94 protein-coding genes and 6 tRNA genes are annotated in these 89842 nt (G+C 28.3%); 25 read left to right on the top strand and 75 right to left on the bottom strand.

Translation table 11 applies throughout. The features are described 5' to 3' along the window. Positions 1-23: 23 nt before the first annotated feature. Genes AMN83_RS02755 through AMN83_RS02740 form a run of 4 tightly spaced genes read right to left on the bottom strand, consistent with a single transcriptional unit; the run spans position 24 to position 2372 of the window. Complete coding sequence (locus tag AMN83_RS02755) at positions 24-398, bottom strand: Ldh family oxidoreductase (protein WP_256998064.1); 375 nt, start codon at positions 396-398, stop codon at positions 24-26. Continuing rightward, entirely contained in the window at positions 398-796 is a 399-nt protein-coding gene (locus AMN83_RS02750; protein ID WP_075504174.1) for a Fur family transcriptional regulator, read from the bottom strand. Before AMN83_RS02750 ends, AMN83_RS02755 begins: the two co-directional genes overlap by 1 nt. Before the next feature lie 24 nt (positions 797-820). Continuing rightward, complete coding sequence (locus AMN83_RS02745) at positions 821-1624, bottom strand: metal ABC transporter permease (RefSeq protein ID WP_075504173.1); 804 nt, start codon at positions 1622-1624, stop codon at positions 821-823. A 1-nt stretch (position 1625) separates the two neighbouring features. Next, complete coding sequence (locus AMN83_RS02740) at positions 1626-2372, bottom strand: ATP-binding cassette domain-containing protein (protein ID WP_075504172.1); 747 nt, start codon at positions 2370-2372, stop codon at positions 1626-1628. A 71-nt stretch (positions 2373-2443) separates the two neighbouring features. On the opposite strand from AMN83_RS02740, the gene AMN83_RS02735 reads away from it, so the two are divergent. From AMN83_RS02735 to AMN83_RS02705, 7 genes are all read left to right on the top strand, one after another. Then, on the top strand, positions 2444-3568 hold the full coding sequence (locus AMN83_RS02735) for a zinc ABC transporter substrate-binding protein (protein WP_075504171.1): 1125 nt from the start codon (positions 2444-2446) through the stop codon (positions 3566-3568). A gap of 132 nt (positions 3569-3700) precedes the next feature. Further along, the gene (locus tag AMN83_RS02730; protein WP_075504170.1) at positions 3701-4582 is read left to right on the top strand and encodes a phytanoyl-CoA dioxygenase family protein; all 882 of its coding nucleotides are present in this window, start codon (positions 3701-3703) and stop codon (positions 4580-4582) included. 85 nt (positions 4583-4667) lie between these two features. Further along, entirely contained in the window at positions 4668-4889 is a 222-nt protein-coding gene (locus tag AMN83_RS02725) for a DUF6552 family protein (protein ID WP_075504169.1), read from the top strand. Then, positions 4889-5323 carry an arsenate reductase ArsC gene (locus tag AMN83_RS02720; protein ID WP_075504168.1) on the top strand — a complete coding sequence of 145 codons (435 nt, stop codon included), beginning with the start codon at positions 4889-4891 and terminating at the stop codon, positions 5321-5323. The genes AMN83_RS02725 and AMN83_RS02720 overlap by 1 nt, the downstream gene beginning before the upstream one ends. Further along, a complete protein-coding gene (locus tag AMN83_RS02715) occupies positions 5313-5963 on the top strand; it encodes an aquaporin (RefSeq protein ID WP_075504167.1) in 651 nt (216 codons plus the stop codon). The genes AMN83_RS02720 and AMN83_RS02715 overlap by 11 nt, the downstream gene beginning before the upstream one ends. Positions 5964-6221: 258 nt before the next feature. Beyond that, a complete protein-coding gene (locus AMN83_RS02710; RefSeq protein WP_075504166.1) occupies positions 6222-7187 on the top strand; it encodes a hypothetical protein in 966 nt (321 codons plus the stop codon). 107 nt (positions 7188-7294) lie between these two features. Next, positions 7295-7480: a hypothetical protein gene (locus AMN83_RS02705; protein ID WP_075504165.1), complete on the top strand. Its 186-nt coding sequence runs from the start codon at positions 7295-7297 to the stop codon at positions 7478-7480. On the opposite strand, the gene AMN83_RS02700 is transcribed toward AMN83_RS02705, so the two are convergent. Genes AMN83_RS02700 through AMN83_RS02685 form a run of 4 tightly spaced genes read right to left on the bottom strand, consistent with a single transcriptional unit; the run spans position 7477 to position 13877 of the window. Further along, positions 7477-8319 carry an EamA family transporter gene (locus tag AMN83_RS02700; protein WP_075504164.1) on the bottom strand — a complete coding sequence of 281 codons (843 nt, stop codon included), beginning with the start codon at positions 8317-8319 and terminating at the stop codon, positions 7477-7479. The two genes, AMN83_RS02705 and AMN83_RS02700, sit on opposite strands and share 4 nt — an antisense overlap. 7 nt (positions 8320-8326) lie before the next feature. Beyond that, positions 8327-9532, bottom strand: coding sequence for a sugar phosphate nucleotidyltransferase (locus AMN83_RS02695; protein WP_075504163.1), 1206 nt, complete (start codon positions 9530-9532; stop codon positions 8327-8329). Next, a complete protein-coding gene (gene ilvD, locus AMN83_RS02690; RefSeq protein WP_075504162.1) occupies positions 9532-11250 on the bottom strand; it encodes a dihydroxy-acid dehydratase in 1719 nt (572 codons plus the stop codon). The genes AMN83_RS02695 and ilvD overlap by 1 nt, the downstream gene beginning before the upstream one ends. After that, positions 11250-13877 carry a valine--tRNA ligase gene (locus AMN83_RS02685; RefSeq protein WP_075504161.1) on the bottom strand — a complete coding sequence of 876 codons (2628 nt, stop codon included), beginning with the start codon at positions 13875-13877 and terminating at the stop codon, positions 11250-11252. Before AMN83_RS02685 ends, ilvD begins: the two co-directional genes overlap by 1 nt. Before the next feature lie 124 nt (positions 13878-14001). On the opposite strand from AMN83_RS02685, the gene AMN83_RS02680 reads away from it, so the two are divergent. Both AMN83_RS02680 and AMN83_RS02675 read left to right on the top strand, forming a co-directional pair. Further along, positions 14002-14075, top strand: a tRNA-Cys gene (locus tag AMN83_RS02680). A 50-nt stretch (positions 14076-14125) separates the two neighbouring features. After that, positions 14126-14201 (top strand) — tRNA-Asn (locus AMN83_RS02675). A gap of 54 nt (positions 14202-14255) precedes the next feature. Here the strand turns inward: AMN83_RS02675 and AMN83_RS02670 are convergent. From AMN83_RS02670 to AMN83_RS02625, 10 genes are all read right to left on the bottom strand, one after another. Beyond that, complete coding sequence (locus tag AMN83_RS02670) at positions 14256-14627, bottom strand: helix-turn-helix domain-containing protein (RefSeq protein ID WP_075504160.1); 372 nt, start codon at positions 14625-14627, stop codon at positions 14256-14258. A gap of 189 nt (positions 14628-14816) precedes the next feature. After that, positions 14817-15551 (bottom strand): amino acid ABC transporter ATP-binding protein, encoded by a 735-nt coding sequence (locus tag AMN83_RS02665; RefSeq protein ID WP_075504159.1) that lies wholly within the window; start codon positions 15549-15551, stop codon positions 14817-14819. Next, positions 15551-16993, bottom strand: coding sequence for an amino acid ABC transporter permease (locus tag AMN83_RS02660; protein ID WP_075504158.1), 1443 nt, complete (start codon positions 16991-16993; stop codon positions 15551-15553). The genes AMN83_RS02665 and AMN83_RS02660 overlap by 1 nt, the downstream gene beginning before the upstream one ends. Further along, a complete protein-coding gene (locus AMN83_RS02655; protein WP_075504157.1) occupies positions 16993-18138 on the bottom strand; it encodes an amino acid ABC transporter permease in 1146 nt (381 codons plus the stop codon). Before AMN83_RS02655 ends, AMN83_RS02660 begins: the two co-directional genes overlap by 1 nt. A 72-nt stretch (positions 18139-18210) precedes the next feature. After that, positions 18211-19251 (bottom strand): amino acid ABC transporter substrate-binding protein, encoded by a 1041-nt coding sequence (locus AMN83_RS02650; protein WP_075504156.1) that lies wholly within the window; start codon positions 19249-19251, stop codon positions 18211-18213. A 177-nt stretch (positions 19252-19428) separates the two neighbouring features. After that, positions 19429-19505 (bottom strand) — tRNA-Arg (locus AMN83_RS02645). A 28-nt stretch (positions 19506-19533) separates the two neighbouring features. After that, complete coding sequence (locus AMN83_RS02640) at positions 19534-20706, bottom strand: TrkH family potassium uptake protein (protein ID WP_256998062.1); 1173 nt, start codon at positions 20704-20706, stop codon at positions 19534-19536. A 238-nt stretch (positions 20707-20944) separates the two neighbouring features. Then, positions 20945-22336 (bottom strand): Trk system potassium transporter TrkA, encoded by a 1392-nt coding sequence (trkA, locus tag AMN83_RS02635; protein WP_075504154.1) that lies wholly within the window; start codon positions 22334-22336, stop codon positions 20945-20947. Further along, positions 22337-23692, bottom strand: a complete 1356-nt coding sequence (locus tag AMN83_RS02630; RefSeq protein ID WP_075504153.1) for a sigma-54-dependent transcriptional regulator — start codon at positions 23690-23692, stop codon at positions 22337-22339. Then, on the bottom strand, positions 23689-25476 hold the full coding sequence (locus AMN83_RS02625) for a sensor histidine kinase NtrY-like (protein ID WP_075504152.1): 1788 nt from the start codon (positions 25474-25476) through the stop codon (positions 23689-23691). Before AMN83_RS02625 ends, AMN83_RS02630 begins: the two co-directional genes overlap by 4 nt. Before the next feature lie 24 nt (positions 25477-25500). Here AMN83_RS02625 and ispF point away from each other — a divergent pair, with 24 nt between their 5' ends. From ispF to AMN83_RS02610, 3 genes are read left to right on the top strand one after another with little or no spacing between them, the layout of a single operon-like run. Continuing rightward, a complete protein-coding gene (gene ispF, locus AMN83_RS02620) occupies positions 25501-26601 on the top strand; it encodes a 2-C-methyl-D-erythritol 2,4-cyclodiphosphate synthase (RefSeq protein WP_075504151.1) in 1101 nt (366 codons plus the stop codon). After that, complete coding sequence (locus AMN83_RS02615; RefSeq protein ID WP_075504150.1) at positions 26598-27089, top strand: phosphatidylglycerophosphatase A family protein; 492 nt, start codon at positions 26598-26600, stop codon at positions 27087-27089. Before ispF ends, AMN83_RS02615 begins: the two co-directional genes overlap by 4 nt. Continuing rightward, the gene (locus AMN83_RS02610) at positions 27089-27553 is read left to right on the top strand and encodes a CinA family protein (protein WP_256998061.1); all 465 of its coding nucleotides are present in this window, start codon (positions 27089-27091) and stop codon (positions 27551-27553) included. Before AMN83_RS02615 ends, AMN83_RS02610 begins: the two co-directional genes overlap by 1 nt. On the opposite strand, the gene AMN83_RS02605 is transcribed toward AMN83_RS02610, so the two are convergent. The 8 genes from AMN83_RS02605 to tpiA are packed head-to-tail and all read right to left on the bottom strand — an operon-like array spanning position 27546 to position 33997. After that, a complete protein-coding gene (locus AMN83_RS02605) occupies positions 27546-28001 on the bottom strand; it encodes a type II toxin-antitoxin system RatA family toxin (protein WP_075504148.1) in 456 nt (151 codons plus the stop codon). The genes AMN83_RS02610 and AMN83_RS02605 overlap by 8 nt on opposite strands. Continuing rightward, the gene (gene lipA / locus AMN83_RS02600) at positions 28001-28921 is read right to left on the bottom strand and encodes a lipoyl synthase (protein WP_075504147.1); all 921 of its coding nucleotides are present in this window, start codon (positions 28919-28921) and stop codon (positions 28001-28003) included. Before lipA ends, AMN83_RS02605 begins: the two co-directional genes overlap by 1 nt. Continuing rightward, positions 28911-29213, bottom strand: a complete 303-nt coding sequence (locus AMN83_RS02595; protein WP_075504146.1) for an FtsB family cell division protein — start codon at positions 29211-29213, stop codon at positions 28911-28913. Before AMN83_RS02595 ends, lipA begins: the two co-directional genes overlap by 11 nt. Beyond that, positions 29213-30469 (bottom strand): phosphopyruvate hydratase, encoded by a 1257-nt coding sequence (eno, locus tag AMN83_RS02590; RefSeq protein WP_075504145.1) that lies wholly within the window; start codon positions 30467-30469, stop codon positions 29213-29215. The genes AMN83_RS02595 and eno overlap by 1 nt, the downstream gene beginning before the upstream one ends. Continuing rightward, positions 30469-31293 carry a 3-deoxy-8-phosphooctulonate synthase gene (gene kdsA, locus AMN83_RS02585; RefSeq protein ID WP_075504144.1) on the bottom strand — a complete coding sequence of 275 codons (825 nt, stop codon included), beginning with the start codon at positions 31291-31293 and terminating at the stop codon, positions 30469-30471. The genes eno and kdsA overlap by 1 nt, the downstream gene beginning before the upstream one ends. Continuing rightward, positions 31290-32906: a CTP synthase gene (locus tag AMN83_RS02580; RefSeq protein ID WP_075504143.1), complete on the bottom strand. Its 1617-nt coding sequence runs from the start codon at positions 32904-32906 to the stop codon at positions 31290-31292. Before AMN83_RS02580 ends, kdsA begins: the two co-directional genes overlap by 4 nt. 44 nt (positions 32907-32950) lie before the next feature. Then, on the bottom strand, positions 32951-33250 hold the full coding sequence (secG, locus tag AMN83_RS02575; protein ID WP_075504142.1) for a preprotein translocase subunit SecG: 300 nt from the start codon (positions 33248-33250) through the stop codon (positions 32951-32953). A gap of 6 nt (positions 33251-33256) precedes the next feature. Continuing rightward, positions 33257-33997 carry a triose-phosphate isomerase gene (tpiA, locus tag AMN83_RS02570; protein WP_075504141.1) on the bottom strand — a complete coding sequence of 247 codons (741 nt, stop codon included), beginning with the start codon at positions 33995-33997 and terminating at the stop codon, positions 33257-33259. A 56-nt stretch (positions 33998-34053) separates the two neighbouring features. On the opposite strand from tpiA, the gene AMN83_RS02565 reads away from it, so the two are divergent. From AMN83_RS02565 to gltX, 7 genes are all read left to right on the top strand, one after another. Beyond that, positions 34054-35472, top strand: coding sequence for a SurA N-terminal domain-containing protein (locus AMN83_RS02565; protein ID WP_075504140.1), 1419 nt, complete (start codon positions 34054-34056; stop codon positions 35470-35472). After that, positions 35472-36929 carry an anthranilate synthase component I gene (gene trpE, locus AMN83_RS02560; RefSeq protein ID WP_082255106.1) on the top strand — a complete coding sequence of 486 codons (1458 nt, stop codon included), beginning with the start codon at positions 35472-35474 and terminating at the stop codon, positions 36927-36929. Before AMN83_RS02565 ends, trpE begins: the two co-directional genes overlap by 1 nt. Beyond that, entirely contained in the window at positions 36929-37495 is a 567-nt protein-coding gene (locus tag AMN83_RS02555) for an anthranilate synthase component II (RefSeq protein ID WP_075504179.1), read from the top strand. The genes trpE and AMN83_RS02555 overlap by 1 nt, the downstream gene beginning before the upstream one ends. A 4-nt stretch (positions 37496-37499) precedes the next feature. Then, complete coding sequence (trpD, locus tag AMN83_RS02550; protein ID WP_075504138.1) at positions 37500-38492, top strand: anthranilate phosphoribosyltransferase; 993 nt, start codon at positions 37500-37502, stop codon at positions 38490-38492. Further along, positions 38485-39276 (top strand): indole-3-glycerol phosphate synthase TrpC, encoded by a 792-nt coding sequence (locus tag AMN83_RS02545; protein WP_075504137.1) that lies wholly within the window; start codon positions 38485-38487, stop codon positions 39274-39276. Before trpD ends, AMN83_RS02545 begins: the two co-directional genes overlap by 8 nt. Before the next feature lie 89 nt (positions 39277-39365). Next, a complete protein-coding gene (gene lexA, locus AMN83_RS02540) occupies positions 39366-40043 on the top strand; it encodes a transcriptional repressor LexA (protein ID WP_075504136.1) in 678 nt (225 codons plus the stop codon). Between the two features lie 22 nt (positions 40044-40065). Further along, the gene (gene gltX / locus AMN83_RS02535; protein ID WP_075504135.1) at positions 40066-41463 is read left to right on the top strand and encodes a glutamate--tRNA ligase; all 1398 of its coding nucleotides are present in this window, start codon (positions 40066-40068) and stop codon (positions 41461-41463) included. 64 nt (positions 41464-41527) lie between these two features. Here the strand turns inward: gltX and lpxB are convergent, their stop codons facing one another. From lpxB to AMN83_RS02325, 42 genes are all read right to left on the bottom strand, one after another. Continuing rightward, positions 41528-42577: a lipid-A-disaccharide synthase gene (gene lpxB, locus AMN83_RS02530; RefSeq protein ID WP_256998060.1), complete on the bottom strand. Its 1050-nt coding sequence runs from the start codon at positions 42575-42577 to the stop codon at positions 41528-41530. Beyond that, on the bottom strand, positions 42574-43359 hold the full coding sequence (gene lpxI, locus AMN83_RS02525) for a UDP-2,3-diacylglucosamine diphosphatase LpxI domain-containing protein (protein WP_075504134.1): 786 nt from the start codon (positions 43357-43359) through the stop codon (positions 42574-42576). Before lpxI ends, lpxB begins: the two co-directional genes overlap by 4 nt. A 1-nt stretch (position 43360) precedes the next feature. Next, the gene (gene lpxA / locus AMN83_RS02520; RefSeq protein WP_075504133.1) at positions 43361-44143 is read right to left on the bottom strand and encodes an acyl-ACP--UDP-N-acetylglucosamine O-acyltransferase; all 783 of its coding nucleotides are present in this window, start codon (positions 44141-44143) and stop codon (positions 43361-43363) included. Continuing rightward, complete coding sequence (gene lpxD / locus AMN83_RS02515) at positions 44140-45120, bottom strand: UDP-3-O-(3-hydroxymyristoyl)glucosamine N-acyltransferase (RefSeq protein WP_075504132.1); 981 nt, start codon at positions 45118-45120, stop codon at positions 44140-44142. Before lpxD ends, lpxA begins: the two co-directional genes overlap by 4 nt. Before the next feature lie 51 nt (positions 45121-45171). After that, positions 45172-45618: a 3-hydroxyacyl-ACP dehydratase FabZ gene (gene fabZ, locus AMN83_RS02510; RefSeq protein WP_075504131.1), complete on the bottom strand. Its 447-nt coding sequence runs from the start codon at positions 45616-45618 to the stop codon at positions 45172-45174. After that, entirely contained in the window at positions 45611-46123 is a 513-nt protein-coding gene (locus tag AMN83_RS02505) for an OmpH/Skp family outer membrane protein (RefSeq protein WP_075504130.1), read from the bottom strand. The genes fabZ and AMN83_RS02505 overlap by 8 nt, the downstream gene beginning before the upstream one ends. A gap of 2 nt (positions 46124-46125) precedes the next feature. Next, a complete protein-coding gene (gene bamA / locus AMN83_RS02500) occupies positions 46126-48378 on the bottom strand; it encodes an outer membrane protein assembly factor BamA (RefSeq protein ID WP_075504178.1) in 2253 nt (750 codons plus the stop codon). Beyond that, positions 48371-49549, bottom strand: a complete 1179-nt coding sequence (gene dxr / locus AMN83_RS02495) for a 1-deoxy-D-xylulose-5-phosphate reductoisomerase (RefSeq protein WP_075504176.1) — start codon at positions 49547-49549, stop codon at positions 48371-48373. The genes bamA and dxr overlap by 8 nt, the downstream gene beginning before the upstream one ends. Continuing rightward, the gene (locus AMN83_RS02490; RefSeq protein ID WP_256998058.1) at positions 49546-50226 is read right to left on the bottom strand and encodes a phosphatidate cytidylyltransferase; all 681 of its coding nucleotides are present in this window, start codon (positions 50224-50226) and stop codon (positions 49546-49548) included. The genes dxr and AMN83_RS02490 overlap by 4 nt, the downstream gene beginning before the upstream one ends. Then, positions 50223-50897, bottom strand: coding sequence for a polyprenyl diphosphate synthase (gene uppS / locus AMN83_RS02485; protein WP_075504129.1), 675 nt, complete (start codon positions 50895-50897; stop codon positions 50223-50225). The genes AMN83_RS02490 and uppS overlap by 4 nt, the downstream gene beginning before the upstream one ends. Beyond that, positions 50894-51445, bottom strand: coding sequence for a ribosome recycling factor (gene frr, locus AMN83_RS02480; protein WP_075504128.1), 552 nt, complete (start codon positions 51443-51445; stop codon positions 50894-50896). Before frr ends, uppS begins: the two co-directional genes overlap by 4 nt. After that, entirely contained in the window at positions 51446-52297 is an 852-nt protein-coding gene (gene tsf / locus AMN83_RS02475) for a translation elongation factor Ts (protein WP_075504127.1), read from the bottom strand. Continuing rightward, the gene (gene rpsB / locus AMN83_RS02470; RefSeq protein WP_075504126.1) at positions 52297-53106 is read right to left on the bottom strand and encodes a 30S ribosomal protein S2; all 810 of its coding nucleotides are present in this window, start codon (positions 53104-53106) and stop codon (positions 52297-52299) included. Before rpsB ends, tsf begins: the two co-directional genes overlap by 1 nt. 130 nt (positions 53107-53236) lie before the next feature. After that, positions 53237-56653 (bottom strand): DNA polymerase III subunit alpha, encoded by a 3417-nt coding sequence (gene dnaE, locus AMN83_RS02465; RefSeq protein WP_075504125.1) that lies wholly within the window; start codon positions 56651-56653, stop codon positions 53237-53239. Then, entirely contained in the window at positions 56646-57323 is a 678-nt protein-coding gene (locus AMN83_RS02460) for an ABC transporter ATP-binding protein (protein WP_075504124.1), read from the bottom strand. Before AMN83_RS02460 ends, dnaE begins: the two co-directional genes overlap by 8 nt. Further along, complete coding sequence (locus AMN83_RS02455) at positions 57316-58527, bottom strand: FtsX-like permease family protein (RefSeq protein WP_075504123.1); 1212 nt, start codon at positions 58525-58527, stop codon at positions 57316-57318. The genes AMN83_RS02460 and AMN83_RS02455 overlap by 8 nt, the downstream gene beginning before the upstream one ends. Next, on the bottom strand, positions 58524-59858 hold the full coding sequence (gene proS, locus AMN83_RS02450) for a proline--tRNA ligase (RefSeq protein WP_075504122.1): 1335 nt from the start codon (positions 59856-59858) through the stop codon (positions 58524-58526). Before proS ends, AMN83_RS02455 begins: the two co-directional genes overlap by 4 nt. A gap of 1 nt (position 59859) precedes the next feature. Further along, entirely contained in the window at positions 59860-60105 is a 246-nt protein-coding gene (locus AMN83_RS02445) for a DUF1467 family protein (RefSeq protein ID WP_075504121.1), read from the bottom strand. Further along, a complete protein-coding gene (locus tag AMN83_RS02440; RefSeq protein ID WP_075504120.1) occupies positions 60105-61763 on the bottom strand; it encodes a ribonuclease J in 1659 nt (552 codons plus the stop codon). Before AMN83_RS02440 ends, AMN83_RS02445 begins: the two co-directional genes overlap by 1 nt. A 1-nt stretch (position 61764) precedes the next feature. Beyond that, positions 61765-62511: a type III pantothenate kinase gene (locus AMN83_RS02435; protein ID WP_075504119.1), complete on the bottom strand. Its 747-nt coding sequence runs from the start codon at positions 62509-62511 to the stop codon at positions 61765-61767. Positions 62512-62514: 3 nt separating this feature from the next. Continuing rightward, positions 62515-63048 carry a biotin--[acetyl-CoA-carboxylase] ligase gene (locus AMN83_RS02430; RefSeq protein ID WP_075504118.1) on the bottom strand — a complete coding sequence of 178 codons (534 nt, stop codon included), beginning with the start codon at positions 63046-63048 and terminating at the stop codon, positions 62515-62517. Next, complete coding sequence (gene nuoN, locus AMN83_RS02425; protein ID WP_075504117.1) at positions 63048-64466, bottom strand: NADH-quinone oxidoreductase subunit NuoN; 1419 nt, start codon at positions 64464-64466, stop codon at positions 63048-63050. The genes AMN83_RS02430 and nuoN overlap by 1 nt, the downstream gene beginning before the upstream one ends. A gap of 1 nt (position 64467) precedes the next feature. Further along, a complete protein-coding gene (locus AMN83_RS02420) occupies positions 64468-65949 on the bottom strand; it encodes an NADH-quinone oxidoreductase subunit M (RefSeq protein WP_075504116.1) in 1482 nt (493 codons plus the stop codon). Further along, positions 65949-67859 (bottom strand): NADH-quinone oxidoreductase subunit L, encoded by a 1911-nt coding sequence (nuoL, locus tag AMN83_RS02415; RefSeq protein WP_075504115.1) that lies wholly within the window; start codon positions 67857-67859, stop codon positions 65949-65951. Before nuoL ends, AMN83_RS02420 begins: the two co-directional genes overlap by 1 nt. Positions 67860-67861: 2 nt before the next feature. Then, the gene (gene nuoK, locus AMN83_RS02410) at positions 67862-68173 is read right to left on the bottom strand and encodes an NADH-quinone oxidoreductase subunit NuoK (protein ID WP_075504114.1); all 312 of its coding nucleotides are present in this window, start codon (positions 68171-68173) and stop codon (positions 67862-67864) included. Beyond that, complete coding sequence (locus AMN83_RS02405; RefSeq protein ID WP_075504113.1) at positions 68166-68798, bottom strand: NADH-quinone oxidoreductase subunit J; 633 nt, start codon at positions 68796-68798, stop codon at positions 68166-68168. The genes nuoK and AMN83_RS02405 overlap by 8 nt, the downstream gene beginning before the upstream one ends. Before the next feature lie 2 nt (positions 68799-68800). Continuing rightward, positions 68801-69286, bottom strand: a complete 486-nt coding sequence (gene nuoI, locus AMN83_RS02400; protein ID WP_075504112.1) for an NADH-quinone oxidoreductase subunit NuoI — start codon at positions 69284-69286, stop codon at positions 68801-68803. Positions 69287-69288: 2 nt separating this feature from the next. Next, the gene (gene nuoH / locus AMN83_RS02395; RefSeq protein ID WP_075504110.1) at positions 69289-70287 is read right to left on the bottom strand and encodes an NADH-quinone oxidoreductase subunit NuoH; all 999 of its coding nucleotides are present in this window, start codon (positions 70285-70287) and stop codon (positions 69289-69291) included. Position 70288: 1 nt separating this feature from the next. After that, a complete protein-coding gene (gene nuoG, locus AMN83_RS02390; protein ID WP_075504108.1) occupies positions 70289-72316 on the bottom strand; it encodes an NADH-quinone oxidoreductase subunit NuoG in 2028 nt (675 codons plus the stop codon). Then, positions 72309-73640 carry an NADH-quinone oxidoreductase subunit NuoF gene (nuoF, locus tag AMN83_RS02385; protein WP_075504106.1) on the bottom strand — a complete coding sequence of 444 codons (1332 nt, stop codon included), beginning with the start codon at positions 73638-73640 and terminating at the stop codon, positions 72309-72311. The genes nuoG and nuoF overlap by 8 nt, the downstream gene beginning before the upstream one ends. Next, entirely contained in the window at positions 73633-74241 is a 609-nt protein-coding gene (gene nuoE / locus AMN83_RS02380; RefSeq protein ID WP_075504104.1) for an NADH-quinone oxidoreductase subunit NuoE, read from the bottom strand. Before nuoE ends, nuoF begins: the two co-directional genes overlap by 8 nt. Next, entirely contained in the window at positions 74238-75413 is a 1176-nt protein-coding gene (locus tag AMN83_RS02375; protein ID WP_102133163.1) for an NADH-quinone oxidoreductase subunit D, read from the bottom strand. Before AMN83_RS02375 ends, nuoE begins: the two co-directional genes overlap by 4 nt. After that, positions 75397-76002: an NADH-quinone oxidoreductase subunit C gene (locus tag AMN83_RS02370; RefSeq protein ID WP_075504100.1), complete on the bottom strand. Its 606-nt coding sequence runs from the start codon at positions 76000-76002 to the stop codon at positions 75397-75399. Before AMN83_RS02370 ends, AMN83_RS02375 begins: the two co-directional genes overlap by 17 nt. Positions 76003-76004: 2 nt before the next feature. After that, positions 76005-76520 carry a NuoB/complex I 20 kDa subunit family protein gene (locus AMN83_RS02365; protein ID WP_023853927.1) on the bottom strand — a complete coding sequence of 172 codons (516 nt, stop codon included), beginning with the start codon at positions 76518-76520 and terminating at the stop codon, positions 76005-76007. A gap of 15 nt (positions 76521-76535) precedes the next feature. Continuing rightward, the gene (locus AMN83_RS02360; RefSeq protein ID WP_023853928.1) at positions 76536-76904 is read right to left on the bottom strand and encodes an NADH-quinone oxidoreductase subunit A; all 369 of its coding nucleotides are present in this window, start codon (positions 76902-76904) and stop codon (positions 76536-76538) included. Between the two features lie 87 nt (positions 76905-76991). Then, positions 76992-77068: transfer RNA gene (locus AMN83_RS02355), tRNA-Asp, on the bottom strand. A gap of 12 nt (positions 77069-77080) precedes the next feature. After that, positions 77081-77156, bottom strand: a tRNA-Val gene (locus AMN83_RS02350). A 49-nt stretch (positions 77157-77205) separates the two neighbouring features. After that, positions 77206-79584, bottom strand: a complete 2379-nt coding sequence (lon, locus tag AMN83_RS02345; RefSeq protein ID WP_075504098.1) for an endopeptidase La — start codon at positions 79582-79584, stop codon at positions 77206-77208. A gap of 60 nt (positions 79585-79644) precedes the next feature. Beyond that, complete coding sequence (gene clpX / locus AMN83_RS02340) at positions 79645-80913, bottom strand: ATP-dependent Clp protease ATP-binding subunit ClpX (RefSeq protein ID WP_075504097.1); 1269 nt, start codon at positions 80911-80913, stop codon at positions 79645-79647. A gap of 93 nt (positions 80914-81006) precedes the next feature. Further along, positions 81007-81618, bottom strand: a complete 612-nt coding sequence (gene clpP, locus AMN83_RS02335) for an ATP-dependent Clp endopeptidase proteolytic subunit ClpP (RefSeq protein WP_075504095.1) — start codon at positions 81616-81618, stop codon at positions 81007-81009. Between the two features lie 32 nt (positions 81619-81650). Further along, positions 81651-83093 carry a trigger factor gene (gene tig / locus AMN83_RS02330; RefSeq protein WP_075504093.1) on the bottom strand — a complete coding sequence of 481 codons (1443 nt, stop codon included), beginning with the start codon at positions 83091-83093 and terminating at the stop codon, positions 81651-81653. Between the two features lie 10 nt (positions 83094-83103). Continuing rightward, positions 83104-83188: transfer RNA gene (locus tag AMN83_RS02325), tRNA-Leu, on the bottom strand. A gap of 101 nt (positions 83189-83289) precedes the next feature. On the opposite strand from AMN83_RS02325, the gene AMN83_RS02320 reads away from it, so the two are divergent. Genes AMN83_RS02320 through AMN83_RS02315 form a run of 3 tightly spaced genes read left to right on the top strand, consistent with a single transcriptional unit; the run spans position 83290 to position 84132 of the window. Further along, positions 83290-83541 carry a DUF1289 domain-containing protein gene (locus tag AMN83_RS02320; protein ID WP_075504091.1) on the top strand — a complete coding sequence of 84 codons (252 nt, stop codon included), beginning with the start codon at positions 83290-83292 and terminating at the stop codon, positions 83539-83541. 8 nt (positions 83542-83549) lie between these two features. Then, complete coding sequence (locus tag AMN83_RS05205; RefSeq protein WP_179850407.1) at positions 83550-83723, top strand: hypothetical protein; 174 nt, start codon at positions 83550-83552, stop codon at positions 83721-83723. Next, complete coding sequence (locus AMN83_RS02315) at positions 83710-84132, top strand: hypothetical protein (RefSeq protein WP_075504089.1); 423 nt, start codon at positions 83710-83712, stop codon at positions 84130-84132. The genes AMN83_RS05205 and AMN83_RS02315 overlap by 14 nt, the downstream gene beginning before the upstream one ends. On the opposite strand, the gene AMN83_RS05200 is transcribed toward AMN83_RS02315, so the two are convergent. Both AMN83_RS05200 and AMN83_RS02310 read right to left on the bottom strand, forming a co-directional pair. Further along, the gene (locus AMN83_RS05200) at positions 84129-84266 is read right to left on the bottom strand and encodes a hypothetical protein (RefSeq protein WP_179850406.1); all 138 of its coding nucleotides are present in this window, start codon (positions 84264-84266) and stop codon (positions 84129-84131) included. The two genes, AMN83_RS02315 and AMN83_RS05200, sit on opposite strands and share 4 nt — an antisense overlap. An 11-nt stretch (positions 84267-84277) precedes the next feature. Beyond that, positions 84278-84835 carry a histidine phosphatase family protein gene (locus AMN83_RS02310; protein WP_075504088.1) on the bottom strand — a complete coding sequence of 186 codons (558 nt, stop codon included), beginning with the start codon at positions 84833-84835 and terminating at the stop codon, positions 84278-84280. 2 nt (positions 84836-84837) lie between these two features. Here AMN83_RS02310 and AMN83_RS02305 point away from each other — a divergent pair, with 2 nt between their 5' ends. Beyond that, positions 84838-85518 (top strand): uracil-DNA glycosylase, encoded by a 681-nt coding sequence (locus AMN83_RS02305; protein ID WP_075504086.1) that lies wholly within the window; start codon positions 84838-84840, stop codon positions 85516-85518. On the opposite strand, the gene AMN83_RS02300 is transcribed toward AMN83_RS02305, so the two are convergent. Beyond that, the gene (locus tag AMN83_RS02300; RefSeq protein WP_075504084.1) at positions 85511-85921 is read right to left on the bottom strand and encodes a YbgC/FadM family acyl-CoA thioesterase; all 411 of its coding nucleotides are present in this window, start codon (positions 85919-85921) and stop codon (positions 85511-85513) included. The genes AMN83_RS02305 and AMN83_RS02300 overlap by 8 nt on opposite strands. A gap of 57 nt (positions 85922-85978) precedes the next feature. Between AMN83_RS02300 and AMN83_RS05195 the strand changes: the two genes are divergently transcribed. After that, positions 85979-86116 carry a hypothetical protein gene (locus AMN83_RS05195; RefSeq protein WP_179850405.1) on the top strand — a complete coding sequence of 46 codons (138 nt, stop codon included), beginning with the start codon at positions 85979-85981 and terminating at the stop codon, positions 86114-86116. Between the two features lie 3 nt (positions 86117-86119). On the opposite strand, the gene AMN83_RS02295 is transcribed toward AMN83_RS05195, so the two are convergent. Further along, positions 86120-86770 carry a DUF3047 domain-containing protein gene (locus AMN83_RS02295; RefSeq protein ID WP_075504083.1) on the bottom strand — a complete coding sequence of 217 codons (651 nt, stop codon included), beginning with the start codon at positions 86768-86770 and terminating at the stop codon, positions 86120-86122. Between the two features lie 89 nt (positions 86771-86859). Here AMN83_RS02295 and AMN83_RS05235 point away from each other — a divergent pair, with 89 nt between their 5' ends. Then, complete coding sequence (locus AMN83_RS05235; protein WP_256998056.1) at positions 86860-86982, top strand: hypothetical protein; 123 nt, start codon at positions 86860-86862, stop codon at positions 86980-86982. Between the two features lie 2 nt (positions 86983-86984). Here AMN83_RS05235 and AMN83_RS02290 read toward each other — a convergent pair whose 3' ends face one another. From AMN83_RS02290 to AMN83_RS02280, 3 genes are all read right to left on the bottom strand, one after another. Then, positions 86985-87731, bottom strand: a complete 747-nt coding sequence (locus AMN83_RS02290) for an SDR family NAD(P)-dependent oxidoreductase (protein ID WP_075504175.1) — start codon at positions 87729-87731, stop codon at positions 86985-86987. Positions 87732-87736: 5 nt separating this feature from the next. Next, positions 87737-89194, bottom strand: a complete 1458-nt coding sequence (locus AMN83_RS02285; RefSeq protein WP_075504081.1) for a cytosine permease — start codon at positions 89192-89194, stop codon at positions 87737-87739. Positions 89195-89219: 25 nt separating this feature from the next. After that, on the bottom strand, positions 89220-89842 hold a 623-nt coding region (locus tag AMN83_RS02280; protein ID WP_143323633.1), incomplete at its 5' end, for a TRAP transporter large permease subunit.

Below are 89842 nucleotides of genomic sequence, written 5' to 3'. Positions count from 1 at the left end.
GGATAACAAAACATTTATTTTTTTCATTGTGTAATTGAGCAAATAACTTCACATGCTATTGCTAATACCGCAACACCATTTTCTTTTGCAGCTTTTGCTAATTCAGGCAAACCTTTATTTAAAACTACAGGTGCTAAACAATTATTTCCTTCAACTTTGATTACTGATGGTGATATTTTTTTTACTTCAGGTTTCCCTTTTCCATTTATCTTTCCACCTTTAAGACCTGTTACATAAGCTGGCAATCTAAATAAACCGTGCGATACAGAACCATCTCTTTCAGCGTTTCTGATTAAGTCAGATAAAATTGATGCTGTTTCATCATCACAACCATTTGCTAAAAGAGTTTTTTTAGCTAGTTCAAATATTTCGTTTAAAGTTAATGAAACTGTACTCATTATTTTGATTTACATTTTTTACATAAACCAAAAAATTCTAAATTATATTTGCTATATTTCATTCCAGAGTTATCTGAAAAATTAGATAAATATTTTGAAAGTTTTGAATTACTTATTTCAGATACATTTTCACAACTCTCACAAATTGAAAAAGCGGTAGCTTTTGAAATTTGACAACTAGAATTTTGGCAAGCAATAAAGGCATTTCTACTTTCTATCTTATGAATTTTTCCAATTTCAACTAACTTATCTAAAGCTCTGTAAACTTGTAGTGGTGCTTTAATTCCTTTTTTTTGAACATTAAAAAGAATTGAATAAGCCTTCATAGGCCCACCAGATTTATCAATAAGATCAAAAATGATTTTTTGATTTTTGGAAAGATTATATTCTTTTTGCATTTTTAAATTCTTATCAATTAGTTATCAGTTTTTCAATTTAATCGATTGTTTAATATTAAGTAAAGACAATATAAATAAGACTAAAGCGGCCATGATTATTGAGGGCCCAGATGATGTATTAAATTCTAAGGATGAAAATAGTCCTAACAACACTGATAATAATCCGCCAATTATTGAAAATAAAACCATCTTTTGTGGACTATTAGAAATATTTCTAGCCATCGCTGCTGGAATAATAAGCATACCTGTAATCAATAATAAACCTACCATTTTAATTGATATTGCTATTACAGCAGCCATAAGAATTGTAAAAATAGCTTTTGCTCTATCAGGGTTTAGCCCTTCTGCTTCTGCTAACTCATAATTAACTGTAGATGCAAACAATGGTTTCCAAATTAATTTTAGAACTAGTAAAATTACAGCTCCACCAGTCCAGATGATTAATAAATCATCAGTTGTTACAGCTAATATATCACCAAATAAAAGTCCCATAATATCAAAACGAATAAATGTTAAAAAACCTATTACTACTAATCCAACAGCTAAAGAAGAATGCGCCAATAGACCAAGCAAAGCATCACCAGGTAAATTAGTTTTCTTCTGTAATTGAATTAAAATCAATGCAATTAGAGATGAAATAATAAATACTGAAAGAGCAATGTTTAATTCAAAAGAGTAAGCCAAAGTTACACCAAGTAAAGCTGAGTGAGCTAATGTATCGCCAAAGTAAGATAATCTTCTCCAAACAACAAAACAACCAAGAGGTCCAGTTACTAAAGCTATTCCCAAACCTGCAATTAGTGCTCTTATAAAAAAATCATCAAACATATTAGTTTTTCTTTATTTCACCTTTATCCGAATGAACGTGATCATGTTTATGTTCATATACAGAAAGAATTTGAGATGCCTGTTCACCAAATAAGGTTTTATATTCATTATTTTTAGCAACATCCATTGGTGTACCTGAACAACAAACATGACCATTTAAACAAACAACATGATCTGTTGCAGTCATGACTGTATGTAAATCATGAGATATTAATAAAATTCCACAATTTAGCGTATCAGAGATTCTTTTAATTAATTCATATAAAGCAATCTCACCAGTGTAATCAACACCTTGAACTGGTTCATCAAGAACTAATAATTCAGGTTTTTTTGAAATTGCTCTTGCGATTAAAACTCTTTGAAATTCACCACCTGATAAATTTCCTAAATTTTTATTCTTAAGATGGATAACACCTGTTAATGTAAGTGCTTCATCAATTGCCTCATCTTTAATATTTTCTGTTAGAAGCATAAAATCATAAACTCTTAACGGTAATGTCCAATCAATAGATATTTTTTGAGGAACATATCCAACTTTATTTGTGTATTTCTCAACACTTCCTTCTATGTTTTTGTAAATTCCTAATGCAATTTTTGCGGTAGTACTTTTTCCTGAGCCATTAGGTCCAATAAGGGTAACAATTTTTCCTTTTTTAACAGTTAATGAAACACCTTCCACTAGCCATTTATCATTTTGTTTAAAACCAGCGTTATTTAATTTTACTAATGTACTATTTTCTGAGCTCATATATTGCTTGACTTATAAATGTTATATTATTACATAACGTTATATTATAACAACCAATTAAATTACTTATTATGAAAAATATTAAAAAAATACCACTTATATTCTCAATATTATCAATTCTAACATTCTTTACACCAGCAAATGCTGAAATAAAAGTAGTTGCTTCTATTAAACCAATTCATTCATTAGCTAGTTACTTAATGGATGGTATTGCTAAACCTGATTTAATAGTTGATGGATATGCTTCTCCACACGGATTTGCAATGAAACCTTCACACGCAAAAATGCTTCAAAATGCAGATCTAATATTCTGGGTTGGTGAAGATTTAGAGAGTTTTTTAGAAAAACCATTGAGTTCAATTGCAAAGAAAGCAGAAAAAATTGAATTAATGGAGACTAAAGGATTGCAAGTATTAAAATTTAGAGAAAGAAATATTTTTGACGAACATGATCATGACGATCATGGACATGACGATCATGGTAAAAAAGAGGATGATCATGACGACCATGGACATGATGACCACGGTAAAAAGGAAGATGATCACGACCATGATGACCACGGTAAAAAGGAAGATGATCACGACCATGATGATCATGGGAAAAAGGAAGATGATCACGACCATGATGATCATGGTAAAAAAGAAGATGATCATGACGACCACGGACATGACGATCATGATGGACATGCGCATGGTGAATTTGATCCACACATTTGGTTGGACCCAATTAATGCAAAAGCTATGTTAAATGAAATGGCAGAACATTTAATTGAAAATGATCCAAAAAATGAAGCTAAATACAAAAGTAATTTAGCTAAAGCTTTACAAGAAATTGATAAACTTACAATTGATGTAATGACTGATTTAAGTAGCAGTGTTGCTTCAATTGTATTCCATGATGCTTATCAATATTTTGAGAAAAGATTTAATGTAAATATATTAGGTGCTTTTACTGTTAACACAGATGTGATGCCTGGTGCAGAACAATTAGCAGAAATCAGAGAGATAATTGAGCACGATAAAGTTGCTTGTGTGTTCTCAGAGCCTCAATTTAACCCTGATATTATTAAAGCTGTCGCAAAAGATATGAATATTAAAACTGGAGTAGTTGACCCATTAGGAGCAACATTAGACCCAGGAAAAGACTTATATTTCAATTTAATTAGAAATATGTCTGCATCTTTCAAAGGTTGTTAATTTAAAATTAGGTTTAATCCGGGAATTTTTTTAAATTCTCGGATTAACAAATAATTATTACTGTTATTTAATCTCACAAAAAACATTGTATTTATTTTAAAGAAGATTTATTTTCTTTCATAATCTGACTTTATGAATGATTTAAATTTATTTAAAAAAAATGGCTTTCTAGTTAAAGAAAATCTAATTTCTCAAACAAAGATAAATAAAATTAATAAAATTGTTAATGAAGTAATTTCAAAAGAAAAAAAAAGAAAAAAAACTAATGGTGCAAATGGAACTCAATCCTATAATAATTACCATTTTGTATACAATTCAGGTTCTTCAAAAAATAAAGAAATTTTAAGACTAAATAATCCTCAGAACAGGCATAAAGTTTTCTATGAATTATCTAGAGATAAAAGGATTATATCCATAGCTAAAAAATTGTTAGGTGGAACGGTTAGATTTCATCTAGGTAAATTAAATTTTAAACTACCAAATAAGAAAAAAGGAAGTGAAATTGGATGGCATCAAGATTGGGCTTTTTACCCACATACAAACGATGATTTAATTACAGTTGGTATATATTTAGATGATTGTTATGAAAAAAATGGGCCACTTAAAATAATAAAGAATTCACACAAAAAGAAATTGTACAGCCACCACAGCAAAGAAAATTATTTTGTTGGAAAAATAGACACTAAGAAAAATAAAATAGGAACTAAGGATAGTGTTTCCATAACTGGAACGGCTGGAACAGTAGTATTTTTTCATTGCAGATCAGTTCATGGGTCTGGGCACAATCAAATGAATAACTCAAGACCCTTAATTTTATTTGGTTATAGAGCTTGTGATGCGTGGCCATTAATCAATGATGGAAACCCTCATCCTGAAGTAAATTTAGAAAATTATGACAAAAATATTATCGTAGGAAATAAATCAATAAAACCAAGATTAACCAAAGTTCCAACCATAATCCCGCTCCCTAAGAAGAAACACTACGTTTCTATCTATGAACTTCAAAAAAATTAAACTATAAAATTAAAATCTTTCTTTTAGTTAACCTCAATATTTTATAAATAGAACAATTATTTAAAAAAAATTTAGAGAGGAAATCATGTTTATTAGAAAATATCTTAAGTGGATAAGTACATTTTTGGTACTAACAGGAATACTTTTAACTAATTTAAATATATATCCATTAAATATATATTTTCATGGATTAGGAGTTATTGGATGGACTATTGCTGGTTTTATCAGCAATGATAAGGCTATCTTAACTAATTTTGGATTACAAATACCTTTATTTTTAATAGGAATTTATAAAATCATAATTTAATGAAAAATATACTGTTTGTATGTACTGGTAATTCTGCAAGAAGCATCATAGCTGAAAGTATTATTAACAATAAATATTCATATAAGTTTAAAGCTTATAGTGCTGGAAGCAACCCGACAGGAAAAATTAACGAAAATATCAAATTATATCTAACTAAAATAAAAAATTTTAATCTTGAAAATTATTCTTCAAAAAATTTTGATATATTTTTAAATAAGAAGTTTAATATAGATCATGTAATAACAGTATGTAATAGTGCAAATAAAGAAGTGTGCCCTGTATGGCCAAACAATAACCAAATTATTCATTGGGATATTGATGATCCTGTATCAAAATTTCAAAATTCAAATGAAAAGCAGATAAACGAAATTATTAGTGAGACTTACGATATAATAAGTAAAAAAATTAAAATTTTGTTAGAAAATGAAAATTAAAAAAAACATAATTATTGGCGAATTTTTAGGAAGTTGTTTTCTTGTAATGATTATCGTTGGATCTGGTATCATGGCAGAAAATCTAACAAATGATGATGGTATTAAGCTTTTAGCCAATACAATTGCTACTGGAGCTGGATTATTTGTTTTAATTACATCCTTTGCTGATATTTCAGGGGCTCATTTTAATCCTTTTGTAAGTTTAGCTATGTTTTTTAGAAAAAAAATTAAAAGTAATCTTTTAAAATATTATATTCCTGCACAAATATCTGGTTGTTTATTTGGAGTAATGTTGGCTAATGTTTTTTTTGAACACGCTCTTTTAGAGTTATCAACTAAAAATAGAGACGGATTGCATATATTTTTTTCTGAAATTGTAGCAACTTTTGGTCTCATATTTATTATTTTTGCAACTTTAAAGGATGGAAAAACAATAGTCGCGATTAGCGTAGCAACATATATTTCTGCAGGTTATTGGTTTACTTCTTCAACATCTTTTGCAAATCCAGCTGTATCTATAGCTAGAACATTTACTGATTCTTTTACTGGAATTAATTATCTTAATACACCAACCTATATTTTAGCTGAATTTATTGGATTAATTTTAGCAGCGTATATTCTTAAAATTATCTATAAATAACACAACTTATATATGTAAATTATATTTAAATTTTATTTACATAATTTTTAAATATTATATCTAAGTCGAATCCTCTTAAGGTTTTCAAAATAAAATATTTCACTTATAGACTTCTCTACAACTTAGATTAAACATTGATGAATCAACTCTTTGATTCTCAAATAAATAAATTTAATCGTAGAATTTTTTACCTTTAACAAATAATTAGTTTCTCAAGTCATTAGACGGAACCGAAAACAATAATATATAGGAGAAAAAATGGATATGACTTTAGTATATACAGTAATAGGGTTTGCCCTTGCTGGATATAGCGTAATCGCTAACGATTCAATTCAAACACTTGGTACCTTTATAGCTTCAAAAAAGAAGTGGTTTAAATGGTACGTGCTAGCTGGATCGGCATCAGCAGTTATGATTTTTGCGTTAGCTTGGGGGTGGTATGCGTATGATGGTGATATTTCTTACGGAAGATTAACTAGAATACCTTATCAAGAAATTCAATGGTATCATGCAGTAGCACCTGCAATACTATTATTATTAACAAGAATTGGGATACCGGTATCAACAACCTTTTTAGTTCTTTCAGCATTTGCTTCAACCGTTGTGCTTGAAAAAATGTTGTTAAAAAGCGTTGTAGGTTATGGATTAGCAGCAATGGTTGCTTATATAGCCTGGATAGCAGTATCAAAGTTTATTAATGAAAAATTTGATGAAGTAGATGACAAATGGAGAAGCTTTTGGAGAAATGCTGTTTGGGTTTCATCGGGTTGGTTATGGTGGGTTTGGTTATCTCACGATGTAGCTAATATTGCTGTATATCTGCCTAGGCAATTAGATTTATCATTACTTTTAATTGTAATGGCCTATTTTACTTCATTACTATTTTATATTTTCTACATTCAAGGTGGACCAATTCAAAAAGTTGTTCTTGAAAAAACGGGAACAAGATATGCAAGATCAGCAACAATTATTAATGTAATTTATGCTGCTGTTTTATTCTACTTTAAAGAGCTCAATGATTTACCTATGTCTACGACATGGGTGTTTGTAGGATTGTTATGTGGTAGAGAACTTGCGATATCAACAATGAATAAAGACTATAAATTTAAGTACGTCTTCCCATTAATTGGTAAAGACTTTCTTAAAATGATTTTTGGTTTAAGTGTTTCAGTAGGTATCGTATTAGCGATCCACTATATAATTATTCCAAATAATTGGTTTTAAATTATCTTTTTGGGCATATTATTTAAATTAATATGCCCAAATTTATAAAATTTCTCGTTTAAAAATTGAATTTTTCCTTAAAATCATTAAAAGTACTTTTTTCTATTATGAAAAAAAATCAAAAAAAATACGGTTTTACTCAAAAAGAATGGAACAACATGAGTCCAATTAGAAAATTGGAGAGAAAACTTGATAGAGTTAATCATATAATGGAACTTATAAGAACTGTTGTCCCTATAATGCTGTTGCTTTTGAATACAATAATTATTCTTAAATTATTCAACTATATTTAAAATAGCTTAATCCCAATTACCCCAATAACTATAAGTACAATCGATATAATTTTTTTAAGATTGATAGTTTCTTTTAAGAAGAAATAACCAATAAATATTGAGAAAAAAATACTCGTTTCTCTTAGTGCTGCAACTAGAGGAATTGGAGCCTTTGTGAAGCCCCAAACAACTATTACGTAAATAATAAAAGATATAGAGCCCCCTACCCAAAATATCATTTTTGCATCTTTAAAAACCTTAGAAAAAATATTCTCATATTTATTAAGTTTTAAAATGATAGGAAAAACTAAAGCACTAAATAAAAAGGAAAAACTAATATAGGAAATTGCTGATGTACTTACTCTAGCCCCATACCCGTCAATCAACGAATAAAGGCCTATAAATGATCCAGTAAGTAATGAGTATTTAATTATCTCCATCTGATTTTGATTTTTAGAACCAAATAACCCAAGAAACATTATTCCTACACAGATTAACAATATTGAAACTAGAGTAGCTATTTTAAATACAACACCAAGAAATATTATAGAGATCAATGTAGCCAATAAAGGACCAAAGCCTCTGAATATTGGATAGACATTAGTGTAGTCACCTACTTTGTAAGAATTCAGCATATACCATTGATAACCTTGGTGAGCTAATACGCTGGCTATTATGTACGGTAGCGACTCTTTTCCAGGTAATGGAAAATACAAAATACAAATTAAAGCTAAAGGTATATGGCCTAAAACAATAGCTAGAACCGCTATAGCCTTATCTGGATGATGTTTAACCATCGCATTCCAAATAGCATGCATAATAGTTGCTAATAGAATTACAAAAAAGACTGTGGTGTCCATTAATTATTTATTTCACTCTACCGTAAACGTCTTGGTATCTTACAATGTCAGTTTCTTTTAAAATTGATCCTACTTGAGCTTCAACAATCTTAACTGGTTTTTTTCCAGGATTTTGAACTCTATGTATGGCTTCTAATGGTATAAATATATGTTCTCCAGGCTTTTTAGTAATTATATCTTTATTTAGCGTTATTTTTGCATTTCCTTGTGTGACTAACCAATGTTCAGCTCTATGATGATGTTTTTGTAAACTTAATATACCCTTTGGTTTTAAATATAATTCTTTAATTAGAAACTCTTTACCCTCAAAAAGGTTCGTGTATTTGCCCCATGGTCGATAAAAAATATTCTTTTTCTTTATATATTTGTTTTTATTTTTGTCATACATCTTCAAAATTTCTTTCCAACTACCAAGATCTGACCAAGGAATATCTAGTTTAATTGCATTAATTTGTTTTGTTTTTTCTAAAATTGCATAATCAAATGATTTTGCTGTAGCTTTTATAAATGATGCTTTGTTTAAATAATAAGTATTAGAATTATATTTTGCTTTTTTAACTGAATTTAAACAATTTCTATAAATTTTAGGCTGATATTTTTTAAAGTTATTAATAATCGAATCTTTTCGAAGATAAAACATTCCTGAATTCCAATAACCTTTATTCTTTATAATTTGCTTTGCTTTTGCTTCTTTTGGTTTTTCAATAAATCTAGTTACTTTATTGATATTTCTTTTAACTTTTTTAGTTAAAAAATATCCATATTCACTTGATGGTGAGTTGGGTTTGATCCCAAATATAAATATATTTTGATCTGTTAAGTTCAATTTGTTTTTATTTATTGCTTTGTTAAAAACACTCATTTTTTCTATCAAATGGTCTGCAGAAAAAAACATCAATGGCTGTTCATTAGGAATGTCTTTTATTAGAGCAGTACTTAAGATCGCAGGAGCAGTATTTCTTTTTGCTGGCTCTAAAACAATTTTATATTTATTTATTTTGTATTTTCTTAAATGCTGCTTAACTTTTTTTAAATATTTCTTGTTTGTGCTTATAATTGGAGCATCGTAAATTGAGGCTTTTGTTCTCTCAAGGGTTTTTCCAAGCAATGTCCAGCTACCAAAATTAATAAACTGTTTTGCTTGATGATTTTTAGAATTTGGCCAAAGTCTAGTTCCAGCTCCTCCACATAAAATAACTGGACGAATTTTCATTAAATCTCTGAATAATCCTTAACTTCTTTTTTCTTACCTGGATGTGTTGGTGCTCCTAAATACGCAGGTCCAACTGTTTGTGCATATTTCCATAAAGTACCTGATCCAAAATCAGATTTTCTAGCTTTCCATTTTCTTTTTCTTGCAGCCATTTCTTTTTTAGAAAGCCTTACATTAATAGTTCCTTTTTTGGCATCAATATCAATAATATCTCCTGTACGTAAAAGGCCTATAGGACCCCCTAGAGCGGCCTCAGGGCCCACGTGACCCACACAAAAGCCTCTAGTGGCACCAGAGAACCTTCCATCAGTAATAAGGGCTACTTTCTCCCCTTTTCCTTGTCCGTAGATTGCACCTGTTGTCGATAACATTTCTCTCATACCTGGACCTCCAACGGGTCCTTCGTATCTAATTATTATTACATCACCGTCATTATACTTTTTGCTTTGAACTGCTTTCATTGCACTTTCTTCATTATCAAAGCATCTTGCTTTTCCAGTAAATTGTAATTTCTTTAATCCTGCAACTTTAACAATTGCACCTTCAGGAGCTAAGTTTCCTTTTAATCCAACAACTCCACCAGTAGGAGATAATGGATTTTTATAAGATCTCATTACTTTTTGTTTTGGATTAAATTTAATTCCTTTTAAATTTTCCTTCATAGTTTTTCCAGTAACGGTCATGCAATCACCATGAATATATCCACCTTCATATAAAGTTTTTAATAACATTGGAACTCCACCTGCTAACCACATATCTTTAGCAACATATTTTCCACCTGGTTTTAAATCTGCAAGATAAGGTGTTCTTTTAAAAATTTTAGCAACATCCATTAAATCAAATTTAATTCCAGCTTCATTAGCTATGGCAGGTAAATGTAATCCTGCATTTGTAGAACCACCAGTTGCAGCTACAACCGTTGCAGCATTTTCTAAAGCTTTTTTAGTTACAATGTCTCTTGGTTTAATTCCTTTTTTCAAAAGGTTCATAACCATTTTACCGCTAGCTTTTGCGTATTTATCTCTTTCTTCATATGGAGCTGGTGTCCCTGCTGAATAAGGTAATGCTAATCCAATAGCTTCTGATACGCATGCCATTGTATTTGCAGTAAATTGTCCTCCACAAGCACCTGCACTTGGACAAGCAACTAATTCTAATTTTCTAAGTTCTGCAGCAGACATTTGACCAGATGAATGCTTTCCAACTGCTTCAAATACATCTACCACTGTTACATCTTTACCTTTGTATCTACCTGGAAGAATTGATCCACCATATATAAATACACTTGGTACATTTAATCTAACCATAGACATCATTAGACCTGGTAAAGATTTATCGCATCCTGCAATACCAACTAAGGCATCATAACAGTGACCTCTAACTGTAAGCTCAGCAGAATCTGCAATTACTTCTCTAGAAATCAATGAAGATTTCATCCCTTCATGACCCATAGCGATACCATCTGTTACAGTAATTGTACAAAATTCTCTTGGAGTTCCGCCATTAGCTCTAACACCTTTTTTAACGGATTGAGCCTGCCTCATTAGAGCAATGTTACATGGAGCTGCCTCATTCCACGTTGAAACTACGCCAACAAAGGGTTTTGCTACATCTTTCTCAGTTTCTCCCATAGCATAATAAAACGATCTGTGTGGAGCTCTATCTGCCCCTAATGATGTATGTCTGCTTGGAAGTTTCTTTTTATTGAATTTAGCCATTATATACCCTTTATTGTTACTGATATTTTCTCAATATCATTCTTTAAATTATTATAATTATTTTTTTCTTGTTCAACAATCTCTTTTGGAGCACGGTCTACAAAACTTTTATTCTCTAATCTTTGAGATATTTTATTCATCTCCTGCTCTAATCTACTTTGTTTATTTGTTAAATTTTCTTTTATTAATTTTAAATCAACATCTTTATCAAAATAAATCTTAAACAAATCGCCTGAAACAACCATTGTCGCAGCTGGTTTATCTAAATCTTTCTCCAATATACTATTTATTCTCCCTAGTTTTTTTAAAATAATTTCATTTGTATTAATAAAGTCTTTTTGATTTTTATTAATATTACTTATTGATACATCTATAAACGAGCCTGGACTTACATTTAGCTCATTTTTAAATGATCTAATTTCTGAAATAATATTGATGATGTTTTCAACTTGTTCTGTGCTGCTATCCCTATTTATTTCACCGGATAACCAATTTTTAAGCATTAAATAATCACTACCGTCATTATCAAATTTGTTTTTAAGCCAAATTTCTTCTGTAACGAAAGGAATAAAAGGATGTAGCAAAATCAAAATTTGTTTGAATACAAAAGATGATACTTTTTTTACTTCTGCTTTAGCTTTTTCATCTTCTGAAAAGAGTATTGTTTTAGATAGTTCTAAATACCAATCACAATACGAATGCCATGCAAATTGATAGGCATTTTTAGCAGCCTCATCAAATCTATAATCTTGAAGATTTTTTTCTATCTTATTTTTAGTTTCAACAAGTTCTGAATAAATCCATTTATTAATATTTACATTTAAGCTAGGAACTTTATCTATATCTTTAAAATCACATTCATTAGTGATTAAAAAATTATTTGCATTCCATAATTTGTTCAAAAAATTTCTATAACCTTTAACTCTATCTTCAGAAAGCTTAACATCTGTTCCTGGTGAAGCCATTGATAACAAAGTAAATCTAAGTGCATCAGCACTATATTTTTTAATTAAATCTAAAGGATCAATTACATTTCCTTTTGATTTAGACATCTTTTGTCCCTTCTCATCTCTAACCAATGCATGAACGTAAATATCTTTAAAAGGTTCTTTGTTTAAAAACTCTGTACCAAACATAATCATTCTAGCTACCCAAAAAAAAATAATATCAAAACCTGTAACTAAAACTGAAGTTGGGTAAAATTTATCAACAAATTTATTATCATCTGGCCAACCAAGTGTTGCAAAAGGCCATAAGCCAGATGAAAACCAAGTATCTAAAACATCTGTATCACGATTTAATTCAACATCTTTACCATAATGTTTCTTAGCTTGTTTTTTTGCATCATCTTCATTTTCAGCAACAAAAATTTTTTCATCAGGACCATACCATGCAGGTATTTGGTGTCCCCACCAAAGCTGTCTTGAGATACACCATGGCTCAATATTGTTCATCCATTGAAAATAAGTTTTTGACCAATTCTCAGGAAAGAAGTTTGTTTTTTTTGAATTAACAACTTCTTTCGCTTTAACTGATAATTTACCAGCATCAGCAAACCATTGTTCCGTTAAAAAAGGTTCGATTATTGAATTAGATCTATCTCCATAAGGAACTTTGTTTTTGATATTTTCTTCTTTTACGAAAAATTCCTTTTCTTTAAGTTCTTTTAAAATTTTTTTTCTCGCTTCAAACCTATCAAGGCCGACATAATTTTTTGGAGCATTTTCATTTATCTTGCCTGCTTCTGTAAAAATATTTATTATTTCAAGATTATTTCTTTGACCAACATCATAATCGTTGAAGTCATGTGCGGGAGTTATTTTTAATGCTCCTGTTCCTTGCTCAGGATCTGCGTAATCATCTTCAATGATTTTTATTTCTCTACCAACAATTGGAATAGTAACAGTTTTTCCAACAAAGGATTTAAATCGTTCATCTTTAGGGTTTACCGCTATAGCAGTGTCGCCGAGCATTGTTTCGGGTCTTGTTGTTGCAATTGTAATATATTCTTCCGTTCCATCTATAGGATATCTGATGTAATAAATTTTAGAATTTACTTCTCTTTGATCTACTTCAAGATCTGAAATAGCTGTTTTTAAAACTGTGTCCCAATTGACTAATTTTTTGTCTTTATAGATTAGTCCTTTTTTATAAAGGTCTACAAAAACCTTAATTACTGATTTGGATAAATTCTCATCCATAGTGAAGGCATTTCTTGACCAATCACAAGAACAACCAAGTTTTTTTAATTGATTAATTATTATGTCTCCATATTGCTCTTTCCATTCCCAAACTTTTTCAATAAATTTTTCTCTACCAATTTCATTTTTATCAATTTTTTCAGAGGTCAATTTTTTCTCTACTAATGCTTGCGTAGCGATTCCAGCATGGTCTGTACCTGGTTGCCATAAAGTTTCAAAATTGTTCATCCTATGATAACGAACTAACAAATCTTGAATAGAATTATTAAGCGCATGTCCCATATGCAAACTACCAGTTACATTTGGTGGCGGGATTACAATTGAGAATTTTTTAGAATTTTCCTTTGGTTTAAAAAGACCATTTTTTTCCCAATAAGAATAAATTCTGTTTTCTACATCAGAATGTATATATTTATCGCTACTCATTGATGTTAAAGTTTATAATTTAATAATCTAAATTAACAATAATCAATTTGAATCGTTATTTAATAGACTATTAGAAAAAATTTAATATAAAAAGGCATCTGTAGCTATTAGCTAAAAATAAGACGGCAACGTGGCGGAATGGTTACGCAGAGGATTGCAAATCCTTGTATCCCGGTTCGATTCCGGGCGTTGCCTCCAAAAAAAATCTTGTTTTAGTTATAAAAAAAAGTAAGTTTGCTTTTTTACATTCCTCGGTAGCTCAGTTGGTAGAGCAGTTGACTGTTAATCAATTGGTCGCAGTTTCGAGTCCTGCCCGAGGAGCCAAAAATTAATTATTACAAATCTTAATATTAATTTGGGGTCAGATATAAATTAATTTTAAACTGCTTTTGAAATTCCTGATCCTGATATTTGCAAAGATTTATTAAATTTCAGTTTTTGATCAGCATTAAGTTCTGAATATAATTTAACTAAAAAATTATAATTAACATTCATGTGACCTTCTTGTGATTTTTCTAAATTTACTAAATATTCCGAAAAATCTTCAAAGAAATAATTAATTGGTACTTTTAAATAATTTGCAAGTTGAAGTAATCTAATCGAACTTACTCCATTAGTACCCTTTTCATATTTTTGAATTTGCTGAAACGTAACGTTAATAGCTTTTGCTACTTTAGTTTGTGTTAAACCTAAAGCTAATCTTCTTAGCTTAAGCTTATTGCCTAAGTGTTTATTGAAATTATCTTCCATTAAGACCCCTCTTAATTAAATTTTATAAAGTCCATTCAACCTATTTATTAATGCTACTGCAATAGAAAAATTTATTTTTTTTCATAAATAACTTGAAATAATCAAAACACTGTCAAGCATTAGTTCAATGCAAAATAAACATATTTAGATTGTATTGGTATAAATTTATTGCATTAAATTTATATATTTTTATAGTATTTGACTTAAAAACAGCTTAGTCCTATCGCTCTTAGGGTTAGCAAAAAACTCTTTAGTTTCAGCTCTTTCAACAATCATTCCTTCGTCCATAAAAATAACCTCATCAGCTACCTCTTTAGCAAATCCCATCTCATGAGTAACAACTATCATTGTCATTCCTGCTTTTGCTAAATTAACCATTGCATCCAAAACTTCTTTAATCATTTCTGGGTCAAGAGCTGATGTTGGTTCATCAAATAACATTATTTTTGGCTCCATACATAATGCTCTAGCGATTGCACATCGTTGTTGTTGACCGCCTGAAAGTTGTCCTGGATATTTGTTAGCTTGGTCTGCAATTTGTACTTTTTCTAAGTGCTGAAGAGCTAAATCCTCTGCTTCTTTTTTTGGCATTTTTTTTACCCAAATTGGCGCCAGTGTGCAATTATCTAAAATAGAAAGATGAGGAAATAAATTAAATTGTTGAAACACCATCCCAACTTCAGCTCTAATTTTTTCTATGTCTTTAGTGTCCTCTGTTAATTCATTTCCATCTACTATAATTGAACCTTGTTGATGTTCTTCAAGTCTGTTTATACATCTAATTAATGTTGATTTACCTGATCCTGAGGGTCCACACACAACAATTTTTTTATTCTTCTCGACTTCTAAATTAATATTTTTTAATACTTGAAAATCACCAAACCACTTATTCATTTCTGTAATCTGAATTATTTTATCTGACATTATCTTTCCGTTTTATATTTTTGTTCTAAATTATAACTATATTTACTCATTGCATAGCAAATAATAAAAAATAGTACTGAGGCAAACACATAACCTTCCATCGCAAAACCTAGCCACTCTGGGTTTGTTTTAGCAAGATTTAGCATTCCAACAATTTCTAAAAGTCCAACAACAAATATTAAAGGAGTATCTTTTACAAGCGCTAAAAAGGTATTGGCAATTCCAGGTATTACAAGTTTAAGTGCCTGAGGTAAAATTACTAAAATGTGCATTTTCCAATAACCCATTCCTAAAGATTTAGCAGCATCATATTGGCCTCTAGGTAGTGCTTGCAAACCACCTCTAATAACTTCAGCAACATAAGCTGCTTCAAATAATGAAATTGCAATGATTACTCTTACTAGTTTATCTATAAACATATCTTCAGGTAAAAACATTGGAAACATTACCGAGGACATAAATAATACTGTAATCAATGGAACACCTCTCCAAAATTCAATCATACCTATTGAAAAATATTTAATTATTGGAAAATCTGATCTTCTACCCAAAGATAAAAACAAGCCTATTGGAAAACAGAAAATCAAACAAAAAAATGATACTATAAAAGTTAAAGACAAACCTCCCCAAGCACCTGTCTCTACCCACTCTAATGCTTCTAATTTACCAAGTTCAATAAGCTCTTCATAAAAAAATACATATTTTAGTAATATATAAAGTGTAATTGGAACTATAATAAAATAGTACATTTTAAATTTTGAAGGAATAAAAAATCCTATTATAACTGATATTACAGCTGCAATAATACCATACGAGAAATCAAAAAATATTGGACCACCTGATATAAAAAAGAAAATAAAGAAAAAAGCAATTACAGGATAGACAACCACATAATAAAGAGTCAAATATTTTTTAAATTTTTCAGTAGCAAAAAAACCTATAGTTCCTAAAAATGCTAAAGCTATAAATGACAAGTTAATACGCCACTGTTCAGCATTTGGATACATTCCATACATAAATCTGTTAAACCAAATTTTAATATAGGTCCAACAAGCACCACTGCCTGTACATACGTCTTTTGAATCTCCTGCAATATTTGCATCTAAAATAAACCAACTTAATAATGGTGGGAGTGATTTGATAACCACAAATATAATTAATAATGATAAAAAAGCATTAAAATTGTTAGTATTAATATTTTTATTAATTGAATCTAAAAACTTTAAGCCTGAATAATCAATTCTAATTAAATGAAGTCCAATAAACCCTAAAATTAGTGGTAAAAAGAAACTAATTGATCCAGGTAAAAATGAAATTATATCTTTATTAAAAAAAGAATTTAAAAAAACTATAAATATACTTAGTGCTACCAAAACTACACCTGTATATAGATAAGTATTAAGATTGTTTTTATCTGGTTGTAAAAAATTCAATTTATTCATTATTTTTCTTTAATAGCTATTTTTTTATTATACCAGTTCATAAATATTGAAATTGATATACTCAGAGATAAATAGGTTAACATTGTTATAGAAACAATTTCTATCGCTCTACCAGTCTGCATTAAAGCAGTTCCAGCAAATACTAGAACTAAATCAGGATAAGCAATTGCAGCTGCAAGAGATGAATTTTTTGTCAAATTTAAATATTGATTTGTAGTTGGTGGAATTATAATTCTTAACGCTTGCGGCATCACAACTAGTTTTAATACTTGATTTGGAGTTAATCCTATAGAAGCAGCGGCTTCTTTTTGTCCTTTGCTAACACCTTGAACACCTGCTCTAACACATTCAGCAATAAAAGTTGCTGTATACAAAGATAAAGCTAATGCCAGAGATATTAATTCAGGTGGCAACTTAATTCCTCCTTCATAAGTGAAACCAGATTGGGATAATTGTTTAATCACAGGTACTTCAACTGAAGCATCGACACCACCAAATAAAAAACTTAATAAAGGTAAAATTATTAATAGTCCTATTGAAATTGACAAAACAGGTGTTTGAATACCTTCGTTCTCTTGTTTTTTTCTTGCATAAATTTTGATGAAAATAATTGAAATTATTGCAGCAATTATTGAATAAATAAATATATCTAAATTATTCCAAACAAAGGCAGGAACAAAAAAACCTTTTATTGTTAGAAAAAAAACCCCAAACATAGGCTCAGTATCTTGAGGCAATGGCAATGCTCTTAAAGCGGCAAAATACCAAAAAAATATTTGTAATAATAAAGGAATATTTCTAAAAAATTCTACGTAAACTGCAGCGGTTCTATTTATTAGATAGTTGTTTGATAATCTTGCAATTCCTACAACGACTCCAATAACAGTTGCAAATATAATTCCTATAACTGAAACTAAAATAGTATTTAATAAACCAACTAGATATGCTCTAAAATATGAGTGAGAACCATCAAATTCAATTAATGAAAATTGTACATCAAAAGAGGACTCTTGGGATAAAAAACCATACCCAAAAGTAATTCCTCTATTCTCCATATTAACTTGAGCGTTATAGGAAAAAAATCCGAATATTAGAATTACAACTAGAAGTGTAAGTAATTGGGGTAATATTTTTTTAATATTCACAATAATTCAAGACTTATAAAAAAAAGGGCTAGAAAAATCTAGCCCTTTTTAAGTTTTATTTAAAGATATAAATTATCTTGCTGGTGGTACATAAAGTATTCCACCTTTAGTCCATAATTCATTTGGACCTCTGTCAGGTAGAATTCCAGTGTCAGCAATGTTTCTTTTGTAGCTTTCACCGTAGTTACCAACTTGTTTGATAATTCTTAAACTCCAGTCATTATCTAAACCTAAAGCAGCTCCTAATTCACCTTCAGCACCAACTAATCTTTTTACAGCTGGATTGTCTGAAGTTTTCATAGAGTCTGCATTAGCAGAAGTAACACCATACTCTTCAGCTTCAATCATAGTGTTAAGAGACCATCTAACGATATCTTCCCATACAGAATCACCTTGTCTAACAACAGGGCCTAAAGGCTCTTTTGAAATAGTTTCAGGTAAAACTATGTGGTCATCCGGAGAACTCAATTTAATTCTTTGAGCAGCTAAACCAGATTTATCAGTTGTATATGTATCACATCTTCCAGCATCATACGCAGCAACAACTTCGTCAGCTTTTTCGAAAGTTACTGGCTCATAAGAAATTCCTTTTGAATTAAAGAAGTCTCTCATATTAAGCTCAGTTGTTGTTCCTAAGTTTGTACACGCAGAAATACCGTTTTTGAAATCATTCACAGATGAATATCCAGAATTTTTTCTAACCATAAAACCTTGACCATCATAGAAGTTTACTCCTACGAAAGTAAGTCCGATGTCAGCATCCCTAGAAAGAGTCCAAGTTGTGTTTCTTGATAAGATATCAATCTCATTAGAAGTTAAAGCTGTAAATCTTTCTTTAGCACTTAATGGTGTAAACTTAACTTTGTTTGCATCACCTAGTACTGCAGCAGCTACCGCTCTACATACATCAACGTCAACACCAGTCCAATTTCCTGCAGCATCAGCATTAGAAAATCCTGGAAGACCTTGAGATACTCCACATCTTACAAAACCCTTCTTTTGAGTGTTTTTAAGTGTTTTAGATTTTTTAGCAGCCATAGTTTCTGTTGTAAAAGTAAACAACACTGCAACCATAGCAACTAAAGAAGTTAATTGTTTTAAGTATTTAAACATTATTCTTCCTTTTAGTTATTTTTATTTGTTAACAAATAATTCAAAATTACTTTTGAATATTCTTAATTTAAGCATGTAAGAAAATACTCTTCAAGAAAAAATAATTAGTAAAACCTTGTTTAGATAAATTCTAGTCAAGTACAAAAATTTTAATAATAGCAATAAAAAATGACAATATGGCGCGCCCTGGAGGATTCGAACCTCCGACCCTCGGTTTAGAAAACCGATGCTCTATCCAGCTGAGCTAAGGGCGCAAAATTTACTGATATATATAATACTAAATTAGTTTTTAAAAAGAAATTTTTTAACAATTAGCAATAAAGATAACAGTTCAACTCTTCCGATAATCATAAAAAATATTAGAAAATATTTAGTTAAAAAGTGCAAATTTTGAAAATCAAAGTCCGATAGACCATAAGCAGATGAATTAACCGTGTTCATCAATGTCAATATAGCTAATTTGAAAGAATATTCAAATTGAATATCAGATAAAGACAATAAGATGGTTAAAGAAAAAAGTGAAATAACAAAAATTAATATTGTTAAAAAATATTTATTTATGTCTTTAGTATCAAAATTAATTTTAGAAAAAACCAATTTGTTCATAAATACATTTTTTGGCCTGCTAAAAGAAAGAATTTGATTAATAGAATATTTGGTTAAAGAATATATTTTTAAAAACCTTAAACCTGAGCTCGTAGAAAAAAAGGAACCACCAATAACTACAAGTAAGATATATATAAAATGTAAGTTAGCTTGATCAATATCAAGAGAAATACCTATATTTGAAATGCTGCTAACTAAAGATAAAAAACTGTATGTGAAATTAGTATCATAGCTAAAGAATACAAAAAATATACTTACAACTATAATAAAATATAAAAATAAATGTATATCTTCATAAAAAAAATTTAAATTTTTTTTTCTTAGAAAAATTAAATTATATGTAAAAAAAATACTAAAAAAAGAAATCAGCATTAAAAAAGAAAATATAATTATTTGAAAATCGTTTATTAAAATTGACGAAAGATCATTTGAAGGCAGAAATCCACCTGATGAAATTACTGTCATTGCTAAATTCAGTGAATTAAATGATCTAATTCCAAGAATATTTAAAATAATAAAAATTGAGATAGTTAATCCTGTGTAAAGTAAAAGAATTTTAATTGATTGTTTTAAAATCTCAGCTGAATTAAAAGATAAAAAATTAGTTAAAGATTTTTTTAAACTTTCATCATAAATATCAATTAAAAAAATTATAGAATATAAAAAATACAAACCACCTATCCATTGTATTGATGATCTCCATAAAATTAAGCCTTGATCAACATGTTTGATATTTTCAAAGATAGTAAAACCTGTTGAAGTAAATCCAGAAACTGCCTCGAATAAAGAATTTAAAAAAGATAAATTATAAATACTTAAATAAAAAGGTATAGATAAAACCATAGGCATTAAAAGATATCCCAATAGGACGGTTAATATCTTTTCAAATATTGAGGGTTTTTTGGGATCAGTTTTAATTTTGTAAAAAATTATTCCAATTACTGCAGAAATAATTAAGCTAAAATAATATGTGTTTAGATTTAGATATAAATTAAAATAATATGAATAAATAATATTTAAAAAAGAAAAAATAGATATTAATATAAAAAAGAAACTTAAGTACTTTACTCTAAAAAATGACATTTAATTAAATAGAACTTATTCTAAATATATTTTCTACTACTGAAATAGAATCTTTCTTTGCTAAAAAAACAACTTTATCCTCTTTTTGAAATACAAAATTTGATCTAGGTATAATAACTTTATTTTCTCTTAGGATTGCGCCAATTCTTATCTCATCTGGCAAATTTGAATTTTTTAATTCTTTATTAATAAGCTCTGAAGTTTCTATAATTTCAGCTTCAATTACTTCATATTCACCATTCATAATAGTATAAGCTGTCTCAATTGTTCCTTTATGAACATGCTTTAAAATACTTGAAACAGTATTCATTCTTGGATCAATAAGATCATCAATTTTTAAAGAGTTTTGTAACAAAGAATAATTGGGCTTATTAATTAAAGCCATGGTTCTTTTATCATCAATATCTTTTTCGTCTTTTGCAAATTTTTCAACGAGAACACTTACCATCAAATTATCCTCATCATCATTTGTTAAAGCAAGAACTGTTTCGGCTTCTTGTAAATTTGCTTCTGCTAATACTTCCTCGTCTAAAGCATCACCATTAATAACAATCGTATTATTTAATTCGCTGGCAAGAAATTCAGCTCTTTCTTTGTTTTTTTCAATAATTTTAACTCTTGCTGCGTCTAAAGTTTCTTCAATGTTTTTAGCTAAGTTAAAACCTATGTTGCCACCACCTACAATTAAAATATTTTTAGATACTTTTTCTTCATGTCCAAAAGCTTCTAAAGTATCTGACATTTGTGATGAATTTATTATCACATAAATTTTATCATTTTTTCTTACATCATCATTTTTCTTTGGAATTAAAAATTTTTCATCTCTTATTATTCCAATAATATTTGCATCTAAATTAGGATGTTTTTTCGTTAAATCATTGAGCTTGATGTTAATTAATTTACAATTTTCGTTAATTAAAATTTCCAATAATTTAATTTTATTATCAGCAAATGGAACACTGTCTAATGCTCCTGGAGCCTCAAGTTTTCTTTGTATTGATTTAGCAATTTCAATCTCTGGTGAAATAATCACATCTATTGGGAGATTCTCTTTATTATAAACTCTTGTAAATTTTGGGTTTAGATAATCTTGAGATCTTATTCTGGCTATTTTTTTTGGAATTTTAAAAATTGAAAATGCTATTTGGCAAATAAGCATATTAATTTCGTCGTTTCTAGTAACTGCTATAATCATGTCAGTCTCTGCTGCGTTAGCTTTTTCAAGTATAGAAGGATAAGTTCCTTTTCCAACTATAGCTTTAACATCTAATGCATCATCAATTTTTTGAATATCTTCGCTAGAAGGGTCAATAACAGTTATAGAATGACCTTGTTCACTTAGCTGTTTAGCTATAGTGAACCCTACTCTTCCAGCTCCACAAATGATTATATTCATCTAATTAAATTCTTTGATGCCCAAACCTTTTAATTTTCTATGTAATGCGCTTCTTTCCATTCCAACAAAATTAGCCGTTTTAGAAATATTTCCATTAAATTTTTTAAGTTGAATAGTTAAATACTCCTTTTCAAACTTTTCTCTAGCCTCTTTTAATGGCACAGAAAGGCTATTTTCAGCTAATTGATCATCAAAATTTGTATTTTTTAAAGATTCTTTAATAATATTTGAGATTTTATCTTTTGAATCTGGTTGCAATATTGCAATTCTCTCAATTAAATTTCTTAACTCTCTAACATTACCATGCCAATTATGATTAAGTATGTAACTGTTATTATCATCTATATCTAATTCTTTAATTTTATAATTTTCTGATATTTTTTTTGAAAAATATTTAATTAACAAAGGTATATCTGAAATTCTTTGGCTTAATGGTTCAATGTTTATCTCAAAAACATTTATTCTGTGAAATAAATCCTCTCTAAAATTTCCAATTTCTATTTCTTTTTTTAAGTCTTTACTTGATGAGCAAATTAATCTTACATCTACACTAACATCATTACTACCATTTACTCTTTTAAATTTTTGATCTGTTAATACCCTTAATATTTTTGATTGTATATCTAATGGAATTTCTGAAACTTGATCTATTAATAGTGTTCCTCTGTTTGCTTTTTCAAGCGCACCGTATGATATAGAACCATTCTCCTTTTCTTCTCCAAATAATTCTAATTCATACTTGTTCATATCAAGCAAAGCACCATTTAAGACAATAAATGGATTTTTACTTCTAGTAGACGCTTTGTGGATTTTTCTAGCAATTAATTCTTTTCCTGAACCTGAGGGGCCGCTTATAAAAACCCTACTTTCAGTAACTGATATTTTTTTAATTTGATAATTTATATTTACTATATTTTTGCTTTTTCCTATTAATTCATAGGATGAAAATAATTTACTTTCGTATTCTCTATTTTGTTTTTTTAAATTAAAGTTTTCAACTGCTCTTTTAACAAAATTAATTAATCTTTCTTGATCAAATGGTTTTTCTATAAATTCAAAAGCACCATGTTGCAATGATTTGACAGCCATTTCGATATTCGCATGTCCAGAAATAATTATAACAGGTGTATCTTTATTTTTAGATTTAATATGTGAAAGAAGCTCAATACCATCATTATCCCCTTTATCCAATTTAACATCAAGAATTGCGACATCAGGTAATTTTTTATCAATTTCAGCAAGTGCTTGATTATAATTTGCTGCTAATCGAGTTTTGTAACCTGCATCTATAATTAATTCATTAATTATATTTCTGATATCTGAGTTATCGTCTACTATTAAAATTTCTTCGCTCATTTTTGTTTTAAAAATGTTATATTTATTTTTGCTCCATTATTGATTGGTATAAAATCTATTTTTCCATTGTGATCATTAATTATTTTATTAACTATCGATAATCCTAAACCAGTTCCATTTTTCTTAGTTGTGAAATACGGATTAAGTATATCTTTAATTTTGTTTTTTAATTCACTAAAACCAACACCATTATCCTCTATAATTACTTTTATGTGGCCATCATCTTCGGTAAGTTCAATAGCAATTTTTTTGCTGAAATTGTTATTGTTTTGAGCTTTTTGATTGATACTTTCGATAGAATTTTTAATCAAATTTAAAAACACTCTACTTATTTGTTCTTTATCACTATCAATTAAAATTTTATCAGAGTCTTTGTTAAAGATAATATTAATCGTATTGTCTAATTCTTTTAGCAAATTTATATTTTCGTGAATTATATCTACTAAATTATTCTCTCGAAAGATTGGTTTAGGCATTCTTGCAAAATCAGAAAATTCATTAACTAACTTTTCAATTTGCTTTATCTGATTATTTATAATTTTTAAATTATCTTTAAAATTCTCAATTTCACTTTCTTGTAATTTTTTAGAATATTTATTTTTTAATCGATCTATAGTTAATTGAATGGGTGTAAGTGGATTTTTGATTTCATGAGCAAGTTTTCTGGCCAGGCTTCCCCATGCCTCATGTCTTTCATTAATAATTAGTTTTTCTTGCTGACTTTTCAACCTATCTATCATTAAATTAAAATTTTTATTTAAAGTTTCTAAATCTTTATCTGTCTTCACTTCAGGAACTTTTGCATTAAAATTTCCCTTTCCTATCGATGCTGATGCTAAAATTAAGTTATTTATTGATCTAAAGAATCTGGATGAAAATCTAATTGCTATTGATATGGAAACAAATAACAAAACACTAACAACTATTATATATATAATTGCAAAAGAAATTTTTATACCTGTACTTTTTTCTTCGACAGTATAATAAAAATTTATAGCTTCTTGAGATTCATTTAAATATTTTGAAATATCTTTATCTAAATATTTTACAACATACAAAAATCTATCATCAAAATTCTGCAATCTCATTATAGCTGCTGAAATATTTTTTGGAGCATTAATTATTTTTAATGGCCTATCATCATCTAAAACCATATTTAGAGCTTTATCTACAGGTGGTATGTATGGCTGACTATCATTTAATGAAGTAAATAATAATTTTTTATTAATGTCTATAATGTGAACTTCATCTACATTACGAATTAATTTTTGTGTATTTAAAAATCTCTTATATTCATTTTGATTATCATTTAAAAATTTTTTACTTTTATTGGTATCAAAAGCTATCAAAACTATATCAGATTGAATTTTATTTCTGATTTCTTCTACGTAATTCCTTGCTAACTCATAGGAATTATTGACAACTGTGGTTACTTTTTTATCGAAATACTTTTCTAAAGCAAAAGAAAATAAGAATAACGAAAAAATAGATATTAATACAGAAGGTATAAGTGTAAATAATCCAAAGTATGTAATATATTTTTTATTTGATTTTAATCCATCTTTATCGATATCATTTTTTATAGCTCTCTTAATCTCAATAAAAATAAAAACAAAAAGTGCAAATAAAAGAGCAATATTTAGGACTAATAAAATTTGTAAATTTTGATCTGTTAATTCAATAAATCCTTTATCTATAAAAGTTAAAAAGGTTAAAAAACCTATCGATAATGTGATAATAAATAATATTATTAGATATATATTTTTTTTAATAAATTCGTACATTTGAATATAAAAACTACCATATAAATGAATACTTATTTTATAATACTAGCATCAGGACAAAGCAAAAGATTTAATTCAAAAAAACCAAAGCAATTTAATATTTATAAAAACAAGGCTCTTTTTAAACATTCTTTAGAAAAAGCAATGAAATCAAAGCTGTTTAAAAAAATTATATTAGTCGTAAATAATAAAAGAAGTATTAAAGAAAAATTTCCTAAAAATATATCAATTATAAAAGGTGGTAAAGAAAGATCTGATTCCTCTTTAATAGCCTTAAAATATATAAAAAAATTTAAACCTAATAATGTTCTAATTCATGATGCTGCTAGACCAAATTTCACAATCAAGCTTTTAAAAAATCTAATTAAATCACTTAAAAAAAATAATGCGGTAATACCTTACACGCATGCAAAAGACTCAATTAAATATAAAGTAAAAAACCAACTTTTTAACTTAAATCGAAATAATTCAATTCTAACTCAAACCCCACAAGCTTTTAAATTTAAAGATTTATATAATCTTTCAAGTAAAGAAAAAAATAAAATTACTGATGAAGCAACATTATTTATTGAAAATAATCTAAAAATTAAATTTATTAAGGGTGAAAACTTAAATTATAAAATTACATTTAAAGAAGATATCAAAAATAATAAAACTTATTTTGGTATTGGTTTTGATATTCATAGATTAATAAAAGGTAAAAAACTTTATTTAGGTGGTATAAAGATTCCTTATCACTCAGGACTTAAAGGTCATTCAGATGGAGATGTAATTATTCATTCAATAATAGATTCTCTTCTTGGGGCTATGAGAAAAAAAGATATTGGTAACTTTTTCCCAGATAATCAAAATAAATATAAAAATATTAGATCCCCTAAAATGCTAAAACCTATTCTTGAAATATTAAATAATAATGAATTTTATATAAATAATTTAGACATAAATTTAATATGTGAACAACCAAAAGTTTCAAAGTATCGGTATAAAATAATCAAATCTCTATCTAATTTATTAAATATTGATAAAGAATTAATTAACTTAAAAGGTAAAACAGTAGAAAAACTTGGGTTAATTGGAAAGGAAAAAGCAATAGCATGTGAAGTTATTTGCTCAATTACACAATGAAAAAAATAAATGTTTTGTTATCCACTTTCTTTGGTTATGGATATTTAACCAAAATTCCTGGAACCGTAACTTCTGCAGTAATAACTGTTTTTATTTATATTGCTTATGAAATTTTAGGTTACACTGATCTTAAGTTTTCAATTATTTTTTTTATACTTTTATTCTTTTATTCATTTTATGCCGTAAAAGATTCTGAGTCTGAATTTAAAAATAAAGACCCAAGGCAAATAGTAATCGATGAAGTTTTGGGGCAATCTATGCCTTTAATTTTGTTATTGTATTTAAATCAAACTAATCAAATAAGTATTTCCATTGAAATTTATTATATTTTATCTTTTGTTTTTTTTAGATTTTTTGACATCCTAAAACCTTTTCCAGTAAGTTATTTTGATAAAAACCATAAGAACTATTTTGGAATAATTATGGATGATATAATGGCAGGTTTATATTCAATGATATTAATATATTTAATAAGTTTAAAATTCTAATGAGTATTCAATTACTGCATAAAAAATTAATTAAAAAAAGATTAACTATATCCGTAGCTGAATCATGTACGGGTGGATTATTGGCCTATAATTTAACTAAATTAGCTAATTCATCAAAATATTTTCAAATGGGTCTAATCAGTTACTCTAATCAAGCAAAAATAAAGATATTAAAGGTTAATAAAAATATTATCAGAAAATATGGTGCGGTAAGCCATGAGTGTTGTAAGGCAATGGTTCAAAATTTATCAAAAATATCAAAGAGTAAAATCAGCGTTTCGATAACAGGAATTGCTGGTCCAGGAGGTGGATCAAAAGAAAAACCTGTTGGCCTTGTTTATGTTGGCATTAAAAAAGGTAAAACTCTGCTTATTAAAGAAAATAAATTTAAATCAAAAAACCGTAATTCAATTCAAAAATCAACAGTCCGTAATGTCATTAAGATAATCAGTAAAATTATTTAATACTTTCAGCTCTTTTTTGAAACGCGTCTGCTATCTTTTCCAAACCAAATTGAAAAGATTTAGTCATTAAAATATTTAAGAACTTATTTTCTATTTCAAAATCAATATCAAATAAAACCTCTGTTTTATAACCTTCAGTATCATTTCCCACCTCAATAAATTTCCAATTATTTTCTAAATGATTTAATGGTCCACCTAAATTAACAACATGAATATGATCATTTTTTTTATTTAATTTAACGTCACTTTTAAATGTATCTTTAAACGGTCCCTTACCTATTGTAAGATCCGCAATTATATTTATTGTATCTCCGTTATCACTTCTCTTATAAACTTTTGAATTATCACAGAAAGGAATAAATTCTGGGTATTTTTCAATATCTAAAACAAATTCAATTAGCTTATCTTTTCTGTTATCAATTAATCGCCTAACTGATGCTTTTGGCATTAATTATTTTTTAATCTATTTTGTTGAAGTTTCGCAAAATCTTCATCTGCATGATATGAAGATCTAGTTAGAGGGGATGAAGACACCAACAAAAATCCTTTAGCTTTTGCAATTGTTCCTAAATCTTCAAACTCTTTTGGCGTGTAATATCGATCTAATGGATAATGTTTGGGTGATGGTTGTAAATATTGACCGATCGTTATGAAATCAACATCTGCGGCTCTTAAATCATCCATGACTTGTAAAATTTCGTCTCTTGATTCCCCTAGGCCAACCATTATTCCTGATTTAGTAAAAATATTTTTATTAACTTTTTTTGCATTTTTCAAAAGTTCTAAAGATGCAAAGTATCTAGATCCCGGTCGAACTTTTAGATAAAGACTAGGGACAGTTTCAATATTATGATTAAAAACATCTGGTTTAGCATCTAAAACTTTTTTATATGCATCTCCTTTTCTTAAAAAATCAGGTGTAAGAACTTCAATAGTAGTATTTGGATTTGATTCTCTAGTTTGTTTAATCACTTCAAAAAAATGTTCTGATCCACCATCGTCTAAATCATCTCTATCCACTGAAGTAATAACAACATGTTTTAAATTTAATTTTTTTACTGCTTCTGCAATCTTGACAGGTTCAAGTTGATCTAATTTTCCTGGTACACCAGTTTTAACATCACAAAAAGCACAAGCTCTTGTACAGGTGTCTCCCATAATCATAAAAGTTGCATGTCGCTTACTCCAACATTCGGTTATATTAGGGCAGTTTGCTTCCTGACAAACAGTTACAAGATTATTATTATTTACTATTGTTTTGGTTAAAAAGAATTCCTTACTATTTGTAAGTTTTGATCTAATCCATTCAGGTTTTTTTTTAATTGGATTAACCGGTTTGTTTTCTTTTTCTGGATGTCTACTTTTCATCTTTTTTAATTATATAAATAGTCTCATTTTTTTTACCAAACAAAAATCGTTCTCTAATTAAAGTCTCAATATAATCAAGATCCAAATTAATACTTAGAAGTGAATTTTTATGATCCATATCTTCTATTTTATTAGTTAGGGTTAATTCTTCTTTTTTCAAGTTAGACAAAAGTTCCTTCTTTTCTATATACGAAAAAAGGCCTCTTTCTCCAGACACTAAATTAAAACCAAAATAAAAAATAAGAAAAACAGATATTAATAAAAAATAATTTTTTTTTATTAATCGAAGCATTAATTGATCTTATTCATCCTCGCTTTTTTTCCAAGTTCTTCTTCAATACGGATTAATTGATTATATTTTGCAACCCTTTCAGATCTAGCTAAGGATCCAGTTTTAATTTGATTTGAATTAGTGCCTACTGCTAAATCGGCAATAAACGTATCCTCACTATCACCTGATCGATGAGATATAATTGTTTTATATCCAATTGTTTGAGCAAATTTAATTACATCTAACGTTTCTGAAACAGTGCCAATTTGATTTAGCTTGATCAAGATAGAATTTGAGGAAATATTTAAGAAACCTTTCTTTAATCTTTCAAGATTTGTTACATACAAATCATCTCCAACAATCTGAACTTTTTTTATTGATTTCATTAATTTATTCCATGATAACCAATCATTTTCAGCAAATGGATCTTCAATAGATTTAATTTTATATTTTTTTATAATTTTTTGATATTCTTTGATGGATTTATCTACTGAAATATAACTTTTAGAATGAATAGAGTATTTGTTTTTTTTATATAATTCATTAGCAGCCACATCAAGACAAATAGAAACATCTTTACCATTAACAAATCCTGACTTTTTAATTGCACTCACAATTAAATCTAAAGCTTGATTATTACTACTGATCATGGGTGCAAACCCACCTTCATCACCTACTGAAGTTGATAAACCTTTGTCTTTAATTAATTTACTTAAGTTTTTAATGACAACAAAACAAATCCGCATTGCCTCAGAAAAACTTTTTGCACGATCAGGCCTGATCATAAACTCTTGAATTCTAAGACCATTATTTGCATGCGCTCCACCATTAATAATGTTCATTAATGGATAAGGTAATTGAAAGTTATTTTTTTGAGAAAAAGTTTTATACAAAGGTAATTTTTTTACTTTTGCAGACAATTTTTTTACAGCCATAGAAACTGCTAACATCGCATTAGCTCCTAAATTAGTTTTTTGTCTTGTACCATCTAAATTAATTAACAAAGCATCAATTCTTTCTTGATTATGGATACTTTGTCCTTTTAATTTTTTTGAAATCTTTGTGTTAACCAAGTTAACTGCACTTAAAACACTTTTTCCTAAATACCGTTTATTATTTTTATCTCTTTTTTCAAATGCTTCAAAAGTTCCTGTGGAAGCACCTGAGGGACAAATAGCAGATGCACTATTATTTTTAATATAAACCTCTGCCTCTACTGTTGGATTTCCTCTACTGTCAAAAACTTGACGTGCTTTTACTTTTAAAATTTTACTCACTATTTTTTAATTAGATTATCTATATCGTGTAATTGTTTTAATAGATTCTCTAATTTATTCAATGGTACCATGTTTGGTCCATCTGATGGAGCATTATCAGGATCTTGATGTGTTTCAATAAATACACCTGCAACTCCAACTGCAACTGCAGCTCTTGCTAAATATTCAACAAATTCTCTTTGACCACCAGAGGATTCACCTTGGCCACCTGGTTGTTGAACAGAATGAGTTGCATCGAAAATTACTGGATAGCCATTCTTTGCCATTATAGGTAATGATCTCATGTCAGAGACTAAAGTGTTGTATCCAAAACTTGCACCTCTTTCTGTGACTAGGATGTTTTTATTTCCTGAGTCTGAAATTTTTTTAGTTACATTCACCATATCCCAAGGTGCTAGGAACTGACCTTTTTTTACATTAATAATTCTATTTGTTTTAGCCGCAGCAATTAATAAGTCTGTTTGTCGACATAGAAAAGCTGGGATTTGTAAAACATCAACATGTTTTGAAACAATTTCACATTGTTCAGCATTATGAATGTCTGTTAAAATAGGGACATTCAATTCCTTTTTAATTTTATCAAATACAGGAAGTGATGCATCTAACCCTGCTCCCCTTTTGCCTTTTAAACTAGTTCTGTTCGCTTTATCAAATGAGGTTTTGTAAATAAATCCAAGGCCAAACTTTGAAGTAATTTCCTTAATTTTTCCAGCCATATCCATTGCATGTTGTTCTGTCTCTAACTGGCAAGGACCTGCAATAATACAAATCTTATTGTTGTTTGAAATTTCTATATTTTCACAATTTACTTTAATCGCACTCATCTATGATTTTTTGCTGCTTTGATAAAAGAAGAGAATAAAGGATGTGGGTTCAAAGGTCTAGATTTAAATTCAGGATGAAACTGAACTCCTATGAACCATGGATGATTTTTAAGTTCAATTATCTCTGGAAGCTTATGATCTGGAGATAAGCCTGAAAATATTAATCCTTTCTTCTCAAATTTTTCTTTATATAAAATATCCACTTCATATCTATGTCTATGTCTCTCTTTGATTATTCTAGATTTATAAATATCTCTAATTTTAGACTTATCTTTTAAGATTGCATCATAAGAACCAAGTCTCATGGTGCCACCTAAGTCTTTATTTGTCCCTTTAATTTTTCTGCCACTTTTCTCCCATTCATGCATCAAGCCAATAATATGAACACCGCCTTTATCAAACTCAGAAGAAGTTGCTTTTTTAATCTTTAATTGATTTCTAGCAAATTCAATTATTGCCATCTGCATTCCATAACAAATTCCAAGGAATGGAATTTTATTTACTCTTGCATACCTTATCGCTTCAATTTTACCCTCAGTTCCCCTTTTGCCAAACCCACCTGGAATTAGAATTCCTGAAACATTTTTAAGTTTATTTTTTATTTCTGAAACTTTTAATTTTTCAGAATCTATTCTAACCAAATTAACTTTAAGATTATTGGATATTCCTCCATGAGTAAGTGCTTCATCTAAAGATTTATAAGCATCCTTTAATTCAACGTATTTTCCAATAATTGCAATGTTAACATGTCTATTAGTATTAAGAGTAATTTTTGTTATTTTTTTCCAAGGATTCAAATTTGCAGGTTTTTTTGATTTTAATTTAAAATAATTTAAAACTTGAATATCTAATTTTTGATTAAAAAAACTAATCGGTGCCTCATAAATAGTTTTAACATCAACAGTTTCAATTACATTTTTGATATCAACATTACAAAACAAAGATATTTTTTTTCTATGGTCTAAAGGAATAGGTCTTTCTGATCTACAAATAATAATATCAGGTTGAATACCAATGCTTCTTAATTCTTTAACTGAGTGTTGGGTTGGTTTTGTTTTTATTTCATCCGATGCTTTTAAATAAGGAACTAAAGTTAGATGAATAAATAATGCATTTTTTTTACCAATATCATTAGAAAATTGTCTAATTGCCTCTACAAATGGTAAGCTTTCTATATCCCCTACTATTCCTCCTATTTCACAAATGACAAAATCTTCTTTAGATGTATCGTGTTTTATAAATTCTTTAATTCTGTCTGTGATATGAGGAATAACTTGAACTGTTTTACCTAAATACTGACCTTTTCTTTCTTTCTTTAGGACATCACTATAGATTTTTCCTGTCGTAATATTATCAGTTTTCTTTGCAGTTACTCCTGAAAATCTTTCATAGTGACCTAAATCCAAATCTGTTTCAGCACCATCATCTGTTACAAAAACTTCTCCATGTTGAAACGGGCTCATTGTTCCTGGATCCACATTTAAATAAGGATCTAATTTTCTTAAACGAACTTTGTAACCTCTTGATTGTAACAAATAAGCAAGCGATGCAGAAGAGAGACCTTTACCAAGGGATGAAACCACGCCGCCAGTGACAAATATATATCGCGCCATGGAAGTATCTTATAGCGAATAAAAAATGAATTGAAAAGGATTAATTAATTATTTTCTGGAATTGAAGGCGTGTCTTCAGTTTTTTCCTCAACTGTATCCAATACCGACCCCGTAGGAGTAAGTTCTGCTCTAGATATTATTGTTAAGGCTAAACTACAAATAATAAATAGCGTTGCTATGATTGCAGTGGCTTTTGTCATGAAGCTGCCTGCTGATCTAGATAACATAAAATTTTCTTGCGAAACTCCAATACCAAGAGCACCTCCTTCTGATTTTTGCAACAAAACCAAAAGAACTAAAATGACAGCAAGTATGATGTTAATTACAAGTAATAAAGTTTCCATGATGGTTTAATTAATCGTTTTTTGAATTATATCAATAAATTTTTTTGGAATTTGTGATGCGCCTCCTATCAAAAAACCGTCAATGTTGGGAACTTTTTTTAATATGCTTGCATTATTAGTATTTACAGATCCACCATATAAAATTTTAGGATATATTTTTACAAATCTACTTTTAATAAATGAAATAGTTTTATTTAAATCAGCTTCTTTTGGAATTACACCTGTTCCGATAGACCAAACTGGTTCATAAGCTACAATAATTTTAGATTTATTCTTTATCGATTTTAATCCTTTTTTAATTTGTCTTTTTAAAATTTGATTGGTTTTTTTTTGTCTTCTTTCTTTCAAAGTTTCGCCAATACAAAAAATGATTTTTAAACCTGATTTGATTGCACTTTTAATTTTTAAATTAATTATATTGTCTGTTTCTCCTAACTGCCTGTTTTCTGAGTGTCCTAAAATAACATACTTTGCTCCAACATTTTTAAGCATATTAGAATTTACTTGTCCTGTGTAAGCACCATAGTCATAGCTGTAATGACAGTTTTGAGCACCAACCTCAATATTTGTTTTTTTAAGTCTTCTTGATAATGGACGAATTAATGTATTAGGTGGGCAATAAACTATTTTAAATTTATTTTTTTTGTTATTTTTTGAAAACTTTATTACTTTATCAAGTGAATTTAGAGTTCTTAAATCCCCAAACATTTTCCAATTAGCTACAAAATACATATATTTATTTGTCATAATTGACTTTTTAATCTATAGATTTGTTTTTTACAGATCAATAAATTTATAAAGCAATGATAGAAAAACTAAAAGAATTAGGATGGAAAAAAACTGGAGGATTTTTAGTGATGGCCGTTGTTGCTTTCGCTTTTATCTTTGGTGGTTTTGGTGGTGGATTTAGCACAAATAATCAAAACAATATTGCAAAAATAAATAAAACAAATGTAACAACTCAAGATTTTATTGACTATGTGAATCAAAGTGGAATTTCACAAGAAGTTATTAGGGATAACTTAGACAATAATATTATTGAAGAACTATTATCAGGGTTAATTTCAACTAAATTGATTGATTTAGAAATTAATGACTTTGACCTTTCAATAAACGAAAGAACCATACTTAAAAATATTAAAAGAAATAAAAATTTCCATGATGAAAATGGTGCTTTTCAAAGAATTAAATATGAAAAATTTTTACTATCAAACAACATGTCAGCTGCAATGTTTGAGTTACAATTAAAAAATAGAGAATTGCAGAAACACTTATTTGATTTTATTGGAGCAGGAACAATAACCCCAAATTTTTTGATAGAAAATAACTTTGAGGAAAATAATAAATCTTTAGATATCGAGTATTTTGATATGGAAACCCTTTATAAAACTAAGGAAGATTATACAGATAATGAAATCGAAGTATTTATTGATGAAAACAAAGATCAATTAAAAAGAGAATATATAGATTTTAAGTATGTGATTTTAAATCCAAAAAATCTAATTGGAATTCAAGAATTCAATCAAGAATTTTTTGATGAAATTGATTCAATTGAGAACAAAATTTCTCAAGGAATTACATTTGAAACTATATTAAAAGGAATAAATGTTGAAATTATTGAGGTAAATCAGTTTGTACCTAGCTCCAGTAAACAGATTAATGAAGATTTAATTTATTCTAAGAAAACATCTAAAATAGACTTGATAGAGAGTGGTGATAACTTTCTACTTTATAATATTGATAATCAATATGATCGAGCTCCAAATTTAAATGATGAAATCATTAAAAGAGAAATTGTAGAGTTAATATATCAAAAAGGTAAATTTGATTACAATAGAAAAATCATCGAAGAAATTCAGGATAAAAAATTTGATAATTCAAAATTTGAGGAACTTGCTGGATATAATAAAAAATACTCTTCAATCAACTCTATAGAAGATAATAATATCTTTGATATTAATTCAGTTAAAATGCTTTATGCGATGCCAGAAAACTCTTTTGCATTAGTAAATAAAGAACAAAATATTTTTTTAGTCAAAATTACTGGATCAAATAAAAACTCATTTAACAAAACAGATGAGAAATACATCAAATTTGTAAATACACAAAATACTAATAACAGAAAAAGTATCTTACAATCGTATGATCAATTACTAAATACTAAATATCAAGTCCAATTAAATCAAAAAACTATTGATCGACTTAAAAATTACTTCAAATGATAATTAATCGAAGCTTCAAAGATTTTAAGTTTCGACACAGAAGCAAAAAAAATCAAATTATCTTCACTAAAAAAAAAGTAAAAAATGATGAGGAAGTATTAAACCTAATAGACAATTTCCTAGAGGAAAAAAATAGTTTTATATTTGAGTCTGTAGAAAAAGGTAAAATCAAAGGTAGATATACAATATTTGGTAAAAATCCTGATAAAATTTGGGAATTTAATAATAATAATTCTTATCTAATTCAAACAAATAAAAAAAGAAAATTAAATGATAAACCAGATAAATTAATTGAAAAAATAATTGAAGATTTCAAGTTTGAAATTCCCAAAAATTTACCTAACATTTGCTCATTAGTCTCTGGGTATTTTTCTTATGATTCAATCAGATACATAGAAAAAATTCCTAATAATTGTAAAAATGATCTTAATTTACCCGATGTAAGGCTTCTTCGTCCAAGAACTTTAGTCATTCATGATAATTTAAAAAAAGAAATTTTTTACATATCTAATATTTTTAAAGATGAAAAAATTAAAAACTATCAAAATAAATATGAAGAAGTTAAATCTGATTTGTTTAAATTACTCATTCAGTCATCAATTAAAAATATTGATAAAAAAGTAATTCAAAAATCAAAAAATATAAAAGTGAAATCTAACACTTCAAAAAATAAATTTTTATCAATGGTTAATAAGGCAAAAAAATATATTAAATTAGGAGATATTTTTCAGGTTGTTTTAAGCCAAAGATTTGAGGCAAAATTAACAAAAAAACCATTAGATATTTATAAAAAACTAAGAGTAACAAACCCCTCTCCTTTTATGTTTTTCTTCAACTTTGAGGATTTTCAAATAATTGGCGCAAGTCCTGAAATACTAGTGAGACTTAGGGATAATAAAATTACTGTAAGACCAATTGCAGGTACTAGACCACGTGGCAAAACTAAAAAAGAAGATCTTTTTTATGAAAGAGATCTACTTGAAGATAAAAAAGAACTTTCAGAGCATTTAATGTTACTTGATTTGGGTAGAAATGATGCTGGTAAAGTCTCAAAGATAAATTCGGTAAAAGTTACAGAAAGTTTCATTATTGAGAGATATTCTCATGTAATGCATATAGTTTCAAATGTAGTTGGGGAATATAATAAAAAATTTTCAAAATTTAAATCACTCTTAGCTGGTTTTCCAGCAGGTACTGTTTCTGGAGCTCCAAAAATTAGAGCTATGGAAATTATAGATGAATTAGAAACATCAAAAAGAAAAGTTTACGCAGGTGGAATTGGATATTTTGCTGCAAATGGGGAATTTGATACATGCATAGCTTTAAGAACTGCAGTTGCTAAAAATAAAAAATTTTATGTGCAAGCAGGTGCAGGTATAGTTGCAGATAGTAAACCTAAAAATGAATATGAGGAAACAGTTAATAAAGCAAAAGCTTTAATTAATGCTTTAAGATGATGAAAGTATTGTTAATAGATAATTACGATAGTTTTACTTTTAATTTGTATCACTACATCTCATCATTAAATGTTAAAGTTGATGTAGTTAGAAATGATAAAATTAATTCTAAAGAAATCATTAAAAAGAAATATGATAAAATTGTTATTTCACCAGGACCGGGTAACCCAAATCAATCTGGCAATTGTATTAAAATATTGAAATCATTATATAAAGAATTACCTTTTCTAGGAGTATGTTTGGGTCATCAAATAATTGGACAAGTTTTTGGATCAAAGATTGTCCAAGCAAGAAAGTTAATGCACGGTAAAACAAGCAAAATTAAATCCAAAAAAATCGGTATTTTAAAAAACCTCCCAAATACATTTGAAGCTACCAGATACCATAGTTTGGTAATTGATAAAAAAACGTTATCAAAAGAGCTAGAGATTACAGCAGAGACAGAAGATGGAATTATAATGGGTGTTCAACATAACAAATTTAATATTCATGGTGTACAATTCCATCCTGAAAGTATTAAAACTAAGTTTGGAATGAAAATTCTTAAAAACTTTATTAACAATTAAATTTATGAAACAAATTTTAGAAAAACTTAAAAATAAACAACATTTAACTTTTGAAGAAAGTAAAACTGCTTTTGAAATATTAATGACTGGAAAAGCCAGTGATGATGAAATTTTTGACTTTTTAACTTTGCTATCTAAAAAAGGTGAAGTTTCAGATGAAATATCGGGTGGAGTTTTTGTTCTTAGAGAAAAGTCAAAAAGAGTAAATGTAAGTGATTGTATTGATACTTGTGGGACTGGCGGTGATGGTATGAATACACTTAACATTTCAACTGCTTCTGCCCTACTTTTAGCTAGCATGGGCACAAAAGTTGCTAAACATGGCAATAAAGCTGTTTCTTCAAAATGTGGGTCTGGTGATGTTTTAGAAGCTCTTAAAATTAAAATTGATTTAGAACCTGAGGATATTGAAAAAGAAATTAATATCAATAATTTTGGTTTTATGTTTGCACCAAATTATCATAGTGCAATGAAATTTGTAGGACCTGTAAGAAAGAAAATTGGAAAAAGAACTATTTTTAATATGATTGGTCCATTAAGTAATCCGGCTCTTGTAGAGAGACAAGTTATAGGTGTGTTTGATAAAAAATTATTAAAAGTATTTGCAGAAGGACTTAAAAATTTAAATTTAAAATTTGCTTGGATAGTAAAGAGTGAGGATGGATTAGATGAAATATCTCCTTATGCAATCACTAATGTTACCCAATTAAAAGATGGTCAAATTTCTGAAATAAAAATAGATCCAAATGCTTTAGGGGTCAATGCAGATAATTTTAAAAATTTAGTGGGTGATGATGCTAAATTTAATGCTGATAAGATGATTGAAATATTTAAAGGTGAAGATAATGATTTTTCAAAAGCAGTTTGTTTAAATGCTGCAGCAGGTTTAATTGTTGGAGAAAAATTTTCTGAATTTTCTGAAGCTTACGCTCACGCAAGAGAATTTATTCTTTCTGGAAAAACTTTTTTACATCTAGAAAAGATTCAAAATGTCTGAAAATATACTTCAAAATATCATTCAAAAAAAAATTGAAAAAGTTGATAAATTAAAAAAAACTTTAGATCTTAATGTTTTAAATGAGTTAATAGATAAAAATAATAGCTATATAAATTTTAAAGAGAAAATAGAAAATAATATAAAAAATAGTAAAACTTCAATTATTGCTGAAATTAAAAAAGCAAGTCCTTCAGCAGGTATAATAATTGATGATTATAATCCTGTTGATATTGCTCAGATTTATTTAAATAATAAAGCAACTTGCCTTTCAGTTTTAACAGAAGAAGATTATTTTTTAGGAAATTTAATTCACATAAGCAAAATAAAAGATAAAATAAATTTACCTATATTGTGTAAGGATTTTTTTATCGATAAATTTCAAATACCTTTGGCAAAAAGTTATGGCGCTGATGCTATTTTAATTATTTTGGCTGGGGTTTCGGATGATCTTGCTTCTGAATTATATGATGAAGCTATGAAATATAATATGTCAGTTATTGTTGAAGTTCATACAGTAGAAGAAGCTAAAAAAGCATTAAATTTTAAAGATGCATTAATTGGAATAAACAATAGAAATTTAAAAACACTTAAAACTGATATAAATACAACTTATGATATTTATGATGTAGTAAAAAGTCACAAAGGTCCTTTAATATCTGAAAGTGGAATTAAGAACAAAGATGAACTATTAGAACTAAATAACAAAACATCAATTAACACTTTTTTAATTGGTGAATCACTTTTGAAAAACTTAGATAAAAATTCTATTTTTTCAGTTTTATAGTCAAATAAAGCCCTATTTTGCTAATTTTTTTTAGTATTGTTAATTTAAAAGAACTTTTATAGAACATTATTTGTACGATATTTGTTCTTATGCTAACAAAAAAACAAAAAAACCTACTTTTATTTATCAACAAGAAGTTGAGAAGTTCTGGTGTGTCTCCTTCATACGAAGAGATGAAACAGTCTCTTAATTTAAAATCTAAATCAGGTATTCATAGATTGATCAGTGCTTTAGAAGAAAGAGGTTTTATTAAAAGATTAGCTCACAAAGCAAGAGCTTTAGAGGTTATTAAATTACCAGAGACAGCTTCTGCCAACGATATTTATAATAGCTTTTCACCTAGTGTCATTAAAGGTGGACTAGATGAAGAACAAACCGATTCTGATGAAGTAGAAGTACCAGTACTTGGAAAAATTGCTGCAGGAACACCTGTTGAAGCAATACAAAATGAGGTTTCTAGAATTCCACTACCAAATAATTTAGAAAAAAACGGTGATTACTTTGGATTAAAAGTTCAAGGTGACTCTATGATAGACGCAGGTATTCATGAAGGAGATACTGTTATTATTAAAAGAACTGATACTGCTGATAATGGTAAAATCGTAGTTGCTTTAATAGATGAGCATGAAGCGATGTTAAAAAGAATTCGGAAAAAAGGTAAAGTTGTAGCGCTTGAAAGTGCTAATAGAAACTATGAAACTAAGATTTTTGGACCTGATAGAGTAAAAGTTCAAGGAGTTTTAGTATCTTTATATAGAAACTTCTAAAAAAATAGTCTAAACAACATTGATGTCTAAAGTAGCAACACGTTTTGCTCCATCCCCTACTGGAGCTCTGCATATTGGAGGGGTTAGAACTGCCTTATTTAATTGGTTGTTCTCTAAAAATCAAAAGGGAACTTTTCATCTAAGAATTGAAGATACTGACAAAGAAAGATCAAAAGAGGAACACAAAATACAAATTATTAAATCATTAAAGTGGATAGGGATTGAACATGATGGTGAAGAATATGTTCAGTCACAAAAAATAGAAGATCATATTAAAATTGCTAATGAATTATTAAAAAAAGGCAACGCATATAAATGCTACTGCTCTGCTGAAGAGATAGAGGAACAAAAAAAAAGAGCTAGGCAAAAAAAGATGCCATATATTTATAATAGAAAATGGAGAGATGCTGATGAAAAAGATGCTCCTAAAGATATTAAACCCGTAATTAGATTTAAAAGTAAAATAGAGGGAACTTCTAAACTTAATGATTTAGTTCAAGGAGGTGTTGAAATTGAAAATAATACAATAGAAGATTTTATAATTTTAAGAAACGATGGAACACCAACCTATAATCTTTCTGCAACTGTTGACGATCATCAAATGGGAATGACACATATAATTAGAGGAGATGATCATAAGATAAATACTTTTAAACAAATACAAATATACCAAGCAATGGGTTGGGATGTTCCAGAATTTGCACATATTCCACTAATTCATACTATTGAAGGTAAAAAACTTTCAAAAAGAGATAATGCCTCAACTTTGGATGATTACTCAAAAATAGGAATAATGCCTGGTGCATTAAGAAATTATTTACTTAGATTAGGATGGTCATATCAAGATAAAGAAATATTTACTCTAGAAGAGAGCATTGAACACTTTAATTTAGCAGGTATTGGAAAATCACCATCAAAACTAGATATGAGTAGAATATTATCAATGAATGAGCATTATATAAAAACAATCGATGAGAACGATCTTTATCAATGTCTAGACGAATATTGTAAAATTTATAAAGAAGAAATTAAAAATGACAAAGAAACAAAAGTTAAATCCTCATTATCATTTTTAAAAAATAAGGCTAAAACATTAGAAGACATTTACAATAATTCAAAATTCATCATAAATGATGAAGTTAACTTCAATGAGGATGATATTAAATTAATAGATGATAAAGCAAAAAAAATTATTTCAGAATTTATTAAAGAATTATCATCTATTTCAAAAATAAATAAAGAGAATTTAGAGCCTGTAGTAAATAATTTAATAAAAATAAATGATACAAATTTTAAAGGTGTCGGTCAGCCTATACGAATTGGTTTAACAGGATCAAAATTTGGTCCTGGATTATATGATATAGTTATAGCTCTTGGTAAAGAAGAAGTTTTAAAAAGACTAGCTAAGATAATTTCTTAAAACTAAACAAGCCTCTTCAGATGAAGAAGTTTTAGATCTAATTCCTTCTAATGTTTTTGAACAATCAGATAATTGTTTTTTTGATAAGGTCAGGGTTTTTTAAAAGATAAATTACAGATCTATAAATTTCATCAGCATTACATTCACTTTGTAACAATTCAGGAATTACTTCACGATTATTGATAATATTAATTATATTTGCAAATTTAACATTAACTAACATTTTAAATATCATAAAATTTATAAAACTGAGTTTATAAATAATTATAGAAGGTATATTTGAGCTCGAAATTTGCAGTGAAACTGTACCAGATTTAGATACAGCAAAAATTGAATTAGATAAAATTTTAGATTTAATACCTTCGTCTGAAACCACATCTACATTTTCAATATTAAATTTTTTAATTTCTGACAAAATTAAATTTTTGTTTTCATCAGTTGCATGAAAGTAAAAATAAAAATCATTATGTCTTTTGTTTATTAGTTTTATAAAATCAATTAAAATATTTAATAATACGTCTGTTTCAGATTTTCTACTTCCAGGGAAAATTGATATTATTTTTTTATCTTTAGGAATTATATTTTCAACAATTTTTTTATTAACTTGATTATTCTCAATTAATGGGTGTCCAACGAAAGTATTTTTAATTTTTTCTTCATCAAAATATTTTTTTTCAAAGTCAAATAAAAGAAGAATATGATCGATATATTTTTTAATTTTTTTTACTCTATTTTTTCGCCATATCCAAACTTGTGGAGCTACATAATGAATTATTTTAATATTATTGTTAATTTTTTTAACTCTTTCAGCGACACGCATAGTAAAATCAGGGCTATCAACAGAAAATAATATATCAGGATTAAATTTTATTATTTCATTAACAGTGTAGTTAATTTTTTTTCTAATTTTAAAGATATTTAATAAAATACTTGTAAAACCTAGATAAGTTATTTCATTTAAATTAAAAATACTTTCAATTCCTAATTTTTTTAAATGATTTCCACCAACAGATGAATATTCAATATTAGGATTTTGAGATTTTAACTTTGATATAACCGTTGAAGCTAATTTATCTCCAGAAGGCTCACCTGTGAGTATGAATATTTTTTTCATATAATATTGATAAATATCTTGTTCTTATTAGCAAATTTAATGCATTTGATTTTATCTAGAAAAATATTCTTTTTAGATTGTAAAACGACACCCCGTAATCCATACTTTTTAATATCTTTAAAAGTTTGTAGACCAACTGTTGGTAAGTCCATTCTTAAATCTTGTTTCTTTTTTGGGAGTTTTATTAAAATTCCATCTGAATTTTTCTTCAATTCTGATAGCATTTTTTTTGTTCCCTCTCTTCCTTCTTTAGCTAAAATTTTACCATCTTTGACAACTATGGCCTGAACATGGTCTAAACTTTTTGTTTTGTTAAAATAAGCTTTACCTTTTTTTATTGAAATTATATCCAGTTTATTTGGTTTAAATTTACTATAATTTCCTCTCCTTAAAGATAATTCTGGATTAAAAAATATAGAGCTTATAACTTTAATTCCTTCATTGTTTAAAATTTTTATAATTGATTTAATTATAGCGGCATCACCTATTTTGGCTGCTCTTATTACACTTGGCATATAATAAATCCCTTTTAAATCTAATCTTAAAGAATAAAAATTTGGTTTTGAAATTTTACCTGCGAACAAAACTTTCTGACATTTTTTTTGTTTAATTATATTTATTATTCTTCCAAATTTTCCAATACTTATTCTGAATGAATTTTTATCTTTTTTAAATTTATTATTTTTTGAAAAATCAATTATAAAATATTTTTTTTTTAATTTCTTAACTTTACTTAGAACTATATCTGAAAAATCAGTGTCACCTAAAAACAAACCTATCATTTTATTTTGAAAATGGAGTACAAATTGGTCTTTTCTTATCCATTTCTATAAATTTAATAACTTCTGCAACTAATTCATTATTCTTTAATACATTTGATAAATTGCTTAAATTTTCTGTTAAATTTTCGTTCTTAAAAATTTCTTTATAAGCATCACTCAAAGTCATTATCTCTTTATTTGGAATATTTTTTCTTCTTAGACCTATTAAATTCAATCCTTGCAAAACACTTCTGTTTCCATGTGCAATACCATAAGGAATTATATCTCTAACTACACCGCACATACCACCAATCATTGCTGATTTGCCTACTCTTGTGAATTGTTGGACAGCTGAATTACCACCAATAATTGCATTATCGCCAATATGTGCATGACCTCCCAAAGGTACATTATTTGCTAAAATAACATTATCACCAACAAAACAATCATGTGCAATATGGGCTGAAACCATGAACAAACAATTATTGCTAATTTTTGTTAATCCTCCTCCCCCTTTTGTTCCTGGGTTAATTGTAACATATTCTCTAATTTTATTATTATCTCCTATCTCTAATCTAGTTTTTTCACCTTTAAATTTTAAATCCTGGGGATGATTGCCAATTGAAGCAAATGGATAAATAATATTATTTTTCCCAATTATTGTTTGTCCTGTAATATTTACGTATGATTGAACAACTGTACCTTCTCCAATTTCAACATCAGGACCTATGACAGAATAAGGACCAATTTTAACGTTTTTTGAAATTTTAGCTTCTGAATCAATAATTGCTGTTTTGTGTATCATTTATTATCTCTTAAAAATTCCTTAATATTTTTTGCTGGGTACCCCATTACTTTAGTATTGTCAGGAATACTTCTTATAACACCAGAACCACCTCCTATTTCAACATTATTTCCAATTTTAAGATGTCCTGAAATCCCAGCTTGTCCACCAATTTTAACATTGTTTCCGATGACAGAACTACCAGCTATACCAACTTGTCCAGCTATAATAGAATTTTCACCAATTTTAACATTGTGAGCTATATGTATCTGATTATCCAAATAAGTATTTTTTCCAATTACTGTATTTGACATTGAGCCTCTATCTATAGTAGCTCCACACCCTACCTCACAATTATCTTCAATTATAACTATACCTATATGTGGATATCTTAAATTTTGATTTTTCAAGGGAAAAAATCCAAATCCATGTTTACCTATAACACATCCATCTAAAATTCTTACATTGTCTTTAATAATTGTATTTCTAATAATTGTATTTGAACCAATTGAACAATTGTTTCCAATATTAACATTTTTTTCAATAATAGAATTATGACCTATTACACAGCTTGATCCAAAAGATACATTGTTACCAACTAAAACATTTTTTCCGAATTTAACTTTATCTTTAAGTTTTGTTTCTGATATAGAAATTGCAGTTTCGTCAAAATTATCATTAATTGAATCGGGATAAAACTTAGAGGTCAAATTAGAAACGGCAACTAAAACATTCTCAACAGTTAAAGAATTACAATGTTTGGGTAGATCTTTTTTTAAAGACTCTGTGGTTATGCAGAAAGATGCTTTTGTGTTTTTGGCAGTATCTTTGTATTTTTTAGAATGAAAAAAAGTAATATCAGAATTATTTGCTGTAAATAGATCTTTTATATCTGTAATTTTTTGATCAGATTTTAATTTATCACTTTTGATATTTAAACATTTTATAATCTCAGAAACTGAAAATGGACCATAATTTTTAAAGAAAGGATGAGACATAAATACTTTTAACAAAGCATTTTAAAATTAGTTATCAAGAATTATTGCTATTTATTTCTTATCTACAATAGTAGCTGACCAAATTGCATCAGCCATTTTTTTATCATCTACAAAAGCTTCACCTTTATACTTCCAAACCTTACCGTGTGATCTTATAGCGTTTATTTTAAGTATCAGTTTGCAATCAGGAATAACGGGATTTCTAAAACGAGCTTTTTCAACACCCATTAAAAAAACAAGTTTGTTTTCATATGTAGATTTATCTAAACCATGAGCAGTCAGTGCAGCTGCAGCTTGACCAAATGACTCTACAATTAAAACACCAGGCATTACTGGATTTTCAGGAAAATGACCTTGTACAAAAAAACTATCTTTTTTAACTTCTACAACAGCTGTAGCAGATGATAATTTCTTTATATCATACAACTCATCTATAAGTAACATTGGTTCTCTATGAGGCAATAATTCTCTTATTTGGTTTTTATCAAGTTTATTCATTTTTAAATTTTACATTAACTTCTTTAATTATATCATTTGTTATATCTAAATTATTTTTACCTATAAATACATTTTTACTTTCGAGCAATATATCAATTGAATTTTTTTTCATATAGTCTTGTATTATTGGGTTAAAGGTTAAAAATAAATTATTCATATTTTCGTTTTTTTTTTTCTCAAAATCTAAAACCATTTGATCTTTTATTATCTTAAATTCATTAATTTTATTTCTTAAAATATTGATCTCTTTATCTAGTTCTTCTTTGGAGACAACGTTTTGTTTGGTTTTAATTTCGTTTTCTCTTTTTTTTAATTCATTGTTTTTAATTTTCAGATTTTCAATATTTTTTTTATTAAGGTTTTCAATTTTTGCTAATGTCTTTTTACCTAAATTTGAATTTTTTACTAACTTGTCTAAGTCTATAAAATATATACTTTCATTGCTATGAGCTATATTTAAATTAAAAAAAAAAAAAATTATTAATACTGTTTTATATAATTTCATACTTAAAATGTCGTACCAATATTAAAGCTAAATGACTCTGTTACATCAGTGTCAGCTTTAGATAAAGTTTCTGCCAAAGTAAAACTCATAGGACCAATTGGAGTGAGCCAATCAATTCCAATTCCAAAGGAACTTCTAATTTTATCATTTACATCTAAAGAGCTGTCATAATCAACTCCCCATAAATTTGCTGCATCAACAAAAAATAAAAAATCTACGTTTTGTGAGTTTTCAAAAAGTTGTGGTATTGTAGATGAAAAATTTACTGCTGAGGCGTAATTTCCACCAACAAAATCATTTCCATCCTTTGGACCAATCTTTCCTCTCTCAAAACCTCTTAATCTATTTGAAGGTAGAAATATTCTTTCTGAAAGTTTTATATCATCATTTGATATTGATTCTACTGATTTCAAAAAAATGGAAAGTGTTGAAATATTATTATTATAAAGCTCAGTAAAATATTTATAACTATAAGTATTACTCAAAGTATTTGTATCACTTACAATTGGGATATCAATAAAGTAGCGAGATTGATAACCATCAGTAGTTTGAAATTTTTGATTCCTTTTATCATAATTTAAATTTAAATTTAAAAAACTATCCCAATAATTTCCTTCTTGGCTTTTTTGTCTTGCTGATGCTGTCGAGTTTGTACTAATTTTCTCATAATAATTTGAGGTGCCGATGCCTAAAAATAAATCATCATAATATTCAAAGCTTGATGCTAATGTAAAACCATTTTTATTTGTTTTATAGCCAAAATTTTCCAATCTATCTGTTTCAAGTGCTTGAATAGATAAGCTAACTTGTTTATCTGAATTATTATAATTTGGATTGTTTATTGAGATAGTGCCTTTAATACTTTCCTCACTAACCATTACTGTATTTTCAACCTGTATACCTTTGCCCAAGTAATTATTTTCTTTTACTGAAAATAAAAAATTTGCTCCAGATGTTCCAAATCCTGCACCTGCAGCTATTTCACCAGTGGCTTTTTCTTCAACTGAAATATCTATAATCTTACTATTAGGTTTTTTTCCTTGCTTAACGTTAGATTTTACACTTTTAAAAAACCTTAAATTTTTTAAATTATTCACTGATTTTTTTTCAAGTAACTCATTATATAGATCACCTTCATCAAGTTCTAATTGGTTTCTAATTACATTTTCTCTGGTGATATTGTTTCCGAAAATATTAATTTTTTCTACAAATAACCTTTCAGTTTTATCAATATTGAAAGTTAAATTAATCTGATTATTTAAAATTTCTTCGTCTACAGTAGCTGAAATACTTTCGAATTGTTCTTGTAAGGTAATTTTATCTATTTCTTCAAGTATATCTTCTATTTTGTTAATTGAATAACTTTTACCTTTAAGATTTTGAAATAGATACTCTATTTGTTCAAAATTACCTGTATCAAAGTCAACAGGTAAATTTAAACTAAGATTGTTAAAGAAATATTTTTCATTAGCATCAATATTAAAAATTATCTCAAAACTATTTGTATCTGTTAATTTGGCAAAAGAAGTATTAATTTTTGCATTATAATAACCGTTATTAAGATAAAAATTGTTTAACAATCTCGAATCAAATTCTATCAGATTTTGATTTAAATATTTTTTTCCAGAAATGAATTTCCAAAATTTATATTCTTCGCTAGCAATAATTCTTTTTAATTTTCTATCTTTAAATTTTTTATCTCCAATAAAGGTTATTTTATGAATTCTTGCTTTTTCACCTAAATTAACAGAATATTTTAATTCAATTTTATTATCTTCAAGTTCAGTCAAAATTACTTCGACATCTGAAAAAAAATAGCCTAGATCTTTTAAATTATTTTCTATTTTATTTTTATCTTGTTTTAAAAAAACATTATTAAAAGAAGATCTTGATTTAAGTTTTAAATTTGCAAAAACTTTCTCTTTAATTTTATTAGCTTTAATACCTTCAAAAAAAATATTTTCTATAATGGGAAATTCCTCTACATTAATAGTTAATATATTGTTAGAAAAATTAATTGATACATTTTTAAAAAAATTTGTATCATATATATTTTTTAAAATTATATTAAGATCTTGATCTGAATTGATTGACAAACCATTATTATAATTTGAAAACATTATAATAGTTTCGTCAGTAATTCTTTCATTACCTACAATTTCAATTTTATTAATTATTTGCGAATATACAGGTTTAGAAATCAATATTAAAATCAAAAGAATATACGCTGATATATTTTTAATCTTATTAAACATTTTTAGATTTATATACATTTTTTAATATTTTAAAACGAACATAATTATTTAATTTTATAATTTCATCAGCATTTTTTGGCTGTCTATTTTTAAATTTTATAAATTTTTTGTTTTTAATTAATTTAAAAAGATTTTTTTGAATTTCTATAAATTTAATTTTTTTATTTAAAAAAAGTTCGACATATGTATCGTTTGCTGAAACAATTACAGTTTCAAAAAGAGATGATTTTGTAGGTAAAATATTCAACAATCTTGTCATGGGATATCTATTTGTATTAATATTGGAAAAATTTAAGTTATTTAAAGAATTAATATTAACATCTGTTGTTTCAAAATATTTATTGTTGTTTAAATAAATTGTATTAAAAATCGGTATTTTCATTGTTGTATCATGTGCAATAATTTTTATTAGACCACTTTTAAATTTAATTAATGCATGAACATATGATTGGGGATGAATTAAAATTTTAATTTTATTATAAGATAAGTTGAAAATATTTTTGGCTTCAATAACTTCATAAATTTTATTCATCATTGTAGCAGAATCAATTGAAATTTTTTTTCCCATTGACCAATTTGGATGTTTTAAAGCTTGATTAATTGAAACGTTTTTAAATTTATTTAATGATAAATTAAATAAAGGTCCACCAGAAGCTGTTAAATAAATTTTTTCAATAGTCTCTGAATTAAATGACCTCAAGCCATACCATAATGAAAAATGTTCAGAGTCAACAGGTATAAAACTTGTTTTGTTTTTTTTTAATTCTTTATTAATTAAATTCCATCCACATACAATTGATTCTTTATTTGCAATTGCAATAGTTTTAGTAAATTTTATACTTTTTAAAGTAGGTTTTAATCCATCTATACCAGTGATTGAACTCATTAAATAATCTATTTTTTTTTTAAATATTAATGAGAGTTTAGAAAAATCGTTAAAAATATTTATTTTAGCGTTTTTATTTTTTTTTTTTAAAATCTGAAAACTTTTCTGATCAGTAATAATTAAATTTTTAACATTAAATTTCTTTGCTTGTTTAAATAATTCTCTATAATTTTTGTTTGCTGTTAGCAATAAAATTTCAAAATTTTTTTTATCTCTATTAACAATATCTAATAAATTTTTTCCAATAGATCCTGTAGAACCAATTATAGCTATTTTTTTTTTCATACAATTACCACTAAAAACTCCCATGTAGCCATACCAAGTGGAACTGCAACTAACATACCATCTATCCTATCTAAAATTCCTCCATGTCCTGGTAAAATATAACCTGCATCTTTGACTTTGGCTTTCCTTTTACAGAAAGAAATAAATAAATCTCCTATCTGGGAATAAAAAGATGTGAATATGGCTAACAAAATTAAGTCATATGAATTTGAAAAATGAATATTAAAATAAGGTTGAAAGATTGGTACCAAAATTAATGAAAGTATAAACGACCCTATAGAGCCTGAAATTGTTTTGTTAGGACTGATTTTGGTTAATTTTCTGCCTTTAAAAATTTTTCCAAATATTAAACCACCTAAATCTGAAAAAATACATATGCAAAATAAAAAAAAGATTGGTAATTTAAAATTATCTTGAGTAATTCCAATAAATATTAGCAAAGAAAATATAGTTAAATAGATTAAAATTAAAAAATTAATAACAACTTTATAAAATTTATTTTTATAATTATTTTGAATATAAATTTTAGATATTAATTCGTTAAATTCAATCCATGAAATTAATGAAACTATTATTAAAGATATTATTAGAACAAAAGAATTGATAAATGAAAATACCAATAAAAAAATGAGAGGAATAGAAGTAATTATTCTTTTTGTTAAATCTTTTGAAATCATACATTTCCAAAATTTCTCTTAATAGATTTAAATTTTTTAATAATTTTATTATAATCTTTTTCATTAAAATCGGGCCATAATTTCTTTACAAAAAAAATTTCTGCGTATGCTATTTGCCATAACAAAAAATTACTTAACCTGTGAGTATTGCCTGTTCTTATTAGTATATCGGGATCTGGAATATTTCTTGTTTGCAAGTATTTTATGAAATTCTTTTCATTTAGATTTTTTTTGGTTTTTTGCAACTGTTTAAAAGCATTCATTAATTCAGATTTAGAACCGTAATTCAGAGCTAAATTAATTTGCAATTTTTTGTTTGTTTTTGTTTTATTTTCTGAAAAAATTAAAAGTTTATTTAGCTTAGAGGAAAAATTTTTTATTCCTATTATTTTTAATTTGATATTTTTCTTATGTAAGTCATTGATTTTATTTTTCAAAAATATTTCAAGTAAGTTAAATAAATAATTTATCTCTTTTTTTGGTCTTTTCCAATTCTCTGTAGAAAAAGCAAAAAGTGTCAAATATTTAATATTATTTTTAATTGATGCTCGAATAATTTTTTCGACTGAATTTAATCCGGCTTTATGTCCAGCATTTCTAGATTTTTTGTGTTTTAATCCCCATCTCCCATTACCATCCATGATAATGGCTACATGATTTAGTGGGTTCATATTGTCATTATTTCTTTTTCTTTAGAAGAAACTTTTTCGTCTACTAATTTTATGTGACTATCTGTAATAGTTTGAACTTTTTTTTCATAATTTTTTTCGTCATCTTCACCAATTGTTTTTAACTTAAGAAGTTTTTTTAAATCCTCATTCGCTTCTCTACGAACATTTCTTATTGAAACTTTACATTTTTCTCCAATAGATTTTATTAATTTTTTTAGCTCAGTTCTTCTTTCTTCGTTTAGCTCTGGTACAGGCAATCTTATTAATTGACCGTCTATTTGAGGGTTTAGACCTAAATCAGATTTTTTAATTGCAGCATCTACTAACTGAACATTGTTTGTATCCCATACTTGAATATTTATCATTCTTGGTTCTGGAGTTGTTATACTTCCAATTTGATTAATTGGCATTTGTTGACCATAAACATCAACTTTTATCAAATCTAGCATTGAGGCATTTGCTCTTCCTGTTCTTAAAGAAGACAATTCTTTTGAGAAAACCTCAATGGCTTTATCCATTTTAAGGCTGTATGACTTCTCATCAAACATTTATTCTCCAATCTTAATTCTATAAAACTCTTTAATTTTTAAATCAGCTATAGAAAGTTCTTTCAGCACATCTTGAACTTTTTTCTTTGGCTCCATTACCCAAGCTTGAGTTAAAAGAGCATTTTCTTCTTTAAATTTGTTCATCTTACCTAAGCTTATTTTTTTTACAATCTCATCTGGTTTTCCAGAGTTTTTTAACTCTTCAGTAACCAGCTCTTGTTCTTTATCAATAATTGCTTGATCTATTGAGCCAGATTCTAAAGCTAGAGGATTTGAGGCTGCTATATGCATTGATAATTGTTTACTAAATGTTTTAACTATATCTGAATTATCTTTTGTATTTAAAGATACCATAACAGCTAATTTTGCAACATTGTCTTTTACAACAGTATGAAGATAGTGATTATTTACTCCATCAGAATTTTGAATGGTTTTAGCTTTACCGATTGTAATTTTTTCACCAATCTTAGCAATCAATGCAACTAAATTATCATCAACTGTTTGACCATTTTTCATTTTTGCAGATTTTAATTCATCAATATTTGAATTTTTTTCATTATTTAATTCGCTTAGTTCTTTTACAAAATTAATAAAATCATCATTTTTGGCAACAAAATCTGTTTCGCAGTTAATTTCTATTATTGAAGTCTTTATGTCGTCTCCACTGACTACAACAACTCCTTCTTTCGCATCTCTAGACATCTTTTTTGACGCTTTTGAAATTCCTTTAACTCTTAAAATTTCAATTGCTTTATCTAAATTACCATTTGATTCTTTTATGGCTAAATTGCAATCTTTAAAACCTGCTCCAGTTGCTTCTCGAAGTTTCTTTACTTTTTCTATATCACTCATTAATTTAATTTCTCCTTACCTACTTTAGAAAATTTTTTCTCTAATTTTTCTCTGTCTACTTCTTGAACAGTTTTTATTTTACTCTCATCTTTAGCTTTATCTTTTTTTGCCTGTTCCACAGTAGCAGAACTTTTAGCACTATTGATAGTTTCTTTGATTAAATTACAATAAAGATCAATAGCTCTTCTTGCATCATCATTACCTGGGATTGGATAATCAATATTGTCTGGATTTGAATTACTATCCAGTATAGCAATAATTGGTATTCCTAATTTTGAAGATTCAGCAATAGCAAGAGACTCGTAATTTGTGTCAATAACAAATACTAAATCTGGAATCTTTTTCATTTCAGCTATTCCACCTAAAGATCGTTGAAGCTTATCTTTTTTAACACTCATTTTTAAAAGTTCTTTTTTTGTAAAACCTCTATTTTCAGCTACTAAATCAGTTTCCAGTTTTTTTAATTTCTTTATTGAATTTGAAATTGTTCCCCAGTTAGTTAACATGCCTCCCAACCATCTGTAGTTAACAAAATATTGGTCTGTTTCTTTAGCAACTTCTGCTATTGCCTCTGATGCTTGTTTTTTTGTAGATACAAATAAAATTTTTCCATTATTTGCAATAGTTTGATAAACTTTTTCTAAAGCCAATTTAGTTAGCTCTAATGTTTGAGTTAAGTCTATAATGTGAATTGTGTCTCTTTTTCCAAAAATATATTTTTTCATTTTTGGATTCCATCTCAAAGTTTTATGTCCAAGATGAACACCTGCCTCTAATAATTGTTGAATTGTAACGTTTGGTATTTTCATATTTATTCCCGGTTATGCCACCACAGTAATTTCCAATTAAGGACCGGAGGTATAAAACCAAAAACTGTGTGCGTGTTAATTTAATTTGAAGATTATTTACAAATATTTACTAAATATAACAAGTAATTATTTAGTTAATTATTGCCTTAATTTCTTGATTTCTTAGGAGATTTAACGATTTACGATCTAATTTACGTGGATTTTTCAATCTGAATTGAATGATATTATCTCCTTTAACTAAATTAATATTTACAACAGTATTTCCTACATCTTGCAAAATTTTAGATATTTTTTCAATTTGTTCGTCAGAACTAAGATCAAATGAGACTTCGTTTATAGGGCTATTAAATAAATCTTTAAGTGAAGCTATTTTTTGAACATTAATTCTTGTTAGTCGATTTTCATCATTAGAAACATTTTTAAATAATGTCAAAATAAGAGAACTACCCTCTTTCAAAATTTCTCTATTTAATTCTAAAACGTCAGAGAAAATAAAAAGTTCAAACACACTTGATAAATCAGTTAATTTTAAAACAGCATAAGAATTTCCTTTTGCAGTTTTTCTCTCTTGAACTTTTAACAATGTAGCAGCAATATTAGAATCTTTTAAATACTCTTTTGAGATAAAACTTGAATAATCTATTATTTTATAATCACTAAAAATTTCTGTAAATTGATTTAACGGATGGTCTGAAATAAAGAAACCTACTGCTTCAAATTCTTTTGATAATCTTTCCTCAAATTTCCAATCTTCAGATTTAGTCAAAATATCATCTTGGTCATTTTCGTCATCTGAGAATAAATCAATCTGATTAACAGATTTGTTATCAAATATATTTTTACTTTTAGCTATTAAAGTTGGAATTGAATCAAACAAAGCTTGTCTATTTGTATTTATTTTATCAAAAGCACCTGCTTTAACTAAACCTTCTAATTGAAGTTTGTTTATATCTTTTGGATTTACCCTATTTATAAAATCATGAATAGATAAGAATTTTCCATTTAAAGTTCTTTCTTCAACTATGTTTGATATTGCCTCAAAACCTACAGCTTTAATACCACCTAAAGCATAATAAAATTTGTTATCTATAGTTCTAAAATCTTCAAAACATTCATTTATATCAGGACGAACAACTTCAACATTTAATCTTTTTAATTCTTCGTAAAATTCACTTAACTTATTTTGGTTAGATATATCCATAGTCATTGATGCGGCAATAAACTCTTTTGGATAATATGTTTTTAAAAACGCAGTTTGGTAAGAAATAATTGCATATGCTGCAGCGTGACTTTTATTGAAGCCATATTCTGCAAATGGTTCGATTTTTAAAAAAATTCCAGCAGCTACATCTTTTGCTATTCCATTTTTAACAGCTCCAGCAATAAAACCTTGTTTCTGTTTTTCAAGTTCTGCTCTTTTCTTTTTACCCATTGCTCTTCTCAAAAGATCTGCTTGTCCTGCTGTAAATCCTGATAATTTTTGTGCAATCTGCATTACCTGTTCTTGATAAATAATTACACCATAAGTTGGTTTTAAAATATCTTCTAGAAGTGGGTGTAAATAATCTGGTTTTTGTTTCCCATGTTTACAGTCATTATATGTTGGAATATTGCTCATTGGTCCTGGTCTGTATAGAGCAACTAAAGCAATAATATCTTCAATATGATTTGGCTTCATTTGAATTAAGGCTTCTCTCATACCAGCACTTTCAATTTGGAATAAGCCAACTGTTTTACCAGTTGACATTAAATCGAAAACTTTTTGATCTTCGTAATTTATTTTTTCTATATCAAAATCTTTAATTTTTTTTCTTACAAGTTTTTGTGTGTTGTTAATTACGGTAAGTGTTTTTAAGCCCAAAAAATCAAATTTTACTAGACCTGCATTTTCTGCTGAGTACATATCGAATTGAGTAGATGGTAATAATAAATCTGCAGAAACATCTTTGTATAAAGGAACAACTTCGGTAAGTTTTTTATCTGCTATTACTACTCCAGCGGCATGTGTAGCAACATTTCTATTTAGACCTTCTAATTTTAATGAGAGATCAGTAAGTTTCTTTACTCTTGGATCATCATTTATGAGTTTTTGTAATCTTGGCTCACCAGCAATGCACTGTGTTAAATTTTGCGGTCTAGAAGGATCAAAAGGTATCATCTTAGATATGCTGTCAACAAATCCATATGCTAATCCCAAAACTCTTCCAACATCTCTAATTACCATTCGTGCTTTTAATTTACCAAATGTTATAATGTGAGCTACACTGTCTTTATATTTTGTAGTTAGATACTCAAAAACTTGATCTCTTTTATCCTCACAAAAATCTATATCAAAATCAGGCATTGAAATTCTATCTGGATTTAAAAATCTTTCAAAAATGAGGTTAAATTTTATTGGATCTACATCTGTAATTGATAAACACCAAGCTACTAATGAACCAGCGCCTGAGCCTCTTCCAGGACCTACCGGGATATCATTATTTTTTGCCCATTTAATATAGTCAGCAACTATAAGAAAATAACTAGAATATTTCATTTCTATAATAATAGAAAGTTCATGATTAAGCCTGTTCTTATACTCTTTGTAAGAATTGTTACTTTCTAAATTTTCATTACTTAAATTAAAGATCTTATTGAATTTGACTTTTAATCCTTCAATGGAATCTTTTTTTAAAATTTCATCCGCATTTCCATCTTTGTCACTGCTAATATTGGGCAATATTGGGTTAGAAAATAACGGTCTATAACTACATCTTAATGGAAAATTATAATTATTTTCTAAAGCTTCAGGTAAGTCAGCAAATAATTCAGACATCTCTGAGTTAGTTTTTAAATAATGTTGGTCAGTAAATCTTAATCTGTTTTTTTCATTTACGTATGTCTTGTTGCCAATACAAATTAAAGCATCATGAGCTTCGTGCATTTCTTTATCTAAATAAAAAACTTCATTAGTTGCAATAATAGGTATTTCTAAATCTAAAGATTTTTTTAAATTAAATTTTTCAAATCCGATTTCATTTTGGTCATTATGTCTTTGAATCTCTATGTAAAATCTGTCAACAAAAGCATTTTTAATTTTATTATAAAGCTCATCAATTTCACTAAACTTTCCTTTATCAAATAATTTACCAAATAAACCAAAAACAGTTCCTGAAAATACAGCAACACCTTTGGAATGGCTTAATAATAATTCAAAATCTACATGCGGATCTGACAATTCATCGTTTTCCAAATACGATAAAGATGAAAGTTCTATTATATTTTTATATCCAACTTCATTTAGAGCAAACAATGGAAGTAAACCTGTTGTTTCTCCAGTTTTAAAATTAATTTGAGTTCCAATTATTGGCTGAGCACCAGACTTTGAGATCTTTTCAGCAAATTCTAGTGCACCAAATAAATTTGAGGTATCACACAAACCTAGGGATTTTATTTTATTTTTCTTAGAATATTCTTGCAAATCATCAATTCTAGCCGCTCCTTCGCAAATTGAATATTGTGTATGTATTTTTAAATGATTAAAATTTTGTAAGACAGACTCAGACATTAGATGATTTTATACTACCATCTCTCATCTCCAATAGATAATCTGCTTTTTTTGCAAAAAATCTATTATGAGTTGCAAATATAATTATTCTGTCTGATCTTTTTTGTTTGTTTAAAAGTTTAAAAATATCTTTAGCTGTATTCATGTCTAAACTACCAGTTGGCTCATCAGCTAAAATAATTTGAGGATCATTAATAATCGCTCTTGCTATTGCAACTCTTTGACATTCACCTCCAGAAAGTTGAGAGGGGAAATGATTTAATCTATTTGAAAGTCCAACTTTTTTTAATAATTTTACAGCTTTAGATAATGCTAATTTTTTATCGTTATTAAGAGATAAAGAGGCAAAATAAACGTTTTCCAGTGCTGTAAAATCAGCAAGAAGATTATTTTCTTGGTAAACGATGCCTAGTTTTTTAGCTCTAATTAAATCATTTTTTTCATTTTGATTAAAATTAATCTCAAGATTATCAAACTTAATTGTACCAGATGTTGGTTTATCAATTAACGAAATTAAATTAAGTAAAGTTGATTTTCCGGAACCAGAAGGTCCCATTATTGCGTATGTTTTACCTAACCTAAATTTTCTAGATAGACCTCTTAATACATTAATTTTTTTTTCTGTAGTAAAACTTTTACTTATATTATTTAATTCTAAAAAATTATTCATACTTCAGTGATTTTATAGGATCCATATTTGCAGATTTGAGCGCTGGAAATATAGAAACTACTATTGTTATTAATATCGAACAGATTGTTATAATTAATATAGAATTAATATTTATTTCTGAGGGCATCTTGCTTAAAAAATATATTTCCTCTGGAAATAAACTAATATTAAAAGTAGAGCTTAAAAATTGTCTAATGTTTTCTACATAAATTGAGAATGTTACACCTAAAAATATTCCAAAAATTGTTGCTGAAGTTCCAATTGTAACACCAACAAGAAAAAAAATTTTAATTATAGATTTATTTAAAACTCCAATAGATTTTAAAATTGCAATATCTCGAGTTTTATTTTTAACTAAAATTGTTAAACCTGAAATTATATTAAAAGCAGCGACAATAATAATTAAAGATAAAATAATAAACATCACATTTCTCTCAACTTTCAGTGCTGAAAATAATGAACTATTCATATCAGCCCATGTATATACAAATGCATCAGGGTATAGTTTCATCAGTTTTGCTTTATAATTTTCTATATTTTTTGGATCTTTAAAATAATACTCGGTAAATCTATGATTTTTATTTTTGTCAAAAAAATCTTCTAAAGTGTTTAAATTAATATAAGCAATATTTTCATCATATTCAGATAATCCGCTTTCAAATATTGAAGTTATAAGAAATAATTTTTGCTTTGGTAAAGACCCAACTAACGTTTGAACTCCTGAGGGTGAAGTAATTGAAACCTCATCTCCAATATCTAATCCTAATATATTACTTAAATCTCTACCAATAGAAATGGTATTTTCATTTAAATTTTTTGAACCAAAAAAACTATCATTATTTGAAATTTCCAGATCATTAAAATCTTTTTCCAAATAACCTTTTAGCAAAACTCCTTTAGTGCCATTCTTGTGAAAAATAACTGCTTCTCCGTCATTTGACAAAACACCTTTAGCAAAATCTTTATCTGATAATGAAGCTAACGGTTTATCGTAGGGTTTGACAACTGCATGAGCATTAAAGCCAACTATCTTTTCAATTAATTCAGTTCTAAATCCATTCATGACTGACATTACGATGATAAGAACTGCAACACCGAGACTTATGCCAATAAAAGAAAAAATTGATATAACATTCAAAAAACCATCTTTTTTTCTGGTTTTTAAAAATCTAAAAGTAATTTCTTTTTCTAAAGTAGAAATCAAATTGAATTTTTTCGTTTAGTTATAATTTCTATAATTTTACCTAGTGGTAAATTTTGAGTTTCTTCACCAGCTTCTTTAAACTCTAATAAATCACCTTCGCTTTTCTTACCAATAATGATTTGATACGGGGCTCCAATTAAATTCATTTTTTTAATTTTAGATGAAAAATTTTCATCTGTATCATCAATGATTGCATCAATATTATTTTTGATTAATTCTATATTGATATTATTTGCTTTATCTAAAGCTGAGGTGTCATTTTTATTTATCATGGGTATTAAAGCAATGTCATAAGGAGCAACACACAATGGCCATTTCATGATTTCATTTTTGTCATCATATTTTGCTTCAATTATAGCCCCTACTAACCTTGACACACCAATTCCATAAGAGCCCATTTTAACAAAATCTTTCTTCCCCCCTGGTAAATCAACTGATGCCCCCATTGGTTTTGAATACTTGTCACCAAAATAAAATATATGACCTACCTCGATACCTTTTGTAATCAATTGATTTTCCTTAGAAACAATTTTTTCAAAATCTTCTTTATTAAACTTTTCATCAGTTACAGCATAAAACTGTTCATATTTTTTTCTCATATTTTCCAACGATGTTTTTTCTAGTTGAGTATCAGCAGTATCAAGATCAAATATTCTTTTGTCAGTGAAAATTTTACTTTCACCTGTATCTGCAAGAATAATAAATTCATGAGATAAATTTCCACCTATAGGTCCTGTGTCAGCAGCCATAGGTATTGCTGTCAAAGATAATCTTTTAAATGTTCTTAAATAAGAAAGAAAGAATTTATTATAAGAATAAAAAGCTTCTTCATCTGATACATCAAATGAATAAGCATCTTTCATATAAAACTCTCTACCACGCATAATTCCAAATCTAGGTCTAATTTCATCTCTGAACTTCCATTGAATATGATACATAAGTTGTGGGAGTGATTTATAAGATTTTATTGAAGATCTAAAAATTTCAGTAACTTGTTCCTCATTGGTTGGTCCATATAACATTTCTCTATTTTGACGGTCGGTTATTCTTAACATCTCTTCACCATAATCGTCATAACGACCACTTTCTTTCCAAATTTCACTGGATTGAATTGTTGGCATTAATATTTCTTGAGCTCCAATTTTGTTTTGTTCTTGTCTGACAATGTCTTCTATTTTTTTCATTACCTTAAAACCTAAAGGTAACCATGAATAAATTCCTGCTGAGGCTTGCTTGATCATTCCTACTCTCAACATCAATTGATGAGATTTAATTTTTGCTTCCGAAGGATTATTTTTTAATATTGGTATAAATGAATTTGATAAAAACATCTTAATTAATCATATTTCTTAAATTTAAATATTCAAATTTAATTAATAAGTAAATTATTATGAAAATGACAGTGGTAATTCCAGTGCAATAAAGGAATTTTTTCAGCATTTTTGGATTTTCAGGTGAGCCAGGATCCTCACCTTCAATTTTTACAGTCTTTGCTCGATTCACATCAATAGGTAGAATAGCAAAAAAAACTATCCACCATATAATTATATAGATAATAGCTAAGCCTGTTGCGCTCATTAAATTCTTACTAAATTGATATTGGTAAAAGGTTTTTTCCCTGTTCTCTCTTTTGAAAATTTTCTACAGGCAATTTTTAATGCGTCAATAAGATTGTGTTCTTGTTGTTTGCTTCCAATTTTAAAAGTTCTAGAGGTTTTCTCTATTTCCTCTTCTAATCCATAAACAAAATCATCTCGATCATCTACAGGTAAACCACGAAATGAAAGAATAGGGTTATTGTGTATATTACCTTTAGGTGTAATCATTATTGTTACCTCAAGATATCCATTAACACTTAAATTTTTTCTATCTTTTATCGATTGTGAATCTGGATCAACGCTTACACTACCATCTAAATAAAGTCTGCCGCTCGGGGCCTTGTCATATACTTCAGGTTTTTCACCTGGATATAACTTAACAATATCACCATTTTCGACTTGAACTGGATGTGGCACTTGCATTTCTTTTGCAAAATTAATGTGTTCTATCATGTGCCTATGTTCACCGTGTACAGGTATTACACATCTAGGTTTTACCCATTGATACATCTCTTTAAGATCTTCTCTATTTGGATGCCCAGAAACATGAACAAACTCGGTTTCTTCAGATATTACCTCTATTCCATCCTTTACAAGTTGGTTGTGAAGTTTATAGAGTTTTTTTTCATTGCCAGGTATGATTTTTGAAGAAAAAATGACAGCATCACCTTTTTCAATAAAAACATCTGGATGAACATAGCTAGAAATTCTCATCATTGCACCCATGGGTTCGCCTTGACTTCCAGTACATAAATACACAATTTTTTCTCTTGAAAAATTTTTAGCTTCTCTTGGATCAATTGGCTCAATTGTATTTTTTAAATATCCACATTGACGCGCAGCTTTATAAATACGATGCATTGATCTACCAACTAAAGAGATTTGTCTTCCTGTTTGTTCTGCACAATAAAAAGCTGTCTCCATTCTTGCTACATTTGAGGCAAAGGAAGTTATGATAATTCTTTTTTTTAAACGAGACATAACGTTTAACATATTTTTTCTTACATCTAATTCTGAACCTGATCTACCGGCGCTAAAAACATTTGTTGAATCGCAAATCATTGCTAGCACTCCTTCTTCACCAATTTCCTTTAATCTTTTTTCGTTTATATTGTCTCCAATCAAAGGATTTGGATCTACCTTCCAATCTCCAGTATGCAAAATAACGCCTGCAGGAGTTTTTATTCTAAGTCCGTTTGGTTCTAATATAGAATGCGTTAAAGTAATGTATTCAATTTCAAATGGATCCAGAGAAACCTTTCCATTTAACTCAACAATCTGTAAATCATTAGTTATATCGATTTGTTTTTCTCTAAATTTTTCTCGAATTAATACAGCTGTAAAAGGAGTTGCAAAAATTTTACATTGTAATTTTGGCCATAGATGAGCAATTGCACCAATGTGATCCTCGTGTGCGTGTGTTAAAACTATTCCTAATAAATTGTCTTTTCTTTCTACTATAAACCCAGGATCTGGATAAATTAAATCAACACCTGGAATAGTATCATCTGCAAATGTTACGCCTATGTCGACCATAATCCATTTATGATCACTATGCTGCCCATAGCCAAACAAATTCATATTCATGCCTATTTCGCCTGATCCACCTAATGGACAAAATAATAGTTCATCTTTCATATTATTTAATTAACTTTGAAATCTTTATTAAGCCTTTAATTGTAATATCTTGGTTGTGACTTGCTTTCGTTTTTATTGAGTTTTTAAATAAATCTGAAAATCCACCAGTAATAATTACTTTAAAAGATTTTCCAGTTTCCTTCTTAATTAAATTAATAATATTGTCAATTAAACCCGCATAACCCCAAAAAAAGCCTGATCTAACAGCAGAGATTGTATTTTTGCCAATCACTTTATTAATCTTTTTTAAATCTATTTTTGGAATCAAAGTTGCTTTGTCAGACAAGGTATTAAGAGATAATCTCACACCCGGGGCAATAATTCCTCCAAAATAAGTATTTCTAATAATTACATCGAAAGTTGTTGCTGTACCAAAATCTAAAATTATAAAATTATTTTTGTTATTCATTAAACTTATAGCATTAGTAATTCTATCTGAGCCTACCTGTTTATAATCTACATTGATTTTTATAAGTGATTTTAATTTTAATTTTTTAACCTCATAGCATTTTAGTTTAACTTTTTTCGATAAAAATTTATTAATTATAGAAAATGTTTTTGGAACGACACTACAAAATAATATTTTTTCAATTTTATTTAATTGAATTTTATTTTTTTTAAATAAAATATTAAGCTGCTTGTTGTTTATAGATTTTGATAAAAAAGTAATTTTTTTTGAAATTTTATTATTTTTAGAAACAATACATAATTTTGTTTCCGTATTACCAATATCACCTAGAATATACATTATTTAATTTTTATACAATTTCGATAAATTTTTTTCAAAAAGTTGTTTTAGTTTATTTTCTACAATTAATTTACTAATACTTTTTTTAGTTACCTCTTGCAAGTTTGTGGCAGGATAATTCTTAATAATTGGATTTTTTTTAATATTTATGCCTATGCCAGTAATTAAAAATTTTTTACCTCTTATAAATATGACTTCTTGTAAAATGCCACTAATCTTTTTTTTATCAATTAATAAGTCATTTGGTTTTTTAAATAAAATTTTTTTACTTGTAAATAACGAGAGTAATTTTTTTACTAAAAGACAATTGATTTTTGTTATAGTGTTAATCGATAGTTTTGTTTTATTAAGTTCATTAAAGAATGATATAAACAAATTTCCTTTTAACGATATCCATTTTCTTCCATACTGTCCTCTACCATTCACTTGTGTTTCAGCAACAACCATACCTAAGTTGTATTTAGTTTCTTTGATAATTCTTATTGCAATATTATTTGTACTTTTAACTTTTTTAAATTTAAATTTTTTTAATTTCATCAAATAATATTAATTCTTGAAACAACTTCTATTAACTGACTTGGGAATATGAAGTATAAAAGAATTAATATCGTTGAAACTGTAAGAGAAAGTTTTAACCATAAGCTATGGTCATTGTCATATTTATCTCTTTCCTTATCAAAATACATAATTTTTATAATTCTTAGATAATAAAAAGCTGCAACCACAGTTGATAACAACCCTACTATAGCTAAGAAATACATTGATTGTTCCAATACTGCTTTAAAAACGTAAAATTTTGCGAAGAAACCTGCCAAAGGCGGTATACCTGCTAAAGAAAACAATATTACAAGCAAGCATAAAGATAATAGTGGATGGTTTTTTGATAATCCTGAGAGATCATCAATATTTTCATAATATTGATCTTTTCTTCTTAACATTAATAGACATGAAAAAAGAGCTAAATTCATAACAACATAAATAGAAATATAAATTATCGAACTTTGAATTCCCTCGTTTGATGCTGTGGCTAAACCAGCTAATGTGTAACCAATGTGTCCTATAGAACTGTAAGCAATTAGTCTTTTAATATTAGTTTGTCCTATAGCAGCAACTGCTCCAAAAACCATAGAAGCTATAGATAAGAAAACTATTATCATTTGCCATTGATCAATTAAATTTAAAAAAGGAACATATAAAAATCTAATAAATACAGTCAAAGCAGCTACCTTTGGTACTATTGTGAAAAACAAAGTAACAGTTGTTGGAGATCCTTCATAAACATCAGGTGCCCACATATGGAATGGAACTGCAGAAATTTTAAATGCTAAACCAACTAATATGAAGACAATCCCAAAAGTTAAAACATATTCCTCAGAATTTAGTTGATTTGATATTATATCAAAATTGGTAGAACCTGAAAAACCATAAACTAAAGAACATCCATATAATAATAATCCTGATGATAATGCACTTAAAACAAAATATTTCAAACCAGCTTCTGATGATTTTAATTGATCTCTGTTATATGTAGCTAAAACATATAGAGCTAATGACTGTAATTCTAGGCCCATATAAAAAACAATTAAATCATTTGAACTGATCATTACCATCATTCCAAGAATTGAACTCAAAATCAGAACCGGATATTCTATATTATATATTTTAAATGTTTTTAAATAAGTTGACGAAATAACTAAAACTAAAAAACCTCCAATTAAAGTTATAATTTTCATTAGCGAGGACATACTGTCAATCACAAAGCTTTCATTAAACAAAGTTTCTCTAGTTACAAAGAAAGTTTCATTGAATGTTATTATTGTTGTAATTAAAATTGCAAACAAAGATAAATTAAAAGTAATTTTAGAACTGTCATTTTTAAACACACCTAAAATAAGTAAAAACATAATTGATAAAGAAATAAAAATTTCAGGTAATATTAAATTTAAATTTTCCATATTATTTACTAGCTATATTTGTGTTATGCATATTAATTAAATCAGTAACAGAAACTTCAATAGTGTTGATTAATGGATCGGGGTAAAAACCAAAAAATAAGATTGGTGCAGCTAAACAAGATAAGATAAAATATTCAGATCTATTTAAATCTAAAATTTTTTTAAGATCTTCATTAAGTAATTTTCCAAATACTACTCTTTTATAGAGCCACAACATGTATGCAGCTCCTAAAATTACTCCTATACTTGCTATAACAGCTACTAAAAAATTATCCTTGAAAGCTCCCATTAATATTAAAAACTCACCAATAAAACCACTGGTTCCAGGTAAACCAAGCGATGCTAAAGCAAATAACATGAACAGTATTGAATATTTTGGAATTACAGAAACTAGTCCACCATATGTACTTATCAATCTAGAATGCATTCTGTCATAAACTACGCCAACAGTTAAAAATAATGCTGCCGAAACTAAGCCATGGCTTATCATTTGAATTATACTTCCTTCAATTCCTTGTTGTTGCAAAGTGAATATACCTAAAGTTACAAAGCCCATATGCGCTACTGAAGAATAAGCAATTAACTTTTTCATATCCTCCTGCATTAAAGCTATTAGTGAAGTAAATATGATTGCTATAACACTCAAAGTGTAAATTAATGGTGTAAATACCTCTGATGCAACCGGGAAAAGACCTAGAGAAAATCTTATAAAACCATATCCAGCCATCTTTAATAAAATTGCGGCTAATAATACAGATCCTGCTGTAGGAGCCTCAACGTGTGCATCAGGTAACCATGTATGAACTGGCCACATAGGTGTTTTAACTGCAAATGAACTAAAAAATGCTAACCACAATAGGTTTTGATATTTAACATCAATACCAATTTCATATAGTTGAACTACGTCAGTTGTTCCTGTAATCCAATAAATTGAAATTATTGCAACTAACATCAAAACAGAACCTAACAATGTGTATAAAAAGAATTTGAATGCAGAATAAACCCTTCTTGCACCTCCCCAAATACCAATAATTAAAAACATTGGTATTAATCCAGCTTCAAAAAATAAATAGAATACAACTAAATCAAGTGCACAGAAAACACCAATCATGAAACTTTCCATGATTAGAATTGCAATTAAAAAATCTCTCAATCTATTTTTAACAGAATTATTTACAGATATTATACAAAGGGGAGTTATGAATGTTGTTAATATTATAAATAAAATTGAAATACCATCAACTCCAACTTTATAATTAATAAATCCTTCAATCCATGTTCTATCTTCTACAAATTGAAAAGTAGACGTTGATTGGTCAAAAGAAATCCAAAGATAAATCGAAATTAAAAAATTAACTACAGTTGTAAACAAAGCTACGTATTTAGCAGTTAAATTATTTCCCTCTTTATTTTTAGTAAAAAATAAAAATAAAGCTCCAATTGTTGGTAACAATATTAAAGATGAAAGAATAGGAAAATTCATTATTTAACTATTAAAAAGGTTAGTAATGCGGAAAAACCTAACAACATCACAAATGCATATTGATAGATAAAACCACTTTGAAATTTAGTTGCTTTAATTGAACATTTTTTTATAAAAGAGGAAATTCCATCAGGACCAAAACCATCAATTATAGTTCCATCACAAAATTTCCATAAAAATAGACCTAGTTTTTTTGAAGATTTAATAAACATAACATCATACAACTCATCAAAGTACCATTTGTTCACTAAAAAATTATACAAAGGTTTGTTTATAGAAACTATTGACTTAGGTAACTCTTTGTTTTTTACAAATAAGTAATAAGCAATAGGTATAGATAGCAAAACTAAACAAGGTGTTAAAAGCAAAAACCATAAAGGTGGATGTTCAGTGCTTAAAGGCTCCAAAAACTTTATAGACTCTGCCCAGAATAAATTATCACCGTAACCAATAAAAAGTCCTTTAAATAGAAAACCCGCAAATACAGCACCTAATGAAAGAACAAATAATGGAATAAGCATTACTAAAGGAGACTCGTGTGTTTCCTCTATCTTGATCAATTTATTGTTATACTCTCCATGAAAAGTTTTAAAAATTAATCTCCATGAATAAATAGATGTTAGAAATGCTGTAATTATTCCAATCCCAGCTGCATAATAACCAGTAGTATTTCCTTTTAAATAAGCAAATTCTATAATTGCATCTTTAGAATAAAATCCTGATAAAAATGGAAAACCTGTTAAAGCAAGTGTTCCTATTATCATTAAAGCATAAGTATATGGTAACTTTTTCCATACACCTCCCATGTTATTTATATTTTGCTCATCTTTAAATGCATGGATTACTGAACCAGAACCTAAAAATAATAAGGCTTTGAAAAATGCGTGAGTAAATAAGTGAAACATGGCAACATTGTATGCGCCTACTCCAGCTGCAAAAAACATATAACCAAGTTGACTACATGTAGAATAAGCAATTATTTTTTTAATATCTGTTTGAACTAAAGCCACTGTTGCTGCAAAGAATGCGGTTGTCATTCCAACAATGGTTATAAAATTTAGTATTAACGGTGAATATTCATAAATTGGAGAACATCTTACTACCAGGAAAACTCCAGCTGTAACCATCGTTGCTGCATGAATTAATGCAGAAACTGGAGTTGGACCTTCCATCGCATCGGGTAGCCAAGTATGTAGCAATATCTGTGCGGATTTACCCATTGCTCCAATAAATAAAAGTAAACAAATTAAATCTATTGCTTTAACTTCAAAACCTAAAAATGATAAATTTTTATCTACAACTGTTGGAATTTGTTGAAAAACCTCTGAGTAATTAACAGTTCCAAATAAATAAAATATTAAGAAAATTCCTAAAGCAAAACCAAAATCACCTACTCTGTTTACAACAAATGCTTTTATTGCAGCAGCATTTGCGCTTTCCTTTTTGAACCAAAAACCAATTAAGAAGTAAGAACATAGACCAACTCCTTCCCAGCCAAAAAATAATTGTATGAAATTATCTGAAGTCACAAGCATCAACATCGCAAAAGTGAACAATGATAAATATGCCATAAATCTTGGTTTATGAGGATCATGAGACATGTAACCAATTGAATAAATGTGTACTAAGGCAGATACGGATGTTACAACTACTAACATCACTGCTGATAAAGGATCAATTAACATCGACCAATTTACATCAAGTGAACCTGAGCTTATCCAGGTAGCTATAACAATATTTTCCTCGTATTGATTTACAATTACTTGATAAAGAACATGAATTGATAAAAGTGCAGAAATTGAAACTAGAGCACTTGTTATTATTTCAGAATTTCTATCACCGATATATCTTCCAAAAAAACCAGAGATTATTGAAGCAATAAGTGGAAGAAATATAATTGATAGTTCCATAATTATCCTTTTAACTTATCTATTTCTTCAACCCTTATTGTTCCAGAATTTCTAAAATACACGACTATAATTGCTAATCCTATGGCTGCTTCAGCTGCTGCAACAGTAAGAATGAATAGAGTAAAAACTTGTCCTGCCAAATCTCCTAAATAAATGGAAAAAGCAACCAAGTTGATATTTACAGCTAGTAATATCAATTCAATACTCATTAAAATGACAATGATGTTCTTTCTATTAAGAAATATACCAATTACTCCAATTGAAAAAATAACAGCTCCTAAAGTTAAATAATGTCCTAAGCCTATCTCAATCATCTATTTTAACTCCCTTATTGCTCTGCACTTCTAACACCTCAACACCTTCTGCTCTTTCTCTAGATATTTGTTTGATATAACTTTGTTTTTTAACTCCAGATCTTTGTCTAAAAGTCAATACAATGGCTCCAATCATAGCTACTAGTAGGATCATTCCACTTATTTGAAACACATGAATATAATCAGTGTATAAAATTTGGCCCAATGAATGAGTGTTACTTACACTTGTATTAGCAAGTGAATTATTAATATCAAAAATTTCTGGTTTATATTTCCAGCCACCTATCACAATTACAATTTCAAAGAAAATTAATGTACTTATAATTAAACCAACTGGAATATGTTTAGAGGTTGCTTGACCTGCAAACCATTGATTTTTTTGTTGGGCTACGTTTAACATCATAACAACAAACAAAAATAAAACTGCTACAGCACCAACATAAACAATTAGCATTATCATCCCCAAAAATTCAGCACCAATCATTATGAAAAGACATGAGATACTTATAAAATCAAGAATTAAGAAAAATACTGAGTGAACAGTATTTTTAGAAGCGGTTACCATTATAGCTGAAACAACAGCAATTATGGAAAATGTATAAAAGAAAATAGCGTGTGCAATCATTTTTATCTATGGATATTGTCAGCTTTAATATTAGCCTCCAAAACATTCTCCCATCTATCACCATTATCTAATAACTTTTCTTTTGTATAATAAAGTTCTTCACGTGTTTCTGTTGAAAATTCAAAATTTGGACCTTGTACTATTGCATCTACAGGACAAGATTCTTCACACAAACCACAATAAATACATTTCATCATATCAATATCGTAACGTGTAGTTTTTCTACTTCCGTCTTCTCTTTCTGCTGACTCGATAGTTATTGCTTGTGCAGGACATACTGCTTCACATAATTTACATGCTATACATCTCTCTTCTCCATTTGGATATCTTCGTAAAGCATGCTCACCTCTAAAACGAGGACTAATTTTACCTTTTTCAAATGGGTAATTAATTGTTTTTTTTGATTTAAATAATTCTTTTATAGCAATCAACAAACCTCCAATGAAGTCTGTCATCAATATAGTTTTAATAAATCTTGAAATCTTCATTATTAATTCACAGGTAAAAGGTTAAAATAAAACAAATAGCTAGCTGTTAACACTACCCAAATTAAAGAAAGAGGAAGAAATACTTTCCATCCAAGTCTCATTAGTTGATCATATCTGTATCTTGGTACTATCGCCTTAACTAAGGCAAAAAGGATGAATAAAAGAAGAATCTTTAAAATTAACCAAATTGCTCCTGGCACTAATGTAAATGGATAAACATCAATTGGTGACATCCAGCCACCTAAAAATAATATTGCTCCCATTGCACACATTAATAAAATATTTGCATACTCACCTAACCAAAACATTGCATACATCATTCCTGAATACTCTGTTTGATATCCAGCAACCAACTCTGCTTCTGCCTCTGGTAAATCAAAAGGTGGTCTGTTAGTCTCAGCTAAAGCAGAAATAAAGAAAATTACAAACATTGGAAATAATGGAATTACAAACCACATATTTTGTTGAGCGATAACGATGTCGTTTAAGTTTAATGAACCGACACAAAGTAAAACATTTATTATTATTACCCCAATTGAAACCTCATAAGAAACCATTTGCGCAGCAGAACGAATTGCTCCAAGAAAAGGATATTTGGAGTTTGATGCCCACCCACCCATGATTATTCCATAAACACCTAGTGAAGAAACGGCAAATAAATAAAGAATTCCAACATTAATATCAGCTAAAACCTGAGTTGCACTGAATGGGATTACAGCCCATGCGATTAAAGCTAAAGTCATCGTGACTATTGGAGCCAATATAAAAATTACTTTGTTTGAGCTAGATGGAATAATGATTTCTTTAAATATATATTTTAAAGCATCAGCTAAAGATTGTAACAAACCGAACGGACCAACAACATTAGGTCCTTGTCTTTTTTGAACAAAAGCCCAAACCCTTCTATCAAGCCAAACAATCATTGCTACAGAAACAAGAACAGGAACTAATAAGAATAAAATCTTATAAACTTCTTGAAAAACTATGCTCATGTATTCCATATTAACCTTCCGTACCTGTTGATTTTAAATTTAATTTAGAGTTATTACATTCAACCATAGTTTTTGATGATCTAGCAATTACATTTGAAAAATAATAATCTTTTACTTTGATTGTTAAAGTTTCATTTTGAAACTCATTAGTAGAGCTATTAATATCATTTACTTGTTTTTCCTTTTGTAAATTTAAATAATTAAACATGCTGCTTTCTAATTCATCTTTATCATTAAATAATTTTCTATTATTCATAAATTCAGCAAGTTCGTTAATTATTTTCCAATCTTCTTTTGCTTCGCCCGGTGGATATGATGCCTTGTAGGCTTTTTGAATTTTTCCCTCTAGATTTGTAAAGTATCCATCCTGTTCAGTATAGGCAGCGCCTGGTAAAATAATATCAGCAGACTCAGCACCTTTATCACCATGGCTACCTTGATATATTATAAATTCGTTTTTTTTATCAAATTCTAAATTGTCTTGACCTACAAGATAAACAATATCAAATTTATGTTCTTTTAAATCGCTAATTAAATTATTTTCATTATTAATTATTCCAAGATCAATATTTCCTACAGTTGCTGCATCTGTTGATAAAATATTTAAAGAGTTCCATTCATCTGAAATTTTATTATTTTTTAATAAAAATTCTTTTGTTTTATTAAATAAAAATTCTGAAGAATTTAATCTAAGTAAAGACTCGCCAATAATGATTATTGGTTTTTTTGAATCTATAATTTCTTTAGATATATCATGATTTCCTTCAAGAATATTATTTAAAGTCTGAGTTTGACCATCTAAACTTTGATAAGGATAAGTTAAATCACCAACATCATTAAGCGAAATTATTTTTGTGTTGTTGTTCAAGTAAGCTTTTCTAATTCTAGCATTTAAAATAGTAGCTTCATATCTTGGGTTTGAACCTACTATCAGAATTAAATCTGCTTCTTCAATGCCATTTATAGAAGAATTGAATAAATAGTTTTCTCTTTTTGAAGTATTTATAAATCTGTTATCAGATCTTGACTCATAATTTTTATTATCAATTGTTCGATCAAAAAATTCTTTAAAAATATAACTAGTCTCCATATTGGTTAAATCGCCAACAAAACCACATATTTTTTCTTTAGATGTGTTTTCAAATTTAGATTTAATTATTTTATACACTTCATCCCATGAGGCCTTTTCAAACTTACCGTTGTATTTAATAAATGGGGTATCTAATCTTTGATGTAAAAGACCATCACAAGCATATCTTGTTTTGTCTGAGATCCATTCCTCATTAATATCTTCATTTATAATTGGAAGTACTCTTTTGACTTCCCAATCATATGTATCTACTCTTACATTTGAACCTATTGCATCCATTACATCAATTGTTTCAGTTTTCTTTAGTTCCCATGGTCTAGCTTCAAATACATAAGGTTTTGATGTTAGGGCTCCTACTGGACATAAATCTACAACGTTAGCAGACAATTCAGATTGCATTGATTGCTCTAGATAAGTTGTAATTTGCATATCTTCACCTCTTCCAATAGCACCAAGCTCTGGAACTCCAGCAACTTCTGTTGCAAATCTCACACATCTAGTACAGTGAATACATCTGGTCATTTGAGTTTTAATCAATGGTCCCATATTTTTTTCAGGGACTGCTCTTTTGTTTTCTTTAAATCTTGATTTGTCTACTCCGTAGTACATTGATTGATCTTGAAGATCACATTCACCACCTTGATCACATACTGGACAATCTAAGGGATGGTTAGCTAATAAAAATTCCATCACTCCCTTACGAGCTTTTTCTACTAAAGCAGTATTTGTTTTAATATTCATACCCTCTGCAGCTGGCATAGCACATGAAGCAATTGGTTTAGGAGATTTTTCCATTTCAACTAAACACATTCTACAATTACCTGCTATCGATAATTTTTCATGGTAACAAAATCTTGGAATTTCCACTCCAGCTTTTTCACAAGCTTGCAGGACAGTCAAACCTTCTTCAACTTCAACTTCGATTTCATTTACTTTTAATTTAAGCATTTTTTTTATCTAATAAATGTTGATCAACTAAATAAGGAATATTGTTTTTCTTTTGAACAATAGGATCCAAATTATTTCTTTTCTCAATTTCTTTTTTAAAATGTCTGAGCAATCCCTGAACTGGCCATGATGAACCCTCTCCAAAAGCACAAATAGTATGTCCTGCAATTTGATTTGTAACATCACCTAACATATCTACTTCATCCTTCGTTGCATCACCTTTTGCCATCCTCTCAAGCATTCTCCACATCCAACCAGAACCTTCTCTACAAGGTGTACATTGACCACAACTCTCATGTTTGTAAAATCTTGCAATCCTTGCCATACATTTAATTATGTCCTGATCTTTGTTAATAACCACAATACCTGCTGTACCAAGTCCACTTTTTTCTTCAACACAGGCATCAAAATCCATTTTTAAAGTTTCACATCTTTCTTTAGGTATTAATGGCATTGAAGAACCTCCAGGTATTACAGCCTGTAAATTTTCCCATCCACCAATTACACCGCCGGCATGAACTTCTATTAATTCTTTTAAAGGAATGCTCATCTCTTCTTCAACATTACAAGGACTGTTTACATTTCCAGAAATACAAAAAATTTTAGTTCCAGTATTTTTTTCTCTTCCTAAAGAAGCAAACCATTTGGCTCCTCTTCTTAAAATAGTTGGAACCACTGCAATTGTTTCAACATTATTAATTATTGTAGGACATCCATATAGGCCTATCAAAGCTGGGAAAGGTGGTTTTAATCTAGGTTGGCCTTTTTTACCTTCTAAACTTTCAAGCAGTGCGGTTTCTTCACCACAAATATATGCACCAGCTCCATAATGAATATAAATATCTAAATCCCATCCTGTACCAGCTGCATTTTTACCTAATAATTTTTTTTCATAAGCTTCATCTATCGCTGCTTGAAGTTTTTGACCATCAACAAAATATTCTCCTCTTATGTAAATATAACATACATGTGCCTGTACTGCATAAGATGCAATTAAACAACCTTCTATTAACTTGTGAGGTTCAAATCTTAAAATGTCTCTATCTTTACAAGTTCCTGGCTCAGACTCATCTCCATTTATAACTAGGTAATGTGGTCTAGATCCAACTTCTTTGGGTGCAAATGACCATTTTAAACCAGTAGGAAATCCTGCTCCACCTCGACCTCTTAATTGAGATTCTTTAATTTCATTTATTATCCAATCTCTTCCTTTGTCAGTAATTTCTTTTGTATTTACCCAATCGCCTCTTTCTTGTGATGAAGATACATCTGAGCCTTTGTCATTATATAAATTTTGAAAAATTCTATCTTGATCTTTAAGCATTTTTTAAATCCATTAAGGTTTTCCTGTTATTTTCTGGTTCATTATTTACTCTTCCTCTATACGAGCCAGGTTTTATAGTTTCTCTATTTAAAATTTTATCTAAAATATCTAAAGTTTTTTGTTTGTCTAAATCTTCATAATAGTCATCATTAATTTGCATCATTGGTGCATTGACACATGCACCTAAACATTCAACTTCCATCCATGAGCAGCTTTTATCATTAGATAATTCACATTCATTTTTAGAAATTTTTTCCTTACAGGCCTCAACTAATTGATTTGCACCTCTTATCATACAAGGTGTTGTTGTGCACACTTGAACAAAATACTTACCCACAGGAGCTAAATTATACATTGAGTAAAAAGTAGCCACCTCATAAACTTTAATATAAGGCATATCTAAAAACTTAGCGATGTACTTCATTGCAGATAATGGTATCCAATTATTATTTTGTTTTTGAGCTATATAAAGTAAAGACATAACAGCACTTTGCTGTTTACCTTTAGGATATTTTGCAACAATAACATTTGCAGCTTCCAATGATGAAGCATTGAATTCAAAACTTTCTGGCTGATCTTTTGCAGGTCTTCTTAAACTCATCTGTCTACCTCTCCAAAAACAATATCCAAAGAACCTAATACCGCAGGAACATCGGCTAACATATGACCTTTAATTAGATAATCCATTGATTGCAAATGTGAAAACCCTGGTGCCCTTATTTTACATTTGTAAGGTTTACTTGATCCGTCAGATATTAAGTAAACACCAAATTCTCCTTTTGGCGCCTCAACAGCTGTATAAATTTCATCTTTTGGAACTCTGTATCCCTCTGTAAAAAGTTTAAAATGATGTATTAAAGCTTCCATTGATTGTTTGATTTCTGCCTTAGGTGGAGGGCTAATCTTACCATCTAATGATTTAATTGGACCTTTTTCCATTTTAGCTAGACATTGTTTGATAATTGAAACGCTTTCTTTCATTTCTTCAATTCTGCATAAATATCTGTCGTAACAATCTCCGTTTTTTCCAACTGGAATTTTAAAGTCTAAACTTTCATAGCAGTCATAAGGTTGAGATTTTCTTAAATCCCATGGAACACCTGAGCCTCTAATCATAACTCCTGAAAAAGAATAATTTAGTGCGTCTTCTTTTGTCACTACACCAATATCAACATTTCTTTGTTTAAAAATTCTATTATCAGTTAGTAAACTTTCTAAATCATTAATTATTTTCGGAAACGTTTCACAAAATTTTGCAATATCTTCCTCTAAACCTTTTGGCAAATCTTGATGAACACCTCCTGCTCTAAAATAATTTGCATGAAGTCTTGATCCTGATGCTCTCTCATAAAATGTCATTAACGTTTCTCTTTCTTCAAAGCCCCAAAGAGAAGGTGTTAGTGCACCAACATCTAGAGCTTGAGTTGTAACATTTAAAATATGACTTAAGATTCTTCCAATTTCGCAAAATATTACTCTTATGTATTGAGCTCTAATTGGGACATCTATTTTAAGTATTTTTTCAACAGCTAGTGCGAAAGCATGCTCTTGGTTCATTGGTGCTACATAATCTAAACGATCAAAATAAGGAACTGCCTGCATATAGGTTTTGTTTTCTATAAGTTTTTCTGTTCCTCTATGAAGTAAACCAATATGTGGATCTGCCTTCTCAACCACCTCCCCATCAAGCTCAAGAATTAATCTAAGCACACCATGGGCTGCAGGATGCTGTGGTCCAAAATTTAAATTTAAATTTTTAATTTTTTTTGTCATTACTCTCAATTTCTTCTTTAATGTATTTTGTTCCTTCCCAAGGACTTTCGTAATCGAAATTTCTATAATTTTGCTCAAGCTTGACTGGTTCACTAATTACTTTTTTTTGATCTTCGCTATATCTGACTTCTGAGTGACCCGTTAATGGAAAATCTTTTCTTAATGGGTGACCTTCAAATCCATAATCAGTTAGTATTCTTCTTAAATCTGGATGATTCTTAAAAGATACGCCATACATATCAAATACTTCTCTCTCCATCCAGTTTGCTGATGGAAAAATACTAGTTAATGATGGAATAACTTCGTTTTCAGCAATTAAATATTTTACAATTAATCTTTGATTAAATTCATGACTTAAAAAAAGGTATATTACTTCAAATCTTTGATTTTGTTCAGGATAATCAACAACTGTTATATCTATTAGTTGCCTAAATTTAGTATCTTGATTAGTTTTTAAAAATATAGCAACATCAATAAAGTCTTCTTTATCTGTTTCAATATATATTTGATTATGTTTTATTTCTGTATTGTTAATTTTGGTAGTTAACTCAGAATTAATTTTTTTTTCTAAATCTTCTAAATTTTTCATAACTATCTAATAAAAGATCCTTTTTTCCTAATTTTTTTTTGTAATTGAAGTATTCCATACAGCAGCGCCTCTGCTGATGGAGGACATCCTGGTACGTAAACATCTACAGGAACAATTCGATCACAACCTCTTACAACTGAATATGAATAATGGTAATAACCACCTCCATTTGCGCAACTACCCATTGAAATCACATATCTTGGTTCAGGCATCTGGTCATAAACTTTTCTTAAAGCAGGCGCCATTTTATTTGTCAAAGTTCCTGCAACTATCATTACATCTGATTGTCTTGGGGAACCTCGTGGAGCAGCTCCAAATCTTTCTAAATCATATCTTGGCATAGCTGTTTGCATCATTTCAACAGCACAACAAGCTAAACCAAAGGTCATCCAATGAAGTGATCCTGATCTTGACCAGTTAATTAAATTATCAAGAGAGGTTGTTATAAAACCATTCTTACTAAAATCCTCTGCAAGTTGTTTAAATTCCTCAGGAACTTGATCTATTTTATTATTCATTGTGATTTATAATTTTTATTCCCAGTCTAAAGCGCCTTTTTTCCATTCATAAATAAAACCTATTGTAAGTATGAACAAAAAAATCATCATTGATGAAAAACCTAATAATCCAATATTTCCAAGAGATATTGCCCATGGAAATAAAAATGCTATCTCTAAATCAAAAATAATAAATAGAATTGCTACTAAATAAAATCTCACATCAAATTCCATTCTTGAATCCTCGAAAGGTTCAAAACCGCACTCATAAGCTGAAAGTTTTTCAGGATCAGGTTTTTTTGGTGAAAGAATAAAGTTTACAACCACAAAAGCACAACTTAACCCGAGAGCTAATACTAAAAATATTATTATTGGTAAGTAATCTTTTAAAAAATCAGATAACATGGAAGTCTATATATCAGTTTTTATCTGTTGTTGAAGGGCTGATACGTCACATTTTTATTAATATTAACATTAAAAAATGCGAAAAAGTGGCGGGAGTGAAGGGACTCGAACCCTCGACCTATCGCGTGACAGGCGATCGCTCTAACCAACTGAGCTACACCCCCACTTTGTTGTTTTGGTGGGCAGTAAAGGACTCGAACCTTTGACCCCCTCGGTGTAAACGAGATGCTCTACCAACTGAGCTAACCGCCCAAAACAAGGCTACTTATTACATCAACACTTAAATAATGTAAATTAATTATTATTGAATACTAGCTTGAGATTTGTCGTCTTTTTTAGATATATCGACCTCAACCCACTCTGTTGGTTTAAGTTCTTTTGTAAGTGCTATTTTTATAACCTGATCAGCATATTCGACTGGTGTAATTTTTATATCGTCTATAATTTTTTTAGGCATATCCACTAGATCTTTTTCATTCTCTTTAGGAATTAAAACTTCTTTTATTCCAGCTCTGTGTGCTGCTAATAATTTTTCTTTCAAACCACCAATTGGTAATACTTGGCCTGTTAAAGTTACTTCACCAGTCATAGCAACATCTCTTCTTACAGGTATGTTGGTAATTGATGAGACGATAGATGTTACCATTCCTATACCAGCGGATGGACCATCCTTTGGTGTTGCTCCTTCAGGAACGTGAATATGGAAATCTTTTTTTTCAAATATCGGTGGTATGATACCATATTCTAAACATTTTGATCTTACAAAAGATTTTGCTGCTTTAACCGACTCTTGCATAACATCACCCAGTTTACCAGTGATTTGCATTCTTCCTTTTCCTGGCATTGTAACAGTCTCAATTTTTAAAATTTCTCCACCATACTCAGTCCAAGCAAGTCCTGTTACTATACCTACTCTATTTTCAGCTTCTAATTCTCCAAACTTAAATTTAGGAACACCTAAAAAATCAGATAAATTCTTATTATTTATTTCAACCTCTTTTTCTTCACCTGCAACAATTTTTTTAACAACTTTTCTTGCAAGTTTAGAAATTTCTCTTTCAAGATTTCTTACACCTGACTCTTTTGTATATCCTCTAATAACTTCTTTAATAATGTGATCATCTAGCTTCATTTCTTTTTCTTTAACGCCGTTATCTTTAATTTGTTTTGGTAATAAATATTTATTAGCAATACTAATTTTTTCGTCTTCTGTGTAACCTGCTAATCTAATTACTTCCATTCTATCCAACAAAGGAGGTAAAATGTTTAAGGTATTAGCAGTCGTTACAAACATCACATCAGATAAATCATAATCAACTTCTAGATAATGGTCATTAAATGTTGTGTTCTGTTCAGGGTCTAATGCTTCTAACAAAGCTGAAGATGGATCGCCTCTATAATCATTTCCAATTTTATCTATTTCATCTAACAAAATTAATGGATTTTTGGTCCCTGCTTTTTTCATCATCTGTATAATTTTACCTGGTAGAGATCCAATATATGTTCTTCTATGTCCTCTTATTTCTGCCTCGTCCCTCATACCACCAACAGACATTCTTACAAATTCTCTATTTGTTGCTTTTGCTATTGATTTTCCTAAAGATGTTTTTCCAACTCCTGGAGGACCCACCAGACATAAAATTGGACCTTTGATTTTTTCCATTCTTTTTTGAACTGCTAAAAATTCAATAATTCTCTCTTTTACTTTTTCCAATCCAAAGTGATCTTTATCAAGAATATTTAGAGCTTTGGTTAAATCTATATCAACTTCACTTTTTTTATACCAAGGAAGTTCGGTCATCCAGTCTAAATAATTTCTTACAACAGTAGCCTCTGCAGACATTGGACTCATATTTTTTAATTTTTTTAATTCTTGAAGACACTTTTTTTCAACCTCTTTCGGCATTTTAGCCTTAGTAATTGCTTTATTTAAACTAGTTGTTTCATCCTTGCCGTCTTCAATCTCTCCAAGTTCTTTTTGAATAGCTTTTAATTGCTCATTTAGATAATACTCTCTTTGAGTTTTTTCCATTTGAGTTTTAACTCTACCTCTTATCCTTTTTTCAACACCAATAATACTCGTCTCATTTTCCATTATTTTAATAATGGCATTTAATCTTTTCTTTACATCGACAGTTTCAAAAATTTGTTGTTTTTCTGAAATCGTAGCAGTTATATGAGATGCAATATTGTCAGCAATCTGAGAAGGATCTTTTAATTGCTTAATTGTATTAATTGTTTCACTAGAAATTTTTTTATTTATTGAGGTTAATTTTTCTAATCTTCTTAAAGCGGTAGCGGCTAAAGGAAACAAATCTTCATCTTTTGGCAAAATATCTTGATAATGGGCATAATCACAAGTTATGAATTTTTCATTATCGTTAAAATCTAAAATTTTTACTCTTTTAATTCCCTCTACTAAAACTTTAACAGTTCCATCAGGTAACTTTAATAATTGTAAAATACTTCCTTCACAACCGTACATAAAAATATCGGTTTTCTTAGGATCATCAATTTCTGAATTTTTTTGGGTAACAAGAATGATTTTTTTATCTTTTTTCATCACTTCGTTAAGAGCTGAAATAGATTTATCTCTTCCTACAAACAAAGGAATTACCATGCTAGGAAAAACTACGATATCTCTTAGTGGTAACAACGGTAGTGAAATTTTAATGTCCATAGGTTTAATATGGATATTATATTTTATAATGCAATAGGTTTTTGCTATTTATTAAGGATATTAAGCCGCTGTAGTCTTGTTTGACTTAGATTTATTGTCACCTTTTGCATGAACTAAGATTGGTTGTGACTGTCCCTTTGCTGCACCCGCATCAACAATAACCTCTTCGATATTATCTTGGCTCGGAAGATCATACATTGTTTTCAGCAAAATATTTTCTAGAATTGATCTCAAGCCTCTTGCTCCAGTTTTTTTGCTAATAGCTTTTTGCGCTATTTCTTTTAGTGCATTTTCTTTGAACGTTAGTTTAGCGCCATCTAATTTAAATAACTCTTGATATTGTTTTGTTAAAGAGTTTTTTGGTTCTTGTAATATCTTTATTAAGGACTTTTCATCTAAATCTTCAAGTGTTGCTATCATTGGAAGTCTTCCAATAAATTCTGGAATCAATCCAAATTTTAATAAATCTTCTGGCTCTAAACCTTTCATCCATTCACCAGTTTTTTTATCTTGAGTATTTTTTACATCTGCACCAAAACCAATTGAAGTTCCCTTGTCTCTTTGAGAAATAATTTTATCTAGACCTGCAAAAGCACCACCACAAATAAACAAAATATTTGTAGTATCTACTTGTAAAAATTCTTGTTGAGGATGTTTTCTACCTCCTTGAGGCGGAACACTTGCAACTGTACCTTCCATTATTTTAAGAAGTGCTTGTTGAACACCTTCACCAGAAACATCTCTTGTAATCGATGGGTTTTCTGATTTTCTGCTTATTTTATCAACCTCATCAATATAAACTATTCCTCTTTGAGCTTTTTCAACATTATAGTCAGATGCTTGTAATAATTTTAAAATAATATTTTCAACATCCTCTCCAACATAACCTGCTTCTGTTAGAGTGGTTGCGTCTGCCATTGTAAATGGAACGTCTAGAATTCTAGCAAGAGTTTGAGCAAGCAATGTTTTTCCACAACCTGTGGGACCCACTAAAAGTATATTTGATTTCGATAGCTCAACATTTTTACTTGTTTTGCTCTCATAATTTAATCTTTTGTAGTGATTATGAACTGCAACCGATAAGACTTTTTTTGCGTGAGCTTGACCAATTACATAATCATCTAATACTGAACAAATTTCCTTCGGAGAAGGAAGGCCATCTTGATGTTTTACAAAAGTATCTTTGCTCTCCTCTTTTATAATGTCCATACATAGCTCAACACATTCATCGCAGATGAAAACAGTTGGACCAGCAATCAACTTTCTTACTTCATGTTGGCTCTTGCCACAGAAAGAACAGTAAAGAATATTTTTATTATTTGTTGTCATTTTATTTTTTTATAACGAATCAATTTAATTACTTTATTATAGAAGACTCACACTAATCAAGTTTCGATTAATGATGACTCAATATATTGTGTATTAAGATCTTTTTTCTACTACTTCGTCAACAAGACCAAAAGATTGTGCGACATCTGCTGTCATGAAATTATCTCTTTCAAGAGCAGACTTTATTTCTTCAACGCTTTTTCCAGTATGTTTTGAATAAATTTCATTAAGTCTTTTCTTTAAAGACAAAACTTCATTAGCATGAATTTCAATATCAGTTGCCTGACCTTGAAAACCTGCGGATGGTTGGTGAACCATAATTCTTGAATTTGGTAATGAAAATCTTTTTCCTTTAGTTCCTGCAGCAAGCAAAAAAGAACCCATAGAAGCTGCTTGACCAATACATAAAGTAGAAATATCTGGTTTTACATATTGCATTGTATCATAAATACCAAGCCCTGCCGTTACCAGACCTCCTGGGCTATTAATATATAAATAAATTTCTTTTTTTGGATCTTCGGCTTCTAAAAACAATAATTGAGCTGTAACCAAGGAAGCAACGTTGTCATTGATTTGACCTGTTAAAAAAATAATTCTTTCTTTTAATAGTCTCGAATAAATATCGTAAGCTCTTTCACCTTTGCTTGATTGTTCAACAACCATTGGTACAAGATTGTTCATATGTTCTGATAATTTTGTTGTCATAAGTTGATTCGTTCTACTTATACAACTTGAGATTACTTTTTGCTAACTTTTTTTGTCTTTTTCGCTGCTGGCTTTGATTTTGCCTTTTTAGTTGAAGGTTTTTTTTCTTTCTCAGATGTTGTGCCTGTTTTTTTCTTAGTTACTTTTTTTTCTTCTCCAGGGCTATGGTCATGATCATGATCGTGCTTATGGGCTTCTTTTAAAATCTTTTCAGCTTCATCTTTTAAAATTTCTTTCTTATTTGCTTTACCTTTTTCTTTAATTAAATTTAAAATTTTTTCTTCATATACGGTTCCTCTTAAACTTGCTAATGCAGATGGGTTTTTTTGGTAAAAATCCATAACCATTTTTTCTTGTCCCGGCATCATTCTTAGTTGTTTTTGCACTTCAGCCTGAACCTCTTGTTCTGTTACTTTAATTTGATTTTTTTCACCAAACTCGTTTAAAATTAAACCAGTTTTAATTCTTGTTTTAGCTTTTTCTTCAAAGTTTTTTTTATTTTTCTTTACTTCTTCTTCTGACATACCTTGAGATAAAATTTTAACCTCTTCTTCAACTAAATTTTCTGGAACTTCGTCTATTTTAATTTTTTCTATTTCTTTTAAAATTTGATTTTTAGATAACTGATTTAGAGAATTTTTATACTCATCATTAATTTGTTTTGAAATTAATATCTTTAAATCTTTTAAATCTTTTGCTCCTAAATTTTTTGCAAAATCATCATCAATTTTTACTTCCTCTGATTGTTTAACGCTTAAAATTTTACAATTAAATTTAGCTTTTTTATTTACTAATTCTTTTTCAGGAAAATTTTCTGGCAAAGTTGCTTCTACAATTTTTTCATCATCTTTTTTAACTCCAATCAATTGATCGTCGAAACCTTTTAAAAATAAATCTTTACCTAAAGTAAGCTGAGTGTTCTTTCCTTCGCTTCCTTTAAAGTCCTTGCCATCAACTGTTGCTTTATAATCCAAAGAAACTAAATCACCTTTTTTAGCTTTTGTATCAGGGCTTACTTCCTTAAAATTTGGTTGGTTTTTTGCTATTTCTTTTATTCTTTTATCAGTTTCACTCTCATCAATTTTAACAGTGTATTCGTCAAATTTAATATTTTCTAAAGATTTAATTTCTACTTTTGGTAACTCCGTGACTGATAAAACATACTCAAGATCTTTATCTTCACCGTATGTCTTTAAGTCAAGCTTTGGTTGACCAGCTGGTTTAATTTTTTTTTCTTCAAGTGCTTTTGTAGATGTTTCTTTTAAAACTTTATCTAAAACTTCTCCAAAAACTGCTTTACCAAATTGTCTCTTTAAAATTTCTTTTGGAACTTTGCCTGGTCTAAATCCTTTAAGATTTACACTACCTTTTATCTCCTCATATTTTTCATCCATATAAGAGTTCATTGTCTCTTTATCGATAAAAATTTTAAGGTCTTTATTTAATCCCTTTTTATTTTCTACTGTAACTTTCATAATATCTTAATGGTAGGGCGAAAAGGACTCGAACCTTCACATGTTGCCATATTGGTTCCTAAGACCAACGCGTCTACCAATTCCGCCATCGCCCCACAAATTACGAGGTTTTATATATTATTGAAACTATTTGTCCAATGACAATTGTTAAAAAATTATCTATTTATCTAATAATATTTATACTAATTTATAAAAAATGATTATTTCACCTTGCATAAGCATTTGTAAAACTGATCCATCAACAGGCTACTGTTATGGTTGTGGAAGAAGTAATGAGGAAAAACGACTTTGGAAGCTTGAAGAAACAACTGATGATTGGAAAAAAAAAAATATAATTGAAATTGAAAAAAGGCTTACTGGTTGGCAGCTTGAGAGTTTTAAAGAATCTTACTCCTATAAAATCAAGAATGGTATGTCTCTATTCAAGAAAAACTTAATCAAAGAGTAATATTAAATATGAGTAAAGTTAAAATTGTAAGTATTGTCTATGCTATAGGGATTATTATAGGTGCTTTATTCTTTGATGTTTGGGGAGCAGATACCACTCCTTTAAAAACATTATCTGTATTTGCTTGGACTGTAATATTTATTATAGCTTTATATTTTGTAGATAAGAATGAGAGAAAATAAGTTTTTAATATTTTTTTTATCATTTTTTTTTATTTCCTTTAGTTCTCACTCAGAAATAATTGTATTGAGCAAATGTGATCATAAAGAGGACGGTTTTTTAAAAAATGAATACATTCTAAATCTTAATGAATATATTATGACACGTAATTACGTTTATAATGAAAAAACTTATCAAAAATATAAGGTCACCGATTTAAGCGTTAAAAAGAAAAACTCCTATGTGAGAAATATTTATGAAGAAGATGGAAAAATACTTACATTAAAACATGGGTATCCTCAGTTTTATACTCAAATTTTATTTGAAAAAGATAAACCAGAAATATTTGTTAAGGCTGTTTTGAATGATGTCGAAAGTTTATCTAAAATCTCTAATTGTAAAAAAATAGAGAAATTTGATCAAGAAAGTTAGTTTTTATTTTTTTTTTCTTCTTTGTTTTTGATAATAAATTTTTTCTTAAGTTCAAATCTGCTATTTGTAATATTTGAACGATGCTTTGCGTATGCTTGCTTTTGCGCTTGTCTCATAGCTCTTTTAGATGACATAATAATTTAATTTAATATCCAATTTCTAAAGTATCAATAACTTTTAAGCTCTTATCTGATATAACAATCTCTCCAGACGCGGGTGCGTAATTTAAAATTTCAGAAATCACCACATAGTGAGTAACAAAAACTAAGTTTTGTTCTTTATCCCAAGTGCTTATAAATTTATCGAAATCAATAATCTGCTTTTTTCTATTATTAGCAAATTTTGCACTAAAAAAAGAATTTAGAAAATTTTTAGTTTCATATTCATTAAAGGCAATAGATGCTGTTTCTTTACATCGACACCATTCACTAGAATAAACCATTCCAATTGAAATTTTATTTTTCTTAAAAAAATTACCAATTTTTTGTGATTGAACTCTACCACTATCACTTAAATTTCTTTGAGTTGTACAATCGTTAATATCGAAATTATCTGGATCGCCACCACCAGGGGCATAAGCATGTCTTATGAAAATTAATTTTCCACCCTTTTGCAATTCATCTATTAAAATTTTTTTTGAATCTGCTTTAACTGAGGGATTAATGCATATAAATATTATAGCTAAATAATTTAAAATTTTCATTTATGAATATTAAAATAGATAGTTTAAATAAAACAATTCTTAAATGTAAAAAATGTCCAAGGCTTGTTAATTTTGTAAAAAAAATTTCAACAGAAAAAAGAAAACAAAATATAAATGAAATTTACTGGGGAAAACCAGTTACAGGTTTTGGCGAAATTGATGCAAAAATTTTAATAATTGGATTAGCTCCAGCAGCCCATGGTGGCACACGAACAGGAAGAGCTTTCACAGGAGATAAATCTGGAGACTTTTTATTTAAATGTTTATTTAAAGCCAAAATTTCGAACCAACCAAATTCAGAAAATCTAAATGATGGTCTTAAATTAAAATCAACATACATAACAAATATTTTAAAATGTGTTCCTCCAGGAGACAAACCTAAAATAGAAGAGCTTAATAATTGTTCAAAATACTTTGATAGCGAGATTTATAATTTAAAAAAATTAAAAACGATTATTGCATTAGGAAAAGTGGCATTTGATAATTGTATTAAATTTTATAAAAAAAAATACAATTTAAAAGAAAAGATAAAATTTATTCACGGAAAATCCTATTTACTACCAGGAAATATTAAATTAATTGCCTGTTATCACCCTAGCCCAAGAAATGTAAATACTAAACTTATATCTGAAAGAATGATTGTAGACTTATTTAAAAAAGTTAGAAAAATATCTATTAACTAGAAGTATAGGGTTGAAAGTCTGATAAGATTTTTTTTGGAATTTTAACTGGCTTAAATTTTTCATTTATGAATACTAGATGAATTTTAGCTTCTACGATCAATTCCTCATCTTTAAATATTGATTGATTCATTAAAAAAGAAGTTTTTGAAGTAGAGTCTACAAAAGATTTAATTTGTAAATCATCCTCTAAATATGCAGATTTTTTATATTCAATATTGCACGATTTAACAATTATAAGAGCACCAAAATCATTTTTTATTTTTGTATTGCTTAATCCAATAGTTGATAAAGCTTCAGTTCTGGCTCTTTCTAAATATTTTAAATAGTTAGCATAGTACACGACTCCACCAGCGTCTGTGTCCTCATAATACACTTTAACATTATGAGTAAAGTTTTTATGCATAAATTAATAATATCAAATTAATAAAAATTTAATAGAAACTAAGATACAATATCTAAGATGAAAATTTATATAATTTGGTTAATCGGAGTAATTATATGGAACTTTGGATTTCCAAATGCAATTCCAATTGCTGATGTTATCGCAGCTATTTTATTATCGTTTTTAAGTATTGGATTAAAAAAGTATATAAAATGATAATTAATCTGCTGAAAAATAAATGTTCTGAAAATAAGAAATTGATTTCATTTTAGAATTATCAGTATCAGCCATTATAGCCAGACCATCTAGTTCATTCACATCTAGATCATGAAATTTTTTAAAATCCTCTTGAACATTAGCTTTCACTGTTACCCATTCATTTAAGTTGTCTTTAGTAGTTGCTAATACATTGTCTATTGATTTTTTTGTATATGGACTTGGTCTATTTTCACCAACTGCACTATTACTTGAAAAAACATAATTAATTGCTCTATTTGATAAAGGTGTAGCTCCAGTTTTTTTAATCGCAAAAACACGGGCGGCATAATCATGACCTTTTTTCGTATTCTCTTTAATTCCACGAAGGTCTTTCTCAATTTTCCATGTAATATTGATAAAAGGTGTTTTATTTAGGTCAATTTTGATCTCTTTTCCTAGGCCTGAAGCAGCATTATCTGCTACGGCTTTTAAATAATTACCATTTTCATTTGATCCAACAGTATAAGAAGTCTTGTTATCTGCTCCTCTTACTTTACGGATCTCAAGTGCTGATAATTCTTTTTCAGTAAATTCAAAAACTTTTATAGTTTCTGCATTTGTGGAGCTAAGAAAGATTAATGATGTAATAAAAATATAAAAAATTTTTAACATGTTCTTCTTATAGATAGATTATTTGTAAATTCAATATTCAGTCACAATTTCAACATTCTAAATTCAAATTTGATTGTTAAGTGGGATAAATGAAAATAATTTCTGTGTTTGTGCTTCTTATATATTGGTCAATAATGATCACAGCACCAATTATGGGTAAAAATTCTATTAAAAATCAAAATAATGATCGACAAATAGTTTCAAATTTTTGAGACTAATATGTGGATCTACCACCACTGATATCAAATACCGCAGCTGTAGAAAAAGTATTTTCTTGTGAAGAAAGCCAGCAAACTAGTGAGGTAAACTCATGTATTTCAAGAAATCTTCCTCTTGGCACCTTTGAAAGCATTCTTTGTACATGCTCTTTACTCATTTGATCTAAAATTCTAGTTTTAGCACCTGCTGGGGTGACAGCGTTTACAGCTATATCTTTGTCAGCTAGTTCTTTACCCAAAGCTTTTGTTAACCCAATTGCACCAGCTTTTCCTGAGCTATACGCGCTTGCATTTGCATTACCATCTTTGCCTGCAACGGAAGCAACATTAACAATTCTTCCATAGTTGTTTTTAATCATATTTGGTACAATTGCTCGACAGCAGTTAAAAGTGCCCATTAAATTTATCTGTACTATTTTATACCACATATCGACATCATACTCCCACAAAGGACCAGTAGGACCTGTTATCCCGGCATTATTGATTAAAATATCTATATTTGATTTTGAGGTTATGTCTGCAACGTTTTTCTCTACATCTTGATAATTTGATATATCAACGACACTATAAAATAAGTTAGGGTTTTTTACTTCATCAACTGCTGATTTAAGAAGCTTTTCATCGATATCCCATATAAATACTTTAGCACCAGACTCTAAAAATCTTTTTGCAACATCTAAACCAAACCCTTGGGCTCCACCAGTAACTACAGCTGTTCTATTTTTAAAATCAAATGTGTGCATTAAAATTATTTTTTTGCCAACAAGTAATATGTTATCCAAGCAACAAATGCACCTATTATCCAAGCATAAGATTGTAAAAACATTAAATTAGTATTCCAAATTGTTGACGCTGAAAAAACAAATCCTAAAATTAAAGAATAAACGCCTTTTATATGCCAACCACCTGAATAATAATAAGTACTATCTTTGTCTATAGAATATAGGTCTTTATTACTTAACTCTTGATTTTTAATTAAATAATAATCAGCTGCCATCACCCCAAATAAAGGACCAAAGAAAGCACCAAAAGTATCAACAAATGATAAAATTCCTATTTGGCTCAATATAGTCAACCAGAAGATTGCGATCAACAAACCAAAAAAAGCAATTAAATAACTAGCGCTTTTTAAACTTAATATTGAAGGAGCAAAATTTATTAGAGAGTATTGAGATGGAATGAAATTGGCAACTAGATTAGTAGAGGCTGAAGCAATTATAATAAAAAATAGAACGACTATTGTTATTTGTATATTATCAAATTTTCCTACTATATCTGTTGGATTGGTAAAAATTCTATCTATATCTGAAAATTTTTGATTAAGAAAAACATCGGACCCTATAACAATGAAAACAGATAAAAATGAAAAAATAATTAAATTCAAAATTAAACTTAAGTTTCCTTTTTTTAATTCTTGCTCATTTTTTACATATCTAGAAAAATCACCAAAACTAATTATCAAAATTGAAAAATAGGCAAATATTGTTCCAGCAACAGTCAATAAAGGTGCTAAATTATTAACATCTAAAAAATTATTTAAATTAAAAATATTTGAAAAAGCTTCAGTAGTTATTTTCACATCACTTAATAAAACAACAAAGAAAAAAATTAACAAACCAGCATAGACTGTCATTGCTGAAAAATTAATTATTTTCTTGTTGTACTGCATCCCAACAGTAAAAAACAAAGTCTGTAGAATAATTGTGATTATTATTGCAGACCAATCAATAATATTCATACCAAAATAATAAAAAATAAATATTTCCTGCTGCAATAAAGAACTGTCTATAGAAAAAATTACAATTCTAATTAAGTAAACTAAAATTTTAGACAAAAAATAAGTTTGAATTCCAAATAAAAATATTCCAACTAAACTTCTGATTAACCCAAAAAATTTAGCGCCATTAAATCCTAGTGAGGATCTAAGCAATACTGCAAATGGTAAACCGAATTTTTGGGAAGGTTTTCCAATAATATTTGAAAATAAATAAACGAAAAAAGATCCTAATATTATTCCAAAAAAAACTACAAATATATTTAAACTATACATTAAGTATAAAGAGGATATTAATGAGAATCCAATTACACTCTGTACATTTGCTCCCCAAAAACAAAATAGATCTTTCCAATTCCAAGTTTTATAATTTGGATTAACTGTGACTAAGTCCCAATTAGATAGAGAGTATTTTACTTTAGGTTGATTCACTTAATTTATTTTAAACTAATAAATTCTACTGTCCATATAAGAGAGTTGGTAGCCATAAGGCAATTTTAGGAAATATGATTATTAAAATTAAGCCTATAACTTGTAGAACCATAAATTGCATCATTCCATAATAAATATCTTTTAAATCCCATTCAGGAACTACGCCTTTTAAGAAATATGCAGACAAAGCTACAGGTGGAGATAGCCAGGCGGTCTGGAGATTGACAGCAACCAATATTGCGAACCAAGTTAAATTAAAGCCTAAAGCCTCAATTAACGGTAAAAGAATTGGGACAATAATCATAACAATTGGTACCCATTCTAATGGCCAACCTAATAAAAATATTGCAACCATAACAATTCCTAGGATTAAATATTTATTCATTTCTAATCCTAACAAAAATTCAGTTAACAATGTTGGAGTACCAAGTCTTGCAAATACAGCACCAAAAAAATTTGATGCAGCAACTAAAACCATTATTAAAGCAGTAATCTCTAAAGTTTTAACAAGTGCTTCTTGGAGTTTAGATAGAGTTAATTTTTTATATGCTAATGAAAGTAATAATGCACCCATTGCACCACAACCTGCTGCTTCTGTAGGTGTTGCAAAACCAAACAATATACTTCCTAATGCAGCAAAGACTAGAG

Source organism: Candidatus Pelagibacter communis (genome assembly GCF_001180025.1).
In the GTDB taxonomy this organism is placed as follows: domain Bacteria; phylum Pseudomonadota; class Alphaproteobacteria; order Pelagibacterales; family Pelagibacteraceae; genus Pelagibacter; species Pelagibacter ubique_A.
This window is presented reverse-complemented; position numbering and strand designations above follow the sequence as displayed.

What these genes read in the sequence shown, in the direction of transcription:
- AMN83_RS02755 (WP_256998064.1), bottom strand. Translation starts at nt 398, where the DNA reads ATGAGTACAGTTTCATTAACTTTAAACGAAATATTTGAACTAGCTAAA.
- AMN83_RS02750 (WP_075504174.1), bottom strand. Translation starts at nt 796, where the DNA reads ATGCAAAAAGAATATAATCTTTCCAAAAATCAAAAAATCATTTTTGAT.
- AMN83_RS02745 (WP_075504173.1), bottom strand. Translation starts at nt 1,624, where the DNA reads ATGTTTGATGATTTTTTTATAAGAGCACTAATTGCAGGTTTGGGAATA.
- AMN83_RS02740 (WP_075504172.1), bottom strand. Translation starts at nt 2,372, where the DNA reads ATGAGCTCAGAAAATAGTACATTAGTAAAATTAAATAACGCTGGTTTT.
- AMN83_RS02735 (WP_075504171.1), top strand. Translation starts at nt 2,444, where the DNA reads ATGAAAAATATTAAAAAAATACCACTTATATTCTCAATATTATCAATT.
- AMN83_RS02730 (WP_075504170.1), top strand. Translation starts at nt 3,701, where the DNA reads ATGAATGATTTAAATTTATTTAAAAAAAATGGCTTTCTAGTTAAAGAA.
- AMN83_RS02725 (WP_075504169.1), top strand. Translation starts at nt 4,668, where the DNA reads ATGTTTATTAGAAAATATCTTAAGTGGATAAGTACATTTTTGGTACTA.
- AMN83_RS02720 (WP_075504168.1), top strand. Translation starts at nt 4,889, where the DNA reads ATGAAAAATATACTGTTTGTATGTACTGGTAATTCTGCAAGAAGCATC.
- AMN83_RS02715 (WP_075504167.1), top strand. Translation starts at nt 5,313, where the DNA reads ATGAAAATTAAAAAAAACATAATTATTGGCGAATTTTTAGGAAGTTGT.
- AMN83_RS02710 (WP_075504166.1), top strand. Translation starts at nt 6,222, where the DNA reads ATGGATATGACTTTAGTATATACAGTAATAGGGTTTGCCCTTGCTGGA.
- AMN83_RS02705 (WP_075504165.1), top strand. Translation starts at nt 7,295, where the DNA reads ATGAAAAAAAATCAAAAAAAATACGGTTTTACTCAAAAAGAATGGAAC.
- AMN83_RS02700 (WP_075504164.1), bottom strand. Translation starts at nt 8,319, where the DNA reads ATGGACACCACAGTCTTTTTTGTAATTCTATTAGCAACTATTATGCAT.
- AMN83_RS02695 (WP_075504163.1), bottom strand. Translation starts at nt 9,532, where the DNA reads ATGAAAATTCGTCCAGTTATTTTATGTGGAGGAGCTGGAACTAGACTT.
- ilvD (WP_075504162.1), bottom strand. Translation starts at nt 11,250, where the DNA reads ATGGCTAAATTCAATAAAAAGAAACTTCCAAGCAGACATACATCATTA.
- AMN83_RS02685 (WP_075504161.1), bottom strand. Translation starts at nt 13,877, where the DNA reads ATGAGTAGCGATAAATATATACATTCTGATGTAGAAAACAGAATTTAT.
- AMN83_RS02670 (WP_075504160.1), bottom strand. Translation starts at nt 14,627, where the DNA reads ATGGAAGATAATTTCAATAAACACTTAGGCAATAAGCTTAAGCTAAGA.
- AMN83_RS02665 (WP_075504159.1), bottom strand. Translation starts at nt 15,551, where the DNA reads ATGTCAGATAAAATAATTCAGATTACAGAAATGAATAAGTGGTTTGGT.
- AMN83_RS02660 (WP_075504158.1), bottom strand. Translation starts at nt 16,993, where the DNA reads ATGAATAAATTGAATTTTTTACAACCAGATAAAAACAATCTTAATACT.
- AMN83_RS02650 (WP_075504156.1), bottom strand. Translation starts at nt 19,251, where the DNA reads ATGTTTAAATACTTAAAACAATTAACTTCTTTAGTTGCTATGGTTGCA.
- AMN83_RS02640 (WP_256998062.1), bottom strand. Translation starts at nt 20,706, where the DNA reads ATGCCTATGGTTTTATCTATACCTTTTTATTTAAGTATTTATAATTTA.
- trkA (WP_075504154.1), bottom strand. Translation starts at nt 22,336, where the DNA reads ATGAATATAATCATTTGTGGAGCTGGAAGAGTAGGGTTCACTATAGCT.
- AMN83_RS02630 (WP_075504153.1), bottom strand. Translation starts at nt 23,692, where the DNA reads ATGAGCGAAGAAATTTTAATAGTAGACGATAACTCAGATATCAGAAAT.
- AMN83_RS02625 (WP_075504152.1), bottom strand. Translation starts at nt 25,476, where the DNA reads ATGTACGAATTTATTAAAAAAAATATATATCTAATAATATTATTTATT.
- ispF (WP_075504151.1), top strand. Translation starts at nt 25,501, where the DNA reads ATGAATACTTATTTTATAATACTAGCATCAGGACAAAGCAAAAGATTT.
- AMN83_RS02615 (WP_075504150.1), top strand. Translation starts at nt 26,598, where the DNA reads ATGAAAAAAATAAATGTTTTGTTATCCACTTTCTTTGGTTATGGATAT.
- AMN83_RS02610 (WP_256998061.1), top strand. Translation starts at nt 27,089, where the DNA reads ATGAGTATTCAATTACTGCATAAAAAATTAATTAAAAAAAGATTAACT.
- AMN83_RS02605 (WP_075504148.1), bottom strand. Translation starts at nt 28,001, where the DNA reads ATGCCAAAAGCATCAGTTAGGCGATTAATTGATAACAGAAAAGATAAG.
- lipA (WP_075504147.1), bottom strand. Translation starts at nt 28,921, where the DNA reads ATGAAAAGTAGACATCCAGAAAAAGAAAACAAACCGGTTAATCCAATT.
- AMN83_RS02595 (WP_075504146.1), bottom strand. Translation starts at nt 29,213, where the DNA reads ATGCTTCGATTAATAAAAAAAAATTATTTTTTATTAATATCTGTTTTT.
- kdsA (WP_075504144.1), bottom strand. Translation starts at nt 31,293, where the DNA reads ATGAGTGCGATTAAAGTAAATTGTGAAAATATAGAAATTTCAAACAAC.
- AMN83_RS02580 (WP_075504143.1), bottom strand. Translation starts at nt 32,906, where the DNA reads ATGGCGCGATATATATTTGTCACTGGCGGCGTGGTTTCATCCCTTGGT.
- secG (WP_075504142.1), bottom strand. Translation starts at nt 33,250, where the DNA reads ATGGAAACTTTATTACTTGTAATTAACATCATACTTGCTGTCATTTTA.
- tpiA (WP_075504141.1), bottom strand. Translation starts at nt 33,997, where the DNA reads ATGACAAATAAATATATGTATTTTGTAGCTAATTGGAAAATGTTTGGG.
- AMN83_RS02565 (WP_075504140.1), top strand. Translation starts at nt 34,054, where the DNA reads ATGATAGAAAAACTAAAAGAATTAGGATGGAAAAAAACTGGAGGATTT.
- AMN83_RS02555 (WP_075504179.1), top strand. Translation starts at nt 36,929, where the DNA reads ATGAAAGTATTGTTAATAGATAATTACGATAGTTTTACTTTTAATTTG.
- trpD (WP_075504138.1), top strand. Translation starts at nt 37,500, where the DNA reads ATGAAACAAATTTTAGAAAAACTTAAAAATAAACAACATTTAACTTTT.
- AMN83_RS02545 (WP_075504137.1), top strand. Translation starts at nt 38,485, where the DNA reads ATGTCTGAAAATATACTTCAAAATATCATTCAAAAAAAAATTGAAAAA.
- lexA (WP_075504136.1), top strand. Translation starts at nt 39,366, where the DNA reads ATGCTAACAAAAAAACAAAAAAACCTACTTTTATTTATCAACAAGAAG.
- gltX (WP_075504135.1), top strand. Translation starts at nt 40,066, where the DNA reads ATGTCTAAAGTAGCAACACGTTTTGCTCCATCCCCTACTGGAGCTCTG.
- lpxB (WP_256998060.1), bottom strand. Translation starts at nt 42,577, where the DNA reads ATGAAAAAAATATTCATACTCACAGGTGAGCCTTCTGGAGATAAATTA.
- lpxI (WP_075504134.1), bottom strand. Translation starts at nt 43,359, where the DNA reads ATGATAGGTTTGTTTTTAGGTGACACTGATTTTTCAGATATAGTTCTA.
- lpxA (WP_075504133.1), bottom strand. Translation starts at nt 44,143, where the DNA reads ATGATACACAAAACAGCAATTATTGATTCAGAAGCTAAAATTTCAAAA.
- lpxD (WP_075504132.1), bottom strand. Translation starts at nt 45,120, where the DNA reads ATGTCTCATCCTTTCTTTAAAAATTATGGTCCATTTTCAGTTTCTGAG.
- fabZ (WP_075504131.1), bottom strand. Translation starts at nt 45,618, where the DNA reads ATGAATAAACTTGATAAAAACCAAATAAGAGAATTATTGCCTCATAGA.
- AMN83_RS02505 (WP_075504130.1), bottom strand. Translation starts at nt 46,123, where the DNA reads ATGAAATTATATAAAACAGTATTAATAATTTTTTTTTTTTTTAATTTA.
- bamA (WP_075504178.1), bottom strand. Translation starts at nt 48,378, where the DNA reads ATGTTTAATAAGATTAAAAATATATCAGCGTATATTCTTTTGATTTTA.
- dxr (WP_075504176.1), bottom strand. Translation starts at nt 49,549, where the DNA reads ATGAAAAAAAAAATAGCTATAATTGGTTCTACAGGATCTATTGGAAAA.
- AMN83_RS02490 (WP_256998058.1), bottom strand. Translation starts at nt 50,226, where the DNA reads ATGATTTCAAAAGATTTAACAAAAAGAATAATTACTTCTATTCCTCTC.
- uppS (WP_075504129.1), bottom strand. Translation starts at nt 50,897, where the DNA reads ATGAACCCACTAAATCATGTAGCCATTATCATGGATGGTAATGGGAGA.
- frr (WP_075504128.1), bottom strand. Translation starts at nt 51,445, where the DNA reads ATGTTTGATGAGAAGTCATACAGCCTTAAAATGGATAAAGCCATTGAG.
- tsf (WP_075504127.1), bottom strand. Translation starts at nt 52,297, where the DNA reads ATGAGTGATATAGAAAAAGTAAAGAAACTTCGAGAAGCAACTGGAGCA.
- rpsB (WP_075504126.1), bottom strand. Translation starts at nt 53,106, where the DNA reads ATGAAAATACCAAACGTTACAATTCAACAATTATTAGAGGCAGGTGTT.
- dnaE (WP_075504125.1), bottom strand. Translation starts at nt 56,653, where the DNA reads ATGTCTGAGTCTGTCTTACAAAATTTTAATCATTTAAAAATACATACA.
- AMN83_RS02460 (WP_075504124.1), bottom strand. Translation starts at nt 57,323, where the DNA reads ATGAATAATTTTTTAGAATTAAATAATATAAGTAAAAGTTTTACTACA.
- proS (WP_075504122.1), bottom strand. Translation starts at nt 59,858, where the DNA reads ATGTTTTTATCAAATTCATTTATACCAATATTAAAAAATAATCCTTCG.
- AMN83_RS02445 (WP_075504121.1), bottom strand. Translation starts at nt 60,105, where the DNA reads ATGAGCGCAACAGGCTTAGCTATTATCTATATAATTATATGGTGGATA.
- AMN83_RS02440 (WP_075504120.1), bottom strand. Translation starts at nt 61,763, where the DNA reads ATGAAAGATGAACTATTATTTTGTCCATTAGGTGGATCAGGCGAAATA.
- AMN83_RS02435 (WP_075504119.1), bottom strand. Translation starts at nt 62,511, where the DNA reads ATGTATATTCTAGGTGATATTGGTAATACGGAAACAAAATTATGTATT.
- AMN83_RS02430 (WP_075504118.1), bottom strand. Translation starts at nt 63,048, where the DNA reads ATGAAATTAAAAAAATTTAAATTTAAAAAAGTTAAAAGTACAAATAAT.
- nuoN (WP_075504117.1), bottom strand. Translation starts at nt 64,466, where the DNA reads ATGGAAAATTTAAATTTAATATTACCTGAAATTTTTATTTCTTTATCA.
- AMN83_RS02420 (WP_075504116.1), bottom strand. Translation starts at nt 65,949, where the DNA reads ATGAATTTTCCTATTCTTTCATCTTTAATATTGTTACCAACAATTGGA.
- nuoL (WP_075504115.1), bottom strand. Translation starts at nt 67,859, where the DNA reads ATGGAACTATCAATTATATTTCTTCCACTTATTGCTTCAATAATCTCT.
- nuoK (WP_075504114.1), bottom strand. Translation starts at nt 68,173, where the DNA reads ATGATTGAGATAGGCTTAGGACATTATTTAACTTTAGGAGCTGTTATT.
- AMN83_RS02405 (WP_075504113.1), bottom strand. Translation starts at nt 68,798, where the DNA reads ATGATTGCACACGCTATTTTCTTTTATACATTTTCCATAATTGCTGTT.
- nuoI (WP_075504112.1), bottom strand. Translation starts at nt 69,286, where the DNA reads ATGAAGATTTCAAGATTTATTAAAACTATATTGATGACAGACTTCATT.
- nuoH (WP_075504110.1), bottom strand. Translation starts at nt 70,287, where the DNA reads ATGGAATACATGAGCATAGTTTTTCAAGAAGTTTATAAGATTTTATTC.
- nuoG (WP_075504108.1), bottom strand. Translation starts at nt 72,316, where the DNA reads ATGCTTAAATTAAAAGTAAATGAAATCGAAGTTGAAGTTGAAGAAGGT.
- nuoF (WP_075504106.1), bottom strand. Translation starts at nt 73,640, where the DNA reads ATGCTTAAAGATCAAGATAGAATTTTTCAAAATTTATATAATGACAAA.
- nuoE (WP_075504104.1), bottom strand. Translation starts at nt 74,241, where the DNA reads ATGAGTTTAAGAAGACCTGCAAAAGATCAGCCAGAAAGTTTTGAATTC.
- AMN83_RS02375 (WP_102133163.1), bottom strand. Translation starts at nt 75,413, where the DNA reads ATGACAAAAAAAATTAAAAATTTAAATTTAAATTTTGGACCACAGCAT.
- AMN83_RS02370 (WP_075504100.1), bottom strand. Translation starts at nt 76,002, where the DNA reads ATGAAAAATTTAGAAGATTTAGAAAAAAAAATTAATTCTGAGTTAACT.
- AMN83_RS02365 (WP_023853927.1), bottom strand. Translation starts at nt 76,520, where the DNA reads ATGAATAATAAAATAGATCAAGTTCCTGAGGAATTTAAACAACTTGCA.
- AMN83_RS02360 (WP_023853928.1), bottom strand. Translation starts at nt 76,904, where the DNA reads ATGTTATCTGATTTTTTAAAAGATTACTTACCAATAATAATATTTTTA.
- lon (WP_075504098.1), bottom strand. Translation starts at nt 79,584, where the DNA reads ATGGACATTAAAATTTCACTACCGTTGTTACCACTAAGAGATATCGTA.
- clpX (WP_075504097.1), bottom strand. Translation starts at nt 80,913, where the DNA reads ATGACAACAAATAATAAAAATATTCTTTACTGTTCTTTCTGTGGCAAG.
- clpP (WP_075504095.1), bottom strand. Translation starts at nt 81,618, where the DNA reads ATGACAACAAAATTATCAGAACATATGAACAATCTTGTACCAATGGTT.
- tig (WP_075504093.1), bottom strand. Translation starts at nt 83,093, where the DNA reads ATGAAAGTTACAGTAGAAAATAAAAAGGGATTAAATAAAGACCTTAAA.
- AMN83_RS02320 (WP_075504091.1), top strand. Translation starts at nt 83,290, where the DNA reads ATGATTATTTCACCTTGCATAAGCATTTGTAAAACTGATCCATCAACA.
- AMN83_RS05205 (WP_179850407.1), top strand. Translation starts at nt 83,550, where the DNA reads ATGAGTAAAGTTAAAATTGTAAGTATTGTCTATGCTATAGGGATTATT.
- AMN83_RS02315 (WP_075504089.1), top strand. Translation starts at nt 83,710, where the DNA reads ATGAGAGAAAATAAGTTTTTAATATTTTTTTTATCATTTTTTTTTATT.
- AMN83_RS05200 (WP_179850406.1), bottom strand. Translation starts at nt 84,266, where the DNA reads ATGTCATCTAAAAGAGCTATGAGACAAGCGCAAAAGCAAGCATACGCA.
- AMN83_RS02310 (WP_075504088.1), bottom strand. Translation starts at nt 84,835, where the DNA reads ATGAAAATTTTAAATTATTTAGCTATAATATTTATATGCATTAATCCC.
- AMN83_RS02305 (WP_075504086.1), top strand. Translation starts at nt 84,838, where the DNA reads ATGAATATTAAAATAGATAGTTTAAATAAAACAATTCTTAAATGTAAA.
- AMN83_RS02300 (WP_075504084.1), bottom strand. Translation starts at nt 85,921, where the DNA reads ATGCATAAAAACTTTACTCATAATGTTAAAGTGTATTATGAGGACACA.
- AMN83_RS05195 (WP_179850405.1), top strand. Translation starts at nt 85,979, where the DNA reads ATGAAAATTTATATAATTTGGTTAATCGGAGTAATTATATGGAACTTT.
- AMN83_RS02295 (WP_075504083.1), bottom strand. Translation starts at nt 86,770, where the DNA reads ATGTTAAAAATTTTTTATATTTTTATTACATCATTAATCTTTCTTAGC.
- AMN83_RS05235 (WP_256998056.1), top strand. Translation starts at nt 86,860, where the DNA reads ATGAAAATAATTTCTGTGTTTGTGCTTCTTATATATTGGTCAATAATG.
- AMN83_RS02290 (WP_075504175.1), bottom strand. Translation starts at nt 87,731, where the DNA reads ATGCACACATTTGATTTTAAAAATAGAACAGCTGTAGTTACTGGTGGA.